The sequence below is a fragment of the Marinobacter caseinilyticus genome, from assembly GCF_011074955.1.
Lineage (GTDB): Bacteria > Pseudomonadota > Gammaproteobacteria > Pseudomonadales > Oleiphilaceae > Marinobacter > Marinobacter caseinilyticus.
Genome location: NZ_WUQJ01000012.1, coordinates 1 through 115,343, shown reverse-complemented (window position 1 = coordinate 115,343; position 115,343 = coordinate 1). Strand labels below are relative to the sequence as shown.

Genomic DNA, 115,343 nt, shown 5'->3' with positions numbered 1-115,343 from the left:
TGACGGCGGGACAGCGCCGGAATCAACGCCTTCAAAGGCTTGCAGTAGATTAAGGCATTGGTCAGATTGGCCAGAGAGACGCCTGGCGAACCCGACTTCCAGGCCTGAGATCAGGTATTCTGGGCATAAGGCATATTGTGAGGATACACCGCCTATGAAGCTGATTATCGTTAGTGGCCGCTCAGGCTCCGGTAAAAGCACCGTACTGCATGTACTGGAGGACCTAGGGTTCTACTGCATTGACAACTTGCCCATTGGCTTGCTGTTCCCGCTCACCCGTGAAGCCACCACCCACGCATCACCGGGTCGGCTCGACAAGATTGCTGTCAGTATTGATGCCCGCAATCTGTCGGGTGAGATTGCCAATTTTGAGGGCATCTATCAGCAGTTGCAGCAATCAGGGCTCAAGTTGGAGATCATCTTCCTTGATGCCACCGATCAAGCCCTTTTACAGCGTTTTCATGCAACCCGTCGCAAGCACCCTCTGAGCGACGAAAAAACCTCCCTGCGGGAGGCCATCACTTACGAAAAACTTCTGCTGGAACCCCTGGCAAGGCTTGCGGACCTCCACGTCGACACCACCGACGTCTCAATGTACGAACTGAGAGACATGGTCAAGCAGCGTGTTGCCGGTCGGCGTGAGCAGGAATTGGCGCTGCTGTTCCAGTCTTTCGGGTTCAAGCACGGCGTCCCTGTTGATTCAGACTATGTGTTTGATGTTCGGTGCCTGCCCAACCCTTATTGGGACACGAGTCTGCGCAGGTTTACCGGCCTCGACTCCGCCGTGGCCGAGTTTTTGGAGTCGGAGCCGGCTACCCGGAAGATGATCAACGACCTAATCGGATTTTTGGAAACCTGGCTGCCAGATTTTGCCAAAAACAATCGCAGCTACATGACGATATCGATCGGTTGTACCGGCGGTCAGCACCGTTCAGTTTATGCCTGCGATCAACTGGGCAAATATTTCTCTCAACAATACAATAATGTGCAGGTTCGTCATTCCGAACTGCTTCACATTAAGCCTGCAGAGTCCTGAAGACCGTTATGATTCGACATCCCGTCATTATTACAAACAAACTTGGCCTCCATGCCCGTGCCGCAGCCAAACTTGTGGGCACTGCTTCGCAGTACCAGAGCCGCGTTTTACTCGGCAAGGATGGACGGGAAGTGGACGGCAAAAGCATCATGTCCGTTATGATGCTGGCGGCCAGCAAAGGCACTGAGATAGAGCTGGTAATTGACGGTACCGATGAAGTCGCTGCCAAGGAGGCATTGGTGGAATTGATTGAAGACTATTTTGGCGAAGGCGAGTAAGCACCCACTGTACATGGCAAGCGCATACCGCCAGCGCGCCCCCCTTACTTCGAACCAGCGGAGACCAAGGACCAGAGAGGCATACGGGATTCACTTACCGCATTAGCTCACCTTTCTGACATAACTTCGCTATAATAAAACAGTTTTTTAGACACACGGTAAATCCGATTCACGCTGGCACGTTCGGTCTCAGACCACGCCTGACGTTTTTTTTATTGCGCCGCTAAGGCCTGTCCAAACCCTGGGTGATTCATGGCAGAGATACTGGAAAACAGCCAGGCCCGCCAGCGGCTACGCTCCCTCGGCGAAGCGCTGGACAGTGGTGCCCTGAAGCAGGTTGCGCGCATCCTGAACGGCGGCTTGAGCCCCAGCGATATCGCGCACCTGCTGGAATCATCACCGCCCCGTCAACGTGCCCTGCTCTGGAACCTGGTCGATAAAAATCTTGAGGGCGAAGTACTCCAGTATCTGAGCGATGATATTCGGGGCTACTTTCTCAGCAAGCTGAACGCTCAAGAGCTGGCGACGATCATCGAGGACTTCGAGTCGGACGATCTCGCCGACTTACTCCAGCAACTTCCTGACACCGTCATTCAGGAAGTGCTCGACACCATGGATGAGCAGGACCGGCAACGGGTAGAGGAAGTACTCGCTTACCCCGAGGACACCGCCGGCGGTCTGATGAATACGGACACCATCACGGTGCGTCCGGACATCAGTATCGATGTAGTGTTACGTTACCTGCGGCGCCACCGCAACTTGCCCCCCATGACCGACAGCCTGATTGTTGTCAGCCGGCGGGATGAGTATATCGGCGTACTGCCAATCACAAAAATGCTGGTGTCCAACCCCGGAGCAACTGTCCGCGAAGTGATGGACACGGACATTGAGCCGATCCCCGTGACCATGTCGGACACCCAGGTGGCGACCCTGTTCGAGCGCTACGACTTGATATCCTCCCCGGTGGTGGGTGAAGGCGGCAAACTCCTGGGCCGGATCACCATCGATGACGTGGTCGATGTTATTCGCGAGGACGCCGACCACTCCTTGATGAGCATGGCCGGTCTGGATGAAGATGAAGACACCTTCGCGCCGGTCATGAAAACTGCCCGACGCCGGGCCGTCTGGCTCGGTATCAACCTGATTACCGCCTTTATTGCGTCTGCGGTGATTGGCCTGTTTGAAGGTACCATCGAAAAGGTGGTTGCGCTGGCGGTGCTGATGCCGATTGTGGCCAGTATGGGCGGTATCGCAGGGAGTCAGACCCTGACCCTGGTGATCCGTGGCATGGCCGTCGGTCAGATCAGTGGTACCAACGTGCGCTGGCTGCTGAACCGGGAGTTCCTCGTGGGCGCCCTGAACGGCCTGCTTTGGGCGGTGGTGGTATCAATTGCGGCCACGATCTGGTTTCACGATATCCTCATTGGCGCTATCATCGCATCGGCGCTGATTATTAATCTGATTGCGGCCGCTTTTGTGGGCACCGTGCTACCTCTGTTTCTCAAGTCCCGCAACATTGACCCCGCATTGGCTGGCGGCGTCATCCTGACAACCGTGACAGACGTTGTCGGGTTTATGGCCTTTCTGGGCCTGGCCTCTATATTTTACGCCTGATAAGGCCGCATACGCTCACATACTCAACAGGCAATGGCATGAACGACCAGCAGTCCGATGATCAGTTTGAAGATGAACTGGGCAAGAGTAAATCCCAGCTTAAGCGTGAAATGCACGCCCTTCAGGATCTGGGAAAACACATTATGGAGTTGCGGGCCGATCAGCTGATTGCCTTGCCCATGAGCGATCGTTTACGGCATGCGATTGAGGAATCCCAACGCATCCGGCAGCGGGAAGCCCGGCGCAGACACCTTCAGTACCTCGGCAAAGTGATTCGACTGGAAGAAAATATTGATGAGCTGTTGCGCGCGGTAGAAGCCGTCAATGCCGGTAGCCACGAACACACCCGGCGACTGCATCTGGCTGAGCGTTGGCGGGATCGCTTCATCGCAGAAGGCGACACTGCGGTTGGCGAATTTCTCGACTACTGCCCTTCAGCGGAGGTGCAGCACCTCAGAAATCTGGTACGCAACGCCCGGCGAGATGCCGAAAAGGGCACCAACACGGGCCACAGCACAAAGTTGTTCCGATACCTGAGGGAACGCATCGATCAGGACGAGAACCAAGGAACCTCTGGCTAGTCTATTGAGAGGCTCCCTGGCCTGTCGCTAAAGTCGGCGGTGGGTCCAGACCGGCATGCGGGTGCGCACTTCCTCCATCAGTTGCCTGTCCAGCGAAGCGGTCACGATCCCCGCGCCCTCCTCCTCGCGTTCCACAACAATTTTGCCCCACGGATCAACGATCATTGAGTGACCGTAGGTTTGACGGCGAGCGCTGTGGTGCCCACCCTGCCCCGGCGCAACCATCCAGACCTGATTCTCGATGGCGCGGGCGCGAAGCAGCGCATGCCAGTGCGCGTCACCGGTATTGTAAGTAAAGGCACTGGGCAACGAAATCCATTCGGCGCCCTTGGCCCTGAGGGCACGGAAGAGCTCCGGGAAACGTAAGTCATAACAAATAGCCAGACCCAGCACCCCGACCGGAGTCTCCACTGTCACCACAGGACTGCCGGGCTCAAAGGTATCGGATTCACGGTATTGCCCCTGCGCGTCTTCAACCGTTGCGTCGAATAAGTGAACCTTGTCATACCGTGCGACCTCCGCACCCAGGTCGTCATACACAAGACAGGCGGCTCGAACACGGTCACCAATCAGGTGACCGTCCGGGCGGGTTGCCAATGGCATCGACCCTGCCACTATCCAGATGCCCAGTTCCGAAGCCTGCTCAGCAATAAAGGCACGTATCTCTCCGGACGCAACCGATTCCCTGCGCCCCTGCTCCAACATCTGCCGGGTATTCAGCACCGCAAAATTTTCCGGCAGCACAGCCACCAAGGCACCCGCCTCAGCGGACTCGACCAGCAAACGCTTGGCCTCGTCCAGATTTGTTTGAATATCCGAGCCACTGACCATTTGAATGGCGGCCACCTTGCTTGCGCTACTCTCTACCATAACACCCACTCCAAGGAGGAATCACAAGCGCCTACTGTTGCAGGCCCCTATCACTTGCCAGTGTCAAAAACACTGCGCAATCGCACGTCTGGATTACTCCAGGTGCCCTTTACACTATAGGTTGCGCTGGTCAGTTTGCTCAACGGATCGCCCAACACTTTATCCAGCACAAACAATGCGCCACCAATCGGTGCCGATGCGCCGAGCAGCAATGCGGCCAGCGGAAGATTCTGGGTCAGCGGTAAGACCACCACCAGGCGCATGTCCAACGATTCGTCTACCAGACTGGTCGTTCCAGACAGTTTAAATGCCCCCGAGGGCCCAACAATTTGCATCTCCGGATCCCAGGTCAATGTGCCATCGCTCAACTTGGCCTTCCCTGAAATCGCATCAAACGCTACGCCGGCTTCGTATAGATCCGAAAAATCCAGTTTTAGACGTCGCAGCAGGGTGTCTGAATTCAACAGATTGAAAACCCGAAACATCTGTGCCGTATTGTTCTGTTCCAGAATCACCCCGTTATCAAAACGCATACTGACGGTGCCATTGAGTGATTGATAGTCCACGCTGTCTGGCCCGCCCTGCCAACTTACGTCGACCAGCATCTGGCTCTTTGTATTGCGAAAAGGGACCTCCCCATCCACCAGACTGGAAAGTCCGGCAAGACTGCCTCCGGTCATTTCCCCCGCCAGGCTGGTCATCGGAGTCTCATCCAGAATACGCCAGGCCAATTCACCCTTGAACGTCAATGCGTTGAGCTGACCCTCAAGGGATTTCACGAATAATGTGTCATGCTCTGGCTCCACCCGAAACAGCCAGGAACCCAGGTTTTCCTCGTCAATAACGAGGGTGTCAATCTGGACCTGAATGTCCGGCCACGTACCCAGCCCAAGCCTTCGAAACGCGGCTACCTGTTCAGGCACCGTAAGCGGCGTTTCGGTCGTATCGTCACTCTCGGTTCGGGGCAACACCAACTTGGTCATATTCACCTGAACCGCATCTGTTGCCCCCGACGGCACCAAAATGCGGCCAACCACTTGATCCGACTGGGCTTCCAGAATCCAGCCGTAGGGTTCTGGCCGGACATGAATCGAGATGGATGAAAATGCCCGACCGGCCAACAGCAAGCGACCGACATTCAGATCAACGTTGCGCAACCAGGTATAAACAGCATCGCGATCGCCACCGATCGCCACCGACCGCTGGCGCCACAGGGTGTGCCAGCGCTCCACATCCAATTGCGCCAGCGGTCCGAAGATAACCAGACCGTCTTTATCGGGCAGCGAGACCGAATTCGCCTCAAGACCAATCCGGCCCCGCTGAAAGCGTTGGCCCTGCCACTGCAGATTAAACCCAAGCCGCTGCTGCCAATTGCCCACCACATGCGCGCCCCGACCGGATGCCCAATCAACGGTGACATTCAGTGGCGCCGTTTCACCGGAGGATTTAGACAACGGGGCCGGCCAGTCGATAGCCAAGCCACGAAGGCTGGACTCGATCGCGAGCACCGGCGCGCCATCCGTCATCACTGACAGGCTCGCGGTATAATCCGTATCGCCGGCAACACCGGTTTGTGTCTCCGGTGCCATCTCCGCCAACTGCAGCAACCCGGACACGCTCAGGCGACCGTTTTGAACAATACGAAGCCGACCATTGCTGTCATCCAATGCCAGTTGAACGGTCACCGCATCCCCCATAAAACGCCCCTGGAGCGGCGATCCGGTAAACCCCTCGCGCGAGTTAAACTGTATCCGCCCCGCCAGCTCTGACCAGGTCAGATCCGTGTCAGCGTAACGCACCTCACCGGTTTGGGTGGTGACGACAAGGTCAACTTCGGCGTTGTGGTCGGCGTCCAGCGGTACCATTAGCTCCAGCTCGACATCATAACGGCCACCCAGGGTGACACTTTCACCTGCTGCACCGGCCATGGCCGCCAAAGGCGTGGTTGAAAGCCACCGGTTGGCGGTATCGCCAGACAGGGAGGCGGACGTCGTCACCGTTACCCCAGTAACGCCCTCGGTATTCCGCCCCACCTGGACAGCCGTGGGGTTCAGGGTCACCCCATCGGTAATGCCTTGGCTCAGGCGCACATCCGCTCGGCCATTATGGACATCCACTTCGCCCCTTACCCCGGACACGACAGGCCAGTCACTGTTGTAGCGCACAGTGGCATCCTGAAATTTGAAATTCATCGACGACGTAAAGGATCCGGCCGACGATTCGGCGCCAATCAAGCCATGGCCGTAAAACACCCCTTCGCTGATCGTTGCTGCTGTGATCGACGTGGTCAGCCAGTCATACAGCGCCGCATTCACAACCTTTGCCGGCACGAAATCCGCCAACATGCCTGCCGTAGCCTGCTGGAGGCCTACTTGAAGGCCCAGCGTGTCCTCGCCCTGCTTGTCCAGACGCAAATCGAAGCGACCGGTGAACGCCGTTGCTTCCTGGTAAGCCAATTCGATGTTATCTGAAAATACCCGAGTGACATGGTCGTCCAGCACCCACGATACCGTCGCGCTCAGTGCCGAAAACGTCCAGGGTTCAAGAAACAACTCCGGAAAATTCAGTTCGGCGTTATTGCTTGCAAGCGTTACCCGGCCGCCATCTTGATTCGCCGTCAGTTGTCCCGACAAGCCGATGACGCCCGGCGCACCATTGACGGGCTGAATACTCACATCCGCCAGTGCGGCGCTGAAGGCGAAGGCGTCGCCGGCGTATGACGGAACGCTCAGCACCACGTTATTCAATGTTCCCCGGGGCTGATACCTTGCCAGTCTTGCTGCCGCATCTCCGGGCAACAGCTGGAGACCAACAGCCAGTCGCCGCACTGGTCCTGCAGGGATGCCCTGCCCGGCTACCAGCCACTCGCCGTTTGCAAGCGTCAGCATCACATCAAATGGCGGGGCGTCAATGGACGACCAACGCCAGGACAAATTTCGCAGATGCAGCTCACCAAATTCAACACCTTTGGACTCGGTACCCAAGCGGGACGGACGCCAACCCACGTCGGCCGTGATGCTTTCAATCGGTGCCAGTGTCTCGCGATCCACTGCCAACTGGAGGAAAGGCATTCTGACTTTGCCTTGCCCCCGAATCAGGCGGCCTTTTTCAAACGTCAGCCAGCCCTGGCCGGACACATCAAAACCCAGAATCGCCAGGTGCTTCCAGCCAAGCCCCTTCACCAGGCCGTCAAACAGCCGCCCCGAATTCACGTCGAGGTACAATCGACCGTCAAACCCGCTGCGGAAAAAGTGATGCCCGGAAAGGTTAAAGCTCGCAACTTGCTCCGTGGTGCCCGAACGCATGGCTCGGCCACTGGCCTGAAACAAACCGTTGTCATAAGTCAGGTCAGCCTGCGGGATATCAAGGTGCTGAACCGGATCACCCGGCACCTTGATGCCGAGATTAACTCGGGTTATCCGGATAAATGGGTCTGACAGCCAGGCACCGAGCCGATCAACCCACACCTGCGCACTCGATTCGGCAATGTCTTCAATAAGGCCCTGATCCAACTCCCCGAGGGCATCAATGCCATCAATGGTTATCTTGCCATGCGCGGTACGGGACAGTGTCAGATCCAGGCCGTCGGCCTCGAATTCGCGGAACACCACCCTGAATCGAAGCAGCGAGGCCAGACTGTCCAGTCGTATTCTCAAGTGGCGTAGTTGTGCCGCAGGTTCAGCGCTGTCGGAGCGCTGTATTGTCAGGTTGCGAGCTTCCAGGATGGGATCGAGCCATTGCCAGCGGGCGCTGAGGCTGTCGATGGTGACCGACTGTCCGAGTTCCTGGGAGAGCCGGTTCTCGAGATCAGTGCGATAGTTGTCAATATGCTGGGTAAGCTGGCGCCCGCCACCCGCGTATAAGGCCAGCAACACGAGCACCGTGAACACCAGCCACCACACCAAACTTGCGGCACGGAGCAAACCGCTCAGCAACGGGCCGCGTGACGTGGAATCAGCAGGTAATCGGGACATGCAAAACCGAAATCCTAAAGTAAAACTACATCATACTGTTCCTGACTATAAAACGCCTCAACCTGAAAGCGGATGGACTTGCCAATAAACGTTTCCAGGTCGGCCACATTGTCAGACTCTTCATCCAGTAATCGATCCACGACACTCTGGGACGCCATCACCAAATAGCTTTCGGCTTCATACGCCCGGTTAACCCGCAGAATCTCGCGGAAAATCTCAAAGCAAACCGTTTCACCGGTTTTCAGAAAGCCGCGCCCATCACAAATTGGACAGGGTTCACACAGTAACTGACCGAGGCTTTCAGTGGTGCGCTTGCGGGTCATTTCGACCAGACCAAGCTCGGACACTCCGGTAATCTTGGTTTTGGCGTGGTCCCGTTCCAGCATCTTCTCAAGCATTCGGTGGACTTGACGCCGGTGCTCGGCGTCTTCCATGTCAATGAAATCAATAATGATGATGCCACCAAGATTTCGCAACCTGAGCTGACGGCTGATCGCACGCGCAGCCTCCAGGTTGGTTTTGAAGATGGTTTCTTCGAGGTTGCGGTGACCCACAAACGCTCCGGTGTTGATATCGATGGTGGTCATCGCTTCGGTCTGGTCGATAATCACATAACCGCCGGACTTGAGTTGTACCTTACGACTCAGCGCCTTCTGGATTTCATCCTCAACACTGTACAAATCGAAGATTGGGCGTTCGCCCGGATAGTATTCAACTTTGTCGGAGAACTCCGACACAAATTCGCTGACAAATTGCATCACCCGTTGGTGGCTTTCGCGAGAATCAATTCTGACCTTCTCCGTCTGTGGCCGAATCAGGTCCCGGATAGTGCGGATAAACAGCGGTAAATCCTGGTAGATTACCGCGGGCACGGCCGCCGCCTTAATGCGCTCATGGATGGACTGGCTGAGCCGGTGCAGGTAGTGCATATCTGCGATCAAGTCCTCCGCTGATGCGGCTTCCGCCGCCGTGCGGATAATATAGCCGCCCTGCGGTTCGCCCTGGGCTTGCGCATTCTCTTCCACAATGGCCTTTAGCCGGGCTCGTTCGGTGTCATCTTCGATGCGCTGGGAAATACCGATATGACTCACGCCCGGCATGAAGACAAGGTACCGGGACGGCACCGACAGTTGCGTGGTCAAACGTGCCCCTTTGGTCCCGATTGGGTCCTTGGTCACCTGAACCACCAGGGATTGACCTTCCCGCAGCAAAGAACGAATATCCGGCACGGTGCGTGACACTTCCAGGTCAGGCTCGTCGGAAGCCCCATTGACAACATCCGAAGCATGAATGAAAGCGGCACGCTCCAGCCCAATGTCGACAAACGCGGCTTCCATGCCTGGCAACACCCGAACGACCTTGCCTTTATAGATATTGCCCACGATGCCCTTGCGACTGGCTCGCTCAATGTAGGCTTCCTGCAACATGCCGTTTTCGACCAGGGCGACACGGGTTTCAACCGGCGTAACATTGATCAGAATTTCTTCACTCATCCCAGCTTCTCCCCAGACTGATTCCAAACCATCCAGACCGGCTGGCCTGCCTCGGCCAGCAATGCCGCCACGTCGTCCAATGGCAGTCCGACTACTGCGCTGTAACTTCCCCATAAACCGCTGACAAATGCACCGCCACGACCCTGAATCCCATACGCGCCTGCTTTGTCCATGGGCTCGCCGGTATCGCAATAGGCCCTGATTTCGGACTCAGACAGCGCCCTGAACCTGACTTCGGTAGTGGAGACGCGGGCAAAGCAGCCGTGCTCTCCGGCAAGCGCTACCGCGGTCATCACCTTGTGGCTCCTGCCGGAAAGACTGGCAAGCATCTCTGCGGCCTGCTCTTTACCGTCAGGTTTGCCCAGAATGTCGCCGTCGCGTACCACCGAGGTATCCGAGCCGATGACCAGACTCTTTGGGTCAACGGCCAATTTCAAGCCAGCAAAAGCTTTCTCTCGCGCCAACCGCTCCACATAGTGCGCAGCGGCCTCATTCGGGGTCGGGCGTTCATCAATATCCACAGGAAAAACCGAGAACGTGAGCCCTAGCTGACGCAGTAGATCGGCTCGCCTGGGCGATGCAGAAGCAAGAATAATGGGGCGCAAAGGAGCATCCTATCCCAGTTTACGGTTCAAGTTATCCAGCAGAACACAGATGAACGGCCAGACAACGGCGCTTGTGAGCGCAGGCCAGAGATAACCAAAGCCTGCATTGTCAGCACCCAGCACTTGCTTGATAAAGTGCACAAGCATCTGGTTGATGCCCAGCAACAAGAAGACCATCAGGCACTGCTGTGGCATGGGGAACATTCTTAGTCGCTGATGGATGGTGAGGACCAGAAACGCGACCAACCCCATGGCCATGGCATTGACACCGAGCGGCGTCGCCTCCAGGACGTCCAGCAACAGACCCAAACACCAGGCCAGCAAAATGCCGAACTGGGCGGGTGCCCTGAAGGTCCAGTAAAACACCATTAGACCCAGCCACTCAGGACGGAACTCAAACCAACCTAATGGAAACAGTGAAATGCTCAACACCAGGCTCAGGATGATGCTGATGCCAAAAACCGGGTAACTGATCACCGACAGCATCAGGGCGACCCCACTGCGTCGATGTCGGTATCGGAGTCGGACAGGTTGTCGTTCAGGCGCTCTTCCCGACGCTCAACATTCGCTTGAAACACGATCAACACCATCTGGCTCCGACTCAGGTGTGCCCGCGGCTTGGCGCTGATACGAATGAATTGCTCACCGGGCTCTTTTTCAATCGACGCAACCTCGGCAACCGGATAACCCTTGGGAAATCGACCGCCCAGGCCGGAGCTCACTAACATATCGCCTTCCCGTATATCCGCTGTGTCGGGCACATGCACCAGCTCAAGATTATTGATGTCACCGTTGCCCAGAAGAATCGCCCGCAAGCCATTGCGGTTAACTTCCACCGGCACCGCATGACTGCTGTCCGAGATTAGCAACACCCGTGACGTGAAGCTGCTGGTACTGAGCACCTGCCCCATCAATCCGAAGGCGTCCAGTATTGCCTGACCGACCTGAACCCCGTCTCGGCTGCCCTTGTTAATAATCACTTCATGGGAAAAAGGATCCGGAGAGACGCCTACAATTTCGGCGACAATGACGCGATCATCGAGAACGCCCGAAGCATTAAGCAGCTCACGCAAGCGGCTATTTTCCGCCGACAACGCGGCGTATTTGAGTGCGCGCCGTTCCAGAATCAGGAGGCGTGCCTGCAGCGTCTCGTTTTCCGCCTGCAAATCATCGCGGGTAATGAACAGGCTCTTCACCCATGTCGTGAGCTCGTCGGGCACACTGCCCAGCCAAACCACGGGTGACAGTGACGTACCCAAAGAGCTGCGGACGGTGTCCAATTTACCGAAGCGGGCGTCCAGCACCACCAGTGCAATGGACAGAACAATCACCAGAAACAGACGAAACCCGGGGATAGGACCCTGCACGAAGATTGTTTTAATGGCCAATCCTCCCCGTGCAGATACGACAACCGCCGCTGCGAAGATTCGCAAGCGGCGGTTGAGTTGGGCAAGTGATCAAGCAGGCAGCCGGTGCCACCACGCTCAACCCTCCTGAGAAAACATACCAATGCCACCACGATCGATGACTTCCAGCGCTTTTCCGCCTCCGCGTGCGACACAGGTCAGCGGGTCTTCAGCGATGATCACCGGCAGACCGGTCTCTTCGCTGAGCAGTTTGTCCAGTCCACGCAGCAGTGCACCACCACCGGTCAAAACAATGCCACGCTCGGCAATGTCAGATGCCAGTTCCGGAGGCGACTGCTCCAGGGCACTTTTAACCGTCTGGACTATCTGCGCCAATGACTCCTGCAGGGCATCCAGAATTTCTTCGCTGTTCAGGGTGAACGCACGCGGCACGCCTTCGGCGAGGTTCCGGCCACGGACATCGATCTCGCGAATCTCAACACCCTCGTAAGCGCAGCCAATCTCGTGTTTGATCCGTTCAGCAGTCGATTCGCCGATCAGGCTGCCATAATTACGGCGCACATAGGTCACGATGGCTTCATCGAACTTGTCACCACCAACCCGGACGGATTCCGCGTAGACAATGCCGTTCAGTGAAATAATGGCGATTTCAGTGGTACCGCCACCAATATCTACGATCATCGAACCGCTGGCTTCCTCGACCGGAAGGCCCGCACCAATGGCCGCCGCCATGGGCTCCTCAATCAGGAACACTTCCCGGGCACCCGCGCCCAGAGCAGACTCTCTGATCGCCTTGCGCTCAACCTGGGTTGATTTGCTCGGCACACACACCAACACGCGTGGGCTGGGTGTAATAAAGCTGTTCTCATGCACCTTGTGGATAAAGTGCTGAAGCATTTTCTCCGTCACCACGAAGTCGGCGATGACACCATCTTTCAATGGCCGGATTGCCGTGATGTTGCCCGGTGTACGACCCAGCATACGTTTGGCTTCACCACCAACCGCTGCCACCGTTTTCTGGGAATTATTAGTGCGAATTGCCACTACGGAGGGCTCGTTAAGCACAATGCCGCGGCCGCGAACATAGATCAGCGTATTCGCTGTACCCAGATCAATGGACAAATCGCTGGAAAACAGACCTCGAATTCTTTTAATGAACATTCGTGTTTTTTCAACCTAAGAAAAGCAGTCGCAGAAGTGTTGCGGCAACTTTAGCAGCGAGCACCCCCACAGGCAAGGCACGATGAGGCTCCAAGTGCCGTCGTTTCAAGTAATTGCCCCTCCCGAAAGGCACCGAATCTGTTACCATACGCGCTCTATCCGGCGGTGGTTGGTTGCCCTAACGCCCGTAAACCCGGTGCCGGAACCCCGTAATATCGGGGCGTTACAGTAATTTCATTTATAGCGGAGGCAATGCGTGGCAATTTCTCGTCAGGACATTGAAAAAGTCGCCTTGTTAGCCAGAATCAAGGTCGATGAGGCGCAGGTTACGGCGCTGGAGAAGGACCTCAGCAACATTCTGGACCTTGTTGACCAGCTTCAGAGTGCCGATACCAGCCAGACCGAACCCATGGCGCATCCTCTTGACGCCGCCCAGCGCCTGCGCGCCGATACGGTCACAGAAACCGATAACCGGGCGGCTTTCCAGGCGATTGCGCCGTCCACCGAAAACGGTTTGTATCTGGTACCCCGCGTTATTGAATAGTCACCGTCACCAGTGACGACCATTATTGTTCAGGAATTTCCAGGAACCGCCCCATGCACAACAAGACCGTAGCCCAACTTTCTCATGCGCTGGAATCCGGCGAAGTGTCCAGTGTTGAACTGGCGACACACTTCCTCGAACGAATTCGCCTGCAAGACAACCGCTACAACAGCTTTATCACCGTGACCGAAGAGGCTGCCCTGGCCGATGCCCGTGCCGCCGACGAGCGCCGTAAACAGGGCAACGCGACGCCCTGGACCGGCATCCCGTTCGCGCACAAGGATATTTTCTGCACCGAGGGCGTCCGCACGACCTGCGGCTCAAAAATGCTTGAGAATTTTGTGCCGCCGTACGATGCCACCGTTACCCGCAAGCTTCGCGAGGCCGGCGCTGTGTGCCTGGGCAAAACGAACATGGACGAGTTCGCCATGGGCTCCTCTTCGGAGTCCAGCTATTTTGGAGCCACCACAAACCCCTGGGGCGAGCGCCGGGTTCCTGGCGGCTCCTCAGGCGGTTCGGCGGCGGCGGTGGCGGCCCGCCTGGTGCCTGCCGCTACCGCAACGGATACCGGCGGCTCCATTCGCCAGCCGGCGGCGTTGTGCGGCATCACCGGCTTGAAACCCACGTATGGCCGGGTCTCTCGCTACGGCATGATTGCCTTTGCCTCCAGTCTCGACCAGGGCGGCACCATGGCCCGTACCGCCGAGGACAATGCCCTGATGTTAAACGTCATGGCAGGCTTTGATCCAAAGGACTCAACGTCGATCGATCGCGAGGTACCCGACTACACCGCCTCACTGAACGATTCTCTGAAGGGACTTCGGATCGGGCTGCCGAAAGAGTATTTCACCGACCAGCTCAGTTCCGAGATGAACAACGTCGTGCGTGAGGCAATCCGCGAGTATGAAAAGCTCGGCGCAACCGTGCAGGAAATCTCCCTGCCCCACGCAGATCTGGCGATTGCGGCGTACTATGTTATTGCGCCGGCGGAATGCTCTGCCAACTTGTCCCGCTTTGACGGTGTGCGCTACGGCTATCGCTGTGAAGCCCCCCGGGATCTGATGGATCTCTACACCCGCACACGTGCCGAGGGGTTTGGCGCTGAGGTCAAACGCCGTATTCTGGTCGGCACCTATGCCCTGTCGGCAGGGTATTTCGATGCCTATTACTTGAAGGCGCAAAAAGTACGGCGCCTGATCCAGCAAGACTTCATTAATGCCTTTAAGCAAGTGGACGTCATCATGAGCCCGACGACGCCCTCACCCGCGTTTATCCAGGGCGAAAAGACCGACGACCCGGTCACCATGTACCTGGAAGATATTTTTACCATTTCAACCAATCTGGCCGGACTGCCCGCGATGTCTGTGCCTGCGGGTCTGATGGAGGGGTTGCCTGTCGGCTTACAGATTATCGGCGATTATTTCTCCGAAGCCCGGTTGTTGAACGCAGCCCATCAGTATCAGCAAGTGACGGATTGGCACCAACTCTCTCCGGACGCCTAAGCGTCGGAGCGACACTCTTTATATGGGCTTAGTTAGATGGGAGCGATCATTCCGCTTCCATCAGGAGGATATTCAGCATGCAATGGGACATTGTGATCGGGCTTGAAATTCATGTTCAGCTCGCCACCAAAACCAAGATTTTTTCCGGCACCAGCACGGCGTACGGGGCCGAGCCCAATTCCCAGGCGAGCGCAGTCGACCTTGCCATGCCCGGCACCCTGCCGGTGGCCAACGAGCAGGCTTTCAAGTATGCGGTCATGTTTGGCCTCGCGGTTGATGCAGAAATTTGCCGTCGCTCAGTATTTGAACGCAAAAACTATTTTTACCCCGACCTGCCCAAGGGCTATCAGACAACGCAGCTGGAGCGCCCCATTGTTGGCCCCGGCCATGTTGACGTTGAGCTGGCTGATGGCAGCACCAAGCGTGTACGGATACACCACGCCCATCTGGAAGAGGACGCGGGCAAATCCCTGCACGAAGATTTCCATGGCATGACCGGTATCGATTTGAACCGCGCCGGCACACCTTTGATCGAAGTGGTCACCGAACCGGATATGCGCAGCGCCGAAGAGGCGGTCGCGTTCGCCCGCAAATTGCACGGCCTGGTCACTTCGCTCGGCATCTGCGACGGCAATATGTCAGAGGGCTCGCTGCGGTTTGACGTCAACGTCTCCCTTAAGCCCGCCGGGGACGAAACCCTCGGCACCCGCACAGAAACCAAGAACCTGAACTCCTTTCGCTTTATGGAGCAAGCCATTCACCACGAAGTCGAGCGCCAGATGGACATTCTGGAGGATGGCGGCAGGATCGTTCAGGAAACCCGTCTCTATAACGGCGACACCCAGCAGTCACGTTCGATGCGCAGCAAGGAAGAAGCAAACGACTACCGCTATTTCCCCTGCCCCGACCTGCTCCCAGTTGAACTCGACGATGCCTTTATCGAAGACGCCCGCAGCCGATTACCGGAACTGCCGGATGCTCGCAAGGCGCGCTTCCAGTCTGACTATGGCTTAACCGACTACGATGCCAGCCTGCTCAGCAGCAGCGCCCGGATGGCCGCTCTGTTCGAGGAAACGGTGAGCCATGGCAAAGACGCCAAGCTCGCCGCCAACTGGCTGCTGGGCGAACTCAGCGCCCGACTGAACAGTGAAGATCGGGAGCTCGCCGATTGCCCGCTCACTGGCGGCCAACTCGGCGCCCTGATCCTTCGTATCAGCGACGGCACGGTCTCATCCACCGGTGCCAAAAAAGTCTTCGAAGGGCTGTGGACCGGCGAGGGCTCCGATGTGGATGAACTTATCGATGCCAAGGGGCTTAAACAGGTGTCCGATACCGGCGCGCTGGAAAAGATCGTGGAGGAGGTGCTCGCAGGCATGGGCGAGCAGATCGCCCAATACCAGGAAGCCGACGAAAAGAAACGCAAGAAGCTGATGGGCGGCTTTATGGGGCCTTTAATGAAAGCCTCGAAGGGCCAGGGTAATCCAAAGTTGTTCAATGAGATCTTGAAGAAAAAACTCGAACGCTAGCGCCCTCACAGACTGACCCGTCAAACTACGGCGAGTCCGCTCTGACTCCGGCACTTTGGAGTCAGAGCGTGATGTCACGTTCTGGGGAACGCCTCAATCCCTTTAGCGCAAATGCGCACCGCCTGACTCCGCCAACACTATGGCAGAAGGTCCGACCTGTCGACTCACGGATTGACCCTCGTGTTGCCGGCCCTCCGTGGCACTTGAGTCCGTCAAACCCGGTCAATTAATGTCCACGCAGACCGGGCTCATCATCACCATAGTGTCCGACCTACCCCCGCAAACTTGAAACGACGCCCGATTCTCGCCGGCCTACTCCCATTAAAGCCGGCATTGGCGGCTTACCCGCCTTTCGCGGCGACACATGTGTTGCTGATCAATTAACAAACAGCTAGACTTTCAGCTGTTTAGCTCAGGCTTGTAAAATTACGAAAAATACGACGACAATATAAAAAATTAGAAGGCACCCTCGGTGTGAGGTGCCCAGCATTCTGAGGGTTGATTAGCAACATGGGGAACAAAACAATGGTGGAGCGAACCGCATCGAAGCACGTGCATCGCAAAAAAGGTGGTGCCTCGAAGGGGCCGACACCGCCGGTTATCGAGGCGGCCCCCGCGGCCAAACGCAACACGATGAAACCAGTGGCCACTAAATCGAACTTGAGAGACCAACAGCGAGTGGAAACCTCGCTGGACGTCGTCGCCATACTCTCGGAACAAGTCACCGTCAACTGCAAGGCCACCAATGTATCCCGCGCCGGCATGATGATTTCGTGTGATGAAAAGACATTGAACCGGCTGGTCCCCAACCAGACATCCCCGGCCCCCGGTCAATGGATTGAAATTTCGACCCAGTTTTCCCTGCCTGTCGTGGCTTCCCAAAATGTCACAGTGTCGGCAGACTGCCATATTGTTTATCTGCGCAGAGTATCCCGTGACGAATTCCATGTGGGCATTCAGTTCTGCCGCTTCGAGGGTAACGGTCATCAATACGTCGACCAGTACGTCAGTCGCCAACTCTCAACCCTGAGCTGATCGCAATGGCTGACCCGTCGAAATGTACGGGCCAGCCACTCATCTCTGCATAATGTTATAGCCTCAAACTCTAGCACCCCCACTTCTTATGCTATCGCCCCGTCTGGTATAGTAGGCCACCTAATTTCGACGACAGACTCAACTTCTGTCACCTCAACACGCGCCTACGGCAAGCGGTAACAGGATACGATGACCACTTATAACCTGACGCATCTGAAACAGCTGGAAGCTGAAAGCATCCATATCATTCGGGAAGTAGCAGCCGAGTTCGACAACCCGGTTATGCTCTACTCCGTCGGAAAAGACTCCTCGGTGATGCTGCACCTGGCCCGCAAAGCCTTTTACCCAGGCAAAATACCGTTTCCGCTTATGCACGTGGACACCACCTGGAAATTCCAGGAAATGATCCGCTTCCGGGACGCCCAGGCGAAAAAGTTTGACCTGGATTTGATTGTTCATATCAACCAGGAAGGCGTGGACCAGGGCGTCGGCCCGTTCACCCATGGCAGCGCCAAACACACGGACATCATGAAAACCCAGGGCCTGAAGCAGGCGCTGAACAAATACAAGTTTGATGCCGCTTTCGGTGGCGCGCGACGTGATGAAGAAAAATCGCGGGCCAAAGAGCGCGTCTATTCCTTCCGCGACGAATACCATCGCTGGGATCCGAAGAATCAGCGCCCTGAGCTGTGGAACACCTATAACGGCAAAATCAATAAAGGCGAGAGCATTCGCGTATTCCCTTTGTCGAACTGGACCGAACTGGATATCTGGCAATATATCTACCTGGAAAATATCGAAATCGTGCCGTTGTACTACTCCGCAGAACGCCCGGTGGTGGACCGTGATGGCACGCTGATCATGGTGGACGATGACCGTATGCCACTCAAAGACGGCGAAACACCGATGATGAAGTCGGTTCGGTTCCGCACCCTGGGCTGCTACCCGCTCACCGGCGCCATTGAATCCGAAGCCGACACGTTGACCGATATCATCCAGGAAATGCTGCTGGCCAAGAGCTCCGAACGCCAGGGTCGGGTGATAGACCATGACTCCGCCGGTTCGATGGAACAGAAGAAACGCGAAGGCTATTTCTAAACAGCGGTTACCGTATTCACAGGATTTTTTACCATGTCTCACCAGTCAGACCTGATTGCAGAAGATATAAGCGCGTACCTGAAACAACACGAAGATAAAGAATTGCTACGCCTGCTGACATGCGGCAGTGTCGATGACGGCAAAAGCACCTTGATCGGCCGCCTGCTGCACGACACCAAAATGATCTACGAAGATCACATGGCCAGCCTGAAGGCTGACAGTGCCAAACTGGGCACCACCGGCGAAAAGCTTGACCTTGCGTTGTTGGTGGACGGGCTCCAGGCCGAGCGCGAGCAAGGCATCACCATTGATGTCGCTTACCGTTATTTCTCGACTGACAAGCGTAAGTTCATCATTGCCGACACACCGGGCCATGAGCAGTACACCCGCAACATGGCCACCGGTGCTTCAACCGCGCAGCTGGCGATCATGATGATAGACGCCCGTCATGGCGTGCTGACGCAAACTCGGCGACACTCCTTTATCGCATCCTTGTTAGGTATTCGCCACATTGTGGTCGCGATCAATAAAATGGACCTGGTGGATTACAGCGAAGAGCGCTTTGAAGAAATCAAGCAAGACTATCTGGCGTTCGCCAACAAGCTTGGCCTTAAAGACGTTCGCTTTGTGCCCATTTCAGCGCTCGAGGGCGACAATGTGGTTGCCCGCAGCGACAACATGCCCTGGTTTTCCGGCCAGCCAATGATGGAAATTCTTGATACCGTGGAAGTGTCCCGCGACAAGAATCTTGAGCATTTCCGGCTTCCCGTACAGTACGTTAATCGCCCCAACCTGAACTTCCGCGGCTTCTGCGGCACCATAGCGTCCGGCGTCGTTCGCCCCGGGGATACGGTGATGGCGCTGCCCTCACGCCGCACCAGTACCGTTAAGGAAGTGGTCACGTTCGATGGCAATCTTGAGGAAGCCTATATCGATCAGGCCGTTACTCTGACCCTGAACGATGAGATTGACGTCAGCCGTGGTGACATGCTCGTCAAACCAGAAGACGAGCCTCTGGTAAGCAATCGCTTCAACGCCAACGTGGTGTGGATGATTGATCAGCCGTTGGAAACCGGCCGCTTGTACGACATCAAGCTGGGCCCGACGTTCACTTCCGGCTCCATCCGGCAGGTTGCCTACCGCACCGACGTCAACACCCTGGAGCGCCAAAGCGGCGTTACTTCGCTGGCTCTGAATGAAATTGGCCTCTGTGAACTCACGCTGAGCCAGCCCGTGGCCTTCGATCCTTACCCCCGCAACCGCGCCACCGGCGGATTCATCGTGGTTGACCGCCTGACCAACGTCACGGTTGGTGCCGGCATGATCAGCGGGCTGGCCAGCGCCAGTGACGAGGCACTGGACCCGGTGAGCCCTGACGAGCGTGCCCGCCGTCTGGCCCAGCAGCCTCTGATTATCGGCTGCGCCGGCAAGCTTGCGCAAGAGCTTGCACTGGCTGTCGAACGCGCACTGTTTGACCTTGGCAAGACCTCGGTGGTGCTGTCCGAAGACAACGCCGGCAACGCCGATGATCGCTGCCGCACCGCACAATTGCTGACCGCTCATGGCCTGATCGCTGTCGCGGTTAACATCGGCACAGACGTTGCGAGCGCCTCCGCGCGTGCGGATGACACCAAGGACATCGGCAAAGCCGTGGCAGAGCTGATGCAGGCTCTGACCCACGACAAGCGCCTGTAACCCGATGGCCATCAAACAACTGCGAACACTGTTTGCCAGCCAATTGCAACCTGGCCAACCTGCTCAGGTTCGGCCAGGGTCAACACTGACGGAGCCCGGCGGCGATTACGAAGCGCTTCATAAACAGATGAAGCGGCTGTTCAACGCCAAGCCCGGTAAAAAGTACGGGCGCTTCTCGGAAGACCTTGGCGAGTCCCCTTTGAGCGCCTGGCTGAAGGATTGCCTTGAGGACAAACAGACCTTTGCCTCCCTGACCGACCGCCTGTTCGGCCAGTGGCAGGAGCTGCTCAATGGCAGCCAGGAAGAACACCAAGGCCATCTGATGCTGGTGCATGAAGCCCTGGCCGACAGCGACGCAATCTATCTGTTGATCCTTGAAAGTGACAGCGCACTGCGTTTTGACGGCACTCAGGCGCTGGATGGAACGGATGTGCTGAGTCTGTCCCGGCTGAATCTTGCCCTGCGCATCGAGCTTGATGACTGGCTGTCCGATGAGCCCGGTCAGAACTACCTGACACTGGTGCACGCCCGCGGCACCGGAGAAATCGGCGACCTGTTTATCCGGCTGGCCGGCTTCACCAACCAGGTGGACGTTGAAAAAGAGACACTGACCTTTCTCGATGCGGTTGAGGCCTTTGCACGCCAGGCCGAGGCACCGGAGGAAGCTGGCAAAGTACGGACCCGAGCCTACGAATTCTGCAAAGAACAGCACGCTCTCGGTGAGCCTGTGGCCGTTGAGGCTCTGTCCGGCTACCTGGATGAAAACCAGCCCGATCGTTTTAAAACATTCGCGGCAGAAGCACAGGACTTGCCGGAAGGTACGGTGCTGCACCCGGACCACCGAAAGGTGAAGAAGCTGGTGCGCATTGCCGGTTCCGGCGGAGGCATGAGCGTATCTTTCTCATCGGACCTAGTGAACCAGGCTATCTATTACGATCGCGACAAAGATGCCCTGACCATAACGCGTCTGCCCAAAGCGTTGCGGGAGCAGCTTCAGAAATACCTCGAGGCCCGGGACGATACTCACTGACCCTTCCGCATCACCCGGATCAGAAATCAGACGCTGCATCCGGATGTCTGAGCTTGCGTACTGACGCCATCCAACCGACCCCATCCACCAGGTCTCCGGTGTCTGGATCGAACGGCGGGTAAGGTAACCGGCGATCGTCGCAATAGCGTTTAATCTGCGGATGGCACCACCGAAACAACAAGCGATTGTATTCTTCCGCCGGCAGCCTGCATTGATCGAACAAACCGGCCCCGGCTCGCTGACGCTGCGCTTCAGCCAAGATAATGGCGCAGGCGGCCGACACGTTGAGCGACTCCACCATCCCCATCATCGGGATAATGACATGTTCGTCAGCCTGCTCTGCCGCTTCCGGACTGACCCCATCCACTTCATTGCCCATGATCAACACGCAGGGCACGGTGAAATCGGCGTCGCGATAATCAATGGCACGCTCTGACAGTTGTGCCGCCACCAGTTTGTGGCCCTGACTTTTCAGTGCCGCGGTGGCGTCGCGCATGGTTCGGTGGGTACGGGTGGTAACCCAGTGCTGACTGCCGCCCGCGGTCTTACGGAATGCTTTGTACCCTTGCCGGGGCCAAACCGCGTGCAGGTTAGCCACGCCAAAGGCATCACAGGAGCGGATAATGGCAGACAGGTTGCGAGGTTTGTGAATCTGATCGGTCAACACGCACAGATCTGGCTGGCGTCGGTTCAGTGTCTGCTTAATTCTGGCGAGGCGTTCCGGGGTCATGGCGGATCCTGGTCTCCAAAAAGGTCCGGAGCGAAATAATAACACATGGGTCGATTACCCAATCGGCCCGAATTCATGGCCCAGAAGGCTGGTTGCAGATTGATCAGATCGTTATAATGGCCAGTTACTTTACAGAGGTGCCTGCCTTGTCCGTGGCGGCACCGACACCCATCGACGTAATTTGAGACTCATGGCCAAAAAGCTATTTATCAAGACCCACGGTTGCCAGATGAACGAATACGATTCGTCTCGCATGGCAGACTTGCTTCAGTCCGGTGAGTCGGTTGAGATGACCGACTCAGCCGATGATGCCGACATCCTGCTGCTGAACACCTGCTCGATTCGTGAAAAAGCCCAGGAGAAGGTGTTTCACCAGTTGGGGCGCTGGAAGGGTCTGAAAGCCAAGAACCCCGATCTCATTATTGGCGTTGGCGGCTGCGTTGCCAGCCAGGAAGGTCAGGCCATCATCGACCGCGCGCCCTATGTCGATATGGTGTTTGGTCCCCAGACCTTGCACCGGCTGCCGGAATTGATCACCCAAGCGCGTCACGGCGGCGTTGGCGTGGTGGACGTCAGTTTTCCGGAAATTGAAAAGTTCGACAACCTGCCATCACCCGGGGCCGACGGTCCGTCGGCTTTTGTCTCGATCATGGAAGGCTGCAGTAAATACTGCACATTCTGCGTGGTGCCCTACACCCGCGGCGAAGAAGTCAGCCGGCCCGTCGACGACGTACTGGCGGAAGTTGCCCACCTGGCGAGCCAGAACGTACGCGAAGTCAACTTGCTGGGCCAGAACGTCAACGCGTATCAGGGCGAGACCCACGAAGGCGATGCCATGGACCTGGCGGAATTGATCACGCTCATCGCGACCATCGACGGCATCGACCGCATTCGCTACACCACCTCCCACCCGGTGGAGTTTTCAGACGCGTTGATCAAGGTCTATGAGCAGGTGCCCGAATTGGTCAGCCACCTGCACTTGCCGGTACAAAGCGGTTCCGACCGCATTCTGGCATTGATGAAGCGTGGCCATACGGCGCTGGAATACAAATCCAAACTGCGCCGTTTACGGGCAATTCGTCCGGACATCAGTTTTTCGTCGGATTTCATCATTGGCTTCCCGGGGGAAACGGAAAAAGATTTTGAGGCGACCATGAAGCTGATCAATGACATCGGCTTCGACGCGTCGTTCAGTTTTGTTTACAGCGCACGCCCGGGCACCCCGGCGGCCGATCTGCCGGACGACACCGCCATGGGCATCAAAAAGCAGCGCTTGAGTATTCTGCAGCAACGTATTAGCCAGCAAACCCATGACATCAGCCGCAAAATGGTCGGCTCGACGCAGCGGATTCTGGTCACCGGCCTGTCCAAAAAAGACCCCGGGGAGTTTGCCGGCCGTACCGAGAACAATCGGATCGTCAATTTCCGCACCGACAATCCCAATGTCATTGGCCACTTTATAGACGTTGAAATTCGCGAAGCATTGCCCAATTCTTTAAGGGGAGTGCCGGTTAATGATCGGCTTTTCTGACCACTCCGGACCGCGTTGATTACACTGGATGGCTCGGCAGTTTGCGGGGCCAAGCCACCGATTCCGTAGTGTTTCCTCTGATTCATCCGATAACCAGGCAGAGGCGACACTATCCAATTATGGGGACACTTTGAAAACCACCGAATCCAAACAATTTGACCTACACCCTGTCGACCAGCGCCGATTGGCCACTCTGTGCGGCCAATTCGATGAACACCTCAAGCACATAGAGCGCCGCATGAACGTCCGGATCGGACGTCGCGGGCACCACTTCAAGGTGGAGGGTCAAGCCGAACACGCCACCGCCGCCGCCGAAGTCGTGCGCCACCTGTTCCGCGAGACCGAAGCGACGGACGATATTACCCCGGACACCGTGCACCTGTTCATTCGGGAGTCGGGGTTTGAGCGTCTGCCGGATGAGATCCCCTACGACGGCAGCCAGATCATTATCAAGACGCCCAAGATTCAGGCGCGTCCCCGTGGCGCCAACCAGCAGCGCTATGTCCACAGCATCCGTAGCCACGACATCAATTTCGGTATTGGCCCGGCCGGTACTGGTAAGACCTGGCTGGCGGTCGCCTGCGCCGTCGAAGCCCTGAAAGATGAACAGGTCAAGCGCATCATGTTGGTTCGACCGGCGGTCGAGGCCGGTGAAAAACTGGGGTTTTTGCCCGGCGACCTGGCACAGAAAGTGGACCCCTATCTGCGCCCTCTGTACGACGCCCTCTATGAAATGCTGGGCTTCGACCAAGTCACTCGATTGATCGAAAAGAGTGTGATCGAAATTGCGCCACTGGCTTTTATGCGCGGCCGTACACTGAATAACTCGTTCATTATTCTCGACGAGAGTCAGAATACGACCCGGGAGCAAATGAAAATGTTCCTGACCCGTATCGGCTTTGGCTCGACGGCGGTCATTACCGGCGACACCACCCAGGTGGACCTGCCCAAAGGGCAGAACTCCGGTTTGATCCACGCGGCGGGCGTGCTGAGCAATGTCGCAGGCATTGGCTTTACCCGTTTTGAAGCCAAAGACGTCGTCCGTCACCCGCTGGTGCAGCGCATTGTCGAGGCGTACGACTCATTTGAAGAACATGGCGGCAAAGGCCAATGACCGAATTGCTGGTGGACATACAACGGGTGCACGAAGGCCCCGGCATTCCTGACGATGACGCCTTATCACGCTGGGCCATTGCAGCCTGGCGCCAGGCGCAGGCATCCGAGGTTACCCTGCGCGTTGTGGGTCGCGAAGAAAGCGCGGAGCTCAATGGCCAATACCGCCACAAGTCCGGCCCAACCAATGTGCTGTCCTTCCCATTTGAAGCGCCAGCCGGTATAACGGTTCCGTTAGCCGGTGACCTGGTGATTTGTGCGCCCGTGGTAGCCGCAGAGGCGCTAAAACAGGAAAAGACGCTGACAGCACACTGGGCACACATGGTGATACATGGCATGCTTCATCTTCAGGGCTACGATCATCTGAACGATGACGATGCCGCGATTATGGAATCCCTTGAGGTGCAGCTATTGGATGAGCTGGGCTTCGGGAGCCCTTACGAATCAGAGGAAACGGAACAAGACTCATGAGCGACGATCAGTCGAGTCGCAGTCAGGGCGGCAAGTCCTGGCTGGAACGCATTTCACAGGCTTTTTCCAACGAGCCAGAAACCGTCGAAGATGTGCTGGAAATACTCCGCGACGCAGAAACCCAAAACATTATCGATGTCGATGCCATGAGCATCATCGAAGGTGCGATGCAGGTCATCGACATGCGGGTGGAGGAAATCATGATTCCTCGCTCCCAGATGGTGACTGTGAAAGCGTCGCAGGAACCCAAAGCGTTTTTGTCAGACATCATGGAGTCCGCCCACAGCCGGTTCCCGGTCATCGGGGACAGTCCGGACGACGTAATTGGCGTGCTGCTGGCCAAAGACCTGCTGCCACTGGCACTCAACAACGATCTCAACTGGACTAAAATCCGGGAGATTCTGCGCCCGCCCTCCTTTGTCCCCGAAAGCAAACGCCTGAACCAGCTCCTGAAAGAATTTAAGGAAACTCGTAACCACATGGCCATCGTCGTGGACGAGTACGGTGGCACCGCTGGGCTGATTACGATCGAGGATGTGCTGGAGCAAATCGTGGGCGAAATCGAAGATGAACATGATTTCGATGAGGAAACCCACATCAAAGCGCGCGGCGATGGCAGTTTTGCGGTCAAGGCCATCACGCCTATTGACGATTTCAATACGTTTTTCCGCACCGAACTGGATGAAGAAGAGTTCGATACCATTGGCGGTATCGTGCTGAAGGAATTTGGTCACCTGCCCCGGCGCGGAGAATCCGTGGAGTTCGGCGGTCTCGCCTTTACCATTGCCAATGCTGACAACCGCGTCATTCGCTTGTTACAAGTGACGCGTAGTGACGGATAGTCCTCAACCCCCGGGACTATCCTGGTTGCACATTACGGCCCTGGTGCTCGCCGGGGGCCTACAAACCCTGACCTTTTCACCCTTCAACTGGTGGTGGCTGGGTCCGGTTTCCATTGCCGTCATAGCCTTGATCTGCCTGCCACTGGCCCCTCGCCTGCTGTTCCGGGCCGGCTGGCTGGTCGGGGTGGGGCTGTTTGGGTCTGGGGTGTCCTGGGTCTACGTCAGTATCAGCGAGTATGGCAACACCTCCATCCCCGTCTCGATCATACTCACCACGATTTTTGTCACCGGGCTGGCACTGTTCCATGGCCTGGCTTTCTGGGCCTGGGGCAAACTGGCCAGCGACAGCAAAGCGCGCCGGCTCCTGTTACTGCCAGCTATCTGGGTGCTGGGTGACTGGGTTCGCAGCTGGCTGTTAACCGGCTTCCCCTGGCTGTATCTGGGCACCGGTCAGGTGGACGGACCGCTGGCCGGCTACGCGCCGGTGGTTGGTGTGCAAGGGCTGACCTTTTGGATTGTCATCAGTGGTGCAGTCATTGCGGCCTGCTATCCCCTGCTGCAATCTAAACGCTATAAGCCGGTCGCGGCCTTGCTGCTGGCAGGTCTCATACCCTGGATAACCGGGCCCTCGCTGAATAATACGCAGTGGACCACACTGGGGGAAACACCGCTCACCATCTCCGCCATGCAAGGCAATGTGCCGCAGCAAATCAAGTGGGACCCCGATTTTCTGAAAGACCAGATCGTGACGTATCTCGGCCTGACAGAGGACGACTGGAACCGGGACTTGATTCTGTGGCCAGAGACCGCTATCCCGATTCCGCAAGACCAGGCCGGCAAGGTCATTGATTACATCAGGACCGAATTGGGTTCAGGCAGCACCCTGATCACTGGCATCCCCTGGTACGGTTTTAGTGATGAACTGGAAGACTTTACCTACCGCAACAGCATTATGGCGATCGGCAACGGGTCTGGTTTGTACCAGAAACAAAAGCTGGTTCCCTTTGGCGAGTACGTCCCTCTGGAGCAGTGGCTGCGGGGCCTGATCGGCTTTTTCAATCTGCCGATGTCGAGCTTCTCCCGGGGACCAGGCAATCAGCCTCCGCTGAGTGTTGGCGATCACCGTGTGATGCCATTCATATGCTACGAAGTTGCCTACCCGGACTTTGTTGCGTTCAGCGCGCGCAACACCAACCTGCTCATTACCATCAGTAATGACGGCTGGTTCGGACACTCGCTTGGACCATTGCAGCACCTGCAAATTGCGCGCATGAGGGCACTGGAAACCGGGCGTTTCATGCTCCGGGGCACCAACAATGGCATCACAGCGATTATTGACCACAAGGGGCAGATCACCGAGACCATTCCGCAGTTTACCCGTGACACCTTGCGGGGCGAAGTTTACCCCGTCAGCGGTAATACGCCGTTTATGGAATCCGGTTCCTGGCCGGCCCTGACACTGGCGGCGATACTGATCGTCTTCGTTCGTAAACGGACAATACCCCCCATTGCGTGAGCGGCTCAGGACAACGCGTTACTCATTTTCATCGTGGGGCCATCGACTGGTAATTCGTTCAAAATAATGAGAATTACACGCCTCACACGGTTCGATATGGCTGGTTTTGGTCAGGCAACGCATATGGCCACAGGACAAACAGCGCAACACCCCAGCGGTGGCCACCTCACCGCTGATGTAGTGGCTGACGTCTTTGTTGTGAATTTTCTGGTCGAGCTCCAGCGTATCCAATTGGCTTTTATCCGCTATGGAGAACAGCATATCCGACAGCTGACGCTCAACCAGCGACAAGTCCAGCCGCAACCACTCCCCGACCCCTTCGCCGGTTTCGTCAACAAAGTGCAGTAAATGTTCAAGGTCACGACGCAAATAGGCCGCCAGCAGGTTGATTTCGTCGCGGGTCATTTCCTCGAGTTCATTCTCAAACTCAACGGCGTTCTCGATTTCCTCCCTGAGGCTTTCCCGCGTCCGATTTTCCAGTTCCCCCAGCCGGGCTTCCACTCGCTCCATCATCCGGTTATAGACCTTTAGCGCCTGGCCTGAAAATGCATTCCGCTCGTGATTCGCCATGACCTCACCTCGTCTGGTTGTCCTTCCTTCAGTCTGGCACAACTCGCCTACCTTTCCAGGCTACCTGTAATGGGCTTGGTGCGTTAGAATGTTCGACCGCTCCGCAAATCGTTTGGGTGACATTTTTACACTCAGTTTTCACTACAGGGTAATTTCAGTAATGGCAGGAATGGACGAGCAATACAGCCCCCGCGACGTTGAACAAAACGCTCGCAAGTTCTGGGATGACCACAAGACTTTCAGCGTGAAGGAAGAACCGGGTAAACCCAAATACTATTGCCTGTCGATGTTTCCTTATCCGAGCGGCAAACTTCACATGGGCCACGTTCGCAATTACACCATTGGCGACGTTATTTCCCGTTATCAGCGCATGCAAGGCAAAAACGTCATGCAACCCATGGGTTGGGATGCCTTTGGCCTGCCCGCTGAAAATGCCGCCATCAGTAATAAGACCGCGCCGGCCAAATGGACCTACTCGAACATCGAGTACATGAAAACCCAGCTCAAACAACTGGGATTTGGCTACGACTGGGATCGTGAGCTGGCGACCTGTAAACCAGACTACTATCGCTGGGAGCAGTGGTTCTTTACGCGCCTGTTCGAGAAAGGCCTGGTGTACAAGAAAATGTCCACCGTGAACTGGGACCCCATCGACCAAACCGTACTGGCCAATGAACAAGTGGTCGACGGTCGCGGCTGGCGCTCCGGCGCCCTGGTGGAACAAAAGAAAATTCCCCAGTGGTTTATTCGCATCACTGACTATGCCGAAGAGCTGCTTGCGGATCTGGACGAGCTGGACGACTGGCCCGAACAGGTCAAAACCATGCAGCGCAACTGGATTGGCAAGTCCACCGGCACCGAGCTGACGTTTACCCTGAAAGACCGCGACGACGTTCTCACCGTGTATACCACCCGGCCGGACACCCTCATGGGGGTAAGCTACATGGCACTGGCCGCAGAGCACCCACTGGCCAAAGTGGCGGCCGCGCGAAGCCGTGACGTCGCAGAATTTGTCGAGCAGTGCCGTAACAGCAAGACCGCCGAAGCAGATATGGCAACGATGGAGAAAAAGGGCGTGGATACGGGCTTTAAAGCCGTTCACCCGCTGACACAGGAACTGGTTCCGGTCTGGGTCGCCAATTTTGTCCTGATGGAGTACGGCACCGGTGCCCTAATGGCCGTACCAGCCCATGATGAGAGGGACCATGAGTTTGCCCTCAAATACCGGCTGCCCATCAAGCAGGTGATTGCGCCAACGGACAACCGGGAAATTGACACCCATGAACAGGCCTTCACGGAAAAAGGCATCCTGGTGTCATCCGGAAAGTATAACGGTCTGACCAGTGAAGAAGCCTTCGACGCCATCGCGGACTTTCTGGAAAAAGAAGGCATTGGCAAACGCACGGTCAATTACCGACTGCGGGACTGGGGTGTGTCGCGGCAACGTTACTGGGGTGCGCCCATTCCCATGATGACCCTGGACGATGGCACCGAACGCCCCGTACCGGACCATCAACTTCCGGTCATCCTGCCCGAAGATGTCGAGATGGACGGTGTCAAATCACCCATCAAGGCCGACCCCGAGTGGGCGAAAACAACCTTCGAGGGCCAGCCCGCCACGCTGGAGACCGACACCTTCGACACTTTTATGGAGTCGTCGTGGTACTACGCGCGATTCTGCAGCCCAAACTACGACAAAGGCATGCTGAACCCGGATGCGGCCAATTACTGGCTGCCGGTGGATCAGTACATTGGCGGTATTGAGCACGCCATCCTGCATCTGCTGTACGCGCGATTCTTCCATAAAATGCTCCGCGACGTCGGCCTGGTCAACAGCTCAGAACCCTTCAAACGCCTGCTGTGTCAGGGCATGGTTTTGGCAGAAACCTATTACCGTGAAGATGTTAAGGGCGGCAAAATCTGGATTGCACCCACAGACGTCAGCCTGAAGAAGGACGACAAGGGCCACGTAATCCAGGCCGTTCATAAAACGGATGGCCAGCCGGTGTTGGTCGGTGGCACCACCAAAATGTCCAAGTCCAAGAATAATGGCATCGACCCCCAAGCCATTATCGACCAGTTCGGCGCCGACACCGTGCGCCTGTTCATGATGTTCGCTGCCCCGCCGGAGCAATCCCTGGAATGGTCCGACAGCGGTGTCGAGGGCGCGAATCGCTTCCTTCGACGCTTATGGCGCATGGTGAACGAACATATAGCGGGCGGTGAAAGTCCGGCGCTTGACGTCAAAAGCCTGAACGAAGGCCAGAAAGATGTTCGCCGCAAGACCCATGAGACCATCGCCAAAGTGTCAGACGACGTTAGCCGCCGCATCACGTTTAACACCGCGATTGCCGCCGTCATGGAACTGCTGAACGAGGTAAGCAGGTTGACCAGCGACTCACCACAAAGCCGGGCGGTGACACAGGAAGCCCTGGAGACGGCAGTCTTGATGCTGTCCCCTATCACTCCCCATATTTGCCATTCGCTCTGGTATGCCCTTGGGCACTCAGAGGCCGTAGTAGAGGCCAAATGGCCGGAGGCCGATCCAAGTGCCATGGTCAGAACCAGCATTCAGGTAGTGCTGCAGGTAAACGGTAAAGTCCGCTCCAAGGCGGAAGTGCCGGCCGATATTGATAAGGGTGCCCTGGAAACCCTGGCGTTGGAAGACGAAAACGTCGCCCGTTTCACGGAAGGCAAAACCGTCCGAAAAATCATTGTCGTCCCGGGCCGGCTCGTCAACGTGGTAGCCAACTGATATGACCGGTACCCGGTTTACCCACGCCCAGCTCTCGCTTCCAGGCCTGGCGTTGATCACGTTAACGATAGCCGGCTGTGGCTTCCAGCTTCGCGGCGCGGCGCCGGTCTCCAGCGCGTTGCAGCCATTGGCGGTGCAATGTGCCGATCAAGTGCCGCTGGAACTGTGCGAGGCGGTCACCGACCAACTGACACTTGGCGAAGTGCGGCTGGTGGAGGCCCCTAACGCCGACTATCTGCTGCGACTGAATAGCTTCAGCCAGAAGCGGCGCGCCAGCGCCATCACAGTGGAGGCGGCAGCGGCGGAATACGATTTGCGCCATTCAGTCAGAATGGACGTGATCACAGCGGACCAGGTGCCATTGATCGCAGAGGCGGAAATTCACAGCAGCGAAACCTATCGCTACGATGAAACCAACGTGCTTGCCAAACAGCGTGAAGAACAGGAAATCATCCAAAATCTGACCCAGCGCCTGGCCCAACAGATTATCTTTCGCCTGGTACCCTTGACGGCCGAGCGTATTCAGGTCCTGCGTGATCAAGCTTCACACCCAGCGGAAAAAACCGACAGCGGGGCACAATGAAAACAACGCCGGCCCAGCTCCCGCAATTACTGAGCAAACGTCTGGCGCCAATCTACCTGGTGTCCGGTGATGAACCCCTGCTAGTGCAGGAAGCCTGCGACCAGATTCGCAACGTCGCCCGGGATGCCGGCTATCAGGACCGAGTCATCTTTCATGCTGACCGCCAACTTGATTGGAATGTTGTCGGAGAAGAGTTCAGTGCGCTGTCACTGTTTGCTGAAAAGCGGCGTATTGAAATTCACCTGCCGACCGGCAAATTAGGTGATGGTCGTAACGTCGTCGAACAAGTACTGACTGCGCCACCAGACGATATTGTCATTATCCTGATCAGCGCCAAACTGGACCCGGCGGAATTGCGCCGCAAATGGTATAAATCCCTACAGAACGTCGGCGTACATGTGACTGTCTGGCCCATTGATCCTGATAAATTTCCCGGCTGGCTCCAGCAACGGGCCCAAAGCAAGGGCCTCACGCTCACCCGCGGCGCCCTGGACATGCTGGCCTTTCGACTGGAAGGCAACTTGCTGGCCGCCAGTCAGGAAATGGACCGTCTCGCACTGTTCAGCAAAAGCAAAACCATTGACGAAGACATCGTTGAACAGGTGGTTCAGAACAGCGCCCGTTTCAATCTGTTCGAACTGGTCACTGATCTGCTGGTTGGCCGTACCGCCAACGCCCAAAAAATCATTGGCGCGTTGCAGCAGGAAGGCGACAACCCACTGGGCCTGCTCGCAGTTCTGAGCCGGGATCTAAACCTGGTGATCGAAATGCAGCAGGCGATGGCCAAGCGGGAAGCTCCAGGCAACTTCCTCAAAACCCGCGGCATTCGCCAACCTCAGCGAATGAAGGCCCTCGAGCGCGCTGCTCGGCGCCTGACGGCCACGCAGCTCAGCAATGCCATTGTCCTGTGCAGCGACATAGACCGGGCCGCCAAGGGCTTCAGTGATCAATCTCCCTGGTACCACCTGAGAATTCTGGCAACCGCCCTGGCCTGACCTTCACAAGCCTCGTCCTCCTGCCATGAGTGCTTGACAGATTTCCTCCTCCAGTCGCATTGTTTGACAGTGGGTAGCACTGAACTGCACTGTGCAGCGCTCGCTGACATCTGACAAAAGGAGGTGTTCGATATGACCCTGAAAGACGAACTGCAGAAACTGTCCGAGGCCATTCGGCAGTACCGCGACGAAATCCGTGTCCAACTGCACCTGGCAAAGGAAGACGTCAAGGATGAATGGGATGACCTGGAAGTTCACTGGGAGCGGTTTCGACAAAAGCTTGATGACATCGTCCACGACGCTGAAGAGTCGTCCCAGGAGGCACGTGCCAATGCCCGGGAAATTGGCGATGAACTGAAACAAAGCTATGAACGGCTGAAAAAGCGGCTGAAATAACCGTCGTTGGTGGATAACACTCTATTACAAATATCAGGCACGGGAGCCCGATAATGCTGGCTCCCTGTGCCATACTAAAGGCTTGAACACTGTTTCATAGTTTTATAGGCACTCGCTAACATTTGTCACATCAGGACATTACCTGCGGCAACGGATGCATAACCTGATTGGTCATAGCAGGTCAGTACAACACTGGTTATAACTTGCTTATGAACAAGACCTTGCAGTGCCTGTTAATGGCCCTATCTCTGTTGCCAAGCCTGAGTCTCGGCCAAAACCCGTTCAGCGATGCCGAAGCCAACGTCAGGGACCGTTTTTGGAACCAACTCTATGCCGAGGGCGGTTCATCCTTTTTCTGCAACACGCCTTTTACATCGAAGGGCTTCCTGTTGACCGATGGTTATGTCTATCCGTTGATTCATGTTCGCAATGCCTTGCAGTGTGGTACATCCAGTCAATGCGAAAGCAACAAGACTTATCGACGTATTGCGCGTGATCTGCACAATATTGTGCCGGTTCAGAGCCGAATAGAAATGCGACGAAGAAACGCAAAATATTCCGCTCTTGACCCCAGCGTCACCGCCAATGAATGCGGTATTCGGGAAAGCACACAGTTTATCGAGCCGCCGGACAATATTAAGGGCGACGTTGCGAGGATCATCGGCTACATGGTCAACGCCTACCAGCTGCCATGGCTTGGCGTCAGCTCCACATTCCGCCAATGGAATGAGCAGGACCCTCCCGATGATCAGGAACGGGTGCGACATCAGCGGATCGTTGACATTCAGGGCAATGAGAATCCGTTCATTCTGGAACCTTCCAGGATGGCGACACTCTGATCGCCCTGGACCACAGCTAAAAAAACGTTTATGCGCTTTACCTGAAACCACCGGTACGTCCAGCGGGAACGCCAACTTCTGTGGTCGAAGGTTGTGTGCCGGCGCTTCTGATTCAGACTGAGGGTTGCTCTGGCAGACCGGGGGCCTGCTCCAAAAGCTGAATCGTCGGCTACATGCAAGCAATCGTCTTCGGTGACAGCATGCTTGGCCTGCGCTTTCACGCCCGTCGCGATGAGCCAATAAAAAAGCCGGGAACCAAGGTTCTCCGGCTTTTTTTGTTGGCTGGCAGTTATGCCTCTGTCGGATTCAGAACTCGTTGGCCGACAGCGCCATCATCGAATCACTGCCACTGCGAATACCCTCTGCCAGCGCGACAGTTTTAGGTAACAGGCGGTCAAAATAAAAGCGCGCCGATTTCAGTTTGCCACTGTAGAAGCCGGAGGTATCACCTTCCGCTTTCGGAGCTGCGGCCTTCGCCATCTTGGCCCACATGTAGGCCAACGCCGTCAGACCGAACATGTCGAGGTAATCCACCGAGGCGGCACCAACGGCATTGGGAGTGACCTGGGCCTGTTCCAGTACATGTTCCGTAACGTCCGACAACCGCTCCAGCGACGCCGCCAGCGCTTCGAGATAGGGCCTGAGTACTGGGTCAGTGCTGTTTTCCTCGATAAACGCCACAACGTCCTGGGCAAACAGCTCATACAGCTTACCCTGGCTTCCGACGACCTTACGGCCCATCAGATCCAACGCCTGGATACCGTTGGTACCCTCGTATATCTGGGTGATGCGGGCATCCCGGACCAGTTGCTCCTGGCCCCACTCCCGAACATAGCCATGGCCGCCAAACACCTGCTGCCCGATGATGCACGCATCCAGCCCGCGATCGGTCAAAAATGCCTTCGCAACCGGTGTCAGCAAGGCGACCATCCCCTCCGCATGCTCTCGGCGGGCATCGTCCTCGGCGTACTTGGCAACATCCAGCCATTGCGCCACATACGTTGAGAAGGCACGCCCCCCCTCGACATAACCTTTCATCGTCAGCAGCATCCGGCGTACGTCCGGGTGGACTATGAGCGGGTCGGCGGCCTTGTCCTGCTGCTGCGCGCCAGTTGGCGCACGGCCCTGGATACGATCCAGCGCGTATTCTCGGGCATTCTGGAGGGATGCTTCGGCCGCACCAATACCTTGAATACCCACACCCAGCCGCTCATAGTTCATCATGGTGAACATGGCGGCCAGACCCTTGTTGGGCTCACCAACAAGCCAGCCCCTGGCGCTGTCAAAGTTCATCACGCAGGTTGCGGATGCCTTTATGCCCATTTTCTTTTCAACCGAACCACAACTGAGGGAGTTGCGGTCACTGAGTGTCCCATCTTCATTGATCAGAAACTTTGGCACCAGGAACAGTGATATGCCCTTGGGGCCTTTCGGCGCATCTGGCAACTTGGCCAGCACCAGGTGAATGATGTTCTCAGCCATGTCGTGCTCACCCCAAGTAATAAAAATCTTGGTGCCAGTCACATTGTAGGAACCGTCGTCATTGGGCTCCGCTTTTGTTCTGATAATGCCCAGATCCGTACCTGCATGAGGCTCGGTCAGATCCATGGCTCCCGACCACACACCCGAATACATATTGGGCAGGTACTGCGCTTTCAATTCTTCACTGCCATGGGCGTCCAGCGCCAGACAGGCACCGGCCGTCAGCATGGGCGCAAGGCCAAAGGCCATATTGGACGCCTGGAGCATTTCCTCAAATTGTGCGACCAGAGTCTTGGGCATGCCCATGCCGCCGAACTCGGGGTTACCGCCAAGGCCGTTCCAACCACCCTCGACGATGGTCTGGTAAGCTTCCCGGAAGCCTTCTGGCGTGGTGACTTCGCCATCATGCCATTTGCTGCCCTGCTCATCCCCTTCCCGGTTCAACGGCGCCAAAACACCGCCCGTGATTTTTCCGGCCTCTTCAAGGATGGCATCAGCGGTCTCGGGGTCAACGTGCTCCGCCAGCTTGGGTAAAGATGCCCAAAGCGAAGGGACATCAAATACCTCGTTAAGCACGAAACGCATGTCACGCAAAGGCGCCTGATAATCAGCCATTGAATACTCTCCAGAGTTGGTCGAGACAGCAGTCGCACTGCCATCGCATTTATTTTTTGCGTACCCCATTCTACCTTAAATACCAGGGGGCTTAGCACGGGTCACAACAAAAAAGCCCGCCTCCTTCGGAGCGCGGGCCCTTGTCTACCTTAACGTCACCGGTGCCCTCCTCAGAAGGCGAAGGCGTCTTCCGGCAGATCCATCAGCGAATCAGCGCCCGCCACCATCATCTCGGCGTGGCCACGTGCCCGTGGCAGCATGCGCTTGAAGTAGAAGCGCGCCGTTTGCACTTTGGCGTTGTAGAACGCCTCTTCTGAAGTACCGTCGGCCATTTTGTTGAGCGCAACCTGCGCCATGCGGGCCCACAGGTATGCGAACACAGCGTAACCTGAGTACATCAGGTAGTCGACGGATGCTGCACCCACTTCATCTCGATTCTTCATGGAGCTCATGCCCAACTTCATGGTCAGCTCGCCCCATTCTTTATTGATCGCCTGCAGCGGTTCAATAAACTCTTTCATTTGCTCGTTTTCGGCATTGTCCTTACAGAACACGTGCACCTGCTTGGTGAAGCGTTTCAGAGACTCGCCCTGGGTCATCAGAACCTTACGACCCAACAGATCCAATGCCTGGATACCCGTGGTGCCTTCGTAGATCATACCGATGCGGGCATCCCGCACCACTTGCTCCATGCCCCACTCGGAGATGAAACCGTGGCCGCCGAATACCTGCATACCGAGGTTGGACGCCTCATAACCGATTTCAGTCAGGAATGCCTTCGCGATCGGCGTTAAAAAGCCCATCAACTCGTCAGCTTCTTTGCGCACGTCTTCGGTTTTACCCTTGTGCACAATGTCGCCCTGCTGAGCGGTGTAATAAATCAACGCGCGTGCACCTTCAGCAACCGCTTTCTGGGTCAGCAGCATGCGCCGGACATCCGGATGCACAATGATTGGGTCAGCTGGGCCATCCGGGTTTTTCGGTCCGGTCAGCGAGCGCATGGCAAGGCGATCCTTGGCATAAGCCAACGAGCCCTGGAATGACAGCTCGGCGGCACCCAGGCCTTGAATCGCTGTTCCCAGACGAGCGACGTTCATAAACGTAAACATGCAGTTCAGACCGCGATTTTCAGGTCCAATCAACCACCCTTTGGCGGCATCAAAATTCATCACACAGGTGGCGTTCCCGTGGATGCCCATTTTGTGTTCAATGGAGCCACAGGTTACAGCGTTTTTCTCACCAACGGAGCCGTCCTCGTTCGGCAAAAACTTTGGCACGATAAACAGTGAGATGCCTTTGGTTCCTTCCGGTGCACCAGGCAAGCGAGCCAACACCACGTGGACAATGTTGTCCGCCATGTCGTGGTCGCCGGCCGAGATAAAGATTTTGGTGCCGGAAATGCTGTAAGAGCCGTCCGCGTTCGGCTCTGCTTTAGACCGCAGGGTCCCCAGATCCGATCCACAGTGCGCTTCTGTCAGGCACATGGTGCCGGTCCACTCACCACTGATCATTTTGGTCAGGTACGTGTCTTTTTGCTGTTCGGTACCGTGCAGTTCAACGGTGTTGATCGCACCGTGACTCAGGCCCGGGTACATACCCCAGGACCAGTTGGCGGTACCCACCATTTCACTGATAACAATACCGATTGACTCAGGCAAGCCCTGACCGCCGCTTTCCGGCGTGGCCGTCATGGAGGGCCAGCCACCCTCAACATACTGCTTATAGGCTTCGCGGAATCCCGTCGGCGTTTTCACTCCGTCTTCGCTCCAGGTACAGCCTTCCTGATCACCCACCTGGTTTAGCGGCGAAAGCACCTGTTCACAGAACTTCGCACCTTCCTGGAAAATGGCATCGATCATATCCGGAGTTGCATCTTCGGCGCCATCCAAATTGGCATAGTGTTGCTCGCTGTCCAGCAGCTCGCTCATTACAAACTTGATGTCACGCAGGGGCGCTTTATATTCCGGCATGGATTCCACCTCAGATTTTCGGTCACGAATGCAGCGACTGCGGCTACACGTTGCCTTGGTTTTTGCTTATACACAGCAACCATCGTTGCCAGCATCAGTTAAACAGGTGTTTGAAACATACGTTTGTAAGAGCAGAATTGTCAAGCAGCAGGTACAAAATTTGTGTTGCCTTACGCAACCAGATGTAAAAAAACAGCGGAAAAATTTGAAGATTTATTATAACAATCAGGCTGTTGCCGGAAACTCCGAGAATGGGCGCTGAGACTCCTGAATGCGTCCGCTACGAGCCACCTCCTGGTAGGTTTTTGCAGCCCTTTCGCTGCTCACGAAACCAGCGCTTTGAGTGTCATCAGGCCCAACCGGGCCCTGCCTCGCTCGATCACCCGCATTCTCATCGCCAACAGAGCCTGCCAGAGCAAGCTCCGCTTGTGCCTGCAGCATCAATTGCATCGCTTGCGCCGCAACGGCACGGTCCTGGCCGGAAGGCTGAGCCGGCGCCAGTGCCGCCGCCCGGACCGCTTGCATCTTTTGAACCGTGGCTCGGGGGTCGCCCGCGATCACAGCAGTGTCTATGGGCACCTCGCCACCAACGGCGTACTGAGCCCCATCAGGGCCACGCTGAAACGTGTAACTGGCCGCGCCGGCATACAACCCACCGGCGGACTGATGGGCCATCTCATGAGCCCTGACCTCACGGTTCCTCGCCTTCAGGCTGCGAAGCTCCTCCAATTCGGCATCGTCCAGACTCGTGGTCGCGCCGGACTGACCCTCGCGCTTGCTCGCACGGGTGTCGGAACTGGATGCCTTACGGGGTTCAACAACTTCGCCGGGATTCGAAGACCACGTACCGGGTCTGTCTTGGGCGACACGTTCCGAGCCTTGGTTGGCAGTAACCGCCAACAATGGGGCATTAGGTAGGGAACTGGAAATATTCACGAATAACGAAACCTGGCTCAGGCCATGATATCCAGCAAGGTTCCGAGAGTTTCGTCCGCGGTTTTGACAACCTGAGCAGACGCTTCAACACTGCGCTCGTAGAGCTTCAGATCAATGATGGGTTCAAGAATGCCCCCTGAGCCCGTCGCGGTACCTTGTGGTCCATCAACACCACCACGGGCTATCTGACGGGCGGCTACCTCCATACCCCGGAGTCCGTCCTGAATACCTTGCACACCAATACCGAGCGTGTTGCTAATCATAGCGGCGACCACTTAACAGCCTTACGACACGTTATTAAGCCACAGCGCTGTTCACTTTTCAATCAGGGGAGCTAAATTGAGGTGCGAGGTAAGCGATGCCGGCAGTGGGCTGGATTGCCAGGGCAAAACGCCGAGACAGGGCGACCCCATGTGGTGCACAAGGTACTCCAGGCTCTCCGCCTCAGACGCCATGGCAATCGGGTCAGGCCGATTGGCCACCCAGCCCGCCAGAGTCAGACCGTCGGCCCGAATCGCCTCGGCGCTCAATAACGCGTGATTAATACAACCGAGCCGCAATGCGACCACCAGTATTACCGGACAGTTTAAGGCCTTCGGGACCGATGCGTAGGTTTCCCTGTCGTTCAGAGGCACCCGCCAACCACCAGCGCCCTCGATAATGAGCAGATCTGCTGGTTTGATTTGCATGCCGCGGCAGAAGCCCACCAAGCGTTGGGCACTTAATTGACGACCCGCCTGACTTGCGGCCACATGGGGCGCAATAGCGGGCTCCATGGCGATCGGATTGACTTGATCGTAAGGCAGGGTTTCCGACATAGCCGCTTGCAGCATTACGGCGTCTTCGTTCCGCAAACCGTCCGGGGTCTGCTCGCACCCGGAGGCAATCGGCTTCATGGCAAGGGTGCGAAGCCCGGCCTCGCCAGCCGCCTGCAGAATGGTCGCTGATACCAGGGTCTTACCAACACCGGTATCCGTTCCCGTGACAAAAAAGGTTTTTCTGGCCAAGGTGCACCTTTGGATTGTTCAGCTAGCGGATGGTTGCTGTGGCCACAGCGGGCCTGGTGGGATGAGTTGTCTGTGGGGCGCTTGCGGCGAAACCGGCAATGAGACGATCAAGATCCGCATCGGTATGGGTTGCGCTCAAAGTAACTCGCAACCGGGATGCGCCCTGCGGTACCGTTGGTGGACGAATGGCTGTCACCAAAAGGCCCTGTTTTTCCAGATCCGCGCTCAATTTCAGTGCCGCCCGGGCATCACCAACCATCACTGGCTGTATTGGTGTTTCCGAGGGCATCAACTGATAATTCAGCGCCGTCATGGCGGTCCGAAACTTAGTTACCAGGTGGGCCAGGTGAGCCCTGCGAGCGTCATCCCGCTCAACCAGATCAATACTGGCACAGCTCGCCAACGCCAGGGCGGGCGGCATGGCCGTTGTGTAGATATAGGTGCGAGCCTTCTGCACCAGGTAATCCATCAATAACGCCGGACCCGCCACAAAGGCCCCGCTGGTACCAAACGCCTTACCGAAGGTGCCAATAACCACGGGAACTTCGGCTTCCGTCAACCCCTGAGCGAGCACAGACCCCCGACCCTGGGGACCCAGACAGCCAAACCCGTGAGCGTCATCCACGACAAGCAATGCATCGTGTCGATGGCACAGCTGGGCCAGCTCCCGCAATGGCGCAATATCGCCGTCCATGCTGAACACCCCGTCCGTCACCACCAGTTTATGGCCGTCGGTGCCCGCCAGCAGCTGTTCCAGTGCGTCGGTATCGGCATGGGGGTATGTTTTTATGGTTGCCCGACTGAGCTTGCACCCATCAATAATGGAGGCGTGATTAAGCGCGTCGGAAAAGACCGTATCGCCTTTGCCTGCGAGGGCCGAAATCACGCCCATATTGGCCATGTAACCGGTTGAGAAAAATAATGCGCCTGAGCGGCCAGTGAAACGAGCCAGTTTTTGTTCCAACTGGTGGTGGGCTTCGTGGTGACCGCAAATCAGGTGTGACGATGCGCCGCCCAAGCCGTTGCGTGAAAGCCCGTGTTCCGCCGCTGCAATCAAGGACGGATGGTTCGCCAATCCCAGGTAGTCGTTGCTGCAAAAGCCCAGCATGGGCTCCCCGTCGGCAATCAATTGGGGCTGCTGAGGCCCGCTCACATGCCTGCGCGTCCGGTACAACCCCGCCGCTTTGCGGTCTTCAATTTCCTGGGCAAAATCACGCATACGTTCGGACTCAGGCTGACTGACGGGTGGCGTCGTAAAACATGTGCCGCGTCTGTTCGTCTTCAACGGCCTGCGCAATTGCGGCTTCACGCTCGTCTTCCGTGTGGGCGGTTTCACGCTGCTCGGGCCGAATGCCCAGGCGCCGGAACAACTCTCGGTCTTTGTCCGCTTCCGGGTTGGCAGTGGTCAGCAGTTTTTCACCGTAGAAGATCGAATTGGCACCGGCAAGGAAACACAATGACTGCATTTGCTCATTCATGTCCTCACGACCGGCCGACAACCTTACATGGGAGGCGGGCATCAGGATGCGCGCCACCGCCAGGGTCCGGATGAAATCAAACGGGTCCAGATCTTCAACATTTTCCATCGGTGTACCAGCGACTTTCACCAGCATGTTGACCGGCACACTTTCCGGATGGTGGGGCAGGTTGGCCAGTTGCATCAACAATCCTGCCCGGTCGTCCAGGTCTTCCCCCATACCCATAATCCCACCACAACACACCTTCATACCGGCTTTGCGCACATTTTCCAGCGTGTTGAGACGGTCCTGGTATGTCCGGGTAGTGATGATATGGCTGTAGTATTTTTCAGAGGTGTCAAGATTGTGATTGTAGTAATCCAGACCGGCATCGGCCAATTCCCGGGCCTGATGCTCTTCCAGCATGCCCAGTGTCATACAGGTTTCCAACCCCATGGACTTCACCTGCTTGACCATATCTACAACGTACGGCATGTCCTTTTTGGACGGACTACGCCAGGCGGCACCCATGCAAAAGCGTGATGCACCTTTTTCTCGGGCGGCCTTGGCCTCGGCCAGTACTTTTTCAATCTCAAGCAGCTTTTCTTTTTCCAGACCGGTGTTGTAATGACCGCTTTGCGGGCAGTATTTACAATCCTCCGGGCAAGCACCGGTCTTGATCGACAGCAACGTACTGACCTGTACTTCGTTGGGGTCAAAGTTTTCCCGATGGACCGACTGAGCCTTAAAGATCAGATCGTTAAATGGCTGTAAAAATAAAGCGCGAACTTCGTCCAGTGTCCAGTCGTGGCGAACGGCAGTGGCAGTCATCGGGGCATCCTGTTAGTTTTGGCATTTGTACTGAGACCCTCTCTGAAGAATCACTGACATACCTCGGTCACAGCCTTGAGAAGGCTGGGCGACCTTTGTGGTGGCTTGTCTGATGGTTCTTCAGCGGCTCCGTCTCACTGTGTTCAGGGAATGAACAAATGATAAAGCGCTTGAAACTGCTGTCAACCCAAATCATCCAAAAGGTTAACAGCGGCTGTTCACTCTCAGGTCAATGTGTCGCCTGCCTTACCTCTATTGCAGGCCAGGGTTTGTGCCAAGACTGTACGCGAACCCTTCCCTACAACCGGCGCCATTGCCGCCAGTGCGCACTACCCCTTGCCTTTCAAAGCGCTGCCATGGCCTTGTGCGGCGAATGCATCAAGCAACCGCCACCGTTTGACCACGTTATTGCGCCACTACGTTACGAGTTCCCCGTAGACCGGCTCACCAGCCGGTTCAAATACCGGCAGCAACGCAGCATGGGCTACCCCCTGGTCAACCTTTTGGGACAGCAGGTGTTACAACATCTGGGTGAGCATCCGGATTGGCGACCGGAGCTATTGGTCCCCAGCCCCATGCACGCACAGAAACAGCGAGCGCGGGGATTCAATCAAGCCGAGGATATTGCCGAACAGCTAAGCCGCGTCATCGACGTGCCCTGGTCCGTCACCCTGATGCAGCGTTGGAAGCCGGGCGTGGCGCAATCCGGGCTCAATCGCCGGCAGCGACTGGCAAATCTTCGAGGCGCGTTTACCATTGCCCAACCCGCCCCGGCGCGAGTCGCCATTGTGGATGACGTCATGACAACCGGCGCTACGGCACGGGCACTGGCCGTCGCCCTGCGTAAAGCCGGCGCGCAACGTATCGAACTGTGGGTGTTGGCCAGGACGCCTGGCTAAGCATGATCCTTGGCAGCTCTGCCATCCGCGGGCTTGTGCACTGGTCTGGGCTCCTTCCTTTGCAGCCGCTGATACACCGTGGGCTGCACTCTACCCCAAGCGGTCAGCGACCGTGTCGGCAATGGCCAGACTCGCAGTCAGGCCGGGCGACTCGATACCGAAGAGCTGGATAAGGCCACCCACGCTGTGTACCGATTCGTCCTGGATTTCAAAGTCCCGGAAACCTTCCCCCGCACCCTGAAGTTTCGGTCTGACGCCGGCGTACGAAGGCTGCAACCGAGCAGGATCGAGTGATGGCCACCAGCTTGAAATGGCTTTGGCGAAGGACTCGCGCCGTCCCGGATCCACTGTAAAGTCGGGATGATCGATCCACTCAACATCGGGACCAAATCGAGCCTGTCCCGCCAGGTCCAACGTCAAGTGAACGCCGAGCCCGCCTTCCTCCGGCACAGGGTATACCAGCGTGGAAAACGGATGCCGGCCGCTGTAGCTGAAATAACAACCGCGGGCGTAGTATAGATCGGGACAACATTCGGACGGATAACCAAGCCAGCTTTTGGCGATGGGCACGGCATTCAAGCCCGCCGCATTGATCACACGGCGAGCATCTATCTCGCACGGACTGGCGCCGCCGACCGCCACCCGATGGGAGCCGCCGTTACTTTGAACACGCACAACGGGTGCCTGGCATACCAACTGCCCCCCATGGCTCTCAAGCTCCCCCAGCAATGACAGCATCAGGCCATGGCTGTCCACAATGCCGGTGAGGGGCGAGTACAGGGCGCTCTCGCAATGCACCTCAGGCAATGCCTTTGCGATGGCCTCAGCCGACCCCCACGACAACTGGACGCCGTTGGCGTGGGCCTGATGTTGGATTGCCGCCAGCCTGGACTGCTGCTCCGGGTGACTGGCAATGATCCACTTGCCCGTGTTTGCACAGGCCACTTTATGAGTTTCACAATAGCGGTAAAGTGCCTGCCGCCCCGCCACGCACAAGCGTGCTTTGAGCGATCCTTCAGGGTAGTAAATACCAGCGTGAATAACTTCGCTGTTGCGAGAGGAAATGCCTTCACCAAATCGGGTGCCAGCCTCCAGCACAATCACCTCCTGACCTCGCATGGCCAGCAGGCGAGCCACGGCCAGCCCGATCACACCCGCACCGATAACGATGGTGTCGGTTACCAATTGCTCAACTTCCGCCATTCAAGCTCTCCCACTAGCCCTGGAGCCAGTATTACCAAAACTCGCCGCATAAGACCAAGCACTTTTGAGCGGCATTGAAAAAGTGCTGTACCAAACTCCGAAAGCCGTCTAAAAACCGTTATACTGGCGCCCAAATAAACTTTCGACGTTGAGAGTCCCGCAGTACCCAAGACCGCCTGATAGCATAGGCGCAGGATAAATGGGAACGCTCAGGGTCAAACACCATGTGTGCTGACAGCAATGCGTAAAGGTCGCCCAGGCTTGGGGAGCTGATAGCTATCCGGCACCACCCAAGTGCGATGCGACCGCAATGCCGACAGCGCCATCAACAGGAATTTATGACCGTTAACCCTCATCCTTACGATGACCTGAAGCCTGACAATATTCTGGACGCCATCGAAGCGGCCGGATTTGTCATCAATGGCCGGCTGTTCGCACTCAACAGCTACGAAAATCGGGTATATCAGATCGGGATCGACGATCGTTCACCCATCATTGCCAAGTTTTACCGACCGGATCGCTGGACGGAAGCTCAAATCAGAGAAGAACACACCTTCTCAGCAGAGCTACTGGCGGCGGACGTGCCGGTGGTGGCTCCGTTGACCATGCCCTCCGGTGATACGCTGGGCGAGCATAACGGTTTTCGGTTTGCCGTGTTTGATCAGCGCGGTGGCCAGGCGCCCGATACCAGCGTGCCGGACACACTGTACCGGCTCGGACAATGGCTGGGGCAGTTACACAACGTGGGAGGCAGTAAAAACTTTCAGTCCCGCCCCACGCTGTCGCTTTTGTCCGGAATCACCGACGCCAGCCTATACCTGACTGAGAACGACTGGGTACCCGATGATCTTCGACCGGCCTGGGATAGCCTGATCCCCAACTTGATAGAACACTGTCAGCGTCGTATCGAAGATGCCGGCGAGGTTGCCAACATCCGGCTGCACGGTGACTGCCACGCAGGTAACATTCTGGTCCGGGACGACCAGATGCTGTTTGTCGACCTGGATGACTGCCGAACGGGTCCTGCCATTCAGGATCTATGGTTGCTGCTCAACGGTGATGACGCCGAGCAAGGGGTTCAGTTTGGTGAACTGCTGGAAGGGTATGAAATGTTCCGCGAGTTCAATCGTCGCGAACGGCATCTGATTGAGCCGCTAAGATGTTACCGGCAAATTGCCCACGCCGCCTGGCTCGCCAAACGCTGGGACGATCCCGCGTTTCCAAGGTTTTTCCCCTGGTTTATCCAAGGGCGCTTTTGGTCCGACCAGATCCTGGCCCTGCGAGAACAACTGGCGGCTCTGCAGGCACCACCCATTTCAATTCCCGGCCAGATGTAAACTGGCCGGGATCGCACCATATTTGCTCCAGGAGTCCATAGTATGAGCCAGCCAGAGGCCCGCTTCACAATCCGCAGTTTATTCATTACCGCCGTTGCGACTATTATCGCCACGGTGCTTGCACTCCAGGTCAGTGGCCGAATTTCTCACCCTGGCGATCAAACCGACGGACCGATCGGCGACTTTACGGCGGTACACGTCAACCCCGGCGAAGACTTCCGCATGTCGTCCAAACCCTCGGAATTGCATGCCATGTGCGATCAGGGCTATCTCACCATTGCCGCCGACGTCGACCCGCAGTTCCGTGGTCTGCTGGTGGATTACAAAAATCGGGGTGTGCGTTGCCACTCCGCAGGCAGCGCGCCTGTCAAGCCGGCGTCCTGAGGGAACGGTCATGAGCACCAAGAAGCCAACGGCAGACCAACGGGACCGGCTGTTTTCCGAGGCCCAGTCAACGTCGGATTTCCGATTTGACGCCGCGGTGGCGCGAGTATTCCCAGACATGATCCGACGTTCCGTGCCGGGTTACACCACGATAATCCCGATGATTGAGGTGATCACCGAACAATACGTTCAGCCTGGCAGTCGCTGTTACGATTTGGGCTGTTCTTTGGGCGCCTCAACGCTTGCCATGCGACACGGCATCCGACACGACGATTGCGAACTCATTGGCGTCGATAATTCGACCGCCATGCTTGAACGATGCGAACACCACATTGCCCTGGATGACCACCCGCTGCCGGTCTTATTGCGCTGTGAAGACATTCTCGATACGCCTTTGAACAATGCCTCGGTGACGACGCTGAATTTCACTCTGCAGTTTGTGCCACTCGAACAGCGCAGTAACCTGCTGCAAAAGATCGCATCCGGCACGCGCCCCGGTGGTGCGCTCATTCTGTCTGAGAAGATACGCTTTGAGTCCGAGTACGAGCAGTTGACCCAAACCCATTTGCACCACGAATTCAAACGAGCGAACGGCTATTCCGACCTGGAAATTAGCCAAAAACGTTCAGCGCTGGAGCAGGTGTTGATTCCAGAAACGCTGGAAACACACCGTGACCGCCTCCGTCATGCTGGTTTCGATCAGATCATCGTTTGGTATCAGTGCTTTAATTTTGTCTCAATGCTGGCGATCAAATCCGCCTGAGCTTCCGGAGCCGACATGACCTCCTTTGACTGGCAAAGCTGCTATCAAAGCCTTTTTACCGATCTGGAACAACAGGGTCTGATGCCATGGGTGGGCCAACTTCGCACCCAACTGACGAGCCGGTTCGACCGCCAGCCGCACGGTGATATGGACCGCTGGCTGGGGGCTCTGGACCAGTTGCCTGCCATCGCCAACATTCACAGTGACCTGAACGCATCGGCGATTACCCTGAGCACAGACGGCGAACTGCCCGCTACCACGTTCGACCAGCTCGAGTCCGCGTTACGGGGCCTCATGCCCTGGCGCAAAGGGCCATTTGATCTGTTTGGCGTTGTGATCGATACCGAGTGGCGTTCGGACTGGAAATGGGACCGGGTGGCGCCCTGGCTATCGGATTTACGTGGCCGCCGGGTCCTGGATGTCGGTTGCGGCTCAGGCTACCATTGCTGGCGAATGCTGGGAGCCGGCGCGGCGCGGACGGTGGGCATTGACCCCGGCCTGCTGTTCCTGTTTCAGTTTTTAAGCGTCAAACAGTATCTGGGCCAGGTGCCAGTCGATTTGTTACCCCTTCGCCTGGAAGATCTGCCCGCAAAGCTGGAAACGTTCGACACCACCTTTTCCATGGGCGTTCTGTATCACCGGCGCTCGCCACTGGACCACTTGCTGGAGCTGAGAGACACCCTGAGGGACGGCGGTGAGCTGGTTCTTGAGACGTTGGTGGTCGATGGCCCGGAGGGGCATACCCTGATGCCCGAAGACCGTTACGGGCAAATGCGTAACGTCTGGTTTTTACCCAGTTGCGACACATTGCTGCGCTGGCTGAACAGAACCGGTTTTCGGAATGCCCGTGTCGTCGATGTCACCAACACCGCCACCGACGAGCAGCGCACAACGGACTGGATGCGCTTTCAATCCCTGCAGGATTTCCTGGACCCGACCGATGCCACCAAAACCATCGAGGGCTACCCGGGTCCCAAGCGCGCAACCATTATTGCCGAACGATAAAACGACAACGCCGCGCTCCGGAACGGTCCGCAGTGCGGCGATGGCGGGTTTCACCCTATTCGGCTTAGCCGCGTGCTTAGTGGCCGAACGGGTGACGCATCACAATGGTCTCGATGCGGTCCGGACCGGTTGAGATAATATCGATTGGCGCTTCAATCTGCTGTTCCAGAAATTGGATATACGCCATCGCGTTGGCTGGCAACTGGTCAATGCTGGTCAATCCTACCGTGCTTTCTTTCCAGCCAGGCAGCTCTTCATAAACCGGTTCAATGAACGCGTAGTTGTCGCAGCCGATGGGCGGACGATGCAATTCGCCCTCTGGCGTCTTATAACCCACGCAGACCTTGACGGTGTCCATGCCATCCAGCACATCCAGTTTGGTCAGGCAGATACCGGACACACTGTTAATCTGGATCGCATGGCGCAACGCCACGGCATCAAACCAGCCGCAGCGGCGGGAGCGCCCAGTGGTGGTGCCAACCTCGTTACCCTTGACCGCCAGGTGCTGTCCGAACTCGTCGAACAACTCGGTCGGGAACGGGCCGGAACCAACACGGGTGGTGTAGGCCTTGGTAATGCCCAAGACGTAATCCAGGAACAGCGGACCGAAACCGGTGCCGGTTGCGGTACCGCCGGCCGTGGTATTGGATGAGGTAACGTAGGGATAGGTGCCCAGATCAATGTCCAGCAACGACCCTTGTGCCCCTTCAAACAGTATATCCTCGCCGCGTTTGCGGTAGTCGTGCAGCAAATCCGTGACATCGGCTGCCATGGGGAGGATTTCCTCGCCCATGGTAAACAGGTCGCGCAGCGCCTGATCAATATCAACTGCTTCTTCCTTGAAATACTGGGTCAGGACAAAGTTGTGGTATTCCATGATGTCCCGCAACTTCTCTTCAAACGATTGCGGGTTCAGTAAATCACCAAGCCTCAAACCGCGACGGGACACTTTGTCCTCGTAAGCCGGTCCGATACCACGGCCGGTGGTGCCGATTTTATCGTTGCCCCGGGCTCGCTCACGCGCCTGATCGATTCTGACGTGCGTGGGCAGAATCAGTGGGCAGGCAAGACTGATGCGCAGACGGTCTCGCACTGCCACGCCCCGCTCCTCAAGTTCACGCACTTCCTTGAGCAAGGCTTCCGGAGACAACACGACTCCGTTGCCAATCAGACACTTGACATTGCGCCGCAGAATACCTGAAGGAATCAGGTGAAGCGCCGTTTTACGACCTTCGATAACGAGTGTATGACCCGCATTATGGCCACCCTGAAAGCGCACAACGGCGGCCACCTGATCGGTCAACAGGTCGACAATCTTACCCTTGCCTTCATCACCCCACTGGGTGCCCAGCACTACAACATTTTTACCCATGATTAGCTCTCGTTGCTCCCGCGCTGATTCACACGGAGACGGCACATTTACTTGATTGATTCCACGACCCACTGGCCGCCCTGTTTCACCAACTGCCGGTCACATCCCCGTGATTGCGGGTCGCCCGCGTTATCATCCGGCAGGGCCTGAACCACCGTTTCTGTCATTCTGAGACCGGCCACAACACCGGCCAATGTCTCGTCATCCGTGACTGGAGCCCATATCGCACCCGTCGCTGCACGGGCACGGGATTGGCCGAGGGCCACCAAGGCACGGATATCGATACTGAATCCGGTTGCCGGGCGCGCACGCCCGAAATCCTGCCCAATCGCGTCGTAACGACCGCCCTTGGCCACTGCCTCTCCGTGTCCTGGCACGTAGACCGCGAACACCAGACCTGTGTGGTAGTTGTAGCCACGCAACTCACAAAAATCGAACCCCAGCATGACCTCGGGGTAATGCCCAGCCAGCATGTCCGCGACGCTCTCCAACTGGTCCAACGCCTGCATAACATCGTCCGACGCCCCTTGAAGCGCGACCCTGGCTTCTGCCAAGGACTCTCGACCACCACTGATACGGGCCAGGGTTCTCAACCGGCCGCCGGCACTGTCCTCGGGGCAGGCACCCAGCAGGGTATCAAGCTCCGGGATTGATTTACGACGCATGGCGTCGAATATCGCCGTTTCGGTCTCTCGGTCGACGTTGGTCTCAGCGATCAACGCCTGGTAAATCGCCACATGGGCAAGGTCCAGATGGATGGCCGGCACACCCGACGTGCGAAGTGTCTCAAGCATGAGGCTGATCACCTCATTATCGGCGGCCTGTGAGCGACTGCCAAAAAGCTCACAACCGGCCTGAATCGGTGTTCGTCCGGTCAACATGTGCTGTGGCCGGGTATGTAGCACGTGGCCGGCATAGCACAGGCGGGTAACACCGTCACTGCGCAGGGTGTGGGCATCAATGCGGGCGGCTTGCGGCGTCATGTCTGCTCGCACACCCATCATGCGGCCAGTCAACTGATCGGTCAGTTTAAAGGTTTGCAGTGCCAAATCATGCCCTGTCCCCGTAAACAGCGAATCAAGGTATTCAATCAGCGGGGGTATCACCAGCTGATAACCCCAGCGCTGGCACGTGTCCATTACATCACGGCGCAGGGTTTCAATTTGTCCTGCCAGTGGCGGCAGGATATCTTCTACCCCATCAGGCAGTAACCAGCGGTTAGAGTCTGTCATGTATCTCTAATGTCCGTTTTTCGTCCTGGCGCTCAAAAAGCCCACAGGATAAACAGGATTGAGGACGTCTGTCCTTTGCGGAGCGGAAAACCAAACCAAAACCGGCAGAATTTTACACTTTTAGCGCCCACAAAAAAACCGGAACAGCTATGCCATTCCGGTTTCTTGTACGTCGAGTGCGATCTACTGGCCGCCCATCGGATCTTTCAGGTAGCGCAAGAAGTCGCTATCCGTGTCGATCACCATGATATCGTCTTTGCCGGTAAAGGTATTTTGATACGCTTCCAGGCTACGATACAGCTTGTAGAATTCTTCATCGGCGGTGTAGGCGTCCGCATAAATCTTGGCCGCCTCACCGTCACCTTCACCGCGAGTTTCCTCGGCTCCGGCAAACGCTTCCGCTAGCACGACAGTGCGTTGACGGTCGGCATCCGCGCGAATGCCTTCAGCCAGTTCTCGACCACGTGACCGGAATTCCTGAGCCAGTTTTTCCCGCTCGGTTGCCATGCGGCGAAAGACGCTGTCGCTGACCGACCCCGGAAACTCAATACCCTTAACCCGGATATCCAGCACTTTTACCCCGAACTCACGTTGGGCGGCCAGTGTCACACGGTCACGCAGTGTGTGCATGAGCTCGTCTCGCTGACCGGAGACTACTTCGTGCATGGTGCGTACGCCGAACTCGTCGCGCAGGCCATTATCGACACGGGACGACAACAGGGAGCGGGCGCGTATTTCATCACCACCGGTGGCTCTGTAGTACTGATCCACGTCCTGAATGCGCCACGCGAGGTAAGAATCCACATCCAAAGGTTTCTTCTCAATGGTCAGGTATTGCTTGGACGGAAGATCCGTCGTCAGTACCCGCACATCAAAACGACGCACCTGGTCAATGACCGGCACTTTGAAATGGATACCGGCCTGGATGTCAGTCTCGACCAGCTCGCCAAACCGCAGCAATACACCCCGGTGAGTTTCCGGAATAATGTACACACTTGATAAAACCAGCAGGACAACAACGAGGGTGCCTGCAAGACCCAGAACGCCTTTAGGTCCCATAATTATCTCCCTCTCCGAATACCAGTGTCCTGCCTGCTACGAATTTCCTGGATGACCTGATCGGTCAACGACTGGATGTCCTGGTCGCTGCTGCCGGAGCTGCCCGAGCCTTGCGTGCCCATGCTGGCTGAAGTTCCGTCCCGGTTAATCATACGATCCAGTGGCAGATACATCATATTATTGCTGCTCTCGGTATCGATCAGCACTTTACTGGTGCTCGACAGTACCTTTTCCAGTGCCGCCATATACATGCGTTCACGGGTAACATCCGGTGCCGTCCGGTAAACGGTCAGCATTTCGGTAAAGCGAGCGGTTTCACCACGAGCACGCGAGATCACCTCCTGCTTGTACGCCATAGCTTCCTCGGTCATGCGCTGGGCTCGACCACGAGCCTCGGGAACCACCTTGTTGCGGTAGGTCTCGGCTTCTTCCTTCACCCGCTGCTCATCCTCTCGAGCACGCTGGACCTCACGAAAAGCATCCTGAACCGCTTCGGGTGGCTGGGTACTCTCAACGTTGACCCGCACAATCTGTAAACCGGTACCGTACTCTTCAAGGAAACGTTGCAAGCGCTGCTCAACGCGAACCGCTAATTCAGCACGCCCTTCCGTCAGTACCTGGTCCATTGACGAGCTGCCAACTTCGTGACGCAAGGCGCTGTCAGTCGCAAAGGCCAGCGCTTCCGGGGAATCGCGGACATTGAGCACAAACGCACGCGCACTGTCGACACGGTACTGAACCTGAAGATCCACCGACACCAGGTTTTCGTCCTCGGTCAGCATCTGACCACGAGACTCAGCCGTCCGCACGCTGGTTACCCGCACTTTGGTGACGTCGTCAATCAGTGGCACCTTGAAGCGCAAGCCCGGATTTTCTGTTTTGTTGTATTCACCGAAGCGCAGCACGACCGCCCGCTCCTGCTCATCCACGGTATAGACAGACTGGAAAAGCACATAAACAACAAAAACAATACCCAGAATCGCGAGGATTGCACCAAAGCCACTGCCGCTGCCACCGTTGGACGAACCGCCGCCGGAACCGGATTTGCCTTTTTTGCCACCTAACAGCTGATTCAGTTTGTCGAGACCCTTCTTTAACGCTTCGTCCAGGTCTGGTGGCCCTTGATCATTGCCGCCACGACGACCGCCGGTTCCCCAGGGATCGTTGTCGTTGCGGTTACCACCCGGTTCATTCCAGGCCATAGTACTCTCCGTTCTTGCTTATCGAATGGCTGCAAATACTAGGGATTTATGACGCGCCCGGCAATAGCAGACTGTGCCTTAATCCAATTCAACCGCGCCTTTGGCTGCCTAATATCGTTTAAGTTCCCTGAATGGGCCGTGTTCCCTGGTCCAATCGGATGGCATCGGGCTTGATTCCTGCGCGACTCAGCAACTGGAACCAGTCACGGCTCTGGAGCCGGACCTCAATAACGGCATCGCCGTTCTCCCGCTGCTCTTCTGCCAAGACAGACCCGGCCTGATGCAACAACGCCCTCAGTTTGCCATCGCCAGGGCCAAGTAAAACAAATTGGTGGATAACGTCTTCAGCCAAACGTTCAACCACCGCATCAAACAATGCAGGTATACCAGCACCTGTAACCGCCGATACCCAGACCCGGACCGGCTCACCGAGTTCATTACGTTCTACTCGGGGTTCAAAGTTGTCCAGCAAGTCAATTTTATTGAATACCTGTAATACGGGCACCTCGTCCGCGCCGATTTCCAGCAGCACATCCTCCACTTGTTCCATGTTTTCATCACGACGATCATCGTGGCAGTCGACCACATGCAACAATAATGACGCTTGCTTGGTTTCTTGCAGCGTCGCCCTGAACGCCTCCACCAGTTTGTGGGGCAAGTGACGGATGAAGCCCACTGTATCGGCCACAACAACCGGCCCGATATCCGGCAGCTCAAGACGCCTCAGGGTCGGATCCAATGTCGCGAATAACTGATCCGCGGTGTAGACCGTCGCCGCGGTGATGTAATTGAACAGTGTCGATTTGCCTGCGTTGGTATAACCGACCAGCGACACCGTTGGAATGTCAGCGCGCTGGCGTGCACGGCGACCTTGGTCACGCTGTCGCCGCACCTTGTCCAGACGACGGTGGATTGACTTGATTCGTGCACGCAACAGGCGCCGGTCAGTCTCAAGCTGAGTTTCACCTGGACCGCGGAGACCAATACCACCTTTCTGGCGTTCAAGGTGGGTCCAGCCTCGAATCAGGCGCGTTGACATGTGCTCAAGTTGGGCCAGCTCGACCTGCAGTTTACCCTCATGGGTCCGGGCCCGCTGCGCAAAAATATCCAGTATCACGCCAGTGCGGTCCAGGACACGACACTTCAGTTCGCGCTCAACGTTGCGTTCCTGGCTGGGACTGAGCGCATGGTTGAACAGCACAACATCGGCACCGGACTCCACAACGGCAGCCTGGACTTCATCCAGTTTACCTTCGCCGACAAAAAATCGGGGGCTAGGTTGATTTCGGCTTCCGGTGACGGTGGCCACTGGTTCGACACCGGCCGACGTGACCAGCTCACGAAATTCCCCTAAATCTTCCGATTCACCCTGGGACGAAAATTCGATATGAACCAATACCGCCCGCTCACCAACATCAGGACGCTCAAACAATTAAACGAGTCTCCAAACAAAATGGACTTGCCACAATGCAAATACCCGCGAACCCTGATCGCCGGGCTGGCCGGCATCAGAGTTCGCGGGTGTTTTTACATCAAAACTGCAGAACCGTCGACGATAACTCAGATCAATCCTCGACTTCACCCTCACCGGTAGGGTTCTGCTGAGGAACGCGAACGTTGCGCGCAGGCACTACGGTTGAAATGGCGTGTTTGTAAACCATCTGGCTTACAGTATTTTTTAACAGGATCACAAACTGATCGAACGACTCGACCTGGCCTTGAAGCTTGATTCCGTTAACCAAGAAAATTGAAACCGGGATACGCTCCTTGCGCAATGCATTGAGGTAAGGGTCTTGTAGAGAATGCCCTTTTGACATGTGTGTTCTCCTGTGATGAAAAGCAGATCGTCATTTTTAACGGTTCAGGGGCAGCCGGCATCAACCGACACGACGGCTCGTTGCAACAACGCAAAGCCTGTAACCAAGCGAAACAGGTACTCAATACTGAGATTCCTGTCAGTTCAATGTGGTGCGAAGACCGATAATTTTCAAGGCGCACGACGCATTTTGATGGGAATCCGTAGTAAGCCAATTCACATCTTGCCATTTACGCAGCCAGGTTAACTGACGTTTGGCCAGTTGCCTTGTCGCCGCGACACCCTTTTCTTCCATGGTATCCGCATCAACTTCCCGAGCCAGATAGGACCAGACCTGACGATAACCAACGCACCGCATGGATGGCATGTCTGGCGTCAGGTCACCGCGATCCATGAGCCCCTGAACCTCATCAATAAACCCCTGACCCAGCATTTGGGTAAACCGAAGCCGAATACGGTCATGGAGTTGGTGCCGTTCAGAAGGCGCAATAGCAAGCTGCGTTACAGTATACGGAAGGGAATCGGTTTCGTCTGCCTGCCACTGGGTGAAATAGGGGTAATCATCGATAACTTTAGTATCAGTGGATGACGCCCCCTGAGCGCGCCAAATGTCTGAAATTGGGCGCCCGGTCAAACGAATGACTTCCAGCGCCCGAAGCAGGCGCTGCCGGTTATTGGGGTGTATCCGGTCAGCGGCCACCGGATCCAATTCGGCCAGTTCGCGGTGCAGGTCCGACCAACCGTGCTCCGCAGCTTTTTTCTCAAGTTCTGCCCGCACGTCAGGGTTCGCCGCCGGCAAGTCCGACAACCCGCTCAGCAACGCCTTGAAATACATCATGGTGCCGCCCACCAGCAGGGGCACTCGACCATTTGCGGTAATGGCCGCCATTTCACGACGAGCATCACGACAAAAATCTGCAGCCGAGTAGGTTTCGGCCGGGTCGCAGATGTCGATCAGTCGATGGGGCGCCGCCGCCAGTTCTTGCGCGGAGGGCTTGGCGGTGCCGATATCCATGCCTCGGTATATCATCGCCGAGTCGACGCTGATAATGTCGCAGGGCAACCGCTCCGTCAGCTTGATTGCCAGGTCGGTTTTCCCTGATGCCGTCGGTCCCATCAAAAATATGGCTGGCGGCAGCAAGGGCTTGTCATCCGCCGTAACCATATCTACCGCCCCCTGAGAAAGAGCTTATCCAGCTCGGTCAAGGTCATTAAAGTCCAGGTCGGACGACCATGATTGCATTGACCACTGCGCTCCGTGGCTTCCATGTCACGCAGCAGTGCATTCATTTCCGGGATGGTCAATTGACGGTTCGCTCTCACCGAGCCGTGGCACGCCATAGTGCCCAGCAACTCATGAGTCACCGCCTCAACCCGGTCGCTCTGACCGTTCTCGATCAGGTCGGCGAGAATATCCCTGACCAGTTGTTCCGTATCCGAACCGCGCAACAGTGCCGGCACCTGGCGTACGGCCAGCGTTTCTGGCCCAATCCGCTCGACCAACAGCCCAAGCTGCTGCAATTCCTGGCCGTGGGTCTCGGCCAGCGCCGCTTCCTTCTGGCTCACCGCCATCGACACTGGCACCAACAGGGGCTGGCTTTTTATATCCTGCTGATCGAGTGCGCGTTTCATCCGCTCATAGGTAATACGCTCATGAGCCGCATGCATATCGACCACGACCAACCCCTGGCGATTCTGGGCCATGATGTAGATGCCATGCAGCTGGGCAATGGCGTACCCCAACGGTGGTTCATCACCATCGGTCATGGGCGGCGTAGGGATCGTCGGGGCCTGGGCGTTTATCCCGGCCTGGCCAGAGGCGTCTGAGGTAACACCTCCACCCTGATTCAGGGACTGATAAAACGCCATCTGGTCCTTGGCCTGCCAGTCTTTGTGGCCAGCACCTATGTCTTGAGGTGAACGGTCTTGAGGCGAACCGTCTTGAGGTGCACGGCCGCCGAGCGAACCCGGTACTTGCCAGGAGGCCGGCGCAGGGTACCCACCAGCACCTGAGGCCCCAGCCGTGCCCTGCTGAATCTCACGGTCGCCAGACTGCGCCAGGGCGCCCCTAAAGTGATCATCCGGTTTTACCTCCGCCAGCGCCCGGTGCAAGGTTCTGAAAATAAAATCATGCACCAACCGGCCATCGCGGAACCGCACCTCGTGCTTAGTGGGGTGGACGTTCACATCCACACTGGCCGGATCCACTTCCAGATAAAGCACAAACGCCGGATGGCGATTGTTATAAAGCACATCCCGATAGGCTTGCCGGACCGCGTGAGCCACCAGTCGGTCACGAATCACACGACCATTGACGAAAAAATACTGCAGGTCAGCCTGACTGCGTGAGAACGTGGGCAGTGCAACCCAACCCCAAAGCCTGAGTCCCGTCGCTTCAGCGTCGATCACCACGGTGTTGTCGATAAACTGCTGCCCGCACAGGGAACCAATGCGACGCTCCCGATCCAGCGCCGTACTGGCCGGGCGCAAGCTTTGCAGAACTTTTTGGTTGTGGCGCAAGGTAAAACCGGTATCGAAACGGCTCAGCGCTTGCCGTCGCACACACTCTTCAACATGATTGAGTTCGGTTTTTTCAGTGCGCAAAAATTTCCTTCGGGCGGGTGTGTTAAAGAACAAATCGCGCACTTCAACCGTGGTTCCAACCGGGTGCGCCGCCGGTGAAATGCGCGCATCCATCTCCCGACCTTCCACTTCAACCCGCGACGCTGCCTCTTGAGAGGCGGTGCGTGACGTGAGCGCCAGCCGCGACACTGAACTGATACTCGCTAAGGCCTCACCCCTGAAACCCAGCGAGGCGACCGCTTCCAAGTCATCCAGATCGGCAATTTTACTGGTCGCATGACGGCTTAGCGCCAACGGCAGGTCGGCCTCGTCGATGCCGCCCCCGTCGTCACGGACGCGTATTAATTTGGCGCCACCTTGCTCAATGTCCACATCAACCCGCTGCGCCCCTGCGTCCAGGGCATTCTCAACCAGCTCTTTCACGACGGAGGCCGGGCGTTCGACCACTTCACCCGCGGCGATCTGGTTTGCCAGGCGTGGGGACAGGAGTTTAATCGACGGCATGGTGGGTGCGGGGCCTCACTGTTGGAACGTGGATACAGAAGCCCGCATCATATCAGAATACAACGACGGCACTCATCCGCTGAGTGCCTGAGACCTGGTGATTATCCACCGTCAGGAGGCGGGAATCTCGATAGTCTGACCGACCAGCACCCGATCATTACTGAGGCCATTGTGGCGCATCAATTCGTTGACCGTGGTCTGGTTACGGCGCGCAACCGCCGAAAGCGTGTCGCCACGCTGGATTCGGTACTGTCCACCGGCCAGATTTTGCGCCTGTCGTTTATTGTAAGCGAGCAAGGTGCCGGGCGGAGGGGTGCTGTTGAAGTAGGAGTCTATGCCACCGAATACCGCCTGCGAGATGCGGCGCTGATACGCTGAGCTTTTCAGGTTGCGCTCTTCCCGGGGGTTGGAAATAAAACCCGCTTCTACCAGGATCGACGGGATATCGGGGGATTTAAGCACCGCAAAGGCAGCCTGTTCGACACCCGGCTTGTGTAACTTGGTAACACCACCCAACTGCTTCAACACATAGTCGCCCACGCCGATGCTGGCGTTGATACTGGCGGTCATGGAGAGGTCCAGCAGAACACCGGCCAGGACATCGTTTTTGTCGCCGAGCGAAACGCCACCCACTCCGCCTATCAGGTCAGACCGGTTCTCACTGCGAGCCAGCCACCGAGCGGTTTCGCTGGTGGCACCGCGCTGAGACAGAGCAAAAACCGATGCCCCGCGTGGCTGTGGCGTGCGAAACGCGTCCGCATGGACCGAAACAAACAGGTCTGCATTGTACTTACGGGCCAATACTGTCCGGCTGCGCAGATCAATGTAGTAGTCGCCATTGCGCGTGAGCTTGGCCTTGTAGCCTGGCTGACTGTTAATCAATGACTCCAGCGTCTTGGCCATGCTCAGTACAATATCTTTTTCTCGAGTGCCTTGGGGCCCGATTGCACCAGGATCCTCGCCACCATGACCGGCGTCGATTACCACAATGATATCGCGACGGCTTCCCGCGTTGTCCTGTAAAACCGGCTCGTCTTTTGTGGGCAGGGCCTTTTGGTTCTCCTGAATCAAATCAACGACCAGGCGGTGACCGTACTGCTGATTTGGTTCCAACTGAAAACTGCGCGGCTTGATGGCATTATCCAGGTCGAGTACCACCCGGAGGTCCCTGCCATTTCGTGGTGCACTGCGGATGCGCTTGATAGGGCTGCCCCCCAGTTCCAGCCGTGACAGATCCGCGCCAAGCTTCACATTCTTGATATCGATAACCAGACGCGCCGGCTTTTCCAGTGCAAAAATGGAATGTTCAACCCCCGCCCCGATATCAAATACCACACGGGTATGATCCGGCGCCGGCCAGATCCGTGCGCCCTCGACCGTCGTCGCCGCATGTCCGGCCGACACTGCAACGACTAACCAGGCGAGCACCCAGACCCGCAGCCAACCCTTTGTAAAATAACTTTTCATCCCTAACATTTTGCAACCCACTCTTGATCAGTCAGCGGCACGCGCCGCGACGTTTAAAGGCAATGTATCAATCAGGGTACGGCCACGATCAGTCCGCGCGCTCACACTGACGGCTCTCCCCTGGCGCTGAGCCGTCAACTCAATCACCACATCCGCTTCCGGCAAAACGCCATGCCCGCGCTCAGCCCATTCAATCAGGCAGACATTGTTGCCTTGAAAGTAATCCCGGATCCCCATGTACTCCAGTTCTTCGGGATCCCCTAACCGGTACAAGTCAAAATGGTAGGTCATGGGCTCAAGATGTTCATACGGCTCGACCAGTGTATAGGTCGGGCTCTTTACCGCGCCGTGGTGACCAAGTCCACGAATCAGCCCCCGACTCAGCGTTGTCTTTCCCATTCCAAGATTGCCCTGCAAAAACACGGTCAGTCCGTTTTTGCTGGCCTGGATGGCCCCTGCCAGTTCGGCCCCGAGTTGCTCCGTTGCGGTCTCATCCGCCAAAAAAATGCTCCGGTCGGCGCTTGGTTCGGTCACCATTTAGATCGCCCCTCCCGGCACAAGCCCTTCCGCCTGCCCCAAGATAGCGGGCACGCAGTCAATCACATCGGTTGGCAGCAAGCCCATAAAGCCCTTGCTGAGCGAGGCCCTGTCAGCGGCCGACAAATGCAGCGCCGCCGCCATGCTGGCAGCCATTGCGGGCGCCATTCCCTGAGCCAACAGTGCGCCGATCATGCCAGAAAGAACATCACCCATGCCGCCCGTCGCCATCCCGGGATTGCTCCCCGCTAAAACCATTGGCCGCTGGCCGCTGGCTGCTATGACGGTTCCGGCGCCCTTCAACAACACCGTACCTCCGAATAACCGCTGAACTTCCTGTGCTGACGTCATCCGGTCAGCTTCAATGTCTGCCACCGTCACACCCAGCAACCGCGCCGCCTCGCCGGGGTGCGGCGTTAAAATATGGTTGTCCGATTTGACCGGAACCCGCAAGGACATCAGGTTCAGTGCATCGGCATCCAGCACCAGGCGCTTGGTCTCGGTAACAACCCGCTGTAGCATTTGCTGCCCCCAGGCACCCCGTCCAATACCCGGGCCACAGACCAGAGTGTCGGCCGCATCGATCAGCGGTGTCAGCTCCGAGCTGTGCGTCACACCGTGCACCATAACTGACGGGCACCGAGCCAGCGCGGGCCCCACATGTTCAGGCCGTGTCGCCAGGGATACCAGGCCAACACCCGTTCGCGCGGCGGCTTCGGCGGCCAGCAACCCGGCACCACCAAAACCACGGTCACCGGCGACAATCAACAACTTGCCAAAACGCCCCTTGTGGGCGGTTACCGGCCGTCTCGGCACAGCAGCACTCAAATCCTGCCAGTCAAACTTCCCGGCAATGGGGGATTCACCGCTCCGATCGGTATCGGCGGCCGCCACCCCAAGGCTCTCAAATTCAATACGACCGCAAAACTCCGGTCCCTGCCCAGTGTATAGCCCGGCTTTCCGGGCGATAAAGGTAACCGTCAATGCCGCCCTGACCACATCGCCCGCAGCCGCGCCCGTGGTCGCGTCCAGTCCGGACGGAACGTCGATGGCAATGGTCGGCAGACCAGAATGATTACAGCCGCTAATAGCGGTGGCATAAGGCTCCCTGGGCGCGCCCGTTACCCCGGTCCCCAGCATGGCATCCACCAGCAGGGAGGCGTTCTCGAACAACGCGCCCTGTTCATCCTGTGGCAAGCTTATCCATTCCGAGACCCGCACCCCATCGGTCAACGCCTTCCTGTAGGCAGTGGCGGCGTCACCCGTTAATTTATCGGGTGATGATAAGGCAACACAGGCAACGTCAAGCCCATGACGCTTCGCGTTCGCAGCAACCAGGTAGCCATCACCGCCGTTGTTACCACCACCGCACAGAACCAGCAACCGCTGATGTCCGGGCCACCGTTTGACCAATTGCCGAAAGGCGGCACTGGCCGCTCGCTGCATCAGGTCAAACCCAGGGATTCCCAACTTATCAATCACATAGCGATCAATCGCCCGCACCGAATCGGCAGAGTAAAGTGAGTCTGTTAAGCTGGTAGCGCTGAACAGCGGCATAAAAAGTCGGCCCCGGTACAGAAATCAGTTTAAGTGTTATGGCCAGATACCTGTAAAGCATAGCAAAACAGGGAAAAAGGTCATAACTTAATCAATGAGAATTTTGTAAAGTCAATTTTTATGGCACCAACGCTCAACAGACTTACCGACGACATACGAGGCTGGGCCCGGGAACTGGGCTTCAATGAGCTGGGCATTACCCTGCCCGATACCGGAGTGCACGCCGACAGACTTCAGCGCTGGCTCACCGAGGAAATGCACGGGGAAATGGCCTACATGGCGGATCATGGCGACAAACGCTATACCCCCACATCGCTGGTACCCGGCACCCTGAGAGTCATTTCGGTACGGATGGATTATCTAGCCGCACCCGACAGCCCATCCGACACGCTTGCAAACCCTGAAAAAGCGTACATTGCCCGGTACACCCTTGGACGGGACTACCACAAACTCATTCGCAAGCGCCTGGCCACCCTGGCCAAGCGGATCGATGAAGCGGTGTCAGGCTTTGACTACCGCGCCTTTGTTGACAGTGCGCCGGTTTTGGAACGCGCCCTTGCCCAGCGCGCGGGCCTGGGATGGATCGGCAAGAACACTATGCTGCTGAACCGAAAAGCGGGGTCGTTCTTCTTCCTCGGTGAAATATTCACCAATGCCCCCTTACCGGTGGATGAGCCCTATGAAGCGGAGCATTGCGGGCGCTGCTCTGCCTGTCTCGACGTGTGCCCCACCAATGCCTTTCCATCTCCCTATACCCTCGATGCACGACGTTGCATCAGTTACCTGACCATCGAATTGAAAGGCAGCATTCCGGAGGAACTGCGATCGCTGATGGGTAACCGGGTGTTTGGCTGCGATGACTGTCAGTTGGTCTGTCCCTGGAACCGCTTTAGCAAGCCCACGACGGAGGACGATTTCCAGCCTCGTCATCAACTGGATAATTCCGAGCTTGCGACTCTGTTCCTGTGGAGTGAGGAGGAGTTTCTCAAAAACACGGAGGGGTCTGCGATTCGCCGCACCGGTTACGAAGGCTGGCTTCGAAACCTGGCGGTCGGCCTGGGCAATGCGCCCTCAACCATACCGGTGATTGAGGCCCTGAAACAGCGAGCCCAACACCCGTCAGCATTGGTCCGAGAGCACGTTCTGTGGGCGCTTCAGCGTCATGGTCTGGCAGACCACGCCACCCGAGACTGATCATCGGGCAGACGCCTCATTGCGGTTCATTTGTGCGATCCGAATCGCGGCGCTCGCCGCGATCATTATCCGACTTGTTGGCACCTGACCCTGAGTACACAGGTTCGCGCCACACGCAGGTCATGCATTTAAGGCCGCACGGTTAATGCCAAACAACTATTACCGCATTACCATTTCCTAACTACAGCTGGAAGAAATGTTCCCGATAATGCCGCAACTCGTCAATGGAATCGCGGATGTCGTCCAGCGCCAAATGGGTGCCTTTTTTCTTAACGCCGTCCAACACGTCGGGGCGCCAGCGTCGGGCCAATTCTTTGATGGTGCTGACGTCGAGATTCCGATAGTGAAAAAATGCCTCCAGCTCCGGCATATACTTCACCAAAAACCGACGATCCTGGCCAATGCTGTTGCCACACAAAGGTGACTGCCCCGCCTCCAAATGCTGTCGCAGAAACGCCAGGGTTTGTTGCTCAGCGTCTGATTCGGAGATCTGGCTCTCGCGGACGCGCCGCGTCAGACCGGTCTGACCATGGGTTTTCGTGCACCAGGCATCCATAGCATCAAGCAAGCTGTCGGGTTGATGCACCGCAATAACCGGCCCTTCTGCGACAAGATTGAGGTCGGAGTCGGTAATCAGCGTCGCCATTTCAATAATCCGTTCTTTTTCCGGGTCCAGACCTGTCATTTCAAGATCAATCCAGACCAATCGGTCGGTTGTTGCCATCACCCTCTCTCCAACTGAACGCATGATGAAACCTACAGGACAGCCCTGTCACCTTCGTGCAACAGAATCCGCCAGATACCGAGGTTCCTTATGTTTGAATCACGTATGATGTTACAACAGACATTCGCTCACAATGGATGAATTAATAGAATGAACACCGACAATGGCTAAACGTCGACTCAACAAGCAACAACAATGGCGCATCAAAAAAATTCAATCTGAGCGGACGGAACGTGCCGCACGCAAAGAACGTGTCGTCGACCGGCAACTGGATGGCAGTGAGCTGGGGACCGAACAAGCCGGCCTGCTGATTGCCCACTTTGGCCAACAATTGGAAGTGGAAGCGCTGGAAGGCGAGCGCAAGGGCCGATCCGTCCGCTGCTTTGCGCGCACCAATATTGACACCCTGGTGACCGGAGACCGGGTTATCTGGCGGCCAGGCGCGGAGGACACCGGGGTGATTGTTGCCCGTGGGGACCGTGACTCACTGCTGCAAAGACCCGACAATTTCGGCCAACTCAAACCCGTGGCTGCGAATATCGATCACATTATTCTGGTTATTGCACCGGAACCGGAACCCCACGACAACTTGATTGACCGCTACCTGGTGGCAGCGGAAAGCACCGGCATACCCGCTGTCATTCTGCTTAACAAAAGCGATTTGCTCGATGAGTTCAACTCGCCCAACATCGAAGCGCTGATTGCCCGTTACGCCGCTCTGGGGTATCCGGTTGTGCAGACGTCCGCCCAGCAGGACGACCAAAGCCAGCACCGTGCAGAGCAAATAGAGGCCCTGGTGAAAGCAAAAACCTGTGTGTTTGTGGGGCAGTCAGGTGTCGGCAAATCTTCGATTATCCAAACGTTGATGCCGGACGAGGCTATTCGTGTTGGAGCGCTGTCCGAAAGCACCGGCAAAGGCACTCACACCACCACGACGGCTCGCTTATTCCACTTGAGCTGTGGTGGCGACCTGATCGATTCCCCTGGCATCCGAGAATTTGGGCTTTGGCACATGACGCCGCAGGAAATAGAGTACGGTTTTCGCGAGATCCGGCCGCTGATTGGTAACTGCCGATTTCGGAACTGCCGTCATATGGCGGAACCCGGCTGCGCCATCGAGAGCGCAGCGGACGACGGCCGCATCAGCGCCGAACGGATGCACAGCTTCCGGAGAATACTCGCGGATATGGCGGAGCAACAGGCCCGGGGGCTCAGCCTGTAACCGGCAGATGCCAGAGCCGAGCCCAGACTGCTACCAGTTGACTTCATTGGGCTTGGGCTCAGGCTTGTCCTCCAACCACTCGCCGTTTTCCAGCTTGCTACGGGCGGCGGCCGCGTCTTCTTCGGTCGGTTTCGTAAGGTCAATCAACGGCTCGTCCTGCTGTTTTCGACCCGCGTTCTGCTGGATATCACTGGCTGCTTTTTTATTCAGCACAATGATTGAAATGCGACGATTCACCGGCGCCTGAGGGTCGTCCACATCAAACAGTATCGAGTCACTGAGGCCCACGACTCTGGCTATTTGCTCACCTTTGACCCCGCCGGCCACCAGCGCGCGGCGCGCGGTGTTGGCCCGGTCTGCGGAAAGCTCCCAATTGGTGTAGCCCGGACGCCCTTTGAACGGGGTCGCATCGGTATGCCCGGTGATGCTGAGTTTGTTCGGGACTGTGCCCAAGGTTTTGGCAAGCTCAAAAAGAATATCCTGGGAATAGTACTTGAGCTGCGCCCGGCCGCTGTCAAACATCGGCCGCTGGGATCGGTCCACGATCTGGATTCGCAGGCCTTCATCGGTGATATCGATCAACAACTGATCCTTGAACTGCTGAAGCGTTTCGCTTTGCTCGATGCGCTCCTGAAGGTCCTGAAACAGCTCTTCCATTTTTCGCTGCTCAAGGGTTTCCGACAGTTGTTCAATGCGTTCATCCAGTATCTGTACATCGTTGGTGGCAATATCGGCACTGCTTTCCTTCACGACAGACGCACTGCCCCCCAGGTCGACCGGGTTCGCAGAGCCACCCTCGGTGAAACCAATAGGGTCTTGAAAGTACCCCTCCACTGCCTTCAGTTGCTCTGGCGAGGCCGTTGACGTTAGCCAGAGCACCAGAAAAAAAGCCATCATGGCGGTCGCGAAGTCGGCGAATGCAACCTTCCAGGACCCACCATGGTGGCCGGCTGCGACTTTTTTCACGCGCTTTATAATTATCGGCTGTTCTTCCAAACCGTCATCACCTTCGGCAGATCAGAGAATAGTTACTTTGACCGAACGTGGTCGTTCAGTTCCTGGAACGATGGGCGCTTATCCGTCGGCAGCGCTTTACGCCCGAACTCAATGGCCATCTGTGGCGCTTGCCCCGAGACCGTCGCCACAATGGCAGCCTTGGCACACTCGTAGGCCTTGAGTTCATATTTAGCATGATGCTCCAGCGCCGTGGAGGTGGGCCCGACAAACCCATAGCCCATAAAAATGCCCAAAAACGTACCGACCAGGGCCGCCGCGACACTTAAACCAATGCGCTCAGGCCCTTCGGACAAAAAGTTCATGGTAATCACGATACCCAGCACTGCCGCCACAATGCCCAGGCCCGGCAATGCATCAGCAACCTTGTTGACCGCGTGGGCCGGTTCTTCAAGCTCGTGCTGGCGACTGTCAATCTCACTGTCCATTAGGCCTTCGAGTTCATGGGGCGCCATGTTGCCGGAACTGATGATGCGCATGTAATCAGTGATGAAGGCCAGCAATTCCTGAGATTTGATCACCGCCGGGTAGCGGGTGAAAATCTGACTCGACTCCGGGTTGTCGATATCTTCTTCGATTGACATCACCCCCTGTTTCCGGGACTTGTCGAACATGTCGTACATGAGGCTCAACAAATCCATATAAAACGCTTTATTGAATGGTGAGCCGGTCAACAGGCGCAGTATTCCAAAGAACACTTCCTTGATGGTGTGCATGGGATTAGCGATCACAAAGGCACCTATCGCCGCACCGAAAATGATCAGAACTTCCGTCGGCTGCCAAAGAACAGCCAGGTTACCGCCATGCAGGGAATACCCGCCCAGCACACAGGCCAATACAACAAGTGAGCCAATAATCAGTGCCATGAATAGTGCCTAAACCCCAGATTGTGGAGAAACATGTCGCCCCTTAAGACGCCCCGCCAACGCATCATAGCAAGCGACAGTGAAGACCGCGAAATCGATAAACGATTTCTCCGAACCCGTCGCAATTTGCTAAACTCGCGAATCTCATAAATTTATGTCGCCCCGAATAAAGGAAGTTTCGATGCTGGACAAGCTTTTCATTCTCAGCCAGTACCTTGCGCCACAGCTCACCATTTCAAAATTGGCCGGCAAGCTGGCGGATAATGAGCATCAGCCTGAACTGAAAAATCGGGTGATTCGCTGGTTTATCGGCCGCTACGGCGTGGACATGAGTGAAGCAACGGAATCCGACCCTTCGCAATACGCCAGCTTCAACGCGTTCTTTACCCGTACGCTGAAGCCGGGCTTACGGCCCATTGCGGGTGACGATTCCGTATTTGTCAGCCCGGTTGATGGCGCTATCAGCCAGCTTGGCCACATCAGTAGCGATCGCGTCTTTCAAGCCAAAGGGCAATCATTCAGCCTGACGGAACTGCTCGGCGGGAGTTCGGATCGGGCGCACCCGTTTGCGGATGGCGAATTTGCCACTATTTATTTGGCCCCCAGGGACTATCACCGAATCCACATGCCAGTCGCCGGCACATTGAGAGAAATGGTGCATGTACCCGGGAAGCTGTTCTCGGTGAACCCCGTAACCGCTCAAAACGTGCCGAACCTGTTCGCACGCAATGAGCGTGTGGCCGCCATTTTTGATACCGAGTTTGGCCCTATGGCTCTGGTATTGGTGGGCGCCATGATTGTCGGCAGCGTCGAAACCACCTGGGCGGGCATCGTCGCGCCCGGCACCAAAGATGTGAGCAGTGTTCGCTATAACGATAGCGCCAACCCTATATGTTTCGAGAAGGGCGAGGAAATGGGCCGTTTTCGGCTAGGTTCGACGGTGGTAATGGTTGTGCCAAAAGACGCCGTTAAGTGGAACCCAGAGCTGACCGCCGAATCGTCCGTCAAGATGGGGCAAGCGTTTGGCCGTCGTGACGGTTAACGCCCGGACAAAAGCATCAATGATTATTTCCCAGGCTGACCGGGGCACGTTTTGAGGGCACACTAGGCTCGCTCGATCGGAAACGCAATCACATCGTCGATCGAACCCGTGCCCAGCTTAAGCATCAGCAATCTGTCCAGGCCCAGGGCAACGCCCGAGCAGTCGGGCAATCCTGCGTCAATGGCCGACAGAAAGCGCTCGTCGGGGGGCATTATGGGTTTGCCTGCATCCGCTCGGCGTTGATTATCCTGCTCAAACCGTCGCCGCTGCTCCGTCGCATCGGTCAATTCCCAATACCCGTTGCACAGTTCGACCCCCTCCACATAAAGCTCGAAACGATGGGCGACCTCAAGCCCTTCAATCCGTGACGTTTTCGCCAACGCCGCCTGACTGGCAGGGTAATGAGTAATGAAAGTGGGTGGCTCGCTTCGCAATGCCGGTTCGACTTCATGACTCATCAAAATATCAAGACACGCATCGCGCTCAAGCGTATGCGCGAGATCGGCACCCACCCAGGCCTCACAACGGGAAGCAAGACACTGTTGCGTAGCCTCAAACGGGTCCAGACCGACAAACTTGATCAAGGCATCGCGGTAGCAGAGCCGTTGTGGATTCGGCAATTGCAACCAGTCACACACCAGCTCACCAACTTCCTGCATCAGTTGCTGATCATCAAAACCAGGACGATACCATTCCAGCAAGGAGAATTCGGGGTTGTGACGAGAGCCTCGCTCACCGTCGCGAAACGCCCGCGATATCTGGTAAATAGCACCTGCGCCAGCGGCCAATAGTCGCTTCATATGATATTCAGGGGAGGTTTGAAGCCAGGCCTCCAGATCCGAATGTCCCGGAGTTGCGGCCACACATGCTTTTACGCTGTCGATGTTGAGGTCACTCACACCGTGTCCAGCCAGCACCGGCGTCTCAACCTCAAGTACCTTGCGAGCAGCAAAAAAGTCGCGCACAAAGTGTAGCTGTTGTGCACGGCTTTCAAGCGCATTCAATGAGGCTGACGGGCGCCAGCCAGCTGCCGGCTTATCGAACAAACCGCAGCCTCAGCTTTTGACGCGGTTCACGTATTCGCCGCTGCGGGTGTCGACCTTTAGTACCTCACCAATGGTGATAAACAGCGGCACGTTGACCACGGCACCGGTGGACAACGTTGCGGGCTTGGTGCCACCCTGCGCCGTATCGCCCTTCATACCTGGGTCCGTATCGACGACTTCAAGTTCGACAAAATTGGGCGGTGTCACGGACAATGGGGCACCGTTGTACAAAGTCACGGTGTAAACATCCTGTTCTTTGAGCCACTTCAAGACATCGCTGACCGCTTTTGCGTCCGCCGGGTACTGCTCAAAAGAACCGTCGGTTAACATGAAATGCCAAAACTCACCGTCGGTGTAGAGGTATTCCATTTCCTGATCAAGAACATCCGCTGCCTCAAGCGAGTCACCTGACTTAAAGGTGCGCTCCCAGACCCGGTTGGACATCAGGTTGCGCAATTTAACCCGATTGAACGCCTGACCCTTGCCAGGTTTAACAAATTCGTTTTCCAGAATGGCGCAAGGGTCACCGTCCAGTAAAACCTTAAGACCGCTGCGGAATTCATTGGTAGAATATGAAGCCATGAAAATATCACCTGAAATGACGCTGTTGAGAGTCGAAAGCCCGTTATGATACAGCGAACCCCCACTCTGGTAGAAGCCCACCAGTCAGATATCACCCAACAGAGTTGGCAACAACTCCTTGCAAACTCCCTGACAGAGCCTCGGGCTTTGCTGACACAGTTGGGCCTGGACCCAGACCAGTGGCTGCCTGGCGCCACTACTGGCCACGTTTTATTTCCAATTCGCGTCCCACAACCTTATCTCCAGCGAATCGAGTACGGCAACGCTCAGGATCCCTTGCTACGGCAGGTCCTGCCACTGGCGGAGGAAGGGGCGACCGTATCCGGTTTCGTTCGCGACCCGCTACAGGAAAAAATCGCATCCGCCAGCCCTGGGTTGATACAGAAATACCGTAGCAGAGCGTTATTGATGGTAACGGGCCAATGCGCCATCAACTGCCGATACTGTTTTCGTCGCCATTTCCCGTATGACGATCACCGGCTGTCCCCGCAGGATCGAGATCAGGTCATTGAATCACTGACCGCCGCACCTGAAATCAACGAGGTTATTTTCAGCGGTGGCGATCCACTGGTCGCCAATGACCGACTGCTTGCCCGCTGGGCTAACGATATGGCCGCCATCCCGCACATTAAACGACTGCGCATCCACACCCGATTACCGGTCGTGATTCCACAGCGAGTGAATGATTCATTGATAAGCTGGCTGTCAGCCAGCCCGTTGCAGAAAGTGGTCGTTTTACACATTAACCATGCCAATGAAATTGACGCATCGGTTCGGCAGGCACTGGCCAGACTCCGCGCCTCAGGCGCTACACTGCTGAACCAGAGTGTCGTTTTAAAGGGCGTCAACGATTCCAGTCAGGTGCTCGCGAATCTCAGCGAAGCGCTGTTCGACGCGGGCGTGCTACCTTACTATCTGCACGCGTTTGACCCCGTTGAAGGGGCGCACCATTTTGACGTCAGTGACAACCAGGCGCGGGCCCTGGTGAGAGACTTGCTGGCCACGCTACCCGGCTTCCTGGTGCCCAGACTGGTGCGAGAAGTCCCGGGTAGAGCAGCAAAAACACCATTGGACTTGTATATCGACGGCTAGAGCCATAAATTAACTCAATATTCAAGGCAATATGTTTCAAGTTTGTGAAAGATTGTCAACTTGAAGGGTGCTGGCTTTCTGTCAGCGCTTTGCTACTTTACAGTTCATGAACGTTGACCATAAAAATCTGTAATTCAGGCGCTTTCCAATCGTTGCGAACAGGACCACAACGTTATGAAGCGGCTTCAAGGGCGAACGTTGAAAATCCAATGGCGTATTCGCCAGCCCAGTTACCGGCATACACTTGAATGGAAGGCATGACTCTGAAACCCGACCTGACCGTACCAGAACAGAAAATTGGCAGCCTGTCGTTCTGCGAAACCTCGTCGAAGGGATTCAGAGAATGGGCCAGTCATTTGCCCATGGCCAATATGGGGGAAGCCTCGAAACAGCTTTACCATGCCATTATCGAGCTGAATCAGTTAATCATCGCTCCTGCCCAGCGCATACAGCTGCTCGAACTCATACGGCCTAAAATTCACTTCGTCTGTGGCGAGCTGGCGCGTCATTACCTGGGTATGGCCATCGCCCTGCCCGACAAGCAGCGCAAAATCGCCAATCTGTCCCAGGCACTTCAGCTTCACCTGGCCAGCGGTTACAAAACCTGCATCCAGGAACTCGTTGATGCGGGCAACATTGACAGAAACCGGAAATCGCTTGCACTCAGTTGTCACCGGGCCCTGTCGGATCTTGGCGCAACGATTGTGCGAGCGCACCAGCTTTACTGCCCAAGCCCTGCGAGAAGCTGGTTGGAATGCCACCACATATACCGCTTTGCTCACCTTAACAAGCTGGTCGACATGCCCGTCGATGACAACATGCTGAGCCACCGCAAGAGCAGCCTGGTCGGCGATGCCTACAAGCGAGTGCTGCTGTTGGGTTGCGCACGCCCCAACCAGCTTCGACAAAACGAGCTCATGCAGGCGTACGAATTGTTTGAGGTCTGGACAGACCTGGTCGTGTGCCAACCCACGTTGTCCGAGTCCGCGCTGTTCGTAATCAACATGGAGCGGGATTCAGCGCCGATTTATCGAAGCCTGCTGCAGCAAGAGCCCAACAGTGACTGTTTTGGTTTCGATACCACAGAATTGTCCGAGCGCATCTCTGAGTACCTGCATGCCCGGACCGAACGCAGGCAGCCAGAGCATGAAGCCCGAATTGCCCTGCCCGCGGCGGTTACTGACACCCTACTGACACACCTGTCTCAAGCACTGGGCATTCTGACCAAACGCAACTTCAACCGTATTACCAGTCAAGGTCGTCTTGAAATCTGTGTGGGCCTCACCGCCGCCCACTACTTTATCGCCGGCAATAAAAGCTTCAATCAGTTCGTTGCGGGCAATGACTTGCAGCGTGACGAGGATGACACGAATCAATTTCTCAGCAGCTCCCGTCGCAAAAACGATCCCTGGGCCGGGGTCGCGGATGCAGCGCCCATTGAGGATGCCATGACGTCAGCCGACGTGCCGATCACATTTCGAGGTAGCGGAGGCTCTGCGGAGAACGGCCTGCCGGACAAGCACCAGCCAAAGTCCTATCAGACGCTGCTGATCAACACCAGCCCCGGAGGCTATTGCGTTGGCTGGGAGTCGGAGGTGCCTCCGGCGTTGCAGGCAGGTGAGGTATTGGGCGTGCGGGAGCAATCCTCGCACCCCTGGAGCGTGGCGGTTGTACGCTGGATTCGCCAGGCACGAAACCAGGGCACGCAGGTGGGCGTTGAGCTATTGGCCCCCAGCGCCTCACCCTGTGGCATCCGCCTTATCCAGAAAGTGGGTAACAGCAGCGAATATTTACGCGGTTTGCTGCTGCCGGAAATCAGTGCTGTCAATCAGTCCGCGTCCCTGATTACACCCCGGCTACCCTTCCAGACTGGCAGCCGCATCACCATGCTGCACGATGGACGAGAGGACCAGGGGCAACTCTCCAGTCGTGTCTCCGCCACCGGCAGCATCAGTCAGTTTGAGCTAAAGCTTCAGAATCAGGGTTTGAATACCGCTTCCAGCCACGTGCCCCAATCGTCTGGCAGCGCGAGCGAGGACGAATTTGATTCGCTCTGGCCATCGCTGTGATGCCGCAACGAAGCTAAAATTTGGCCGACCTTCACACAAGATGGCGCGGTAGCACTGCCTTTAGGGTTGTTATTGAACATTATCCCCTGCATCATTCACCCACTGTGAAAGAGCACACGGCTGTCCTCTGTTTTGCGGCCGATTCACTCTCATAACAACGAACAGCGTATTGCGAGAGACCTCCCTGGAATGCAGAAAAAAAACGCAACGGTTCACCTGCTGATACTGGACCCGTCCCAAAACGACGCCGAAACCCTGATCAGCCTCCTTCGAAATGCCGGGCATGCCACTCGAGCGCACCGGGTAACCTCTCAAGAAGATCTTGAGGAAGCAATAAAAACCAGCAACTGGGATTTATTGCTGGCCCGTGACGTCGAGCAAGAATTCAAACCCGAAGATGCACTCGGAATGATCCGTCGACTCGATAAAGATATACCCTTTATTCTGCTGACCGAAGACTTCGGTCGAGACCGCACGGTGGCTTTCATGAAGGCGGGGGCGCAGGACACGGTGCCATTCGGGTACAGCGACCTGGTGATTCTGACGGCCAAACGCGAACTGGCTGCGCTGGATGAACGTCGCAAGCGCCGAACGTTGGAGTCACATCTGCGAGAAGCTGAGCAACGCTGCCAGCTGTTGCTGGAAAGCTCAAAAGACGCCATCGCGTATATCAACGATGGCATGCATATTTATGCAAACCAGTCCTATATGGATTTTCTCGGCTACGACGACATTGACGACTTGATCTGCATCCCCTTGCTGGATACGCTCGCCAGTGAGAGCCAGGTTCCCTATAAAGACTTCATGAAGTCCTTCGCCGAATCCCAGACCGATGGGGTCTTCATGAATGGTGTGGCCCGGCGCAGTGACGACACCGAAATACGCATTAAAATGAGCGCGTCCTCCGCGACTTACGACGGTGAACCCTGCACTCAGATTGTGATTCAACCGGAACAGAACGACGCCGAGCTGGAAGAGAAACTGCGCAAGATCAGCAGTCAGGATCTTCTGACCGGACTGTATAACCGGCAGCATCTGATGGACGCACTCAGCAAGGCCATTGTCACGGTTGGCGAAAAACATCAGGACGGCGCTCTGGCCTACATTGCTCTGGATGAGTTCATGGCGATGAAGAGCCAGGCAGGCATTGCCGGCGCGGATCTTGTACTGGGCGACCTCGCTGCCATACTTCGGGACCAGGTTGACGAGCAAATGACCCTGGCTCGTCTCAGCGATGATGCCTTTTGCATTCTTGCGCAGCCTTGCGAAGAAAAGCGCTTAGCGGACGTCTGCGAGAACATTCGTAAAAAAGTGGAAGACCATCTGTTTGATGTCAGCGAACGCACCGTGCAATTAACGGTCAGCATCGGTGTGGCGGCGATTACTGAAAACAGCCCCAAGGGCTCTGACTTGATGAGTCGTGCGTATACGGCTTCAGCCGAAGTGAGAAAACTGGAAGGCCATAACGCCGGCAACGGGGTGGTGGTATACAATCCGGCTCAATTTGAGAGTCTGGACGACGACAACTCCATCGAAGCGATTCAAAAAGCACTGGATGAAAACCGCTTCCGCCTATTATTCCAGCCCATCATCAACTTGCGTGGTGAAGGCGAGGAACACTACGAAGCTCTGGTGCGCATGTTGGACAAAGACAACGAAGATGTCTCGCCATACGATTTCTTGCCGCCCATGGGGCCCTCAGACATGGCCAGCAAAATTGATCGCTGGGTCATTCTGCAGACCATAAAACAACTGGCAGGACATCGCTCAAAGGGGCATGACTCACGGCTATTTCTCAACGTCACGGGTGAGACGGTGCAGGATAAAACCTTCACCTCGTGGCTGAGCGTGGCGCTCAAAGCGGCCCGGTTACCGGGTGATTCGCTGATTTTCCAGATTCGTGAAGGTGATGCCAACAGCTACACCAAGCAGGCCAAGGAATTCTCGCGCTCATTGCACGAGCTTCACTGCAAAGTGTCAATTTGCCAGTTCGGCTGTGCCTTGAATCCGTTTAATACACTGAAGCACGTCGACGTGGATTACGTGAAAATTGACGGCTCGTTCACGGAGGAAATCCAGAAAAACGAAGACGCGAAAGAGCGAATCAAGGAAATGGTGAAATCGCTGCAAAGCACCGGCAAACTCACCATTATCCCGCTGGTTGAAAACGCCGCCGTACTAGCGACGCTGTGGCAGGCCGGGGTCAATTACATTCAAGGCTACTATCTGCAGGCGCCCGTACCAGAGATGAATTACGACTTTGGCGATCAGTGAGTATCGCTTTCCCGAAAGCCAATCAGGTACAGAATCGCATCCAGCCCCAGCGTTGAAATGGAGTGGCGAGCGGATTCTTTAACCACGGGCTTGGCACGAAACGCAACGCCAAGTCCCGCCTGGCTGAGCATGGGAAGGTCATTTGCACCATCCCCAACGGCGATTACCTGCTCGCGCGAGACATTCTCGCGAGCGGCTATCTCCTTGAGTAACTCCGCTTTGCGCTGACCGTCCACAATCCGACCCGAAACGCGCCCGGTGACTTTGCCGTGCTCGATCTCCAACTCATTGGCGTAGACATAATCGATGCCCAGCACTTGCTGGAGATGCTTGGCAAAATACATAAATCCACCCGACAGAATGGCAGTGCGATAGCCCAGTGATTTCAAGCGACGCACCAAGTCCTCCGCACCCTCGGTCAGCTTCAGGCGCTCCGCAATAGACTCCAGCACGGATTCATCCAGTCCCTTCAGCAAGGCCAGACGTTCGGCAAAGCTTTGACCGAAGTCCAACTCCCCCTGCATCGCCCGCTCGGTAATTTCAGCGACCTGATCGCCAACGCCCGCTTCCCGGGCCAGCTCGTCTATAACTTCCGCCTCGATCAGGGTCGAGTCCATATCAAACACCACTAACCGACGGTTACGGCGGAAAATGGAGTCCTCCTGAAATGCGATATCGACGTTCATTTCCCCGGCAATGTGCAGGAAATCAGAGCGCAATTGCTCCGGATCGGCGGGTGAGCCGCGCACTGAAAATTCGATACAGGCGATACGATTGTCGGAAGCCGTCAGGGAAGGCCGCGCCGACAGCCGGGTAATGTTGTCGATGTTCAGGCCATGACGCGCGGTGATCGCAGAGACCCGGGCTATTTGCTCTGCTTTGATATCACGGGACAGCAACGTCACGATGTAGCAGGCACGGTTTCGACCCGCCGCCCACTGTTGGTACTCTGCCTCGGTAATAGGGGCAAACCGGACCTGCAGATCGAGCGCGTGCAGACGAAACAACAGTTCCCGGATCACCAGTGACGCCTGCGACTCATCCGGGATTTCAGCCAAAATGCCCCAGGTCAGGTGGTCGTGAATAACCGCTTGCCCAATATCCAGAATCCGAACGTCAAAGCGCCCCATAATACCGGTAATCTCCGACGTCAGACCGGGCTTATCCCGGCCGGACACGTTCATCAGGACCAGTTCACTCACTGTCTTTGTACTCCTCGTAGACTTCCGGTGTTGCGGCACTCACTACATCAATGCCGTCCACCCGCTGAAGCCCGCGCGGCAATTTATGCCCACGACGGCCCCGCTCCCCCAGGTAATGCTCGAGGTCACCGAAGTGCAGGTTCATCTTGCGCTTACCCGCTCGAATCTGGAGTTGATCCGACTGGCCGAAGACCGCCACCGAGACCACATACTCCTCGCGATTCTGTACTCGCGCCGACGGAATGCTGATGATTTTGTTGCCCTTGCCTTTGGCCAGTTCAGGCAACTCGCTGAGCGGGAAGACCAGCATCCGGCCTTCATTGGAAATGGCCGCCAGATACAAGAGGTCGTCGCTCCGTGGCACCATTATCGGCGCCATGATGCGAGCACCTTTCGGCACGTTGACCAGCGTCTTGCCGTTACGATTCTTGCTGATCATTTCCTCGATAGCGGTAACAAAACCATAGCCTCCATCGGTCACCAACAACACTTTTTCAGCAGGCTCGCCCATCAGTAGCCCGGCAAAGGTCGCCCCCGACTGGGGGTTTATGCGGCCCGTCAGCGGCTCGCCCTGGCCCCGCGCCGAAGGCAACGTATGGGCGAGCATGGAATAGGCCCGACCGGTTGAATCGAGGAAAATGGCCTGCTGGTTGTTGCGGCCACGCGCCGCCATCGCAAAACGGTCGCCGGACTTGTAGCTCAGTCCCTCGGGCTCAATATCATGGCCCTTTGCAGCCCTGACCCAGCCTTTGTCCGACAACACCACGGTCACCGGATCATTAGACACCAAATCAAGTTCGCTGAATGCTTTGGCTTCTTCACGTTCCACAATGGGTGAGCGGCGGTCATCGCCATAAGTCTCTGCATCGGCCTCAAGCTCGGATTTGATCAGCGCTATCAGGCGCTGATCAGAGCCCAGAATGGATTGCAGTTCGTCACGCTCGGCGGCCAATTCATCCTGCTCGCCGCGAATTTTCATTTCTTCCAGTTTGGCGAGATGGCGCAGCTTTAACTCAAGAATGGCCTCGGCCTGGTCTGGCGACAGCCCAAACCGCGCCATTAATTCGGCCTTGGGCTTGTCCTCGGTGCGGATGATCTCAATGACTTCGTCAATGTTGAGATAGGCAATCAACAAGCCTTCCAGCAAATGCAGCCGGGCCAGAATTTTATCGAGCCGGAACTGCAGTCGGCGGGTCACCGTGGTACGACGATAACTCAACCACTCGGTCAGGATGGTATGCAGACCCTTCACTGCCGGCCGGCCATCATTGCCGATGACGTTAATATTGACCCGATAGGTTTTTTCCAGGTCCGTGCTGGCAAACAAATGCGTCATCAGGCCATCGAGGTCAACCCGGTTCGATCGCGGAATAATAACCAACCGTGTGGGGTTTTCATGATCAGACTCGTCTCGAAGGTCACCGACCATGGGGAGTTTTTTGGCCTGCATCTGCTGGGCGATTTGTTCCAGAACCCGATTGCCGGATACCTGATGGGGCAGATCGGTCACGACAATCTCACCGCCTTCGTTAACCCAGCGGGCGCGCATCCGCAACGACCCCCGACCGGTCTCGTACATTTGCAGCAAGTCTTTGCGCGGCGTAATGATTTCAGCGCTGGTCGGGAAATCCGGTCCCTTGATGTGTTCGCATAGCTGCTCAACGGTGGTGTTGGGCACCTCCAACAACCGTATACACGCGGTTGTGACCTCTCGTACGTTGTGAGGTGGAATGTCCGTCGCCATGCCCACCGCGATACCCGTGGTGCCATTCAACAGCACGTGAGGAAGGCGCGCGGGCAATGTAGAGGGCTCATCCATGGTGCCATCGAAGTTTGGCACCCAATCCACGGTGCCCTGCCCCAACTCACTGAGCAGCGCATCGGCAAACCGCGCCAACCTTGACTCGGTGTAACGCATGGCCGCAAACGACTTGGGATCATCGGGTGAGCCCCAGTTGCCCTGGCCATCCACCAGTGGGTAACGATAGGAGAACGGCTGCGCCATCAACACCATGGCTTCATAGCAGGCACTATCGCCGTGCGGATGGAATTTACCGAGCACATCGCCCACTGTTCGAGCGGACTTTTTATATTTGGACGTCGACTTCAGACCCAGCTCCGACATGGCGTAAACGATGCGCCGCTGGACCGGTTTCAGCCCGTCGCCCACATTGGGAAGTGCCCGATCAAGGATGACGTACATCGAGTAATCAAGGTACGCCTTTTCCGTGTAATCTCTCAGCGCAACCCGTTCAAACCCTTCATCCGTTGTCTGAAACTCTGCCATGTGGGCCTCTTATTTTCTGTTGTGAGTTCTGTTTGCTACCCGCCGGTAACCTTTCAGGGTGCTCATTATATGGAGCCAAGGCGCTGGACACCAATCTCTTACCCAGGAACCTCAGAATAAGTCTGTTGGTGATGCCGGCCCGCCCCGGTCAACGTTTCGCAACCTGGCAACAACCGTCTGTTTTCAAGACGGGCCATTACCGGCGAGCGGCCCCACATTGATAACGCAAAACCCAGAAATCCAGGCCCTCAAGGCTCGCCGAATTGCCAACAGACTTATCCGGCGCTTCCCGCCCTGTCTTTTAAATAGCGGAATTCCCGCATGGAGAGACGGTAACCCTAGCCGTATGCTGACACCAACTGTAGATGACCGTTTTCCACTTCAGAATCAGCGGAGTCCTATGAAACGCAACCTGAAAGCCTGCGGGCAAGCCATGGTAACTGCAATGGTCAATGCAGTGCTTGCACTGGTACTTATGTTGCTCGTGGAGTTCGCGATCAGTGGCAGGTTTCAAATGCCCGCACCCTACTTATGGGCTGGGCTGCTGATCTGGCTGGTTATTTTTACCGCTCAGTTCTGGCGCCAGCGCCACCTGTGCAAGTCCTGCCGGCCCGAACACCCGAACGCCGAGCCGAACAGTTCCCCCTGATTTCGCCGATACAATCGCCATGAACGATCCTGCGTGTTCACCAACGTGACTTTGGTTCCGCACATGCTATTATTTTGTTCACGATCCTACTTGGTAGTTTAGGAAAGCACTCATGGCGCTTACACCATCGCTCGGACTCAGAACAAAAATTGCCCTACCCTTCGCCATTTCAGCATCCGCTCTTATCCTTATAGGCCTGTTCAGCACCTACACCTCTAACAACCTGATCTCCAATACCGATGCGGTTGCGGATCGATTTCTGCCCGCGTCAAGCGCCGTGCTGAATGCCGACCGAGACCTCTATCAGGCGCTGGTTGCCCAGATGGCCTTCATTACAGCAATGGCCAACAACGCGGACGGGCAATCCCTGACCAACGATTTCGAAGAAAACTCGCAACAGGCGTTGGACCGGATGAACAAGGCAGAGGGTCTGCTGAAAGGCACCAAGGTCTCGCAAGAACTGGACGGGTTCGATGCGGCGTACTCTGCCTGGAAAAAGCTCGCAACCACTTCAATGCAACTGGCCCGTGACGGCCAGAGTGATAGCGCCAGCGAGTTGCTCAATGGTGACTCCAGCGCGGCCTTTTCCACCCTCAGGGACTATTACGACCGCGTCGGCGGGCTGGCTGACAGTGAGGCGGCAGAGACAGCACGACAGGCCTCCACTGAAGGTCAGCGCAGCGGAATCATCACCCTGGTTATCACTGCCATTGCAGTCCTCGCCAGCATTGTACTGTTTACTGTCTTCCTTAAGTTGATCATTGGTTCAATAAACACCATTCGTCGGCAACTGGACAATATCGCGGAAGGTGAAGGCGACTTGAACAAGCGGGTCCCCGTTGAGAACGACGATGACCTGGGCAAGCTCGCCAGCAGCTTCAATCGTGTTCTGGCGAACCTTCAGAACATGATCGCATCCATACAGCAATTAAGCGATAAGTTAGGTGAGGGTGCACAAAATCTGGAGACAGCCGCTAAAGACAACAATAAGGGCGTTGAGCGCCAGACCGACTCGATCTCAATGGTTGCAACCGCCATCAACGAAATGCAAAGCGCTATTGAAGAAGTGGCCGGAAACGCCTCCAGGGCGGCAGAGATCGCAAGGACAGCCCAGGATAACGGCGACAACGGGGGCAAAATCATACGCAATTCGTCTGAACAGGTCAGGCGGTTGGCAGGCCAGATCGCCACGGCCGTAACGGTCATCCGCCGGTTGTCCGATGACTCTCAGAATATTACTCAAGTGCTTGATGTGATTAGGGGGATTGCAGAACAAACTAACTTGCTGGCATTGAATGCCGCCATTGAAGCCGCGAGAGCCGGAGAGCAGGGCCGGGGTTTTGCCGTTGTTGCGGACGAAGTCAGAACGCTGGCACAGCGCACCCAGAAATCGACAGCAGATATCCAAACCATGATCACCACTTTGCAAACGGGCGTGGCCGAGATTGTGTCGGTGATGGAAACAGGTAGTACAGAAGCCGAGGAAACTGAAAAGTTATCAGCCCAGGCCGAGGTGGAGCTGGTCGCTATCACTGAGGCTATAACCCACATCAGTGACATTAACACCAGTGTTGCATCGGCCACGGAAGAACAGACTCAGGTCGTCGACGAGATCAATCGAAGTATTACCGATATCAACGACCTCGCCACAGACAGCGCCAAGCGGTCGGGCGATATTGACCGAATTAGCGATTTGCTTGCTGATTACGCCAGCGAACTGAAGACACAAACAGGTCGCTTCCGAGTCTGAGCTGGAAACGACTTGCCTGGCCTGCCGGGCTCCTTCCCAACATCGCCCCCCCCACAGGGAGCCCCGTCGAAGGCATGTATCCGTGGCTGCTGGCTTTAGGCAACACCCGTGGATCCACAACTTGGTCGGGCAGCGCTACTCGCTGCCCGACCACCATTTCCAAACCGGCAATGACTTACTGCCGCACACCTTCCACCGAAATGATAATTTCTACGGTTTCTGACGCCTTACCGAGCTCCGTCGGTATACCGAAGTCGGCCAGTTTAAGCTCGGTTCCAGCTTCAAAGCCCATCCGGTAGCCGCCCCATGGGTCCGCACCGTGACCGATCATGTCAACGTCCAGAGTCACTTCCTTGGTCACACCGCGAAGCGTCAGATCACCGACAATGGTAGCTTCGTCACTGTCCGCCAGGTTTACTTGTGTGCTCGTGAAGGTCGCCTGCGGAAATTCGCTGACATAAAGAAAATCTTCACTGCGCAAATGCTTGTCACGTTCGCCATGATTGGAGTCAACCGTAGAGGTATCGATCGTGACCTTCACTGAACTGTTCCCAGGGTTTGCCTCATCATAGACAAACTGACCATCAAAACTGTTGAAACGACCATACAGCCAGCTATATCCCAGATGCGATATTTTAAAGGTCACAAACTGGTGTTGTCCCTTGGTATCAAAGTCGTAGGTACCGCTGTGTTCGGTGGCCTGTACTGCGCCAATCATCGCGATCGACAAAACCGAGGCTAACAGTTGCTTCTTCATTCAAACATCTCCTTAACAAGCCCTCATGGGCTTGGGTTGCACTAATGATGCAGCTCTCCGCACCTGGGTAAACGCCCGACTATCCCTGCCCTAACATTCGCCGGAGCGTATCGTCTTTATCTAAAAAATGGTGTTTCAATCCTGCAATCGCATGGAGCGTTGCCAGTGCCACGAGCGCCCACGTTGACCAGTAATGCACGGCGGCCACGGTTTCTTCTACAAATCTCACGTTCCCGGTCACGGAAGGCACCTGGCCCCAGTTGAAGAGTTCAATGGCGGACCCGTCGGCGGTGGAAATCAAATACCCGCTAACCATGGCCGTTAACATCAGCACATACAACACCCCGTGCATCAGATTGGCCGTCAGGACTTCCCAGCGTTTGTGCGTTGCCAACGCTGCAGGTTGCGCATTCAGCAAGCGCCAAACGATTCTGAATATCACGGCGGCAAACAGCAGCAGCCCGACGCTTTTGTGCAGGTGCGGCGCGGACCGGTACCACTCGTCGTAGTAAGTCAGGTCTACCATGTAGTAACCGAGGCCGAACATGCCAAACACGGCAAGCGCTATCAGCCAGTGAAGGCTGATGCTTACAAAGCCGAAACGATCGACCGAGTTGCGTACCTGCATGGACGAATTCCTCCCTGTGCTGCCTGCACGGTGCGTAAAAAATTAAGTGTATGAACCATCGACTAAAATGCCAATCGAAATGTTTTGGATAGCATGATCAGAAAAACTGATGCTTGACTTTTGTCGCATACGGGTATTACGGATTGAGGGGATTCATCGGAATGATAAACTGAATGCATACGTAAGGTGACACCGGCTTTAACCGGTAGACGGAATCTCGGTCTCGGTGGAAAGGTCGAACATGCACCCATTCAATTGAATTCATATTAGGGAGAGGCAAAATGGAAGTTGAATTTGACGAAAGCGTCGTCGTACCCAGCAACAACTGATTGTCGATTGCCAAAAGACCGAAAAGACCTGTTCTGACTCGGTCTTTTTTGTCGTGTAAGCAACGCCCCCAGGGTCAGCGCAAGCAAGACCCACTTCCGTATTTTCCCGCGCTTTACAATCAGTTACACATGAACCACTGGTAACATTTCGGGTTATTTGGCATCATTACCCCGGTCGTGTTCATTCAATCCGACCACCACGACCCCACTGTATTTAGTGTAAACCAGGCTGGATAGCCATCCCCCAGCAGGGTCATCTGGCGAATTCGTCCAACATTTCCAGTGCCGAGCTATGTCAAAATACTTGCCTGATCGAATGGCAGACCCTGAATTCGACCTTCTCAGCCCAATGTTGACCGAGCACGAGCACGGCTGGAGCGCAAGCTTCCAGGGCCTGACCCTCAGAACCGCTTTACAACCGATTTTTAGTATTTCCCACAAACGGGTAGTTGGCTACGAAGCACTCATCCGCGCTTTTGATAACGACAATTCCAGCGTTCTGCCGCTGCATTTATTTCAGTTACCGACCAGTGAACCCGAAAACGTATTACTTGATCGGCTGTGTCGCTATCTCCATGTTAAAAATTATTCGGCGCTGGACGACCAGATCAATTGGCTGTTCTTGAACATCTCGCCCAAAGTGGTCGCCAATGGCCGGCAATGTGACTCCTTTTTTGGCAAGTTGCTCAGGCAAACCGGCTTACCACCCCATCGGATTGTGGTCGAAATTGTTGAACAACCCACCGACGACTCCCAGCAACTTCGGGATACGGTCGCTTACTACCAGCAGCTCGGTTGCCTCACCGCCATCGACGACTTCGGCGCGGGCCATTCCAATTTCGAGCGTGTCTGGAATCTCTCACCCGACATCGTCAAGCTTGACAGAACGTTGCTCACGCGAGCCACAGCGGACAAAAAAGCACGCCAGATTCTCAACGGTATTGCCTCGCTACTCCATCAGTCTGGCTGCCTGGTATTGCTGGAAGGGGTTGAAACGAAAGATCAAGCAATGATTGCCATCGATGCCGGTGTGGATTTTGTGCAGGGGTTCTACTTCAGTCGGCCCAGCATTGAGCTGCAGGAGATGACCACCGTCGGCACCAACCTTGAACAGCTGCTGACCGACTACAAAAGCAGGAGCCGCGTCCAACTGGACCCAACCCAACAGATCACTGACTTTTTCAGCAGCTACTTCCAGAGTGCCGTCAACAAACTCAGGTTTGGCAACAACCTTGAGCAAAGCTGCGTTGAACTGCTGGGGCACCACTCGGTATCACGATGCTACCTGATTGATGCCAGTGGCGTTCAGGTCGAGAAAACACTGATCTCCCGCTCCATTGCCAACACACTCGACCCGCGCTTTCGTCCACTTGAAAACACCGTCAGTGCCGACTGGTACCGCCAACAGTACCTGAAGCAGGCCCTTGCCCAACCCGATCACATCCACGTCACACGTCCCTACCTGTCGATTGCAGGAGCCCACATGTGTGTGACGTTGTCCCTTGCCTATTACCAGCAAGGTGCCCTGCGCGTGCTTTGCTGTGATGTGCTGGCCCAGTAGTACGCCACTGGCAATTGATGGCGGGCACACCACAATCCCTGCAGCCAGCCAAAGCACGATCAGGCGAAGGGAATACCGTACACAACCGATATCACAACCACTGTCACGGACCCGATGACCAGGTTCATGGGCACGCCAACGCGAATAAAATCCATAAATCGATAACCGCCTGGGCCGAACACCATCATGTTGGTCTGGTAGCCTAACGGGGTCGCAAAACTGGCGGACGCCGCCATCATGACCGCAATCACGAAGGGCTCCGCCGGCGCATTCATTGCGGTCGTCATCGACAAGACCACCGGCAGGACCAACACGGCGGCGGCGTTATTAGTGACCACCTCGGTCAGTACTGACACTGAAAAATACACCAGCAACAACGTCACCACCGCATGGCCATCGCTCAGCAGCAGAATGGACCTGGCTGCAAAACCCGCGGCACCGGTCGCTTCAAGCGCGGCGCCCAGTGCGAATGAGGCGGCAATGGTTAGAATCACTGGCACGTCCACGGCTTTTTGCGCCTGCCCGACCGAACAGCACCCGCTCAGGATCATCAGCGCTGCGCCCATCAATGCGGCATTGAGCATGCTCAACAAGCCACCGGCCGCGGCCGCCACCAGCACCAACAGAATGCCCCAGGACAAGTAGGCCCGGTCGTGACGCGGTGTTTCGGTTTCGAGATCGTTGATTAATAGAAAATCTTTGGCATAACGCTGCCGACTCACGAAGGCTGGCCGGGCTTCCAGTAACAGCACATCACCGGTTTTCAGGCGAATATTGCCGAGGTTGCCCGAGACACGCTCGCCCCCCCGGGCCACCGCCAACACCACTGCGCCATAACGGTCGCGAAACCGGGCGTCCCGAATGGTTAACCCGAGCACATCCGACTGTGGTGACAGTGCGGCTTCCACCAATCGCCGCTCAGCCCGATCTTTACTGAGGCTGGGCTCATCATCGTGTACGGATGGCACAATGCCGTTGATACGCAGCAGATCGGAGATCGCCTGGGTGTCGCCAGCAAAAACCAGACGGTCTCCTCCGCGCAGACGCTCTTCCGACGGCACGGCCGTAACGACGCTGCCGTCACGTTCAATCTCCACCAGATACAGTCTTTCAAGCTCCCTCAGGCCGGCCTCGCCAACGGTCTTGCCCACCAATGGACCGTCCAGTGCGACCGCCACCTCCAGGGTGAATTCGCGCATGGCGCCAAATTTTTGCTGGTCCTTGCGATCCGGCAGCCATCGCGGCAGAAACACCAGCATGATGAATAACCCGATAATCGCCACGGGCAGCCCCACTGCCGTGATCGAAAATATAGAGAAGCCTTCCTCGCCTGTCAGGTCCTGATACTGGCCGTTGACCACCAGATTGGTGCTGGTGCCGATCAGTGTCAGAGTGCCCCCAAGAATGGCTGAGTAGCTCAGAGGAATCATCAACTTAGAGGGCGCGATACCAATCTTTCGGGACCAGGCATGCACCGCGGGGATCATGGTGGCGACCACCGGCGTGTTGTTCAGGAAGCCGCTCAGCAAGGCAACCGGAAACGCAATGCGCGCCTGGGCGCTGCGTACCGTGCGAGGATTTCTCAACAAATGATGCACCAGCAAATCGACACCGCCGGAGTGATGGATACCCGCCGCCACAACAAACATTGCCACGACGGTGATCAGGCCACTGTTACTGAAACCGGCTAACGCCTGGGAGGAATCAAGAATACCGCTGGCACTTAGTATAACGAGCACACCCATCATGACCAGGTGGGGACCAAACCGCCCGACACTCATTAACAGGAGTGCCGCGCCCGCCAAACTCAGAGAAAACCACCCCTGCCATTCCATTCGAATTACTCGTAGTCAAAGGGGCGCAGCATATCGAACTTTCGGGAGACACAGAAAGAATAAAGAATGCTTTTGAAAGCTTTAAAAAGAATAACCTAACAGGGGCACGATGACTGAGGGACCTTCAGCGTCTGCACGAACATTCCGCGGCGAAAGCCGTCCCCACAGGGAGACGGCCACTTGCGCTGCCGTGCCTGCAGACAGCGCTCACCGGGTCCGCATCAGCCAGCCACGTCCGCCATATTGCCGTAGGCTTCCAGCCAGGCCCGGCGGTCCGGTGCCCGCTTCTTGCCCAGCAACATGTCCATGCACTCATCGGTGTCGTCACCGTCTTCCAGGGTCAGCATCACCAGTCGGCGCGTGTCCGGTGCCATGGTGGTTTCCCTGAGTTGAAGCGGGTTCATTTCACCCAGGCCTTTGAACCGGGTCACCGACAGCTTGCCTTTTTTGTTTTCTGCCGCGATGCGGTCAAGAATGCCCTGTTTTTCATGTTCATCAAGGGCGTAAAAGGTTTCCTTACCCAGATCGACCCGATACAGCGGGGGCATGGCCACAAACACATGACCGGCCTGAACCAGGGGCCGGAAATGTTTTACGAACAGGGCGCACAGCAAGGTGGCAATGTGCAATCCATCCGAATCCGCGTCGGCGAGAATACAAATTTTGTTGTACCGCAGGCCATCGAAGGCATCAGAGGCCGGGTCAACGCCAATGGCCACGGCAATATCGTGGACTTCCTGGGACGCGAGGATTTCACCCGAATCCACTTCCCAGGTATTCAGAATTTTACCCCGCAAAGGCATAACGGCCTGGAATTCCCGGTCACGGGCCTGTTTTGCTGACCCGCCGGCGGAATCACCTTCGACCAGAAACAACTCCGAACGTGAGGTATCGGCACCGGAACAATCCGCCAGTTTTCCCGGCAGGGCGGGGCCGGACGTGATTTTTTTGCGCGCCACTTTTTTGCTGGCTCGCAGACGGCGCTGGGCGTTGCTGATAATGAATTCCGCCAGCGCTTCCGCGACAGCGGTGTGCTGATTCAGCCACAGGCTAAAGGAATCCTTCACCACACCGGAAACAAACGCGGCGGCCTCACGGGACGACAGGCGCTCCTTGGTTTGGCCAGAAAATTGCGGGTCCTGCATCTTGAACGACAACACATAGCTGCAGCGCTCCCAGATGTCTTCCGGTGACAGCTTCACACCCCGTGGCAACAGGCTGCGGAACTCACAAAATTCCCGCATGGCTTCCAGCAGGCCCGTACGCAAGCCATTGGTGTGGGTGCCGCCCTGTGCGGTTGGAATCAGGTTCACATAACTTTCCATGATGGCTTCGCCGCCTTCGGGAAGCCACTGTATGGCCCAATGCACTTCTTCTTTATTGCCTGAAAACTCTCCCGTGAACGGCTCCAATGGTATGACTTCGATATCCGCCAAAGCGGTTTTGAGGTAATCCCTCAAACCGCCCTCATAACACCATTCATCGCGCTCACCGGTCTGTTCCTGGGTAAAGGTCACGGTCAAACCCGGGCACAGCACGGCCTTGGCACGCAGATTATGACGCAGTCGACTGATCGAGAATTTGGCGCTGTCAAAATACCCGGAATCAGGCATAAATTTGATGCGAGTGCCGGTGTTGCGCTTACCCACCGTATCGATGACTTCCAGCTCACTGGCTTTGTCGCCGTTGGCGAATGTCATGCGATGCAGTTGACCATCACGCTTGATGGTGACTTCCAGATGCGACGACAAGGCATTGACCACGGACACGCCCACACCGTGAAGACCACCGGAATAGCTGTAATTGCCCTCCGAAAATTTGCCGCCCGCATGCAGCCGGGTCAGTATCAGTTCTACCCCCGGTACGCCCTCTTCTTTATGCATATCCACCGGCATACCGCGGCCGTCATCTTCCACGCTGAGTGAGCCATCACCGTAGACCACGACGTCAATGCGCCGGGCATGGCCGGCCAGAGCCTCATCGACACTGTTATCAATCACTTCCTGGGCCAAGTGGTTGGGGCGACTGGTGTCGGTATACATACCAGGGCGCTTACGCACCGGATCGAGGCCCGTCAGGACTTCAATGGCATCAGCGTTGTATAGTTTCTGGCTCATAGGCGTACGGGCACTCCCGGGCGGTTGTCTTAAGAACAGGCCCATAGCTTAGGGATTCGGAGACAAAGATCAACGGTTGTTTTGTGCGTGGCGGCCACGTTCCCCGGAACACACCCTCTAGCGCGCGCGGGTCATGGTCGTGAGGCCATGGCCCTGAACTTTGATGTTTCCCCAGCCTTCGGCGGCAATGGCCAGCACCACGCACGGCGTTGTCAGCACCTGGGTAACGGCAGCGCCCGCGGGCGGCTGCCGGAGTTTGGCGGTTATCACCAGGGACTCGTCTTGGTACGACGCCGATTCCAACGTCAAGCCATAGCCACCCGTGGGCTTATTGCCCAACGCCACCACCAATAAGTGCTCGCGACTGAAATCAAGATTGTCCGCCGCGGCAAAGCTGAACATCTGGCCGTTTAACGAGCTGTAGGCTTGCTGGGCTTTGAGACTGTCCAGATAGACCAGCCCTGGCCTGGTCAGGCCGCAATGATCGGATGCCGTCAGCTGCCGCGCTAAAGGCGCGCCTTGATCGGTCTCTTTGGGACTTCCGGCACACCCGGCAAGCAGTATCACAGCAGCCATTGAAGGCAGCAGGGTGCGGTAAAACAAACTCATTTAGAAACCTCTTTCTGACGATCACCGTCGTTGGTATCGGAAAATTTGGTGTTAACCGGGTAGCCTTCAAACCCAATCCTTGGCAGGCCCATCGCCGTGATGGTGGGCCGGCGGAAGCTCGTGCTAATGGTTACACCAGTGACTGACTGCTCACCAAGGGAAATCAATTCAGGCAAACCATTCACCGGATATTCCGCACAAGCCTCCCCAGTCTCGCAGATAAAGCCGTTGTTGTCGGTATCCGACCCGGCCACCAGGAAATACCGACCGGCGGCAACCTCGGGGAAGGCAAAGCGGTAGCGCCCATCGGTTGCTTCAACCACCTGCTGCATGGCCTGTGCATCCGGGTCTTCCGAATTCAGCAACAGCACATAGTGGCGCCCGGCATCGCGGTTACCCGACTCGTTACCAAGCTGCAAGCGAACCGGGATATCGAGGATTTTGTCCGCCCCGTCTGCCTGATAGGCAACGCTGATAACGTCACGCAGTTCAGCGTCCGCCGCCAGCCCGGTTGTGTCCAGGGTTGCGGTGATGGTTTGCGCCGTGGGCGCACCGGACGGTTCCGGCGCAACCGACAGCCAGCTTGGCGAGGTGACGCCACTGATCAAGACCGAACCGTCCGCGGGAAACACCTCCAGTACAAAGGACTGGGAAAACGCCGAGTCCGAGAACTGCAGCGCCGAAGGCTCCGAGGACAACAGGGTGACCGAGGCTCCGTTGAGCGCCGCATTGACCGATTTGACCGCGTTGATCAAGCCGTTGCCGTACTCCGTCACATTGCCGACATTGTCCGTTAACTCGCCAGCCCGCAGTAGCGATTGAAACCGGCCCGGTGTCATGGGCTCGCCGGTACTCTGGGCCGCGTCTTTCATCAGCGCATAGACGCCCGCCACATGGGGGGCTGCCATCGAGGTACCCTGCAAACCGGTGTAGCGCGGCACAAAGGTATTATCGGCGTCTTCGCCCCAGGCACTGATCACCACGTCCGCATTGCCATCGTTATTGGCATCGCGGCTGGCATCGCCCCCGGGCGCGACCACATCCACCGAGCCGCCAAAATTGGAGTAGGACGCCCGTCGCCGGCCGGCGTCCACTGCACCCACGCCAATCACGTTCTCGAACGCCGCCGGGTACGTCAGGTTACTGGAGCCCTGATTACCGGCCGCGGCCACCACCAGTTTGCCGTTGCCGAATGCGGTGTCGATGGCGTTCTTTAGCACGGGGTCCGGCCCTAACCCCCCGAGGCTCAGGTTAATCGCATGGATACCTGGGTCAGAGGCCGCCCAGTTCAACCCAGCGATCAGATCGCTGGAGGAGCCCACGCCACCCTTGCCCAGCACCCGCACGGGATACAACGTCGATTGAGGCGCCACACCCACGATGCCCGTCGTGTTATCGACGCCGCTGACAATGCCGGCCACATGGGTACCATGGAAACTGCTGCTCTGCTGCTGGCCATCACCAGGGTCGGCCGGATTGCCGTCTCGAGCGCCAACATCCTCGCTGTCGATGTCGAGCGCCCCGGTGACGAAATCCAGTGTGCGTCCCGAATCCAGAGCCACCACATTGGCGTCGAGATCCGGGTGCCAGTTGCCATAGGTTCCGGGTGAGGCACTGAACAACCCAGTATCGAGCACCGCGACGCCGACTCCCTGCCCGCCATTGGGCGCCAGTTGCCACGCCAGCGGTAAATTGATCAGTGGGTAATGCCATTGCAGGCTATAGAGCGGGTCGTTGCTCGGGTCGATGGCCTGCGCTTCGTAAAGGTAATTGGGTCCGGCCGACACCACATCGGCTCGCTCCTGCAGGGTTCGAATCCACGCCAAGGTCTGTTGCATGGCGGCGTTGCGCTCGGCGACCGAATAACGCCGGGCCAACAACGGCGGCGTTCTGCGCAGGTGCCAGCTGCCGTTGCCCAGCGCCCGGGCATTGCTGGCCGACAAGGCCGAGGCCATGCCGGTGGCACTGGCAGACGGCCCCGCCAGGGACGTACCGGCAATCACCACGGCTTCGTCCACCAGAAAGTCAGCTTGTCCGTAGGCGAGATTGGTGCTGGCCGTCGAGCCTTCCGCGGTCACCGTCAGCACATAGCGCGCCGGGCCGCCGGACTCCGCGCCAATGGCAATGGTGACATCCACGGGCGAACTCGACTCATGGACGTATAAATAGGAGGGATCGTTCTGGCATGTGCTGTCGCACAGTTCCGCGGAGCCTGTATTGATCGAAAAGCGGATATTGGGTGACGCAAAACTCGGGTCCGCGTCAAAGACTTGCAGGGCGACGCGGTCCCCTGGTGACAATCGTGTGCTGACCAAATCCTCCGAATCGGCTACAAACGGATAACCCGATGCTGGATAGGTACCTGAAATCGCACTGACATAACCACCAAAAATTCCGGTCCCGGGCAGCCCCTGCGACGCACTGCCCGGGCGCTCATCGTTGGGGCTGTTTCCGATCGCCAGTCCCAGGCGGGCATCGTCAGCGGTATCAGAGTCCACCCGGGTTCGGCTTTCAATGGTGATCGTACCGCTGAGATCATCCGCCACGTCAGCAGCACCCGACCCGCCACCGCCACCACAACCGACCAGGGCACCCGAAAAAAGTGCTGCTACACCCCATGACCGTACTATGTTCTGCATGACCACATCGCCCCGTTTAAGCTACTTTTCAGTATGCCTGAGCTTACCTGAATCAGCGCTATATTGAATGATTGTCGTTAAGGCGTTACGTTTTAGCCGCTCGCGCAGATGCAAAAAGCCGCCCAATGCGGCGGCTTTCTGGGTGGTGTTGCCCGCTGAAAATTCTACAAAATGTAGAAAAGCATCGGTACATAGGCAACCACCAGCAAGGTTGTGCCCATCACCACCAGGGGTAACAACAGCCGTTCATAACAATGCCAGAAAGACCCCGTGCGTTCGGCTGCCAGCACTTCTGTCTCGCCTACGACCTGACGCGTCAGCAAGTGGTTGAGGGCCAAGGGCGGGCTCAGATCCCCCAACTCAAACGCCAACCGGCACACAATCCAATCACAGCAAGCCGTCAAGATCCATGACGTCGCTCGCATCTACTTCAGACTCATCATTCAATGCACCAAACCGATTCAATGGCGCCCGGTGGCCATACTGGGCTGACCAATATTTGTCGGACGAAAACTGGATTACGTTATGGGCAACCGCGTCCACCAGCCGATAGGTTTCCCATACCTCGATGGTCTCTTCGGATGCGGCAAAGCGGGCACTCACGTCCGCCAGCACATCCTCACGACCAAAGGTTTCGGCAGCCACGGCTTCAAGCGCCATGGACGCTCGAATGCCAGAGGCCACACCCAGTTCGGAGCTGTGCTCCGGCATTACCCAGGGGTCCGGTGACGGGTCCGGACGGGAATCGGGAATGAGCAGCCAAACCATCGCCCGTATTGCATCGGGCAACCCGCCCCACTTCTCATTATCCAGGCATTGGGCAGCGCGCTTCGCCTGGGGTGCAATGTCGCGAGGCACACCGGTGTTGAATCTCTTTAGACCGACCGCCAACCCAGACCCAGTGGGCTCACTGGGGGCGACCGGTTACGACGGCTTCTGGTCCAGCCCCAGCATGGCAATCACCTGGCCGGTCAGATCGCTCAGCGTCATGCCACCGTCGACCCGATACCAGGTGACCGTCCAGCTCAAGGCCCCTGTCAACATCCGGCGGGTAACGAATGGATCGGCTCGAATAACCCCCTGTGCGGCCAGGGACGTCAGCACATCCAACCAAAGCTGCTCGTAAATATCCCGCAGCGCCAACACCTCCTCCTGCCCCTCTTTTGACAGGCTGCGCCACTCGTACACCAGCACGGCCATGGCCTCGCCGGTTTGGCCGTTGATGGATTCGAGCTCTGACAGAATCAGCGCATGCAGCTTGTCGCGATCCGTTTCCGCCTGGTCCATCGCGCCTTGCATCACCGCCGTGTTCAACTGAATGGTCTCCACCATGACCGCCTTGAGAATTTCTTCCTTGGTGCGGAAATGGTGAAACAGGCTGCCGGACTGAATGCCAACGGCCGCCGCCAGATCCCTGACGGTCGTGCGTTCATACCCTTTGTCCCGAAACAGGCGGGCGGCTTCCTTGAGCAAACGGCCGCGGGCGCTGGAGGGGTCTGACACCAGATTGTCAGCAACCAGGGATTCAAGAATGACGTTTTGATTCACAGTTAAATTCACGCAGCGTTATCCTGCTCAGACGGTGGGATTGATCAACAAAAACAGTCGTCCCTATTCTATCTCGAACCCTGCTATTTACAAACCAAGCGCTTGCTTGGTATCGTCATTGTATTGAGAGAATGCCCTCGTAACGGGCGTCCAGGAACCACTCACAGCGAGGCCCACCGGCATGTCCGACTCTAATTCCCCTCTGCAACCGGTTCGCATTGGCTGCTCTGCCGCCTTCTGGGGAGACACCGAGACGGCGGCCCGACAGCTGGTGCAAAAGGGCAACCTGAATTATTTAGTCTCGGATTATCTGGCCGAAATCACCATGTCGATCATGGCCGGCCAGAAGATGAAAGACCCCAAGGCAGGGTACGCCCGGGATTTTGTTGAAACCGTCATGGGCCCTCTATTGGGCGACATCAAACAGCAGGGCATCAAAGTGTTGAGCAATGCCGGTGGCGTAAACCCGGTGGCGTGCCGCGATGCGCTTCAGACACTATGCGACGAGGCCGGTGTGGACCTGAAGATTGCCCTGGTGTTGGGTGACGACCTGTTACCCCGGAAAAACCAGCTGGCCAAAGCCGGCGTCACCGAGATCGATTCCGGCGCTGCCATGCCCCCGATGATGGTCAGCCTCAACGCCTATCTCGGCGCACCCGGTCTGGTGGCGGCACTGGAACAGGGTGCCGACGTTGTCATCACCGGCCGGGTGGCGGACAGTGCACTGGTGCTGGCGCCCTTGGTGTACGAGTTTGGCTGGCGCTGGGACGACTACAACAAGCTGGCCCAAGGCAGCCTGGCGGGTCATCTGGTTGAATGCGGCGCCCAGGCCACTGGCGGCAATTTCACCGATTGGGAGCAGGTAGCCGACGGCTATGCCGACATGGGTTTCCCCATTGTGGAAGTCGAGGCCAGTGGTGATTTCTTTATTACCAAACCGGCGGGCACTGGCGGCCAAGTCACCCGGGGCACGGTCGCCGAGCAACTGGTGTATGAAATCGGCGATCCCCGCGCCTACCTGCTGCCGGATGTGACCTGCGACTTTACCGGTGTCACCCTGACCGAAGCCGGACCGGACCGGGTGGCGGTTGCCGGTTGCCTCGGTCAGGCGCCCACCAACACCTACAAAGTGTCCGGCACCTGGCCCGACGGCTACAAATGCACGGTCACTTTCTTAATGGCCGGTATCAACGCCAAGGCCAAAGCGGACCGGGTGGCGGAGGCGATACTCCAAAAAACATCGGCGCTGTTTGCAGACCGTGGCTTCGGTCCCTATTCCGAAACCAGTGTCGAATTACTGGGCACTGAGGCTACCTATGGCCCGCACGGCAACGCCGATGGCTGCCGGGAAGTGGTGGTCAAAATCAGTGTTGCCCATCCAAACAAAAAGGCCCTGGTGCTGTTCTCCCGGGAAATCGCCCAGGCCGCCACCGGCATGGCACCGGGCATCACCGGTATTGTCGGTGGCCGACCGACCGTGTGGCCTAAAATCCGACTCTATTCGTGTCTGGTTGCCAAGACCGAGGTGTCGGTGGCCTTTGACTTACAGGGCCAGCAGCGGCCTGTGCCGGTGGATATCCGCAGTGATTTCGAGCCCGCGCCCCAGGCGCCGGAACCGCCTCGGGAATCCGCACCCGCGACCGATACCACCGTGCCGCTCATCGACCTGGCCTGGGCTCGCAGCGGCGACAAAGGAGACCACAGCAACATTGGCGTCATTGCCCGCCGGACCGAGTATCTGCCGTTTATTGACGCGGCGCTGACAGAAGCCGCGGTGGCCGATTGGATGCGACACACCCTGAACCCCGAGACCGGCCGCGTCACCCGCTGGCCCCTGCCCGGTCTCAGCGCCCTCAACTTCCTGCTCGAGCACAGCTTGGGTGGCGGAGGTGTCGCGAGCTTGCGCATCGACCCCCAGGGCAAGGCCTTTGCCCAACAATTACTTGAAATGCCCGTGCCCATTGCCCGAGCAATCTTGAACACAGGAAACCCGTCATGAGCTATCAGTCAATTCTCCGCCCCGGCCTGTTTGCCGGCCACGTCATTATTGTCACCGGCGGTGGCTCTGGTATTGGGCGATGCAACGCCCATGAGCTCGCAGCCCTTGGCGCCATCGTCGCCCTGGTTGGCCGCAAGGCTGAAAAACTGGAGACCGTCAAAGCCGAAATCCTGGAAGACGGCGGCCAGGCGTCCGCACACCCTTGCGACATCCGTGAGGAAGACTCGGTAAAAGCCACCGTCAAAGCCATCATCGCCGAGCATGGAGGACTCAACGGGTTAGTCAACAACGCTGGGGGACAATTTCCAGGCCCGCTCGCGTCGATCAATCAAAAAGGCTGGGAGACGGTGGTGCGAACCAATCTGACCGGTGGTTTCCTGATGGCCCGCGAAGCCTACAATCAGGCGTTGTCGAAAACCGGCGGTGCCATCGTCAATATCGTTGCGGACATGTGGGGCGGCATGCCCGGCATGGGGCATTCCGGGGCTGCCCGGGCGGGCATGGTGAATTTCACCCAGACCGCCGCGGTGGAATGGGGTGCGTCGGGTGTTCGTGTCAATGCAGTGGCGCCTGGCTGGATTGCGTCCAGCGGCATGGACAGCTACCCGGAGTCCATGAAGCAATGGATTCGTGGTCTGGCGGATGCAGTTCCCATCAAGCGCATGGGCACGGAGGCCGAGGTCAGCGCCGCCATCTGTTTCCTGCTCAGCCCCGGGGCTGCTTTTATCAGCGGCGATACCCTTCGAATTGACGGCGGTGCCTCCCAGGGTGGCCGCGTCTGGCCGCTGCCTGCCGCCAAAAACACCACGCCCTTTAATGGCTTCCATCGCAGTACCCATCCGAAAGTACTCGGCGACGGAGAAGGCTAACGACGATGCAGACTCTTGAAACCACCCTCAGCCCCCTGTCGGACGAATTCCGTGCCAACACCGAGGCCATGCAACACCATCTCGACACCTTCCGCGAGGTCGAGCAGAAAGTCCTGGACCTCGCCGAGACCGCCCGCGACAAGTTCACCACGAAGGGCAAACTGCTGCCCCGGGAGCGCCTGAACCGGTTACTGGACCGTGGCACGCCGTTTCTGGAGCTGTGTTCTTTGGCGGGCTATAAAATGCACGATGACAAGGACGGCAGCATGGCCGGCGGCGGCATTATTGCCGGCATCGGTGTGGTCAGCGGCATTCGCTGTCTGGTGGTGGCCAGCAATAGCGCCATCAAGGGTGGCACCATTACTCCGGCGGGCCTGGACAAAACCCTGCGTCTGCAACAGATTGCCCTCGAAAACAAGCTGCCGGTGGTGTCGCTGTCCGAAAGTGGCGGCGCCAACCTGAACTACGCCACCGATATTTTCGTTCTCGGCGCCCGCGGGTTTGCCAACCAGGCCAGATTGTCGGCGGCCGGCATCCCACAGGTCACGGTGGTGCATGGGAATGCCACGGCGGGCGGAGCCTATCAACCCGGACTGTCGGATTACGTGGTATTGGTGCGCGAGCAGGCCAAGCTGTTTCTGGCGGGCCCGCCGTTACTGAAAGCCGCCACCGGCGAAGTCGCCACCGCCGAAGAACTCGGCGGTGCACAAATGCACGCGGAGCTTGCCGGCACCGCGGAATACCTCGCCGAGGACGATGCCGACGGGCTGCGTCATGCCCGCAACATTCTTGAAGCCTTGCCCTGGAACGAACACCGTCCGCCGTTGCGGGAACCCCACTGGCAAGAGCCTCTGTACGATGCCGGCGAGCTACTGGGGGTGATTCCTTCCGACCCCAAGAAACCCTACGACGTGCGGGAGATTCTCGCTCGTATCGCCGATGGTTCCGGGTTTATGGACTTTAAACCGGGTTACGACGATCAAACCGTGTGCGGCACCATCCGCATTGAAGGCCATTCGGTGGGCATCATAGGCAACAATGGCCCGATCACCACCGCAGGCGCCACCAAGGCGGCGCAATTTATCCAGCTCTGCGATCAGGCGGGAACGCCGCTGCTTTTTCTCCACAATACCACCGGGTTCATGGTGGGCACCCACTCCGAGCAGAACGGCATCATCAAGCACGGTTCCAAGATGATTCAGGCCGTGGCCAACTGCCGGGTGCCCAAAATCGCCGTGGTTATTGGCGGCTCTTACGGAGCCGGTAACTACGCCATGTGCGGTCGCGGTCTGGACCCACGGTTCATTTTTGCCTGGCCCAATAGTAGGACGGCCGTGATGGGCCCGGCCCAGGCCGGCAAGGTGATGCGCATCGTGGCCGAAGACAAACAACGCCGAAGTGGCATAGAGCCCGATCCCAACACGCTGGATTTTCTCGAACAGGCAACCGCAAAAAAACTGGAGGATGGCTCCACCGCGCTGTTCGGGACCGCCCGGTTATGGGATGACGGACTGATCGACCCGAGAGATACCCGCAAGGTATTGGCGCTGGTGCTGTCGGTCTGCCGAGAGGCCGAGGCCCGGGTGTTGAGACCCAACACCTTTGGCGTCGCACGGTTTTAACCGGATGACTTTAGGTCCGGATACCGCAGCGTCTGGCGATCCGACCATTTACCAACGCACACAATGCCAATAACAGCGAGAACATGATCATGATCTTCACCGAAGAACACGAAGCCCTGAGAAAGACCGTTCGCGATTTCGTCGAGAAGGAAATCAATCCCCACTGTGACGAGTGGGAGGAAGCGGGTGAATTCCCCATTCACGAAATCTTTAAAAAGTTGGGCAATCTCGGCGTCCTGGGTATTCAGAAACCGGAAGAATACGGCGGCATGGGGCTGGATTACAGCTACAACCTGGTGGCCGCCGAGGAACTGGGCACCGCCCATTGTGGCGGGGTGCCGCTGGCCGTGGGCGTGCAAACCGATATGTGCACACCGGCGATCGCCCGCTTTGGCTCTGACGAGCTCAAACGCGAATTCCTGGCCCCGGCCATCCATGGCGACAAGGTCGGTTGTATCGGGGTCAGTGAAGTGGGGGCCGGCTCGGACGTCGCGGGCCTGACCACCAGCGCCCGCAAGGACGGTGACGACTACATCATCAACGGCTCCAAGATGTGGATAACCAACTCACCGAAAGCCGATTTCATCTGTTTGCTGGCCAACACGTCCGAAGGCAAGCCCCACGCCAACAAATCCCTGATTGTGGTGCCAATGAATTCACCGGGCATCACCTTTTCCAAGCATCTGAACAAACTCGGCATGCGCTCCTCCGAAACCGCGCAGATATTCTTTGACGACGTGTGTGTCCCCCAACGTTACCGGATTGGCGCCGAAGGCACCGGCTTCATGATGCAGATGGTGCAATTCCAGGAAGAGCGTATGTGGGGTGCGGCCAACGTGATCAAAGCGCTGGAAATGTGTATTGAGAAGACCATTGAATACTGCCGCGAGCGCAAAACCTTCGGCACGCCGCTGATCGACAATCAAGTGATTCACTTCCGGATGGCAGAATTGCAAACCGAAGTGGAAGCCCTGCGGGCACTCACCTATCAGGCCTGTGAGCTGCACATCCAGGGTAAGGATGTCACCAAGCTGGCGTCCATGGCCAAACTCAAGGCTGGCCGGCTCGGCCGAGAGGTAACCGACAGCTGCCTGCAGTATTGGGGCGGCATGGGCTACATGTGGGAAAACCCGCTGTCCCGTGCCTTCCGCGATGTACGCCTGGTCTCCATTGGCGGCGGCGCCGACGAAATCATGCTCGGCATCATATGCAAGCTGATGGGCACACTGCCCGGCAAGCGCAAAGACTGAACCGGAGGCGGACATGACCCACTTTCCCCATTGCGACACTCTGGCTCTGGACCAGCACGGCCCTGCCCTGCACGTCACCCTCAACCGCCCCGACGCCCGCAATGCCATGAGCCTGGCCATGGTGGCCGAGTTGGCCGCGGTGTTTCAGCAAATCGAACACGACCCCGCCATCCGGGCGGTGGTGCTGCGAGGGGCCGGGGGGCATTTCTGCGCCGGTGGCGATATCAAGGACATGGCGTCCGCTCGCAGCCAGCGTGCCGAAGCCGACGCGGGCGAGCCGGACCCGTTCTATCGGCTCAATCGGGCGTTCGGCGAGATGATCCAGCAGGTCAACGAATCATCCAAGGTTGTCATTGCCGTCCTTGAAGGCGCTGTCATGGGCGGGGGTTTTGGTCTGGTCTGCGTATCGGATCTCGCCCTGGCCGGTCCAACCGCACGCTTCGGCATGCCGGAAACCAGTCTGGGCGTCATCCCGGCCCAAATTGCGCCGTTTGTGGTCGCTCGTATCGGCCTGACCCAAACCCGCCGGCTGGCTCTGCTGGGGCTTCGTATTGATGGCAATGAAGCCTGCCGGCTCGGGCTTGTGCATCAATTCTGCGACACGCACGAACAGGTTGATACAGCCCTCGATACAGCACTGGGCCAGGTCCTGCGCTGCGCGCCCAAGGCCACTGCGGCCACCAAAGCGTTGCTGCACAGGGTCGGCCATGAACCCATGGGCGGATTGCTGGATGACGCCGCCCGGCAGTTTGCCGGTGCCATAGCCAGCGATGAGGGCGTCGAAGGCACACTGGCGTTCGTGCAAAAACGACCGCCTTCCTGGGCTGCCAATCATCAGCCCGACGCCACAGGGGACCGCTGACATGCTCACCAAACTCCTGATCGCCAACCGCGGTGAAATTGCGGTTCGGATCATTCGCACTGCACGCCAGCTCGGCTACCGAACGGTGGCCGTGTATTCGGAGGCCGACCGCGATGCGCTGCATGTCCTGGCGGCAGACGAGGCCGTGGCGATTGGTCCAGCCCCGGTAGCCGCCTCCTACCTCAACATGGAAGCGGTGATTGACGCCGCCAAAAAAACCGGCGCCGACGCCATTCACCCAGGTTATGGTTTTCTGTCGGAAAACGCCCGCTTTGCCGCGGCCTGCAAACGGGCGGGGCTGACCTTTGTTGGGCCACCGGAACACGCAATCGAATTAATGGGCAGCAAACGGCGCTCAAAAATAGCCATGAAAGCGGCGGGCGTACCGGTGGTGCCGGGGTTTGAGAACGCAGACGCCAGCGACGACGAATTAATCGCCGCCGCCGACTCGATCGGATATCCGCTGATGATCAAGGCCTCGGCCGGTGGGGGTGGTCGTGGTATGCGGTTGGTCCACCGTGGCCAGACCCTCGCGGAAGAAATCCAGCGTGCCCGCTCGGAAGCCCGGAACGCCTTTGGCGACGGTGAGTTAATCCTGGAAAAAGCCGTCATTGAACCCCGTCATATTGAAATTCAGGTGTTTGCCGACCAGCATGGCAACGCCGTTTATCTGGGTGAACGGGACTGTTCAATCCAGCGCCGCCACCAAAAAGTGGTGGAGGAGTCGCCCTCGCCGTTTGTCACCCCCGACCTGCGCCGGGCCATGGGCGAGGCCGCCGTCAAAGCCACCCTGGCCTGCCAGTACGAAGGCGCCGGCACCGTTGAGTTTCTGGTCGACAAAAACCGGAACTTCTATTTCCTCGAGATGAATACCCGGTTGCAGGTCGAACACCCGGTCACCGAACTGGTCACCGGGCAAGACTTGGTGGCCTGGCAACTGGCGGTAGCTGAGGGACGGCCGCTGCCGCTGACCCAGGACGAGATCCAACTGCGTGGTCACGCCATTGAGGTGCGACTCTACGCGGAAGATCCGGCCCATGGCTTCACGCCACAGACCGGGCCACTGCACCTATTTCAACCTGCGGTGACCGAAGGCATTCGTATCGACACCGGGGTGCAAAGCGGCGACACGGTGACGCCGTTTTACGACCCGATGCTGGCGAAGGTAATCGCTTTTGGCCAGTGCCGCGACGATGCGCGCCGGCGATTGCTGCGGGCCCTGACCGACACCGTGATATTTGGCGTCACCACCAACCGCTACTTCCTCAGCCGGATCATTGCCGATCCGGTGTTTGGGGCCGGTGAGGCCACGACGGCTTTTCTCGATCAGGGGTTTGCCAACGACCCGTCGATGCGCCCGACCGACGTCAGCATCCTCGATCTGGTCCTGGCGGGCACTATTCTGTACCAGGGTGAAACCACCGGCGCCAACTGGAGCAACAGCCTGGCAACGGCGGTTCCGTTACGCCTGGCGATCGACGGTGCAGGGTTCGAGGTACAGGTGCAATGTAACGGCCAATCCATCCAGGTTCGTCATGGAGATGACGTCCATGCCATCACCCTCGTCGAGCTGACCGGCCATCACTTGTGCTTTATCGACAAGGGCGTTCGTCATGTGTGCCAATATCAGCGCGAAGCCAATCGCCTATATTTGCAGCCGTTTGGACGGTCTCTGTGTGTCACCGACCACACCCACCAGCCTGCAGTGGCCAGCGGTGTTACAGGCTCAGGCCGGCTGCAAGCCAGCATGGATGGGAGCATTATTGAGGTACGGGTTGCTGCCGGCGACCCTGTGCAACACGGCGACACCCTGGTGATCCTGGAAGCTATGAAGATGGAACATCCCATCAAAGCGGACCGCAATGGACGGGTGAGCCAACTGCATGCCACCAAGGGCGATCAGGTGAAGCGACATCAGGTGTTGGTCGAGCTCGCCATTGAAGACGATGTGGCACAGAACCCGCCATCACAGGAGATCGAAACATGAGCGCGTTAAAGGACAGAACTGTTTTTATTACCGGTGGCAGCCGCGGCATTGGCCGGGCCATTGCGTTGGCCTGTGCGGCTCAGGGCGCCAATGTAGTGATTGCGGCCAAATCGGATACACCGCACCCGAAGTTACCGGGCACCATTCACAGCGTGGCGGAAGACATTGAGGCAGCCGGTGGTAAGGCACTGCCGCTGGTGCTGGATGTGCGCGACGAGGCGCAGGTGAAGGCCCGGATAGACGAAGCCGGCAATCATTTTGGCGGTCTCGACATGCTGATCAATAATGCCGGTGCCATCCGACTGCAAGGCGTCGAGCAACTTCAGGTCAAGCGCTACGACCTGTTGCATCAAGTTAACGCCCGAGCAGTCTTTGCCTGCAGTCAGGCGGCCCTGCCCTGGCTCAAGCAATCAGATCAGGCCCACATTCTAAGCCTGTCGCCACCGCTGAATCTGCACCCTAAATGGTTTGCCCAGTACGGACCCTACACCTCGACCAAGTACGCAATGACCATGCTGACCATTGGCATGGCCGAGGAGTTCCGGCGCTACGGTATTGCGGTGAACGCCTTGTGGCCGAAAACGCTGATTGCCACGGCGGCCATCGAACATGAGGTCGGCGGTGCCCAACTGATGGCCCAGGGGCGGAAACCGGACATCATGGCCGATGCGGCAGTCAGCATTCTCAGCCAACGCGGCAACGCACTGAGTGGCGAAGCCTTGATTGACGAGGACGTGTTACGGGCAGAAGGCGTGACGGATTTTGACAAGTATCGCTATGCCCCTGGCGACAAGCCGCTACTAGCGGATCTTTTTCTCGAATAACGCCCGACGGCTCGGAACCTTGCGCGGCGCAATACAACGCGGATGGCCCCAATAACCCTTACGGACAATAATATGACTCAGGATACTGTTTCAGCGCGGGACATTGTGCGCAGCCTGCCCAGGGTTTTGCGAAGGATCCCCTCAATCGCCAAAGGCTACTATTACTACTCGATCAAAAATACCAACAAAGAACTCACCCTGGGCACGCTGATTGAGCGCAATGCCACCCAGTACGGTGACCGGCCCGCCATTCTGTTTGAAGACCGCAGTCTCAGCTACGGCGAATTCAACGCCTGGGCCAATAAAATTGGCCATTATCTCCGAGACCAGGGTCTTACAAAAGGCGATGCCATCGCCGTCTTCCTGGAAAACCGTCCGGAATTGCTGGCCATTGTGGCGGGCGCCGCCAAGGTGGGCGTCGCCTGCGCCATGCTTAACACCTCCCAGAGAGCCAAAGCGCTGGAACACAGCGTCAACCTGATTGCTCCTAAAATGGTGGTGGTGGGCGAGGAGCTTATCGACGCCTTTGACGACGTCAAAGCCAACATCCAGTCCTCCCACGAGCAGCCCTTCCTGTTTCTGGCCGACACCAACACCCTGAATGCATTCGGTGATGCCCCCTCCGGCTACGTAAACCTGGCTGAAAAAATCAGCGCTTACAATGGCGACAACCCCACGCTCAGTAATCCACCGGTGATGGGCGATACCGCTATTTACCTGTTTACCTCAGGTACGACTGGGTTGCCCAAAGCCGCGCCGGGTTCTCACCGTAAGTTCATCAAGGCCTACGGCGGCTTTGGCCACATGTCCCTCAGCATGGTGCCGACTGACGTACTGTATTGCACGCTGCCGTTCTATCACGGCACCGCATTGCTGGTGTGCTGGGGTTCGGCCCTGGCCGGTGGCGCCGCTATCGCCATGCGCCGCAAGTTCTCCGCCAGCGCATTCTGGGATGACGTGCGCAAATTCAACGCCACCACGTTCGGCTATGTGGGTGAACTGTGCCGATACCTCCTCAACCAGCCACCCAGCGATCAGGACCGTCGCCACAACCTGACCAAAATGGTCGGTAACGGCTTGCGCCCCTCCATCTGGAAACCGTTCAAGGACCGCTTTGGCGTTGACACCGTGGCCGAGTTGTATGCGTCGAGCGAGGGCAATATCGGTTTCAGCAATTTCTTTAACATGGACAATACCGTCGGTTTTTCAACCGCACCCTACAAGCTGGTCAAATTTCACGACGGCACCCGGGACCCGGTCCGGAACGCTAAAGGCTTTATGGCCGAAGTCGACCAGGGTCAACCCGGCCTGCTGATTGGCGAGATCAATGAGAAGTGGGCGTTTGAGGGTTACACCCAAGAGGACGCCACCGAGAAATCCACTCTCCACAGCGCTTTCAAAAAGGGTGACGCGTGGTTTAACACCGGCGATGTGCTGAAACAAATCGGCTGTGGGCACCTGCAGTTTGTGGACCGAATGGGCGATACCTATCGCTGGAAGGGTGAGAACGTTTCAACCACCGAAGTGGAAAACATCATTGATGGTTCGGGCCTCGTGGAAGAAGCCATCGTCTATGGCATCGAAGTGCCCGACACTAACGGTAAGGCCGGCATGGTAACGCTGGTACCCCAGCAGACCCTGGCTGCGTTTGAGCCCGATAAGCTGTTCCGTTATCTCCATGAAAACCTGCCATCGTATGCCATTCCGGTGTTTGTCCGGGTGACCGGAGGCATCGAAAAAACCGGTACCTTCAAATATAAGAAAGTCGACCTGAAAAAGGCTGCCTACACACCCGGCCGGTCAGACGACGAGGTCTATGTCTGGCTGCCAAAAACACAGGGCTACACCAGGATCGACGGTGCGCTGGCAAAGCAGATTGATGCCGGCGCAATCCGCTTCTAGCTAAACGGGACATTGATGACGGCTTGCCAAAAAAAATGCCGCTGTCAGCACCAGCGGCATTTTTTTGCGTTCGGCGTCATGCCCTGTCAGAACACAACGGCCTTTGATATCAGCCGGGGCCGACTCAGTCCGCCATTTTCAACACGACTTTACCCTTCGCCCGTCGCTCGGTCAGCGCATTCAAGGCCTTGGCATAATCTTCGAAGGCAAACACCTCACTGATGCGAGGCTTGATTTTGCCATCGGTGTACAGCTTGAACAGGTCCATCATGTTCTGTGCGCTGGTCTGGGGTTCTTTCTGGGTAAACGCGCCCCAGAACACCCCCACCACAGAACACCCTTTCAGCAGTGTAAGATTGGCAGGGATTTTGGGAATATCACCCGCGGCAAACCCAACGATCAGGTGCCGGCCATTCCACGCCATGGCCCTGAGAGCCTGTTCGGTGAAATCCCCACCAACCGGATCGTAGATCACATCCACACCGCGGTTGTTGGTCAGCTTCTTCACGGTGTCCTTGAGCGGCTCTTCGGTGTAGTTGATCACCTCGTCGGCGCCTGCCGATTTCGCTACGTCCAGTTTATCCGCGCTGCTGGCCGCCGCGATGACGTGGGCGCCCATGGCTTTGCCCAATTCCACGGTCGCCAGACCAACGCCTCCACTGGCACCCAGCACCAACAGCGTCTCTCCGGGCTGGATATTGGCCCGCTGCTTGAGCGCGTGATAGGAGGTGCCATACACCATGGTGAACGCCGCCGCTTCCTCATCACTCATGGTATCGGGGACGGGTAACAAGTTGGCCTCGGCCACCACGACTTCTTCCGCAAAGGCACCGTACCCGGTCAGTCCCATGACACGGTCTCCCGCTTTGAAGCGCGTGACCTTATCTCCCACGGCCAACACCTCCCCGGCCATCTCACCACCCGGGGAAAACGGCATCGACGGTTTGAGCTGATACTTGCCCTCGATGATCAGGGTGTCGGGGAAATTCAGGCCCGCTGCCCGAACCCGGACCTTGACACCACTACCCTTGGCTTCCGGGCTTTTGGTGTCTTCGATGACCAATGTTTCCGCCGGGCCGTATTCTTTGCACAAAATTGCTCTCATGGTGTGACTCCAAAGGTATAAAATGCGTTATCAACACTGATAAAACAACGCTGAATTAGCCTCAACCTAAACCCAGTCACGCCATGAATCAAATAAACCTGTTTTATGGTTTTACATAAGCCGGGCTAATGGCAATCACCCCTCAGAACATCGCTATACCACCCACAACCACCGCAGCCAGTATAATAACCCCAGCGACAATCAGGCCATTACGTGCGCCTGTCGAAACCACTTTGTCCGCCTCACGACCGGAATGCGTGCCGCTATGGTTGACCAGCCGGTCATCGTGACTGGATTGCCGAATCAGTTCGATCATTCCATCACAGAGTGCGCGATCAAACTGATACGGGTCGAATGCGGTCAGCTTGTGACGCTTTAAAAACTGGCTGACATCGCCGGCAACCGGTACGTATTTCATCGACCAGTTGGTAAACGTGCGCGCCTCCAACGGCTCTTCAATCAGCGTTTTCACTTCTTTATGTCGGCTGTCCCGCTTAATCGTTTCATACACCGCGTGAACCGCCTCGGCTTCGCCCTCCAGGTACTGGAAAAAACAGCCGTTGCCGTAATAGAGGCCACCCACCAGCCCCTTTTTCGGGTTGTTGCGCCGTGACGTAAGCAAAATTCTGGCTACATTGGGCTCGATGCCCCGCTCCAGTGGCATCGCGTCAAACGTCGCTTTGCTTGCATAGGCAAGACGAATCAATGACATAGGAATACTCCAAAAAATTTAAGGTTAGACACAGGCTGATGGCTTATACCGTTGAGTTCCATTCTTGGATCAGTTTCGTACATCGCGTTCCACCCTCACCAAGGACAGCAGCCTTCCCGACCCGCTCGTTAAAGGCGCCGTTAAGATGATTCGTCGACGCATTTCGGCTATTCTGCGGGCGTCTTTTGCATTCTTGTCGGTAGCCTCAGTTCCCGCGACGGACCCTCTATGTTTGACATCCTCTACAGTTTCGAAATGCTCGGAGTCATCGCCTTTGCCATCTCAGGCATGATTGTCGCACGCGGCAAGAATATGGACCCCGTCGGTGTCTTCACCATTGCGTTCGTGACCGCACTGGGTGGCGGTACGCTGCGGGACCTGATGATGAACAACCATCCGTTGTATTGGATCCAACATCAGGAACAGCCGATTTTGATTCTCGTGATGGCTATTATTTTCAGCTATTGGCCTCGCGCTCACCGTCTCCGAGAGGCCCGCATCGTGTTACCTGATGCCATTGGATTGGGCATCTTCAGCATTCTGGGAGCCCAACTTGCACTGGACCAAGGGCATTCCTGGTTTATTGCTTCGCTACTGGGCGTCATGACGGGCACCTTCGGCGGTGCGCTGCGGGACACTCTGTGCAACGAAGTGCCCTTCATTTTCCGCAAGGATCAGGTATACGCCTCCATCTCGTTTGCCGGCTGCTGGCTCTACCTGGTCTGTCAGTGGCTGCTGGACAGTGACAGCCTTGCGCTCTCTATCGGCTTGCTGTTTATCGTGCTGGTGCGATTGCTGGCCATTCGGTTTGATATTCGCCTGCAACGAGACCCGCATCCTCGTTGAGTTGGGCTTCAATACTTGGCCTTGACCTGATCAACCGGTAACATTGCTTTTTTTTCACATTCCGGAGTTGCACGATCAGACGTCCAGGCGTCGTCCCCGGCGGTCACCACTGTAGCGGCCCAGGCAACACTTTCGGCTCACACCCCGATTCATCATCCTACGAGGCATACCTTCGTCATGCTTGAACGACTGTTTAAACTCGAAGACCACGGCACCACCGTGCGCAAAGAAATTGTGGCGGGCATTACCACCTTCCTGACCATGGCCTACATCATCGTGGTCAACCCCAGCATTTTGTCCGCTACGGGCATGGACTTCGGGGCCGTGTTCGTGGCGACCTGTCTCGCCGCCGTCATCGGTACCCTCATCATGGGACTTTGGGCCAACTATCCCATCGCCCTGGCACCGGGCATGGGGCTGAATGCATTTTTCTCCTTCACCGTGGTGGGCAGCATGGGCTACAGCTGGCAAGTCGCGCTGGGCGCGGTCTTTATGTCCGGCTTGCTGTTTTTCCTGCTCAGCATTTTTAAAGTGCGGGAGTGGATCATCAACAGCATTCCCATGGCACTGCGATTTGGCATATCCGCGGGCATTGGTTTCTTTTTGGCGCTGATTGCCCTTAAAAACGCCGGTATTGTTGTTGACCACCCTGCCACGCTGGTAGGCCTGGGCGACATTAAAACACCACAGAGCCTGCTGTTCTTCGGTGGTTTCCTGCTCATTTGCGCGTTGTCGTTCCGCCGCATTACCGGTGCCGTGATGATTGGAATCATTGCGGTTACCCTGGCAGCACTGGCCATGGGCCTGATTGAGTACAAAGGCTTTTTCGCCGCGCCGCCAAGCCTGGCTCCGACCTTTATGCAACTGGACATCGCGGGCGCGCTGAACGTCGGTATGATCAGCATTATTTTTGCTTTCCTGTTCGTGGACCTGTTCGATACTTCCGGTACGCTGATCGGGGCCGCTCACCGTGGCGGTCTGCTGGACAAGGAAGGCAAGTTGCCTCGCCTTGGCCGGGCGCTGATGTCAGATTCCGTGGCCACCATGTCCGGCGCTGCACTCGGGACGTCCACCACCACCAGCTATATCGAATCCACAGCCGGCATTTCCGCGGGTGGCCGTACTGGCCTGACAGCGGTGGTGGTAGCGGCCCTGTTCCTTTCGTGCCTCTTGCTCTCGCCCATTGCCAGCATCATTCCGGCGTATGCCACCGCACCGGCGCTGCTGTACGTGGCTGTATTGATGACCAGCGGTCTCAAACTGATTGACTGGGATGACGTCACCGATGCCGCGCCCGCTGTCGTAACCGCCCTGATGATGCCGCTGACGTTCTCTATTGCCAATGGCATTGCGTTGGGCTTTATTACCTATGTTCTGATGAAAGCATTGAGCGGTCGCTGGTCACAACTGAACGCCAGCGTTGTTATCATCGCCGTCGTGTTCATTCTTAAATTTATTTTCCTGGATGCCGCGTAAGCCAGGCTACGATCAGACCGGACTGTTTATGGATTATTTTGCCGAAAACATTAAGAAAGCCATACGTACCGTGCCCGACTGGCCCAAACCCGGTGTCCAGTTCCGGGACATAACCACGGTACTGCAGGACCGGACCGCGTTCCGCAAGCTGATTGATGCCTTTGTCCACCGTTACCATGGCCATGAGATTGACGCTGTGGCGGCGGTCGATGCCCGGGGCTTTATTATCGGTTCGGCGCTGGCATACGAGCTGAATGCCAGCCTGGTGTTGATTCGCAAGAAAGGTAAGCTGCCATTTGATACGCTGGTGGAAGATTACGAACTGGAGTACGGCACTGCCTCCGTCGAGCTTCACAAAGACGCCTTCAAGCCCGGTGACAAAGTGGTGTTGGTGGATGATCTGATAGCGACCGGTGGCACGATGCTGGCCGCCTCGCGTTTGATCCGCCGGATTGGTGCGGAAATATTTGAGGTATCCGCAATGATCGACCTGCCCGACTTGGGTGGTTCTGAAAAACTGCGCGCAGACAATCTCAAGGTTTACACTGTGTGTTCATTTGAAGGTGATTAGCCTGCGTTGAAACCTGCCCAAGGAGCTGTGGCCATGACTGACTATCAACACCACTGGAAGGATGGCACCGCTGTCCGCTTGCCGCTGGGCAAGATTGTCTGTATTGGCCGCAACTATGCTGAGCACGCCCGGGAGCTCAACAACCCCATTCCGGACACGCCCTTACTCTTCATCAAGCCGGCGACGGCCGCCGTGCACCTGACCCGGCCACTGGTCCTGCCACAAAACCGTGGAACGGTGCATTTCGAGACCGAACTGGCGGTGCTGATTGGCGTACCACTGACCAATGCCTCGGAAAAAGAGGCCCAACGGGCCATACTGGGCTACGGCCTGGCCCTGGACCTGACTCTGAGGGATGTACAAAACCAGTTAAAAGAAAAAGGCCAGCCCTGGGAGCGTGCAAAGGGTTTCGACGGTGCCTGCCCGCTGTCACCCTTTATCGCCGCCGAACGCCTGAAAAACGCCGACCACCTGACCTTCAGCCTGGACATCGACGGGCACCGCCAGCAAACCGGCAACACCGCCGATATGCTCAATCCGATCTTGCCGTTGATCGCCCACATCAGTGAGCACTTTACTCTGATGCCGGGAGATGTTGTGCTGACAGGCACGCCGCATGGTGTCGGCCCCCTGACGTCGGGCCAAAAACTGACATTGCAGTTAGACGATGCGCTGTTTATCGAAACCCACGTCGCCTAACACACAACAAACCAGACGGCTTCGGAGAGCGCACACACGGCATGGCAAAGAAACCGGTCACTTCCCGTAGCGGACGCTTTTTCAAGCTGGCAGGCATGACCGCCTCGGTGGCGGGACAGTATGCCGGCCAGCGCGCCCGCAAGCTGTTCGGGCAAGAAGCCGACGAAGCGGCCCGCAGTGAAAACTACAGCCGAATGGCCGATCAGATCGTGGATACCCTGGGTGAACTGAAAGGCGCGGTCATGAAGGTGGGGCAGATTGCGTCCCAGACCCAGGACTTCCTACCCAAAGAGTTCTCCGACGCCCTGCAAAAACTGCAGAAAGAGGCACCACCAATGCCGTTCGACGTGATCGCCGCCCAGGTCGAGTCGGAACTTGGCAAGCCGATTAGCGAATTGTTCGAGTACCTCCAGGAAACCCCTTACGCCGCCGCCTCCATAGGCCAGGTCCACCGGGCCCGGCTACACAGCGGTGACGACGTGATCGTCAAGATCCAATACCCTGGCGTCGACGAATCCTGCGACTCGGATTTGAAGCAGTTACGCATGGCACTGCGGCTTGGCGGTTTACTCAAGATGCCAAAAGAGCATGTTGATCAATTGTTTGCTGAAATTCGGGTGCGCCTCAAGGAAGAGCTCGATTATGAGAATGAAGCTCATAACCTTGATGCCTTCCAGGTCTTCCACGAAAAAGACGAATGGATCAAGATCCCCCGGGTGATCAGAAGCCATTCTTCCCGCCGGATTCTCACCATGGATCTGCTGGAGGGCGACCATATCAGCGCCATCACCCCGGAAAAGTACAATCAGGACACCATCAATCTTATCGGCCATCGTATCTTCACCATGATGGCCGACCAGCTGTTTCGGTTCCAGTGTATCCACGGTGACCCTCACGCCGGAAATTTCGCCTACCGACCAGACGGCACCATCATTCTGTACGACTTTGGCTGCGTGAAAAAACTCAAACCCGAGATAGTCGAGGCATACCGTAATGCCTTGGTATCGGCATTGGATGAGGATTACGCCGCCCTCGACCGCCACCTGATCGACCTCGGTGCCCGGGTGGAATCGCAACCGGCGGTGGATGAAGCCTACTACGCCATGTGGCGGGACATTCTCGTCAAACCGTTCAACAGCGACACCCCCTATGATTTTGCTGAATCCAGCATCCACAAGGACGTCGCGGCTAAAACCACCACCGTGTTCAAATACCTGGATTACTTCAAACCGCCGGTGGAAAGTATTTTTATTGACCGCATGATTGCGGGTCACTACTGGATGATGAAGCGGCTTGGCGTTCAGGCGGCGTTTCGGGAGGAACTGGAAGGGTACCTGAGCCAGTCGAATCATTAAGGACCTCGAGGCACGTTTCCTCACTGCCATTAGCCCGCCTGAATCGGTTAATCGCGCCTGAAGTGTTACCATCCCGGCCGAGCTTACAACTGAATCGCTGACTCAGCGTTCACTGGGACAGTCAGCGGATTCCCGTTTAACGATGTATAGGTTGCACAACATGAAAATGGTTATTCGATATTTTTTTCGCACTCTGCGTCTGATCCTGACGCCGGTCATGCTGATCAGTGAAAAACTCAGCACCCCCAAATCAGTGGCGCGCTCGCCGGAAGATCAGGCAAAAGTGGATCAGGCAACCAGCCAGCTGGCGCTGTACCATTTCAGCGCTTGTCCGTTTTGCATTAAAGTGCGAAAAGAAATGGCACGCCTTGGACTCAATCTTGAGACCCGCGATGCTCAGCACAATACCGATCACCGTGCTGCGCTGGAAGCCGGTGGCGGACGCATCAAAGTGCCCTGCCTGTTGATCCAGAAAGGCAACGGTGAGCAGGAGTGGCTTTACGAGTCCAACGCTATCAAAGGCTGGTTGCAGAGCCGTTTCGAACCCGCCAAAACCGCCTGATCGTCTATCGGGCAGGCGATGTCGGCCTGCTCGCTATCACTCACCTCAAAGTGTTGCAGCTCCGCCGACTGTTCAGTCGCAAGGCTTTGGCGACAACCCCCTGCCGAGTGCCTTGAGCCATCTGTTCACACTCTCGCAAACGTTCCGATTGACGGATCTGGTGGGCACAGGTTACCGGCCTCCGCGACCCAGACTTGGCGGCATGACGTCACGACACGGGTCTGGTCACGCATCCACGGCTTTGTCGACGTGAAGCATCACGCAGTCGCGCAACTGGTTGATATATCTGACTGAAAACCCGCGTGCTGCGAGTCTTTGAAACCCTGATTGACGTCCTCGATCCGCATTGAGGAACCCCCATGCCGAACTCCGCCTCACTGAGCTTAACGATCATCCAACCGCCCGGGCTCAAACACCCAGGAAGATGACCTTATTATGATGGCGCGCCCACATCACTTTGGACTATATTGATGTCAATACTCCGCCACAGTGGAGAACCAATGGATTCCGCCACGAGCATCAAAGATCAACCCGACCGCAAACAGGTCCTGGCCAAAGCCGTACTGAATGCCGGTAAATCGCTCGGGCTGACGCAAACCGACATTGCGGACATCATTGGCCGCGACCGTTCCGTGCTGAAGCGTTCGGGACTCGACCCCAATAGCAAACCCGGTGAACTGGCGCTTCTGTTGGTCCGGGTCTACCGGAGTGTCTATGCCCTGGTGGGTGGCGATCACGACGCCATTCGCCATTGGTTTCAGACTCGAAACAAATACTTTGAGGAAACGCCAAGGGATCTGGTGACCACCGCAGAAGGTCTGGTACGAGTCACTCAGTATCTCGACGCTATGCGAGGGCATACTTGAGACTCACCGACCGGATTGAAGCAGCCGTCAGCACCTTTCAGGGCGAATTATTTCGGGTAGTGGAATCGCAAGAAGAAGTCGCAACCACTCAGTTGGTCGATAACCTGGCCGAACAGGCCGTTCTCGAAGACATGATCGAACTCAGCAAACCACCGAGACCTGAAAGTACAGCAAAACTCCACTACTTGCTGGCAACGCCATTCAGGTACCCACCCTTGCGCTACGGTTCGCGCTTTGGGCGGCCCTATGAAAAAAGCCTTTTCTATGGTGGCACCTCCATTGAGGCTGCCTTGGTTGAGTCCGCGTTTTATCGGTTCGTCTTCCTCCGCGATGTTGTTGTACCGTTTGCGGCCCCGCTTAAATCGGAACACTTGCTGTTCAGCGCGCGATACCTGGCACAGCGCGGGATAAAGCTGCAAGCGTCTGAATGGCGCGCCGAGCAAGACGAACTTACCGACCCAGGGCACTACGATTATTGCCAGAACCTCGGTTCCACCATGCGAAACATGGGCATTGATGCGTTCCAGTATCCGTCTGCGCGTGCGCGCCAACTCAATCGATATTTTCCTGGGCAGGGGCAAAACGACGTCAACGGGGCACTGTTTAACCCGACACCTCTGATGGACAGGCAGCCCCAATCGCAATTGCATTTGCTCATGACGACTGAGCCTGACACCGTGATGATGCGTTTGCAGCAACAAGATGGCACCCGGCAGAGCTACACATTTCACGCCACCCCATTTCTGGTGAATGGCCGACTGGCCCGTCCCGCCGCGTAGCGTTTATTACGCCGCGACCTGATTCCGCCCCTTAGACTTGGCACGATACAGATTTTCATCACTACGCTTGAGCCACATCACCACGCTCTCCCCTGGCTGCCATGTCGCGACCCCTATGCTGACGGTAATGGCCACTCCATCCAGTAGTGCGAACGATGCAATGGCGCCCCGAAGCGTTTCCGCGAATAGGTGACCATTGTCTTTGTCGGTGTCATACAGCAGTACCAGAAACTCTTCGCCGCCTGGCCTGAATAGCTTGTCAGTCGCCCGAACCCGCTTACGGAGGAGTTCGCCGATACCTTTCAGAACCTTGTCGCCGGCATCGTGGCCGAAGTTATCGTTTATCTGTTTAAACCGGTCGAGATCCAGGGCCAGCAGTGTCATCGGCGTGCCCGTTCGGGCACTTTGTTGAACCGATTGCGCCAACACTTCGTCTAGCAGCGTCCGATTTAACAGCCCGGTCAGGGGATCCGTTACCGCCTTGGCATGCAGTTTTTCCTGCAGATCAACAATGACCCGGATGAAAATGATTGAGAATGCGTTGACCAACAACAGCGTCGCGATCACCCGCACGCCCACTTCCGGCTCCACAACCAGCCAGGCCTGGGGAAGCAAGGTGATCAACAGTGCGGCATTGGCAATCCAGGCTTTGCGCTCAGGCAACATGAAGTAGAAACAGGTCACCGAGGGGTAACACCACAACACACCGATGATGCCCTGTTCACGCAAGGCAACCATCAGGAAAAATATAATCGCGGGGGTAAGTCCCAGCATGGTCAGGTTTGGCAGAAAACGACCGCGATGGATACTCCAGGCATTGATCCCCAACACCGCGATAATCATCAACGCGACCGAGCCCAACACGACTCGACCCTGGAAAAAGTTATTAATGGCAAAGGGTGCCAGGAATAACAATCCAGCCAGGGTGATACCGAAGGTCGCTCCTCGACGGAAATCGTGTTCACAGAGCGATTTATTCAGACTCGATTCCATGGTGATTAGTCTGCAAAGGTCGTTAGACGGCTGCCCTTGCGCGCAACTAACCGCAGAAAGCCATTCGAAAAACAGCCAGAATGCGGAAAAAGCTGAGGAGGCAAGGCGTTCAATTCGGCCTGACGACAGGCCCCGCGGACCCACGACGACCGCTGGTCAAACAGGCCAGACGGGCTGCAGGTGTCGCAGGAGTATATTAGCGCAATAATCTGATATTGCCGCCTCTAAAAAGCTCATCGCGCTTCACCGGCAACCGCTGCAATGTCCTGCGAGAGGCCAATCCCAGGTGAGCGTTTAAACCGCGTCGAGTGTCACGGCTGACCCAGTCACGGTAATACCCCCGGTAACCGGAACGTCGACCACGAGTTTGCTCGGCCGGCCCATGGTCTCGCCCTGGCGAATGGTCAACGTGACCGGCGGTGACACCAGCCCCGCATCCCTGAGATAGCCGCCCAGGGCGGCAGCGGCTGCGCCGGTAGCCGGGTCTTCGACCACGCCGCCCACTGGAAACGGATTTCGCGAGTGATACAGGTCGGCGTGTTCGCGCCAAATCAGCTGTGTTGTGGTCAAGCCGTGGTCAAGCATCACTGATTTCAATGCATCAAAATCATAATCCAGGGCCACCAGCCGTCTTGCTTCCTGAACCGCTAACACCAAGTGCCAGGCACCGGCAAACGCGCATGCAGGCGGGATCTCCATATTGAGGTCCTCACGCGGCCAGTGGAGCGCAGCCAGTGCCGCATCAATCAGCGCGTCCGATGCCAGTGCGTACCTGGGCTCCACCGTGGTGAGCGAAGCCACCCAAACGCCGTCTTGCCGTTCGACCTCGACCGGCACTTCGCCAATCGCGGTCTCGAACAGATACCGGTCCTCACCCTGAACCGTGCCGAGAACCACACCCGCAGCAATGGTGGCGTGGCCACAAAATGACACTTCCGCTTCTGGACTGTAGTACCTGACGGTTAGCTTTGAATCCGATTGTGGGACCAGGAAAGCGGTTTCAGAATAACCCACCTCAGCGGCGATACGCTGCATTGTTGCCGGGTCTGGTAATGCCTCACCGATCCAGACGCCAGCCGGGTTACCACCCTCGGGCGATGTCGTGAAGGCGCTGTAGCGATAGAGATGTGAGTCTGCCATGGCGGGTACCCCCTAGCCGCGATGTGCGAGCTTATCAGGACATCTATACTTAATGTAAACGACCGTCACCCGCCTGTCTCGAATTTTGCAGCCATTGGGGGCTTGTTCAGATCAGAAGAATCAACATCAATTCAGCCCTTGTTAAGCCGGCACAGCGCTGAATCGATACAGCTAATGTTAACGAGGCGTCGCGCCGGTCTTCACCACGACGGTTCCAGCCAGTTTGTCGTGAAAGCCCTGCTTACGCTTGTCCAAGCCAACCCAGATAATGCCCAGCATCAGGGGCAAGATGGACACGTAATACGCGAAATAACGGCCAATAAGTTGACCCGATGACGGCTTTTCGCCAGTGGTTGTATCCACGATGCGTAATTTTAAGAACATTTTCCCTGGAGTAGCCGATTTGTAAATCCAGAATACGACCACGGCAATGGCGGGCAGAATGTAATTGAGGATCACATCCCAAAAACCGAACACAATTGCCCCACTTGTCCAGTAGTCCTGGCCGTATATCAGCGTTAAAAGGGGATAAACAACAATCAGAATCAGCACCGTATCAATCAGCGCCGCGCCGGTTCTTATCCAAAAACCCGCATAGTTGGGTTGGTCCATATCTTCTCCTTCGCACAAATTACTCTTCATGCCTCATGTTGTAGGACGGTTTCATCAGACGGAAGTTGAGAACGGCGTTGATAGAGAAGGCTGCGGTGAATGTTAGATAAAAAACAGCAGTCCTGAATGATTCCGGCACCGTCAGCCATAACGCCGCCAACCCACCATAGCCAATGCAGTAAAGCCTAAAATAATACATGTCACGCTTCACGTGAAGTACAACTCATTAACAGCGACTCGATAACTTTAACAGCCTTTGTATCCGAGGTAATTGGTTGCCCTTCTGTTTTTGACAATGCCTGAACTCG

Annotated in this window: 99 protein-coding genes and 1 pseudogene; 51 read left to right on the top strand and 49 right to left on the bottom strand. The window is 56.8% G+C overall.

The window, feature by feature from the left end; all coding sequences use genetic code 11:
- The first annotated feature begins 154 nt into the window (after window positions 1–154).
- From rapZ to yjgA, 4 genes are all read left to right on the top strand, one after another.
- The gene (rapZ, locus tag GRX64_RS05140) at window positions 155–1,036 is read left to right on the top strand and encodes an RNase adapter RapZ (protein ID WP_166264320.1); all 882 of its coding nucleotides are present in this window, start codon (window positions 155–157) and stop codon (window positions 1,034–1,036) included.
- Window positions 1,037–1,044: 8 nt separating this feature from the next.
- Entirely contained in the window at window positions 1,045–1,314 is a 270-nt protein-coding gene (locus tag GRX64_RS05135) for an HPr family phosphocarrier protein (RefSeq protein WP_166264318.1), read from the top strand.
- Between the two features lie 252 nt (window positions 1,315–1,566).
- Entirely contained in the window at window positions 1,567–2,928 is a 1,362-nt protein-coding gene (mgtE, locus tag GRX64_RS05130; protein WP_166264316.1) for a magnesium transporter, read from the top strand.
- Between the two features lie 38 nt (window positions 2,929–2,966).
- Window positions 2,967–3,509 carry a ribosome biogenesis factor YjgA gene (gene yjgA / locus GRX64_RS05125; protein ID WP_166264314.1) on the top strand — a complete coding sequence of 181 codons (543 nt, stop codon included), beginning with the start codon at window positions 2,967–2,969 and terminating at the stop codon, window positions 3,507–3,509.
- Window positions 3,510–3,536: 27 nt separating this feature from the next.
- Here the strand turns inward: yjgA and GRX64_RS05120 are convergent, their stop codons facing one another.
- The 7 genes from GRX64_RS05120 to GRX64_RS05090 all read right to left on the bottom strand — a co-directional run bounded on the left by GRX64_RS05120 (window position 3,537) and on the right by GRX64_RS05090 (window position 12,979).
- Window positions 3,537–4,379, bottom strand: coding sequence for a carbon-nitrogen hydrolase family protein (locus GRX64_RS05120; RefSeq protein ID WP_166264312.1), 843 nt, complete (start codon window positions 4,377–4,379; stop codon window positions 3,537–3,539).
- A gap of 50 nt (window positions 4,380–4,429) precedes the next feature.
- Window positions 4,430–8,353 carry a YhdP family protein gene (locus tag GRX64_RS05115; RefSeq protein WP_166264310.1) on the bottom strand — a complete coding sequence of 1,308 codons (3,924 nt, stop codon included), beginning with the start codon at window positions 8,351–8,353 and terminating at the stop codon, window positions 4,430–4,432.
- A gap of 14 nt (window positions 8,354–8,367) precedes the next feature.
- Entirely contained in the window at window positions 8,368–9,846 is a 1,479-nt protein-coding gene (gene rng / locus GRX64_RS05110) for a ribonuclease G (RefSeq protein ID WP_166264308.1), read from the bottom strand.
- Window positions 9,843–10,451, bottom strand: coding sequence for a Maf family protein (locus tag GRX64_RS05105; protein WP_166264306.1), 609 nt, complete (start codon window positions 10,449–10,451; stop codon window positions 9,843–9,845). Before GRX64_RS05105 ends, rng begins: the two co-directional genes overlap by 4 nt.
- 9 nt (window positions 10,452–10,460) lie before the next feature.
- Window positions 10,461–10,937, bottom strand: coding sequence for a rod shape-determining protein MreD (mreD, locus tag GRX64_RS05100; RefSeq protein ID WP_166264304.1), 477 nt, complete (start codon window positions 10,935–10,937; stop codon window positions 10,461–10,463).
- On the bottom strand, window positions 10,937–11,818 hold the full coding sequence (gene mreC, locus GRX64_RS05095) for a rod shape-determining protein MreC (RefSeq protein ID WP_166264412.1): 882 nt from the start codon (window positions 11,816–11,818) through the stop codon (window positions 10,937–10,939). Before mreC ends, mreD begins: the two co-directional genes overlap by 1 nt.
- Window positions 11,819–11,935: 117 nt before the next feature.
- Entirely contained in the window at window positions 11,936–12,979 is a 1,044-nt protein-coding gene (locus GRX64_RS05090) for a rod shape-determining protein (protein ID WP_166264302.1), read from the bottom strand.
- 256 nt (window positions 12,980–13,235) lie between these two features.
- On the opposite strand from GRX64_RS05090, the gene gatC reads away from it, so the two are divergent.
- The 7 genes from gatC to GRX64_RS05055 all read left to right on the top strand — a co-directional run bounded on the left by gatC (window position 13,236) and on the right by GRX64_RS05055 (window position 21,409).
- Window positions 13,236–13,523 carry an Asp-tRNA(Asn)/Glu-tRNA(Gln) amidotransferase subunit GatC gene (gene gatC / locus GRX64_RS05085; RefSeq protein WP_166264300.1) on the top strand — a complete coding sequence of 96 codons (288 nt, stop codon included), beginning with the start codon at window positions 13,236–13,238 and terminating at the stop codon, window positions 13,521–13,523.
- A 53-nt stretch (window positions 13,524–13,576) separates the two neighbouring features.
- Window positions 13,577–15,025: an Asp-tRNA(Asn)/Glu-tRNA(Gln) amidotransferase subunit GatA gene (gene gatA / locus GRX64_RS05080; RefSeq protein ID WP_166264298.1), complete on the top strand. Its 1,449-nt coding sequence runs from the start codon at window positions 13,577–13,579 to the stop codon at window positions 15,023–15,025.
- A gap of 77 nt (window positions 15,026–15,102) precedes the next feature.
- A complete protein-coding gene (gene gatB / locus GRX64_RS05075) occupies window positions 15,103–16,551 on the top strand; it encodes an Asp-tRNA(Asn)/Glu-tRNA(Gln) amidotransferase subunit GatB (protein WP_166264297.1) in 1,449 nt (482 codons plus the stop codon).
- A gap of 510 nt (window positions 16,552–17,061) precedes the next feature.
- Window positions 17,062–17,586, top strand: a complete 525-nt coding sequence (locus GRX64_RS05070) for a PilZ domain-containing protein (RefSeq protein ID WP_235937520.1) — start codon at window positions 17,062–17,064, stop codon at window positions 17,584–17,586.
- A gap of 189 nt (window positions 17,587–17,775) precedes the next feature.
- Complete coding sequence (cysD, locus tag GRX64_RS05065) at window positions 17,776–18,684, top strand: sulfate adenylyltransferase subunit CysD (RefSeq protein ID WP_166264295.1); 909 nt, start codon at window positions 17,776–17,778, stop codon at window positions 18,682–18,684.
- 33 nt (window positions 18,685–18,717) lie between these two features.
- Complete coding sequence (gene cysN, locus GRX64_RS05060; RefSeq protein WP_166264293.1) at window positions 18,718–20,379, top strand: sulfate adenylyltransferase subunit CysN; 1,662 nt, start codon at window positions 18,718–18,720, stop codon at window positions 20,377–20,379.
- Window positions 20,380–20,383: 4 nt separating this feature from the next.
- Window positions 20,384–21,409 carry a nucleoid-associated protein gene (locus tag GRX64_RS05055; RefSeq protein ID WP_166264291.1) on the top strand — a complete coding sequence of 342 codons (1,026 nt, stop codon included), beginning with the start codon at window positions 20,384–20,386 and terminating at the stop codon, window positions 21,407–21,409.
- A 19-nt stretch (window positions 21,410–21,428) separates the two neighbouring features.
- Here the strand turns inward: GRX64_RS05055 and trmH are convergent, their stop codons facing one another.
- Window positions 21,429–22,139: a tRNA (guanosine(18)-2'-O)-methyltransferase TrmH gene (gene trmH, locus GRX64_RS05050; protein WP_166264289.1), complete on the bottom strand. Its 711-nt coding sequence runs from the start codon at window positions 22,137–22,139 to the stop codon at window positions 21,429–21,431.
- Window positions 22,140–22,329: 190 nt separating this feature from the next.
- Here trmH and miaB point away from each other — a divergent pair, with 190 nt between their 5' ends.
- From miaB to lnt, 5 genes are all read left to right on the top strand, one after another.
- The gene (gene miaB, locus GRX64_RS05045) at window positions 22,330–23,670 is read left to right on the top strand and encodes a tRNA (N6-isopentenyl adenosine(37)-C2)-methylthiotransferase MiaB (RefSeq protein ID WP_166264287.1); all 1,341 of its coding nucleotides are present in this window, start codon (window positions 22,330–22,332) and stop codon (window positions 23,668–23,670) included.
- A gap of 130 nt (window positions 23,671–23,800) precedes the next feature.
- A complete protein-coding gene (locus GRX64_RS05040; RefSeq protein ID WP_235937519.1) occupies window positions 23,801–24,784 on the top strand; it encodes a PhoH family protein in 984 nt (327 codons plus the stop codon).
- Window positions 24,781–25,254 carry an rRNA maturation RNase YbeY gene (ybeY, locus tag GRX64_RS05035; RefSeq protein ID WP_166264283.1) on the top strand — a complete coding sequence of 158 codons (474 nt, stop codon included), beginning with the start codon at window positions 24,781–24,783 and terminating at the stop codon, window positions 25,252–25,254. Before GRX64_RS05040 ends, ybeY begins: the two co-directional genes overlap by 4 nt.
- Window positions 25,251–26,096 carry a CorC family transporter gene (locus GRX64_RS05030; protein ID WP_166264281.1) on the top strand — a complete coding sequence of 282 codons (846 nt, stop codon included), beginning with the start codon at window positions 25,251–25,253 and terminating at the stop codon, window positions 26,094–26,096. The genes ybeY and GRX64_RS05030 overlap by 4 nt, the downstream gene beginning before the upstream one ends.
- Window positions 26,086–27,612, top strand: a complete 1,527-nt coding sequence (gene lnt, locus GRX64_RS05025; protein WP_166264279.1) for an apolipoprotein N-acyltransferase — start codon at window positions 26,086–26,088, stop codon at window positions 27,610–27,612. Before GRX64_RS05030 ends, lnt begins: the two co-directional genes overlap by 11 nt.
- Before the next feature lie 18 nt (window positions 27,613–27,630).
- Here lnt and GRX64_RS05020 read toward each other — a convergent pair whose 3' ends face one another.
- Complete coding sequence (locus GRX64_RS05020; protein WP_166264277.1) at window positions 27,631–28,182, bottom strand: zinc ribbon-containing protein; 552 nt, start codon at window positions 28,180–28,182, stop codon at window positions 27,631–27,633.
- Window positions 28,183–28,351: 169 nt separating this feature from the next.
- On the opposite strand from GRX64_RS05020, the gene leuS reads away from it, so the two are divergent.
- The 5 genes from leuS to GRX64_RS04995 all read left to right on the top strand — a co-directional run bounded on the left by leuS (window position 28,352) and on the right by GRX64_RS04995 (window position 33,750).
- On the top strand, window positions 28,352–30,937 hold the full coding sequence (leuS, locus tag GRX64_RS05015) for a leucine--tRNA ligase (RefSeq protein WP_166264408.1): 2,586 nt from the start codon (window positions 28,352–28,354) through the stop codon (window positions 30,935–30,937).
- Window position 30,938: 1 nt separating this feature from the next.
- Entirely contained in the window at window positions 30,939–31,520 is a 582-nt protein-coding gene (locus tag GRX64_RS05010) for an LPS-assembly lipoprotein LptE (protein ID WP_166264275.1), read from the top strand.
- Window positions 31,517–32,515 carry a DNA polymerase III subunit delta gene (gene holA, locus GRX64_RS05005; RefSeq protein ID WP_166264273.1) on the top strand — a complete coding sequence of 333 codons (999 nt, stop codon included), beginning with the start codon at window positions 31,517–31,519 and terminating at the stop codon, window positions 32,513–32,515. The genes GRX64_RS05010 and holA overlap by 4 nt, the downstream gene beginning before the upstream one ends.
- A 132-nt stretch (window positions 32,516–32,647) precedes the next feature.
- Entirely contained in the window at window positions 32,648–32,911 is a 264-nt protein-coding gene (locus GRX64_RS05000; RefSeq protein WP_166264271.1) for a hypothetical protein, read from the top strand.
- Between the two features lie 209 nt (window positions 32,912–33,120).
- A complete protein-coding gene (locus tag GRX64_RS04995) occupies window positions 33,121–33,750 on the top strand; it encodes an endonuclease (protein ID WP_166264269.1) in 630 nt (209 codons plus the stop codon).
- Window positions 33,751–34,056: 306 nt separating this feature from the next.
- Here GRX64_RS04995 and GRX64_RS04990 read toward each other — a convergent pair whose 3' ends face one another.
- From GRX64_RS04990 to bioB, 7 genes are all read right to left on the bottom strand, one after another.
- Window positions 34,057–35,847, bottom strand: coding sequence for an acyl-CoA dehydrogenase C-terminal domain-containing protein (locus GRX64_RS04990; RefSeq protein WP_166264267.1), 1,791 nt, complete (start codon window positions 35,845–35,847; stop codon window positions 34,057–34,059).
- 170 nt (window positions 35,848–36,017) lie between these two features.
- The gene (locus tag GRX64_RS04985; RefSeq protein WP_166264265.1) at window positions 36,018–37,817 is read right to left on the bottom strand and encodes an acyl-CoA dehydrogenase C-terminal domain-containing protein; all 1,800 of its coding nucleotides are present in this window, start codon (window positions 37,815–37,817) and stop codon (window positions 36,018–36,020) included.
- 225 nt (window positions 37,818–38,042) lie between these two features.
- On the bottom strand, window positions 38,043–38,753 hold the full coding sequence (locus tag GRX64_RS04980) for a putative metalloprotease CJM1_0395 family protein (RefSeq protein WP_166264263.1): 711 nt from the start codon (window positions 38,751–38,753) through the stop codon (window positions 38,043–38,045).
- A 17-nt stretch (window positions 38,754–38,770) separates the two neighbouring features.
- Complete coding sequence (locus tag GRX64_RS04975; protein WP_166264261.1) at window positions 38,771–39,016, bottom strand: flagellar biosynthesis protein FlgE; 246 nt, start codon at window positions 39,014–39,016, stop codon at window positions 38,771–38,773.
- Window positions 39,017–39,067: 51 nt separating this feature from the next.
- A complete protein-coding gene (gene bioD, locus GRX64_RS04970) occupies window positions 39,068–39,760 on the bottom strand; it encodes a dethiobiotin synthase (protein WP_166264259.1) in 693 nt (230 codons plus the stop codon).
- 22 nt (window positions 39,761–39,782) lie between these two features.
- Window positions 39,783–40,979: an 8-amino-7-oxononanoate synthase gene (bioF, locus tag GRX64_RS04965; protein ID WP_166264257.1), complete on the bottom strand. Its 1,197-nt coding sequence runs from the start codon at window positions 40,977–40,979 to the stop codon at window positions 39,783–39,785.
- 10 nt (window positions 40,980–40,989) lie between these two features.
- Window positions 40,990–42,048, bottom strand: coding sequence for a biotin synthase BioB (gene bioB, locus GRX64_RS04960; protein WP_166264255.1), 1,059 nt, complete (start codon window positions 42,046–42,048; stop codon window positions 40,990–40,992).
- 356 nt (window positions 42,049–42,404) lie between these two features.
- Here bioB and GRX64_RS04955 point away from each other — a divergent pair, with 356 nt between their 5' ends.
- Entirely contained in the window at window positions 42,405–42,947 is a 543-nt protein-coding gene (locus GRX64_RS04955; protein WP_235937518.1) for a ComF family protein, read from the top strand.
- Window positions 42,948–43,037: 90 nt separating this feature from the next.
- On the opposite strand, the gene GRX64_RS04950 is transcribed toward GRX64_RS04955, so the two are convergent.
- On the bottom strand, window positions 43,038–44,150 hold the full coding sequence (locus tag GRX64_RS04950; RefSeq protein ID WP_166264251.1) for an NAD(P)/FAD-dependent oxidoreductase: 1,113 nt from the start codon (window positions 44,148–44,150) through the stop codon (window positions 43,038–43,040).
- A 338-nt stretch (window positions 44,151–44,488) separates the two neighbouring features.
- Here GRX64_RS04950 and GRX64_RS04945 point away from each other — a divergent pair, with 338 nt between their 5' ends.
- From GRX64_RS04945 to cmoB, 4 genes are read left to right on the top strand one after another with little or no spacing between them, the layout of a single operon-like run.
- Window positions 44,489–45,487, top strand: a complete 999-nt coding sequence (locus GRX64_RS04945; protein ID WP_166264249.1) for a serine/threonine protein kinase — start codon at window positions 44,489–44,491, stop codon at window positions 45,485–45,487.
- A 42-nt stretch (window positions 45,488–45,529) separates the two neighbouring features.
- A complete protein-coding gene (locus GRX64_RS04940; RefSeq protein ID WP_166264247.1) occupies window positions 45,530–45,871 on the top strand; it encodes a PA3694 family proteiin in 342 nt (113 codons plus the stop codon).
- 10 nt (window positions 45,872–45,881) lie between these two features.
- Window positions 45,882–46,634 carry a carboxy-S-adenosyl-L-methionine synthase CmoA gene (gene cmoA / locus GRX64_RS04935; RefSeq protein WP_166264245.1) on the top strand — a complete coding sequence of 251 codons (753 nt, stop codon included), beginning with the start codon at window positions 45,882–45,884 and terminating at the stop codon, window positions 46,632–46,634.
- A gap of 15 nt (window positions 46,635–46,649) precedes the next feature.
- Window positions 46,650–47,639: a tRNA 5-methoxyuridine(34)/uridine 5-oxyacetic acid(34) synthase CmoB gene (cmoB, locus tag GRX64_RS04930; protein WP_166264243.1), complete on the top strand. Its 990-nt coding sequence runs from the start codon at window positions 46,650–46,652 to the stop codon at window positions 47,637–47,639.
- 76 nt (window positions 47,640–47,715) lie between these two features.
- Here the strand turns inward: cmoB and GRX64_RS04925 are convergent, their stop codons facing one another.
- From GRX64_RS04925 to GRX64_RS04875, 11 genes are all read right to left on the bottom strand, one after another.
- Window positions 47,716–49,011 (bottom strand): adenylosuccinate synthase, encoded by a 1,296-nt coding sequence (locus tag GRX64_RS04925; protein WP_166264241.1) that lies wholly within the window; start codon window positions 49,009–49,011, stop codon window positions 47,716–47,718.
- 47 nt (window positions 49,012–49,058) lie between these two features.
- On the bottom strand, window positions 49,059–50,243 hold the full coding sequence (locus tag GRX64_RS04920) for an ATP phosphoribosyltransferase regulatory subunit (protein WP_166264239.1): 1,185 nt from the start codon (window positions 50,241–50,243) through the stop codon (window positions 49,059–49,061).
- A 183-nt stretch (window positions 50,244–50,426) separates the two neighbouring features.
- Window positions 50,427–51,302, bottom strand: a complete 876-nt coding sequence (gene hflC / locus GRX64_RS04915; protein WP_166264237.1) for a protease modulator HflC — start codon at window positions 51,300–51,302, stop codon at window positions 50,427–50,429.
- Window positions 51,303–51,304: 2 nt separating this feature from the next.
- Window positions 51,305–52,504: an FtsH protease activity modulator HflK gene (gene hflK, locus GRX64_RS04910; RefSeq protein WP_166264235.1), complete on the bottom strand. Its 1,200-nt coding sequence runs from the start codon at window positions 52,502–52,504 to the stop codon at window positions 51,305–51,307.
- Window positions 52,505–52,622: 118 nt separating this feature from the next.
- Window positions 52,623–53,936 (bottom strand): ribosome rescue GTPase HflX, encoded by a 1,314-nt coding sequence (hflX, locus tag GRX64_RS04905; protein WP_166264233.1) that lies wholly within the window; start codon window positions 53,934–53,936, stop codon window positions 52,623–52,625.
- Between the two features lie 133 nt (window positions 53,937–54,069).
- Window positions 54,070–54,321, bottom strand: a complete 252-nt coding sequence (hfq, locus tag GRX64_RS04900) for an RNA chaperone Hfq (protein WP_166264231.1) — start codon at window positions 54,319–54,321, stop codon at window positions 54,070–54,072.
- 138 nt (window positions 54,322–54,459) lie between these two features.
- Complete coding sequence (miaA, locus tag GRX64_RS04895; RefSeq protein ID WP_166264229.1) at window positions 54,460–55,485, bottom strand: tRNA (adenosine(37)-N6)-dimethylallyltransferase MiaA; 1,026 nt, start codon at window positions 55,483–55,485, stop codon at window positions 54,460–54,462.
- 2 nt (window positions 55,486–55,487) lie between these two features.
- Entirely contained in the window at window positions 55,488–57,407 is a 1,920-nt protein-coding gene (gene mutL, locus GRX64_RS04890) for a DNA mismatch repair endonuclease MutL (RefSeq protein ID WP_166264227.1), read from the bottom strand.
- Between the two features lie 111 nt (window positions 57,408–57,518).
- Window positions 57,519–58,874: an N-acetylmuramoyl-L-alanine amidase gene (locus GRX64_RS04885; RefSeq protein WP_166264406.1), complete on the bottom strand. Its 1,356-nt coding sequence runs from the start codon at window positions 58,872–58,874 to the stop codon at window positions 57,519–57,521.
- Window positions 58,875–58,901: 27 nt separating this feature from the next.
- Window positions 58,902–59,411, bottom strand: coding sequence for a tRNA (adenosine(37)-N6)-threonylcarbamoyltransferase complex ATPase subunit type 1 TsaE (gene tsaE, locus GRX64_RS04880; RefSeq protein ID WP_166264225.1), 510 nt, complete (start codon window positions 59,409–59,411; stop codon window positions 58,902–58,904).
- The gene (locus tag GRX64_RS04875) at window positions 59,412–60,968 is read right to left on the bottom strand and encodes an NAD(P)H-hydrate dehydratase (RefSeq protein WP_166264223.1); all 1,557 of its coding nucleotides are present in this window, start codon (window positions 60,966–60,968) and stop codon (window positions 59,412–59,414) included.
- 120 nt (window positions 60,969–61,088) lie between these two features.
- Between GRX64_RS04875 and queG the strand changes: the two genes are divergently transcribed.
- On the top strand, window positions 61,089–62,162 hold the full coding sequence (queG, locus tag GRX64_RS04870; protein ID WP_166264221.1) for a tRNA epoxyqueuosine(34) reductase QueG: 1,074 nt from the start codon (window positions 61,089–61,091) through the stop codon (window positions 62,160–62,162).
- Between the two features lie 181 nt (window positions 62,163–62,343).
- Here queG and orn read toward each other — a convergent pair whose 3' ends face one another.
- Window positions 62,344–62,886, bottom strand: a complete 543-nt coding sequence (orn, locus tag GRX64_RS04865; protein ID WP_166264219.1) for an oligoribonuclease — start codon at window positions 62,884–62,886, stop codon at window positions 62,344–62,346.
- Window positions 62,887–63,049: 163 nt separating this feature from the next.
- Between orn and rsgA the strand changes: the two genes are divergently transcribed.
- A complete protein-coding gene (gene rsgA / locus GRX64_RS04860) occupies window positions 63,050–64,108 on the top strand; it encodes a small ribosomal subunit biogenesis GTPase RsgA (RefSeq protein ID WP_166264217.1) in 1,059 nt (352 codons plus the stop codon).
- A 30-nt stretch (window positions 64,109–64,138) separates the two neighbouring features.
- On the opposite strand, the gene motB is transcribed toward rsgA, so the two are convergent.
- Window positions 64,139–65,104 (bottom strand): flagellar motor protein MotB, encoded by a 966-nt coding sequence (motB, locus tag GRX64_RS04855; protein ID WP_166264215.1) that lies wholly within the window; start codon window positions 65,102–65,104, stop codon window positions 64,139–64,141.
- 32 nt (window positions 65,105–65,136) lie between these two features.
- On the bottom strand, window positions 65,137–65,988 hold the full coding sequence (gene motA, locus GRX64_RS04850) for a flagellar motor stator protein MotA (protein WP_166264213.1): 852 nt from the start codon (window positions 65,986–65,988) through the stop codon (window positions 65,137–65,139).
- Between the two features lie 181 nt (window positions 65,989–66,169).
- On the opposite strand from motA, the gene asd reads away from it, so the two are divergent.
- Entirely contained in the window at window positions 66,170–67,030 is an 861-nt protein-coding gene (gene asd, locus GRX64_RS04845) for an archaetidylserine decarboxylase (RefSeq protein ID WP_166264211.1), read from the top strand.
- 62 nt (window positions 67,031–67,092) lie between these two features.
- Here asd and epmA read toward each other — a convergent pair whose 3' ends face one another.
- The gene (epmA, locus tag GRX64_RS04840; protein ID WP_166264209.1) at window positions 67,093–68,076 is read right to left on the bottom strand and encodes an EF-P lysine aminoacylase EpmA; all 984 of its coding nucleotides are present in this window, start codon (window positions 68,074–68,076) and stop codon (window positions 67,093–67,095) included.
- A gap of 9 nt (window positions 68,077–68,085) precedes the next feature.
- Complete coding sequence (gene efp, locus GRX64_RS04835) at window positions 68,086–68,658, bottom strand: elongation factor P (protein ID WP_166264207.1); 573 nt, start codon at window positions 68,656–68,658, stop codon at window positions 68,086–68,088.
- A gap of 45 nt (window positions 68,659–68,703) precedes the next feature.
- On the opposite strand from efp, the gene epmB reads away from it, so the two are divergent.
- The 3 genes from epmB (at window position 68,704) to GRX64_RS04820 (ending at window position 74,093) form a co-directional block, all read left to right on the top strand.
- Window positions 68,704–69,750 (top strand): EF-P beta-lysylation protein EpmB, encoded by a 1,047-nt coding sequence (gene epmB / locus GRX64_RS04830; RefSeq protein WP_166264205.1) that lies wholly within the window; start codon window positions 68,704–68,706, stop codon window positions 69,748–69,750.
- A gap of 248 nt (window positions 69,751–69,998) precedes the next feature.
- The gene (locus GRX64_RS04825; protein WP_166264203.1) at window positions 69,999–71,819 is read left to right on the top strand and encodes a GTPase; all 1,821 of its coding nucleotides are present in this window, start codon (window positions 69,999–70,001) and stop codon (window positions 71,817–71,819) included.
- 189 nt (window positions 71,820–72,008) lie between these two features.
- Window positions 72,009–74,093 (top strand): EAL domain-containing response regulator, encoded by a 2,085-nt coding sequence (locus tag GRX64_RS04820; protein WP_166264201.1) that lies wholly within the window; start codon window positions 72,009–72,011, stop codon window positions 74,091–74,093.
- On the opposite strand, the gene serB is transcribed toward GRX64_RS04820, so the two are convergent.
- Entirely contained in the window at window positions 74,087–75,295 is a 1,209-nt protein-coding gene (serB, locus tag GRX64_RS04815; RefSeq protein ID WP_166264199.1) for a phosphoserine phosphatase SerB, read from the bottom strand. The two genes, GRX64_RS04820 and serB, sit on opposite strands and share 7 nt — an antisense overlap.
- Window positions 75,288–77,582 carry a DNA topoisomerase IV subunit A gene (gene parC, locus GRX64_RS04810; protein WP_166264197.1) on the bottom strand — a complete coding sequence of 765 codons (2,295 nt, stop codon included), beginning with the start codon at window positions 77,580–77,582 and terminating at the stop codon, window positions 75,288–75,290. Before parC ends, serB begins: the two co-directional genes overlap by 8 nt.
- 400 nt (window positions 77,583–77,982) lie before the next feature.
- Here parC and GRX64_RS04805 point away from each other — a divergent pair, with 400 nt between their 5' ends.
- Complete coding sequence (locus GRX64_RS04805; RefSeq protein WP_166264195.1) at window positions 77,983–78,231, top strand: hypothetical protein; 249 nt, start codon at window positions 77,983–77,985, stop codon at window positions 78,229–78,231.
- A gap of 112 nt (window positions 78,232–78,343) precedes the next feature.
- The gene (locus tag GRX64_RS04800; protein WP_166264193.1) at window positions 78,344–79,981 is read left to right on the top strand and encodes a methyl-accepting chemotaxis protein; all 1,638 of its coding nucleotides are present in this window, start codon (window positions 78,344–78,346) and stop codon (window positions 79,979–79,981) included.
- Between the two features lie 175 nt (window positions 79,982–80,156).
- Here the strand turns inward: GRX64_RS04800 and GRX64_RS04795 are convergent, their stop codons facing one another.
- Window positions 80,157–80,738, bottom strand: a complete 582-nt coding sequence (locus GRX64_RS04795) for a YceI family protein (RefSeq protein WP_166264191.1) — start codon at window positions 80,736–80,738, stop codon at window positions 80,157–80,159.
- A 79-nt stretch (window positions 80,739–80,817) separates the two neighbouring features.
- The gene (locus tag GRX64_RS04790; protein ID WP_166264189.1) at window positions 80,818–81,366 is read right to left on the bottom strand and encodes a cytochrome b; all 549 of its coding nucleotides are present in this window, start codon (window positions 81,364–81,366) and stop codon (window positions 80,818–80,820) included.
- 621 nt (window positions 81,367–81,987) lie between these two features.
- Between GRX64_RS04790 and GRX64_RS04785 the strand changes: the two genes are divergently transcribed.
- Complete coding sequence (locus tag GRX64_RS04785; RefSeq protein ID WP_166264187.1) at window positions 81,988–83,256, top strand: EAL domain-containing protein; 1,269 nt, start codon at window positions 81,988–81,990, stop codon at window positions 83,254–83,256.
- A gap of 59 nt (window positions 83,257–83,315) precedes the next feature.
- Here GRX64_RS04785 and GRX64_RS04780 read toward each other — a convergent pair whose 3' ends face one another.
- From GRX64_RS04780 to GRX64_RS04750, 7 genes and pseudogenes are all read right to left on the bottom strand, one after another.
- On the bottom strand, window positions 83,316–85,091 hold the full coding sequence (locus tag GRX64_RS04780; RefSeq protein ID WP_166264185.1) for an SLC13 family permease: 1,776 nt from the start codon (window positions 85,089–85,091) through the stop codon (window positions 83,316–83,318).
- A gap of 221 nt (window positions 85,092–85,312) precedes the next feature.
- Window positions 85,313–87,208, bottom strand: a complete 1,896-nt coding sequence (gene parE, locus GRX64_RS04775) for a DNA topoisomerase IV subunit B (RefSeq protein ID WP_166264183.1) — start codon at window positions 87,206–87,208, stop codon at window positions 85,313–85,315.
- A gap of 117 nt (window positions 87,209–87,325) precedes the next feature.
- A complete protein-coding gene (locus GRX64_RS04770; protein WP_166264181.1) occupies window positions 87,326–87,817 on the bottom strand; it encodes a protease complex subunit PrcB family protein in 492 nt (163 codons plus the stop codon).
- A complete protein-coding gene (locus GRX64_RS04765; protein ID WP_166264179.1) occupies window positions 87,814–90,456 on the bottom strand; it encodes a S8 family serine peptidase in 2,643 nt (880 codons plus the stop codon). Before GRX64_RS04765 ends, GRX64_RS04770 begins: the two co-directional genes overlap by 4 nt.
- Window positions 90,457–90,620: 164 nt before the next feature.
- Window positions 90,621–90,842, bottom strand: a pseudogene (locus GRX64_RS04760) (TRAP transporter large permease subunit); the annotation flags it as partial.
- Between the two features lies 1 nt (window position 90,843).
- Complete coding sequence (locus GRX64_RS04755) at window positions 90,844–91,314, bottom strand: hypothetical protein (protein WP_166264177.1); 471 nt, start codon at window positions 91,312–91,314, stop codon at window positions 90,844–90,846.
- Window positions 91,315–91,380: 66 nt separating this feature from the next.
- The gene (locus GRX64_RS04750; protein ID WP_427901643.1) at window positions 91,381–92,016 is read right to left on the bottom strand and encodes a TetR/AcrR family transcriptional regulator; all 636 of its coding nucleotides are present in this window, start codon (window positions 92,014–92,016) and stop codon (window positions 91,381–91,383) included.
- A gap of 169 nt (window positions 92,017–92,185) precedes the next feature.
- Here GRX64_RS04750 and GRX64_RS04745 point away from each other — a divergent pair, with 169 nt between their 5' ends.
- From GRX64_RS04745 to GRX64_RS04710, 8 genes are all read left to right on the top strand, one after another.
- Window positions 92,186–94,003 carry an acyclic terpene utilization AtuA family protein gene (locus tag GRX64_RS04745; protein WP_166264175.1) on the top strand — a complete coding sequence of 606 codons (1,818 nt, stop codon included), beginning with the start codon at window positions 92,186–92,188 and terminating at the stop codon, window positions 94,001–94,003.
- Entirely contained in the window at window positions 94,000–94,872 is an 873-nt protein-coding gene (locus GRX64_RS04740) for an SDR family oxidoreductase (RefSeq protein WP_166264173.1), read from the top strand. The genes GRX64_RS04745 and GRX64_RS04740 overlap by 4 nt, the downstream gene beginning before the upstream one ends.
- Window positions 94,873–94,877: 5 nt before the next feature.
- Window positions 94,878–96,494 (top strand): acyl-CoA carboxylase subunit beta, encoded by a 1,617-nt coding sequence (locus tag GRX64_RS04735; RefSeq protein WP_166264171.1) that lies wholly within the window; start codon window positions 94,878–94,880, stop codon window positions 96,492–96,494.
- Window positions 96,495–96,583: 89 nt separating this feature from the next.
- A complete protein-coding gene (locus GRX64_RS04730) occupies window positions 96,584–97,744 on the top strand; it encodes an acyl-CoA dehydrogenase family protein (RefSeq protein WP_166264402.1) in 1,161 nt (386 codons plus the stop codon).
- A 13-nt stretch (window positions 97,745–97,757) separates the two neighbouring features.
- Window positions 97,758–98,606, top strand: a complete 849-nt coding sequence (locus tag GRX64_RS04725; RefSeq protein WP_166264169.1) for an enoyl-CoA hydratase/isomerase family protein — start codon at window positions 97,758–97,760, stop codon at window positions 98,604–98,606.
- Window position 98,607: 1 nt separating this feature from the next.
- Window positions 98,608–100,593 (top strand): acetyl-CoA carboxylase biotin carboxylase subunit, encoded by a 1,986-nt coding sequence (locus tag GRX64_RS04720; RefSeq protein WP_166264167.1) that lies wholly within the window; start codon window positions 98,608–98,610, stop codon window positions 100,591–100,593.
- Entirely contained in the window at window positions 100,590–101,417 is an 828-nt protein-coding gene (locus GRX64_RS04715; RefSeq protein ID WP_166264165.1) for an SDR family oxidoreductase, read from the top strand. Before GRX64_RS04720 ends, GRX64_RS04715 begins: the two co-directional genes overlap by 4 nt.
- Before the next feature lie 72 nt (window positions 101,418–101,489).
- The gene (locus tag GRX64_RS04710) at window positions 101,490–103,319 is read left to right on the top strand and encodes a long-chain-acyl-CoA synthetase (RefSeq protein ID WP_166264163.1); all 1,830 of its coding nucleotides are present in this window, start codon (window positions 101,490–101,492) and stop codon (window positions 103,317–103,319) included.
- Between the two features lie 124 nt (window positions 103,320–103,443).
- Here GRX64_RS04710 and GRX64_RS04705 read toward each other — a convergent pair whose 3' ends face one another.
- Both GRX64_RS04705 and GRX64_RS04700 read right to left on the bottom strand, forming a co-directional pair.
- Window positions 103,444–104,424 (bottom strand): NADPH:quinone oxidoreductase family protein, encoded by a 981-nt coding sequence (locus tag GRX64_RS04705; protein WP_166264161.1) that lies wholly within the window; start codon window positions 104,422–104,424, stop codon window positions 103,444–103,446.
- A 142-nt stretch (window positions 104,425–104,566) separates the two neighbouring features.
- Entirely contained in the window at window positions 104,567–105,136 is a 570-nt protein-coding gene (locus GRX64_RS04700) for a BLUF domain-containing protein (protein WP_166264159.1), read from the bottom strand.
- Between the two features lie 228 nt (window positions 105,137–105,364).
- On the opposite strand from GRX64_RS04700, the gene GRX64_RS04695 reads away from it, so the two are divergent.
- The 8 genes from GRX64_RS04695 (at window position 105,365) to GRX64_RS04660 (ending at window position 112,290) form a co-directional block, all read left to right on the top strand.
- Window positions 105,365–105,982 (top strand): trimeric intracellular cation channel family protein, encoded by a 618-nt coding sequence (locus tag GRX64_RS04695; protein ID WP_166264157.1) that lies wholly within the window; start codon window positions 105,365–105,367, stop codon window positions 105,980–105,982.
- Between the two features lie 177 nt (window positions 105,983–106,159).
- A complete protein-coding gene (locus GRX64_RS04690; protein WP_166264155.1) occupies window positions 106,160–107,458 on the top strand; it encodes an NCS2 family permease in 1,299 nt (432 codons plus the stop codon).
- Window positions 107,459–107,486: 28 nt separating this feature from the next.
- Window positions 107,487–108,029: an adenine phosphoribosyltransferase gene (locus GRX64_RS04685; protein WP_166264153.1), complete on the top strand. Its 543-nt coding sequence runs from the start codon at window positions 107,487–107,489 to the stop codon at window positions 108,027–108,029.
- Between the two features lie 33 nt (window positions 108,030–108,062).
- On the top strand, window positions 108,063–108,728 hold the full coding sequence (locus GRX64_RS04680) for a fumarylacetoacetate hydrolase family protein (protein ID WP_166264151.1): 666 nt from the start codon (window positions 108,063–108,065) through the stop codon (window positions 108,726–108,728).
- A gap of 41 nt (window positions 108,729–108,769) precedes the next feature.
- Window positions 108,770–110,083, top strand: coding sequence for an ABC1 kinase family protein (locus GRX64_RS04675; RefSeq protein WP_166264149.1), 1,314 nt, complete (start codon window positions 108,770–108,772; stop codon window positions 110,081–110,083).
- Between the two features lie 160 nt (window positions 110,084–110,243).
- Complete coding sequence (locus tag GRX64_RS04670) at window positions 110,244–110,645, top strand: glutaredoxin family protein (protein WP_166264147.1); 402 nt, start codon at window positions 110,244–110,246, stop codon at window positions 110,643–110,645.
- Window positions 110,646–111,145: 500 nt separating this feature from the next.
- On the top strand, window positions 111,146–111,511 hold the full coding sequence (locus GRX64_RS04665; RefSeq protein WP_166264145.1) for an MbcA/ParS/Xre antitoxin family protein: 366 nt from the start codon (window positions 111,146–111,148) through the stop codon (window positions 111,509–111,511).
- Window positions 111,508–112,290 carry an RES family NAD+ phosphorylase gene (locus GRX64_RS04660; RefSeq protein ID WP_166264143.1) on the top strand — a complete coding sequence of 261 codons (783 nt, stop codon included), beginning with the start codon at window positions 111,508–111,510 and terminating at the stop codon, window positions 112,288–112,290. Before GRX64_RS04665 ends, GRX64_RS04660 begins: the two co-directional genes overlap by 4 nt.
- Window positions 112,291–112,296: 6 nt before the next feature.
- On the opposite strand, the gene GRX64_RS04655 is transcribed toward GRX64_RS04660, so the two are convergent.
- From GRX64_RS04655 to GRX64_RS04645, 3 genes are all read right to left on the bottom strand, one after another.
- A complete protein-coding gene (locus tag GRX64_RS04655) occupies window positions 112,297–113,283 on the bottom strand; it encodes a GGDEF domain-containing protein (protein WP_166264141.1) in 987 nt (328 codons plus the stop codon).
- A 294-nt stretch (window positions 113,284–113,577) separates the two neighbouring features.
- Window positions 113,578–114,423 (bottom strand): PhzF family phenazine biosynthesis protein, encoded by an 846-nt coding sequence (locus GRX64_RS04650; protein WP_166264139.1) that lies wholly within the window; start codon window positions 114,421–114,423, stop codon window positions 113,578–113,580.
- 177 nt (window positions 114,424–114,600) lie between these two features.
- Complete coding sequence (locus GRX64_RS04645) at window positions 114,601–115,035, bottom strand: RDD family protein (RefSeq protein ID WP_166264136.1); 435 nt, start codon at window positions 115,033–115,035, stop codon at window positions 114,601–114,603.
- Window positions 115,036–115,343: the final 308 nt, after the last annotated feature.

Excerpts from the sequence above, each read along its gene's own strand:
- GRX64_RS04825 (WP_166264203.1), top strand. The coding sequence starts at position 69,999 with ATGGAAGGCATGACTCTGAAACCCGACCTGACCGTACCAGAACAGAAA.
- GRX64_RS04940 (WP_166264247.1), top strand. The coding sequence starts at position 45,530 with ATGAGCCAGCCAGAGGCCCGCTTCACAATCCGCAGTTTATTCATTACC.
- gatA (WP_166264298.1), top strand. The coding sequence starts at position 13,577 with ATGCACAACAAGACCGTAGCCCAACTTTCTCATGCGCTGGAATCCGGC.
- GRX64_RS04975 (WP_166264261.1), bottom strand. The coding sequence starts at position 39,016 with ATGATTAGCAACACGCTCGGTATTGGTGTGCAAGGTATTCAGGACGGA.
- GRX64_RS04725 (WP_166264169.1), top strand. The coding sequence starts at position 97,758 with ATGACCCACTTTCCCCATTGCGACACTCTGGCTCTGGACCAGCACGGC.
- GRX64_RS04685 (WP_166264153.1), top strand. The coding sequence starts at position 107,487 with ATGGATTATTTTGCCGAAAACATTAAGAAAGCCATACGTACCGTGCCC.
- GRX64_RS04765 (WP_166264179.1), bottom strand. The coding sequence starts at position 90,456 with ATGCAGAACATAGTACGGTCATGGGGTGTAGCAGCACTTTTTTCGGGT.
- GRX64_RS04690 (WP_166264155.1), top strand. The coding sequence starts at position 106,160 with ATGCTTGAACGACTGTTTAAACTCGAAGACCACGGCACCACCGTGCGC.
- GRX64_RS05070 (WP_235937520.1), top strand. The coding sequence starts at position 17,062 with ATGGGGAACAAAACAATGGTGGAGCGAACCGCATCGAAGCACGTGCAT.
- hflC (WP_166264237.1), bottom strand. The coding sequence starts at position 51,302 with ATGGGACCTAAAGGCGTTCTGGGTCTTGCAGGCACCCTCGTTGTTGTC.
- leuS (WP_166264408.1), top strand. The coding sequence starts at position 28,352 with ATGGACGAGCAATACAGCCCCCGCGACGTTGAACAAAACGCTCGCAAG.
- GRX64_RS04995 (WP_166264269.1), top strand. The coding sequence starts at position 33,121 with ATGAACAAGACCTTGCAGTGCCTGTTAATGGCCCTATCTCTGTTGCCA.
- yjgA (WP_166264314.1), top strand. The coding sequence starts at position 2,967 with ATGAACGACCAGCAGTCCGATGATCAGTTTGAAGATGAACTGGGCAAG.
- GRX64_RS04650 (WP_166264139.1), bottom strand. The coding sequence starts at position 114,423 with ATGGCAGACTCACATCTCTATCGCTACAGCGCCTTCACGACATCGCCC.
- cysD (WP_166264295.1), top strand. The coding sequence starts at position 17,776 with ATGACCACTTATAACCTGACGCATCTGAAACAGCTGGAAGCTGAAAGC.
- GRX64_RS04790 (WP_166264189.1), bottom strand. The coding sequence starts at position 81,366 with ATGCAGGTACGCAACTCGGTCGATCGTTTCGGCTTTGTAAGCATCAGC.
- GRX64_RS04720 (WP_166264167.1), top strand. The coding sequence starts at position 98,608 with ATGCTCACCAAACTCCTGATCGCCAACCGCGGTGAAATTGCGGTTCGG.
- GRX64_RS04745 (WP_166264175.1), top strand. The coding sequence starts at position 92,186 with ATGTCCGACTCTAATTCCCCTCTGCAACCGGTTCGCATTGGCTGCTCT.
- epmB (WP_166264205.1), top strand. The coding sequence starts at position 68,704 with ATGATACAGCGAACCCCCACTCTGGTAGAAGCCCACCAGTCAGATATC.
- GRX64_RS04795 (WP_166264191.1), bottom strand. The coding sequence starts at position 80,738 with ATGAAGAAGCAACTGTTAGCCTCGGTTTTGTCGATCGCGATGATTGGC.
- hflK (WP_166264235.1), bottom strand. The coding sequence starts at position 52,504 with ATGGCCTGGAATGAACCGGGTGGTAACCGCAACGACAACGATCCCTGG.
- orn (WP_166264219.1), bottom strand. The coding sequence starts at position 62,886 with ATGGCAACAACCGACCGATTGGTCTGGATTGATCTTGAAATGACAGGT.
- GRX64_RS05135 (WP_166264318.1), top strand. The coding sequence starts at position 1,045 with ATGATTCGACATCCCGTCATTATTACAAACAAACTTGGCCTCCATGCC.
- motA (WP_166264213.1), bottom strand. The coding sequence starts at position 65,988 with ATGGCACTGATTATTGGCTCACTTGTTGTATTGGCCTGTGTGCTGGGC.
- GRX64_RS04675 (WP_166264149.1), top strand. The coding sequence starts at position 108,770 with ATGGCAAAGAAACCGGTCACTTCCCGTAGCGGACGCTTTTTCAAGCTG.
- GRX64_RS04735 (WP_166264171.1), top strand. The coding sequence starts at position 94,878 with ATGCAGACTCTTGAAACCACCCTCAGCCCCCTGTCGGACGAATTCCGT.
- cmoB (WP_166264243.1), top strand. The coding sequence starts at position 46,650 with ATGACCTCCTTTGACTGGCAAAGCTGCTATCAAAGCCTTTTTACCGAT.
- GRX64_RS05120 (WP_166264312.1), bottom strand. The coding sequence starts at position 4,379 with ATGGTAGAGAGTAGCGCAAGCAAGGTGGCCGCCATTCAAATGGTCAGT.
- GRX64_RS04770 (WP_166264181.1), bottom strand. The coding sequence starts at position 87,817 with ATGAGTTTGTTTTACCGCACCCTGCTGCCTTCAATGGCTGCTGTGATA.
- rng (WP_166264308.1), bottom strand. The coding sequence starts at position 9,846 with ATGAGTGAAGAAATTCTGATCAATGTTACGCCGGTTGAAACCCGTGTC.
- GRX64_RS04645 (WP_166264136.1), bottom strand. The coding sequence starts at position 115,035 with ATGGACCAACCCAACTATGCGGGTTTTTGGATAAGAACCGGCGCGGCG.
- GRX64_RS04820 (WP_166264201.1), top strand. The coding sequence starts at position 72,009 with ATGCAGAAAAAAAACGCAACGGTTCACCTGCTGATACTGGACCCGTCC.
- GRX64_RS04680 (WP_166264151.1), top strand. The coding sequence starts at position 108,063 with ATGACTGACTATCAACACCACTGGAAGGATGGCACCGCTGTCCGCTTG.
- GRX64_RS04805 (WP_166264195.1), top strand. The coding sequence starts at position 77,983 with ATGAAACGCAACCTGAAAGCCTGCGGGCAAGCCATGGTAACTGCAATG.
- rsgA (WP_166264217.1), top strand. The coding sequence starts at position 63,050 with ATGGCTAAACGTCGACTCAACAAGCAACAACAATGGCGCATCAAAAAA.
- GRX64_RS04800 (WP_166264193.1), top strand. The coding sequence starts at position 78,344 with ATGGCGCTTACACCATCGCTCGGACTCAGAACAAAAATTGCCCTACCC.
- GRX64_RS05010 (WP_166264275.1), top strand. The coding sequence starts at position 30,939 with ATGACCGGTACCCGGTTTACCCACGCCCAGCTCTCGCTTCCAGGCCTG.
- ybeY (WP_166264283.1), top strand. The coding sequence starts at position 24,781 with ATGACCGAATTGCTGGTGGACATACAACGGGTGCACGAAGGCCCCGGC.
- GRX64_RS04885 (WP_166264406.1), bottom strand. The coding sequence starts at position 58,874 with ATGAAAAGTTATTTTACAAAGGGTTGGCTGCGGGTCTGGGTGCTCGCC.
- GRX64_RS04920 (WP_166264239.1), bottom strand. The coding sequence starts at position 50,243 with ATGACAGACTCTAACCGCTGGTTACTGCCTGATGGGGTAGAAGATATC.
- GRX64_RS04780 (WP_166264185.1), bottom strand. The coding sequence starts at position 85,091 with ATGGAATGGCAGGGGTGGTTTTCTCTGAGTTTGGCGGGCGCGGCACTC.
- mgtE (WP_166264316.1), top strand. The coding sequence starts at position 1,567 with ATGGCAGAGATACTGGAAAACAGCCAGGCCCGCCAGCGGCTACGCTCC.
- GRX64_RS05115 (WP_166264310.1), bottom strand. The coding sequence starts at position 8,353 with ATGTCCCGATTACCTGCTGATTCCACGTCACGCGGCCCGTTGCTGAGC.
- GRX64_RS05090 (WP_166264302.1), bottom strand. The coding sequence starts at position 12,979 with ATGTTCATTAAAAGAATTCGAGGTCTGTTTTCCAGCGATTTGTCCATT.
- GRX64_RS05000 (WP_166264271.1), top strand. The coding sequence starts at position 32,648 with ATGACCCTGAAAGACGAACTGCAGAAACTGTCCGAGGCCATTCGGCAG.
- GRX64_RS04875 (WP_166264223.1), bottom strand. The coding sequence starts at position 60,968 with ATGCCGCTGTTCAGCGCTACCAGCTTAACAGACTCACTTTACTCTGCC.
- GRX64_RS04665 (WP_166264145.1), top strand. The coding sequence starts at position 111,146 with ATGGATTCCGCCACGAGCATCAAAGATCAACCCGACCGCAAACAGGTC.
- GRX64_RS04730 (WP_166264402.1), top strand. The coding sequence starts at position 96,584 with ATGATCTTCACCGAAGAACACGAAGCCCTGAGAAAGACCGTTCGCGAT.
- tsaE (WP_166264225.1), bottom strand. The coding sequence starts at position 59,411 with ATGGTGACCGAACCAAGCGCCGACCGGAGCATTTTTTTGGCGGATGAG.
- holA (WP_166264273.1), top strand. The coding sequence starts at position 31,517 with ATGAAAACAACGCCGGCCCAGCTCCCGCAATTACTGAGCAAACGTCTG.
- queG (WP_166264221.1), top strand. The coding sequence starts at position 61,089 with ATGGCACCAACGCTCAACAGACTTACCGACGACATACGAGGCTGGGCC.
- GRX64_RS05030 (WP_166264281.1), top strand. The coding sequence starts at position 25,251 with ATGAGCGACGATCAGTCGAGTCGCAGTCAGGGCGGCAAGTCCTGGCTG.
- miaB (WP_166264287.1), top strand. The coding sequence starts at position 22,330 with ATGGCCAAAAAGCTATTTATCAAGACCCACGGTTGCCAGATGAACGAA.
- GRX64_RS04740 (WP_166264173.1), top strand. The coding sequence starts at position 94,000 with ATGAGCTATCAGTCAATTCTCCGCCCCGGCCTGTTTGCCGGCCACGTC.
- rapZ (WP_166264320.1), top strand. The coding sequence starts at position 155 with ATGAAGCTGATTATCGTTAGTGGCCGCTCAGGCTCCGGTAAAAGCACC.
- bioF (WP_166264257.1), bottom strand. The coding sequence starts at position 40,979 with ATGCGTGATTTTGCCCAGGAAATTGAAGACCGCAAAGCGGCGGGGTTG.
- GRX64_RS04705 (WP_166264161.1), bottom strand. The coding sequence starts at position 104,424 with ATGAGAGCAATTTTGTGCAAAGAATACGGCCCGGCGGAAACATTGGTC.
- mreD (WP_166264304.1), bottom strand. The coding sequence starts at position 10,937 with ATGCTGTCGGTGATCAGTTACCCGGTTTTTGGCATCAGCATCATCCTG.
- GRX64_RS04695 (WP_166264157.1), top strand. The coding sequence starts at position 105,365 with ATGTTTGACATCCTCTACAGTTTCGAAATGCTCGGAGTCATCGCCTTT.
- GRX64_RS04955 (WP_235937518.1), top strand. The coding sequence starts at position 42,405 with ATGGCCTTGTGCGGCGAATGCATCAAGCAACCGCCACCGTTTGACCAC.
- trmH (WP_166264289.1), bottom strand. The coding sequence starts at position 22,139 with ATGACCCCGGAACGCCTCGCCAGAATTAAGCAGACACTGAACCGACGC.
- GRX64_RS04710 (WP_166264163.1), top strand. The coding sequence starts at position 101,490 with ATGACTCAGGATACTGTTTCAGCGCGGGACATTGTGCGCAGCCTGCCC.
- efp (WP_166264207.1), bottom strand. The coding sequence starts at position 68,658 with ATGGCTTCATATTCTACCAATGAATTCCGCAGCGGTCTTAAGGTTTTA.
- miaA (WP_166264229.1), bottom strand. The coding sequence starts at position 55,485 with ATGGTTACGGCGGATGACAAGCCCTTGCTGCCGCCAGCCATATTTTTG.
- GRX64_RS05020 (WP_166264277.1), bottom strand. The coding sequence starts at position 28,182 with ATGGCGAATCACGAGCGGAATGCATTTTCAGGCCAGGCGCTAAAGGTC.
- GRX64_RS05055 (WP_166264291.1), top strand. The coding sequence starts at position 20,384 with ATGGCCATCAAACAACTGCGAACACTGTTTGCCAGCCAATTGCAACCT.
- GRX64_RS04655 (WP_166264141.1), bottom strand. The coding sequence starts at position 113,283 with ATGGAATCGAGTCTGAATAAATCGCTCTGTGAACACGATTTCCGTCGA.
- cmoA (WP_166264245.1), top strand. The coding sequence starts at position 45,882 with ATGAGCACCAAGAAGCCAACGGCAGACCAACGGGACCGGCTGTTTTCC.
- GRX64_RS04700 (WP_166264159.1), bottom strand. The coding sequence starts at position 105,136 with ATGTCATTGATTCGTCTTGCCTATGCAAGCAAAGCGACGTTTGACGCG.
- GRX64_RS04990 (WP_166264267.1), bottom strand. The coding sequence starts at position 35,847 with ATGGCTGATTATCAGGCGCCTTTGCGTGACATGCGTTTCGTGCTTAAC.
- bioB (WP_166264255.1), bottom strand. The coding sequence starts at position 42,048 with ATGACTGCCACTGCCGTTCGCCACGACTGGACACTGGACGAAGTTCGC.
- cysN (WP_166264293.1), top strand. The coding sequence starts at position 18,718 with ATGTCTCACCAGTCAGACCTGATTGCAGAAGATATAAGCGCGTACCTG.
- parC (WP_166264197.1), bottom strand. The coding sequence starts at position 77,582 with ATGGCAGAGTTTCAGACAACGGATGAAGGGTTTGAACGGGTTGCGCTG.
- asd (WP_166264211.1), top strand. The coding sequence starts at position 66,170 with ATGCTGGACAAGCTTTTCATTCTCAGCCAGTACCTTGCGCCACAGCTC.
- gatB (WP_166264297.1), top strand. The coding sequence starts at position 15,103 with ATGCAATGGGACATTGTGATCGGGCTTGAAATTCATGTTCAGCTCGCC.
- GRX64_RS04715 (WP_166264165.1), top strand. The coding sequence starts at position 100,590 with ATGAGCGCGTTAAAGGACAGAACTGTTTTTATTACCGGTGGCAGCCGC.
- mutL (WP_166264227.1), bottom strand. The coding sequence starts at position 57,407 with ATGCCGTCGATTAAACTCCTGTCCCCACGCCTGGCAAACCAGATCGCC.
- GRX64_RS04785 (WP_166264187.1), top strand. The coding sequence starts at position 81,988 with ATGTCAAAATACTTGCCTGATCGAATGGCAGACCCTGAATTCGACCTT.
- GRX64_RS04950 (WP_166264251.1), bottom strand. The coding sequence starts at position 44,150 with ATGGCGGAAGTTGAGCAATTGGTAACCGACACCATCGTTATCGGTGCG.
- hfq (WP_166264231.1), bottom strand. The coding sequence starts at position 54,321 with ATGTCAAAAGGGCATTCTCTACAAGACCCTTACCTCAATGCATTGCGC.
- GRX64_RS04945 (WP_166264249.1), top strand. The coding sequence starts at position 44,489 with ATGACCGTTAACCCTCATCCTTACGATGACCTGAAGCCTGACAATATT.
- parE (WP_166264183.1), bottom strand. The coding sequence starts at position 87,208 with ATGAGCCAGAAACTATACAACGCTGATGCCATTGAAGTCCTGACGGGC.
- GRX64_RS04670 (WP_166264147.1), top strand. The coding sequence starts at position 110,244 with ATGAAAATGGTTATTCGATATTTTTTTCGCACTCTGCGTCTGATCCTG.
- GRX64_RS04925 (WP_166264241.1), bottom strand. The coding sequence starts at position 49,011 with ATGGGTAAAAATGTTGTAGTGCTGGGCACCCAGTGGGGTGATGAAGGC.
- GRX64_RS04985 (WP_166264265.1), bottom strand. The coding sequence starts at position 37,817 with ATGCCGGAATATAAAGCGCCCCTGCGTGACATCAAGTTTGTAATGAGC.